This window comes from Schnuerera sp. xch1 (genome assembly GCF_019931165.1).
Classification (GTDB): domain Bacteria; phylum Bacillota; class Clostridia; order Tissierellales; family Tepidimicrobiaceae; genus JAIOUP01.
This window is the reverse complement of sequence record NZ_JAIOUP010000006.1, coordinates 1-115,343: the sequence shown is the minus strand read 5'-3', so window position 1 is coordinate 115,343 and position 115,343 is coordinate 1. Positions and strand designations below refer to the sequence as shown.

At 31.9% G+C, this 115,343-nt stretch carries 112 protein-coding genes, 1 tRNA gene, 2 pseudogenes and 3 riboswitches (1 of these 118 running past the window's edge); of the genes and pseudogenes, 16 read left to right on the top strand and 99 right to left on the bottom strand.

Annotated features, from left to right (window positions below; all coding sequences use genetic code 11):
• The 18 genes from K8M07_RS06555 to guaB form a co-directional block, all read right to left on the bottom strand.
• Positions 1-967, bottom strand: partial view of a TRAP transporter substrate-binding protein gene (locus K8M07_RS06555; RefSeq protein ID WP_223377104.1) — the 5' portion only. The gene continues 83 nt to the left of window position 1, outside the view; 967 of the gene's 1,050 nt are visible here — the first part of the coding sequence; the start codon lies at positions 965-967; its stop codon lies beyond the left edge, outside the window.
• A gap of 23 nt (positions 968-990) precedes the next feature.
• Positions 991-2,283: a TRAP transporter large permease gene (locus K8M07_RS06550; RefSeq protein ID WP_223377103.1), complete on the bottom strand. Its 1,293-nt coding sequence runs from the start codon at positions 2,281-2,283 to the stop codon at positions 991-993.
• 18 nt (positions 2,284-2,301) lie between these two features.
• Positions 2,302-2,781, bottom strand: coding sequence for a TRAP transporter small permease (locus K8M07_RS06545; RefSeq protein ID WP_223377102.1), 480 nt, complete (start codon positions 2,779-2,781; stop codon positions 2,302-2,304).
• 105 nt (positions 2,782-2,886) lie between these two features.
• Positions 2,887-4,689, bottom strand: coding sequence for a thiamine pyrophosphate-binding protein (locus tag K8M07_RS06540; protein WP_223377101.1), 1,803 nt, complete (start codon positions 4,687-4,689; stop codon positions 2,887-2,889).
• 29 nt (positions 4,690-4,718) lie between these two features.
• On the bottom strand, positions 4,719-6,161 hold the full coding sequence (locus tag K8M07_RS06535) for an aldehyde dehydrogenase family protein (protein WP_223377100.1): 1,443 nt from the start codon (positions 6,159-6,161) through the stop codon (positions 4,719-4,721).
• A gap of 84 nt (positions 6,162-6,245) precedes the next feature.
• A complete protein-coding gene (locus tag K8M07_RS06530; protein ID WP_223377099.1) occupies positions 6,246-6,401 on the bottom strand; it encodes a hypothetical protein in 156 nt (51 codons plus the stop codon).
• Positions 6,402-6,846: 445 nt separating this feature from the next.
• Positions 6,847-7,761, bottom strand: coding sequence for a hydroxymethylglutaryl-CoA lyase (locus tag K8M07_RS06525; protein WP_223377098.1), 915 nt, complete (start codon positions 7,759-7,761; stop codon positions 6,847-6,849).
• A gap of 539 nt (positions 7,762-8,300) precedes the next feature.
• A complete protein-coding gene (gene chbG / locus K8M07_RS06520; protein ID WP_223377097.1) occupies positions 8,301-9,086 on the bottom strand; it encodes a chitin disaccharide deacetylase in 786 nt (261 codons plus the stop codon).
• A gap of 7 nt (positions 9,087-9,093) precedes the next feature.
• Positions 9,094-10,404 (bottom strand): 6-phospho-beta-glucosidase, encoded by a 1,311-nt coding sequence (locus tag K8M07_RS06515; RefSeq protein ID WP_223377096.1) that lies wholly within the window; start codon positions 10,402-10,404, stop codon positions 9,094-9,096.
• 1 nt (position 10,405) lies between these two features.
• Complete coding sequence (locus K8M07_RS06510; protein WP_223377095.1) at positions 10,406-10,738, bottom strand: PTS lactose/cellobiose transporter subunit IIA; 333 nt, start codon at positions 10,736-10,738, stop codon at positions 10,406-10,408.
• Between the two features lie 69 nt (positions 10,739-10,807).
• Positions 10,808-12,076, bottom strand: a complete 1,269-nt coding sequence (locus K8M07_RS06505) for a PTS sugar transporter subunit IIC (RefSeq protein WP_223377094.1) — start codon at positions 12,074-12,076, stop codon at positions 10,808-10,810.
• 122 nt (positions 12,077-12,198) lie between these two features.
• Positions 12,199-13,455 carry a PTS sugar transporter subunit IIC gene (locus K8M07_RS06500; RefSeq protein WP_223377093.1) on the bottom strand — a complete coding sequence of 419 codons (1,257 nt, stop codon included), beginning with the start codon at positions 13,453-13,455 and terminating at the stop codon, positions 12,199-12,201.
• Between the two features lie 12 nt (positions 13,456-13,467).
• On the bottom strand, positions 13,468-13,773 hold the full coding sequence (locus K8M07_RS06495; protein ID WP_223377092.1) for a PTS sugar transporter subunit IIB: 306 nt from the start codon (positions 13,771-13,773) through the stop codon (positions 13,468-13,470).
• Entirely contained in the window at positions 13,770-14,681 is a 912-nt protein-coding gene (murQ, locus tag K8M07_RS06490) for an N-acetylmuramic acid 6-phosphate etherase (protein WP_223377091.1), read from the bottom strand. Before murQ ends, K8M07_RS06495 begins: the two co-directional genes overlap by 4 nt.
• A 10-nt stretch (positions 14,682-14,691) precedes the next feature.
• On the bottom strand, positions 14,692-15,549 hold the full coding sequence (locus K8M07_RS06485) for a MurR/RpiR family transcriptional regulator (protein WP_223377090.1): 858 nt from the start codon (positions 15,547-15,549) through the stop codon (positions 14,692-14,694).
• The gene (locus K8M07_RS06480) at positions 15,542-16,507 is read right to left on the bottom strand and encodes an N-acetylglucosamine kinase (protein WP_223377089.1); all 966 of its coding nucleotides are present in this window, start codon (positions 16,505-16,507) and stop codon (positions 15,542-15,544) included. The genes K8M07_RS06485 and K8M07_RS06480 overlap by 8 nt, the downstream gene beginning before the upstream one ends.
• Before the next feature lie 227 nt (positions 16,508-16,734).
• Positions 16,735-18,222: a glutamine-hydrolyzing GMP synthase gene (guaA, locus tag K8M07_RS06475; RefSeq protein ID WP_411741959.1), complete on the bottom strand. Its 1,488-nt coding sequence runs from the start codon at positions 18,220-18,222 to the stop codon at positions 16,735-16,737.
• Positions 18,219-19,670: an IMP dehydrogenase gene (gene guaB, locus K8M07_RS06470; RefSeq protein ID WP_223377087.1), complete on the bottom strand. Its 1,452-nt coding sequence runs from the start codon at positions 19,668-19,670 to the stop codon at positions 18,219-18,221. The genes guaA and guaB overlap by 4 nt, the downstream gene beginning before the upstream one ends.
• A 241-nt stretch (positions 19,671-19,911) precedes the next feature.
• Between guaB and nfsA the strand changes: the two genes are divergently transcribed.
• A complete protein-coding gene (gene nfsA, locus K8M07_RS06465; protein ID WP_223377086.1) occupies positions 19,912-20,658 on the top strand; it encodes an oxygen-insensitive NADPH nitroreductase in 747 nt (248 codons plus the stop codon).
• A 10-nt stretch (positions 20,659-20,668) separates the two neighbouring features.
• On the opposite strand, the gene K8M07_RS06460 is transcribed toward nfsA, so the two are convergent.
• From K8M07_RS06460 to K8M07_RS06390, 15 genes are all read right to left on the bottom strand, one after another.
• A complete protein-coding gene (locus tag K8M07_RS06460; protein ID WP_223377085.1) occupies positions 20,669-21,052 on the bottom strand; it encodes a VOC family protein in 384 nt (127 codons plus the stop codon).
• A 215-nt stretch (positions 21,053-21,267) separates the two neighbouring features.
• A complete protein-coding gene (gene groL, locus K8M07_RS06455) occupies positions 21,268-22,905 on the bottom strand; it encodes a chaperonin GroEL (RefSeq protein WP_223377084.1) in 1,638 nt (545 codons plus the stop codon).
• A 164-nt stretch (positions 22,906-23,069) separates the two neighbouring features.
• Positions 23,070-23,351, bottom strand: coding sequence for a co-chaperone GroES (groES, locus tag K8M07_RS06450; protein WP_223377083.1), 282 nt, complete (start codon positions 23,349-23,351; stop codon positions 23,070-23,072).
• 226 nt (positions 23,352-23,577) lie between these two features.
• Positions 23,578-24,471 carry a DNA-3-methyladenine glycosylase family protein gene (locus tag K8M07_RS06445; RefSeq protein ID WP_223377082.1) on the bottom strand — a complete coding sequence of 298 codons (894 nt, stop codon included), beginning with the start codon at positions 24,469-24,471 and terminating at the stop codon, positions 23,578-23,580.
• 295 nt (positions 24,472-24,766) lie between these two features.
• The gene (locus K8M07_RS06440) at positions 24,767-26,032 is read right to left on the bottom strand and encodes a Glu/Leu/Phe/Val family dehydrogenase (RefSeq protein WP_223377081.1); all 1,266 of its coding nucleotides are present in this window, start codon (positions 26,030-26,032) and stop codon (positions 24,767-24,769) included.
• Positions 26,033-26,189: 157 nt separating this feature from the next.
• Positions 26,190-27,257 carry a butyrate kinase gene (gene buk, locus K8M07_RS06435; RefSeq protein ID WP_223377080.1) on the bottom strand — a complete coding sequence of 356 codons (1,068 nt, stop codon included), beginning with the start codon at positions 27,255-27,257 and terminating at the stop codon, positions 26,190-26,192.
• 35 nt (positions 27,258-27,292) lie between these two features.
• Entirely contained in the window at positions 27,293-28,387 is a 1,095-nt protein-coding gene (gene hisC, locus K8M07_RS06430) for a histidinol-phosphate transaminase (RefSeq protein WP_223377079.1), read from the bottom strand.
• Between the two features lie 159 nt (positions 28,388-28,546).
• Positions 28,547-29,149: an indolepyruvate oxidoreductase subunit beta gene (locus K8M07_RS06425; RefSeq protein ID WP_223377078.1), complete on the bottom strand. Its 603-nt coding sequence runs from the start codon at positions 29,147-29,149 to the stop codon at positions 28,547-28,549.
• A 1-nt stretch (position 29,150) separates the two neighbouring features.
• On the bottom strand, positions 29,151-30,929 hold the full coding sequence (gene iorA, locus K8M07_RS06420) for an indolepyruvate ferredoxin oxidoreductase subunit alpha (protein WP_223377077.1): 1,779 nt from the start codon (positions 30,927-30,929) through the stop codon (positions 29,151-29,153).
• A 96-nt stretch (positions 30,930-31,025) separates the two neighbouring features.
• Positions 31,026-32,411, bottom strand: a complete 1,386-nt coding sequence (locus tag K8M07_RS06415) for a sodium-dependent transporter (RefSeq protein ID WP_223377076.1) — start codon at positions 32,409-32,411, stop codon at positions 31,026-31,028.
• A gap of 269 nt (positions 32,412-32,680) precedes the next feature.
• On the bottom strand, positions 32,681-34,741 hold the full coding sequence (locus K8M07_RS06410) for a sigma-54 interaction domain-containing protein (protein ID WP_223377075.1): 2,061 nt from the start codon (positions 34,739-34,741) through the stop codon (positions 32,681-32,683).
• Positions 34,742-34,841: 100 nt separating this feature from the next.
• Positions 34,842-36,059 carry an electron transfer flavoprotein subunit alpha gene (locus tag K8M07_RS06405; RefSeq protein ID WP_223377074.1) on the bottom strand — a complete coding sequence of 406 codons (1,218 nt, stop codon included), beginning with the start codon at positions 36,057-36,059 and terminating at the stop codon, positions 34,842-34,844.
• A 25-nt stretch (positions 36,060-36,084) separates the two neighbouring features.
• A complete protein-coding gene (locus K8M07_RS06400; protein ID WP_223377073.1) occupies positions 36,085-36,876 on the bottom strand; it encodes an electron transfer flavoprotein subunit beta/FixA family protein in 792 nt (263 codons plus the stop codon).
• Positions 36,877-36,896: 20 nt separating this feature from the next.
• Positions 36,897-38,036: an acyl-CoA dehydrogenase gene (locus K8M07_RS06395; RefSeq protein ID WP_223377072.1), complete on the bottom strand. Its 1,140-nt coding sequence runs from the start codon at positions 38,034-38,036 to the stop codon at positions 36,897-36,899.
• Between the two features lie 183 nt (positions 38,037-38,219).
• Positions 38,220-38,870, bottom strand: a complete 651-nt coding sequence (locus K8M07_RS06390; protein WP_223377071.1) for a redox-sensing transcriptional repressor Rex — start codon at positions 38,868-38,870, stop codon at positions 38,220-38,222.
• 161 nt (positions 38,871-39,031) lie between these two features.
• On the opposite strand from K8M07_RS06390, the gene K8M07_RS06385 reads away from it, so the two are divergent.
• Together K8M07_RS06385 and K8M07_RS06380 are read left to right on the top strand one after the other, a co-directional pair.
• Positions 39,032-39,247, top strand: coding sequence for a hypothetical protein (locus tag K8M07_RS06385; RefSeq protein WP_223377070.1), 216 nt, complete (start codon positions 39,032-39,034; stop codon positions 39,245-39,247).
• Between the two features lie 78 nt (positions 39,248-39,325).
• Positions 39,326-41,233 carry an ABC-F family ATP-binding cassette domain-containing protein gene (locus K8M07_RS06380; RefSeq protein WP_223377069.1) on the top strand — a complete coding sequence of 636 codons (1,908 nt, stop codon included), beginning with the start codon at positions 39,326-39,328 and terminating at the stop codon, positions 41,231-41,233.
• 163 nt (positions 41,234-41,396) lie between these two features.
• Here K8M07_RS06380 and tsaD read toward each other — a convergent pair whose 3' ends face one another.
• From tsaD to K8M07_RS06295, 17 genes are all read right to left on the bottom strand, one after another.
• Positions 41,397-42,413: a tRNA (adenosine(37)-N6)-threonylcarbamoyltransferase complex transferase subunit TsaD gene (gene tsaD, locus K8M07_RS06375; RefSeq protein ID WP_223377068.1), complete on the bottom strand. Its 1,017-nt coding sequence runs from the start codon at positions 42,411-42,413 to the stop codon at positions 41,397-41,399.
• A 12-nt stretch (positions 42,414-42,425) separates the two neighbouring features.
• Entirely contained in the window at positions 42,426-42,875 is a 450-nt protein-coding gene (rimI, locus tag K8M07_RS06370; protein WP_223377067.1) for a ribosomal protein S18-alanine N-acetyltransferase, read from the bottom strand.
• Positions 42,875-43,579 carry a tRNA (adenosine(37)-N6)-threonylcarbamoyltransferase complex dimerization subunit type 1 TsaB gene (gene tsaB / locus K8M07_RS06365; RefSeq protein ID WP_223377066.1) on the bottom strand — a complete coding sequence of 235 codons (705 nt, stop codon included), beginning with the start codon at positions 43,577-43,579 and terminating at the stop codon, positions 42,875-42,877. The genes rimI and tsaB overlap by 1 nt, the downstream gene beginning before the upstream one ends.
• Complete coding sequence (tsaE, locus tag K8M07_RS06360; protein ID WP_223377065.1) at positions 43,576-44,037, bottom strand: tRNA (adenosine(37)-N6)-threonylcarbamoyltransferase complex ATPase subunit type 1 TsaE; 462 nt, start codon at positions 44,035-44,037, stop codon at positions 43,576-43,578. The genes tsaB and tsaE overlap by 4 nt, the downstream gene beginning before the upstream one ends.
• A 293-nt stretch (positions 44,038-44,330) precedes the next feature.
• Positions 44,331-44,933, bottom strand: coding sequence for an ECF transporter S component (locus tag K8M07_RS06355; protein ID WP_223377064.1), 603 nt, complete (start codon positions 44,931-44,933; stop codon positions 44,331-44,333).
• A gap of 111 nt (positions 44,934-45,044) precedes the next feature.
• Positions 45,045-45,164, bottom strand: a riboswitch (FMN riboswitch).
• A gap of 51 nt (positions 45,165-45,215) precedes the next feature.
• Positions 45,216-46,337: an ATP-NAD kinase family protein gene (locus tag K8M07_RS06350; RefSeq protein ID WP_223377063.1), complete on the bottom strand. Its 1,122-nt coding sequence runs from the start codon at positions 46,335-46,337 to the stop codon at positions 45,216-45,218.
• Between the two features lie 144 nt (positions 46,338-46,481).
• Entirely contained in the window at positions 46,482-47,828 is a 1,347-nt protein-coding gene (locus K8M07_RS06345; RefSeq protein ID WP_223377062.1) for a sensor histidine kinase, read from the bottom strand.
• A gap of 18 nt (positions 47,829-47,846) precedes the next feature.
• Entirely contained in the window at positions 47,847-49,946 is a 2,100-nt protein-coding gene (locus K8M07_RS06340) for a Tex family protein (protein WP_223377061.1), read from the bottom strand.
• A 116-nt stretch (positions 49,947-50,062) separates the two neighbouring features.
• Positions 50,063-51,167 (bottom strand): peptide chain release factor 2 gene (prfB, locus tag K8M07_RS06335; protein WP_223377060.1). Its coding sequence is split into 2 segments (ribosomal slippage): positions 50,063-51,091 and positions 51,093-51,167, totalling 1,104 coding nucleotides; the frame shifts between segments, so codons are not numbered across the junction.
• 49 nt (positions 51,168-51,216) lie between these two features.
• Positions 51,217-53,946, bottom strand: a complete 2,730-nt coding sequence (gene secA, locus K8M07_RS06330; protein WP_223377059.1) for a preprotein translocase subunit SecA — start codon at positions 53,944-53,946, stop codon at positions 51,217-51,219.
• An 83-nt stretch (positions 53,947-54,029) separates the two neighbouring features.
• The gene (locus K8M07_RS06325; protein WP_223377058.1) at positions 54,030-54,536 is read right to left on the bottom strand and encodes a DUF5317 family protein; all 507 of its coding nucleotides are present in this window, start codon (positions 54,534-54,536) and stop codon (positions 54,030-54,032) included.
• An 86-nt stretch (positions 54,537-54,622) separates the two neighbouring features.
• Complete coding sequence (hpf, locus tag K8M07_RS06320; RefSeq protein WP_223377057.1) at positions 54,623-55,150, bottom strand: ribosome hibernation-promoting factor, HPF/YfiA family; 528 nt, start codon at positions 55,148-55,150, stop codon at positions 54,623-54,625.
• Between the two features lie 418 nt (positions 55,151-55,568).
• Complete coding sequence (flgN, locus tag K8M07_RS06315; RefSeq protein WP_223377056.1) at positions 55,569-56,039, bottom strand: flagellar export chaperone FlgN; 471 nt, start codon at positions 56,037-56,039, stop codon at positions 55,569-55,571.
• A 4-nt stretch (positions 56,040-56,043) separates the two neighbouring features.
• Positions 56,044-56,439, bottom strand: coding sequence for a flagellar export chaperone FliS (gene fliS, locus K8M07_RS06310; protein ID WP_223377055.1), 396 nt, complete (start codon positions 56,437-56,439; stop codon positions 56,044-56,046).
• Between the two features lie 17 nt (positions 56,440-56,456).
• The gene (gene fliD, locus K8M07_RS06305; RefSeq protein WP_223377054.1) at positions 56,457-58,145 is read right to left on the bottom strand and encodes a flagellar filament capping protein FliD; all 1,689 of its coding nucleotides are present in this window, start codon (positions 58,143-58,145) and stop codon (positions 56,457-56,459) included.
• Between the two features lie 11 nt (positions 58,146-58,156).
• Positions 58,157-58,537: a flagellar protein FlaG gene (locus tag K8M07_RS06300; protein ID WP_223377053.1), complete on the bottom strand. Its 381-nt coding sequence runs from the start codon at positions 58,535-58,537 to the stop codon at positions 58,157-58,159.
• 57 nt (positions 58,538-58,594) lie between these two features.
• Positions 58,595-59,275, bottom strand: a complete 681-nt coding sequence (locus K8M07_RS06295; RefSeq protein WP_223377052.1) for a TVP38/TMEM64 family protein — start codon at positions 59,273-59,275, stop codon at positions 58,595-58,597.
• Between the two features lie 130 nt (positions 59,276-59,405).
• Here K8M07_RS06295 and K8M07_RS06290 point away from each other — a divergent pair, with 130 nt between their 5' ends.
• The 9 genes from K8M07_RS06290 to K8M07_RS06250 all read left to right on the top strand — a co-directional run bounded on the left by K8M07_RS06290 (position 59,406) and on the right by K8M07_RS06250 (position 71,741).
• Complete coding sequence (locus K8M07_RS06290; RefSeq protein WP_223377051.1) at positions 59,406-60,302, top strand: FUSC family protein; 897 nt, start codon at positions 59,406-59,408, stop codon at positions 60,300-60,302.
• Between the two features lie 428 nt (positions 60,303-60,730).
• Positions 60,731-61,855: a DUF3798 domain-containing protein gene (locus tag K8M07_RS06285; RefSeq protein ID WP_223377050.1), complete on the top strand. Its 1,125-nt coding sequence runs from the start codon at positions 60,731-60,733 to the stop codon at positions 61,853-61,855.
• A gap of 55 nt (positions 61,856-61,910) precedes the next feature.
• Positions 61,911-63,494, top strand: coding sequence for a sugar ABC transporter ATP-binding protein (locus K8M07_RS06280; RefSeq protein WP_223377049.1), 1,584 nt, complete (start codon positions 61,911-61,913; stop codon positions 63,492-63,494).
• The gene (locus tag K8M07_RS06275) at positions 63,495-64,526 is read left to right on the top strand and encodes an ABC transporter permease subunit (RefSeq protein ID WP_223377048.1); all 1,032 of its coding nucleotides are present in this window, start codon (positions 63,495-63,497) and stop codon (positions 64,524-64,526) included.
• On the top strand, positions 64,523-65,581 hold the full coding sequence (locus K8M07_RS06270) for an ABC transporter permease subunit (RefSeq protein WP_223377047.1): 1,059 nt from the start codon (positions 64,523-64,525) through the stop codon (positions 65,579-65,581). Before K8M07_RS06275 ends, K8M07_RS06270 begins: the two co-directional genes overlap by 4 nt.
• Positions 65,582-65,730: 149 nt before the next feature.
• Positions 65,731-67,449 (top strand): hypothetical protein, encoded by a 1,719-nt coding sequence (locus K8M07_RS06265; RefSeq protein ID WP_223377046.1) that lies wholly within the window; start codon positions 65,731-65,733, stop codon positions 67,447-67,449.
• A gap of 135 nt (positions 67,450-67,584) precedes the next feature.
• Positions 67,585-69,549, top strand: coding sequence for an alpha/beta hydrolase family protein (locus tag K8M07_RS06260; RefSeq protein ID WP_223377045.1), 1,965 nt, complete (start codon positions 67,585-67,587; stop codon positions 69,547-69,549).
• Positions 69,550-69,608: 59 nt separating this feature from the next.
• On the top strand, positions 69,609-70,508 hold the full coding sequence (locus K8M07_RS06255; protein WP_223377044.1) for a YihY/virulence factor BrkB family protein: 900 nt from the start codon (positions 69,609-69,611) through the stop codon (positions 70,506-70,508).
• 141 nt (positions 70,509-70,649) lie between these two features.
• Positions 70,650-71,741 (top strand): glycosyltransferase, encoded by a 1,092-nt coding sequence (locus tag K8M07_RS06250; RefSeq protein WP_223377043.1) that lies wholly within the window; start codon positions 70,650-70,652, stop codon positions 71,739-71,741.
• 65 nt (positions 71,742-71,806) lie between these two features.
• Here K8M07_RS06250 and K8M07_RS06245 read toward each other — a convergent pair whose 3' ends face one another.
• The 7 genes and pseudogenes from K8M07_RS06245 to msrB all read right to left on the bottom strand — a co-directional run.
• Positions 71,807-72,127, bottom strand: a complete 321-nt coding sequence (locus tag K8M07_RS06245) for a hypothetical protein (protein WP_223377042.1) — start codon at positions 72,125-72,127, stop codon at positions 71,807-71,809.
• A 67-nt stretch (positions 72,128-72,194) separates the two neighbouring features.
• Positions 72,195-72,392, bottom strand: a complete 198-nt coding sequence (locus tag K8M07_RS06240; protein ID WP_223377041.1) for a YjfB family protein — start codon at positions 72,390-72,392, stop codon at positions 72,195-72,197.
• A gap of 200 nt (positions 72,393-72,592) precedes the next feature.
• Positions 72,593-73,336 carry an ABC transporter ATP-binding protein gene (locus tag K8M07_RS06235; RefSeq protein ID WP_223377040.1) on the bottom strand — a complete coding sequence of 248 codons (744 nt, stop codon included), beginning with the start codon at positions 73,334-73,336 and terminating at the stop codon, positions 72,593-72,595.
• Positions 73,337-73,356: 20 nt separating this feature from the next.
• Complete coding sequence (locus K8M07_RS06230) at positions 73,357-74,334, bottom strand: ABC transporter substrate-binding protein (protein WP_223377039.1); 978 nt, start codon at positions 74,332-74,334, stop codon at positions 73,357-73,359.
• A 14-nt stretch (positions 74,335-74,348) separates the two neighbouring features.
• Entirely contained in the window at positions 74,349-75,122 is a 774-nt protein-coding gene (locus K8M07_RS06225; protein WP_223377038.1) for an ABC transporter permease, read from the bottom strand.
• Entirely contained in the window at positions 75,091-75,387 is a 297-nt protein-coding gene (locus K8M07_RS06220; RefSeq protein WP_223377037.1) for an MTH1187 family thiamine-binding protein, read from the bottom strand. Before K8M07_RS06220 ends, K8M07_RS06225 begins: the two co-directional genes overlap by 32 nt.
• A gap of 99 nt (positions 75,388-75,486) precedes the next feature.
• Positions 75,487-75,597, bottom strand: a riboswitch (TPP riboswitch).
• A gap of 51 nt (positions 75,598-75,648) precedes the next feature.
• Positions 75,649-76,071 (bottom strand): annotated as a pseudogene (gene msrB / locus K8M07_RS06215) (peptide-methionine (R)-S-oxide reductase MsrB); the annotation flags it as partial.
• Between the two features lie 140 nt (positions 76,072-76,211).
• Here msrB and K8M07_RS06210 point away from each other — a divergent pair.
• Positions 76,212-76,700 carry a cupin domain-containing protein gene (locus K8M07_RS06210; RefSeq protein ID WP_223377035.1) on the top strand — a complete coding sequence of 163 codons (489 nt, stop codon included), beginning with the start codon at positions 76,212-76,214 and terminating at the stop codon, positions 76,698-76,700.
• Positions 76,701-76,833: 133 nt separating this feature from the next.
• Here K8M07_RS06210 and ftcD read toward each other — a convergent pair whose 3' ends face one another.
• The 34 genes from ftcD to metK all read right to left on the bottom strand — a co-directional run bounded on the left by ftcD (position 76,834) and on the right by metK (position 104,391).
• Positions 76,834-77,757, bottom strand: a complete 924-nt coding sequence (gene ftcD / locus K8M07_RS06205) for a glutamate formimidoyltransferase (RefSeq protein WP_223377034.1) — start codon at positions 77,755-77,757, stop codon at positions 76,834-76,836.
• Between the two features lie 52 nt (positions 77,758-77,809).
• On the bottom strand, positions 77,810-79,276 hold the full coding sequence (locus K8M07_RS06200) for a YjiH family protein (protein WP_223377033.1): 1,467 nt from the start codon (positions 79,274-79,276) through the stop codon (positions 77,810-77,812).
• Between the two features lie 217 nt (positions 79,277-79,493).
• Entirely contained in the window at positions 79,494-80,843 is a 1,350-nt protein-coding gene (locus K8M07_RS06195; RefSeq protein WP_223377032.1) for a sigma-54-dependent transcriptional regulator, read from the bottom strand.
• Between the two features lie 12 nt (positions 80,844-80,855).
• Positions 80,856-81,539 carry a sensor histidine kinase gene (locus K8M07_RS06190; RefSeq protein ID WP_223377031.1) on the bottom strand — a complete coding sequence of 228 codons (684 nt, stop codon included), beginning with the start codon at positions 81,537-81,539 and terminating at the stop codon, positions 80,856-80,858.
• Entirely contained in the window at positions 81,521-82,813 is a 1,293-nt protein-coding gene (locus tag K8M07_RS06185) for a transporter substrate-binding domain-containing protein (RefSeq protein ID WP_223377030.1), read from the bottom strand. The genes K8M07_RS06190 and K8M07_RS06185 overlap by 19 nt, the downstream gene beginning before the upstream one ends.
• 141 nt (positions 82,814-82,954) lie before the next feature.
• Positions 82,955-83,329 carry an HIT family protein gene (locus K8M07_RS06180; protein ID WP_223377029.1) on the bottom strand — a complete coding sequence of 125 codons (375 nt, stop codon included), beginning with the start codon at positions 83,327-83,329 and terminating at the stop codon, positions 82,955-82,957.
• Positions 83,330-83,346: 17 nt separating this feature from the next.
• Complete coding sequence (locus K8M07_RS12665) at positions 83,347-83,469, bottom strand: hypothetical protein (protein WP_263282473.1); 123 nt, start codon at positions 83,467-83,469, stop codon at positions 83,347-83,349.
• A 251-nt stretch (positions 83,470-83,720) separates the two neighbouring features.
• Entirely contained in the window at positions 83,721-84,002 is a 282-nt protein-coding gene (locus K8M07_RS06175; protein WP_223377028.1) for a hypothetical protein, read from the bottom strand.
• 23 nt (positions 84,003-84,025) lie between these two features.
• Positions 84,026-84,406, bottom strand: a complete 381-nt coding sequence (locus K8M07_RS06170; protein ID WP_223377027.1) for a hypothetical protein — start codon at positions 84,404-84,406, stop codon at positions 84,026-84,028.
• A gap of 460 nt (positions 84,407-84,866) precedes the next feature.
• Positions 84,867-85,175 carry an iron-sulfur cluster assembly scaffold protein gene (locus K8M07_RS06165; protein WP_223377026.1) on the bottom strand — a complete coding sequence of 103 codons (309 nt, stop codon included), beginning with the start codon at positions 85,173-85,175 and terminating at the stop codon, positions 84,867-84,869.
• Between the two features lie 172 nt (positions 85,176-85,347).
• A complete protein-coding gene (locus tag K8M07_RS06160) occupies positions 85,348-87,408 on the bottom strand; it encodes a methyl-accepting chemotaxis protein (protein WP_223377025.1) in 2,061 nt (686 codons plus the stop codon).
• 176 nt (positions 87,409-87,584) lie between these two features.
• Positions 87,585-87,761, bottom strand: a complete 177-nt coding sequence (locus K8M07_RS06155; RefSeq protein WP_317845479.1) for a hypothetical protein — start codon at positions 87,759-87,761, stop codon at positions 87,585-87,587.
• A 152-nt stretch (positions 87,762-87,913) separates the two neighbouring features.
• The gene (locus tag K8M07_RS06150; protein ID WP_223377024.1) at positions 87,914-88,213 is read right to left on the bottom strand and encodes a hypothetical protein; all 300 of its coding nucleotides are present in this window, start codon (positions 88,211-88,213) and stop codon (positions 87,914-87,916) included.
• 21 nt (positions 88,214-88,234) lie between these two features.
• Complete coding sequence (locus tag K8M07_RS06145; protein ID WP_223377023.1) at positions 88,235-88,975, bottom strand: nitroreductase family protein; 741 nt, start codon at positions 88,973-88,975, stop codon at positions 88,235-88,237.
• 98 nt (positions 88,976-89,073) lie between these two features.
• Entirely contained in the window at positions 89,074-89,208 is a 135-nt protein-coding gene (locus tag K8M07_RS12660) for a hypothetical protein (RefSeq protein WP_263282472.1), read from the bottom strand.
• Positions 89,209-89,230: 22 nt separating this feature from the next.
• Positions 89,231-89,428 carry a YjfB family protein gene (locus K8M07_RS06140; RefSeq protein WP_223377022.1) on the bottom strand — a complete coding sequence of 66 codons (198 nt, stop codon included), beginning with the start codon at positions 89,426-89,428 and terminating at the stop codon, positions 89,231-89,233.
• Positions 89,429-89,484: 56 nt separating this feature from the next.
• A complete protein-coding gene (locus tag K8M07_RS06135; protein ID WP_223377021.1) occupies positions 89,485-90,333 on the bottom strand; it encodes a hypothetical protein in 849 nt (282 codons plus the stop codon).
• Between the two features lie 87 nt (positions 90,334-90,420).
• Complete coding sequence (locus K8M07_RS12790; RefSeq protein WP_317845478.1) at positions 90,421-91,593, bottom strand: flagellin; 1,173 nt, start codon at positions 91,591-91,593, stop codon at positions 90,421-90,423.
• Between the two features lie 262 nt (positions 91,594-91,855).
• A complete protein-coding gene (csrA, locus tag K8M07_RS06120) occupies positions 91,856-92,086 on the bottom strand; it encodes a carbon storage regulator CsrA (RefSeq protein ID WP_223377020.1) in 231 nt (76 codons plus the stop codon).
• 2 nt (positions 92,087-92,088) lie between these two features.
• The gene (fliW, locus tag K8M07_RS06115) at positions 92,089-92,538 is read right to left on the bottom strand and encodes a flagellar assembly protein FliW (RefSeq protein ID WP_223377019.1); all 450 of its coding nucleotides are present in this window, start codon (positions 92,536-92,538) and stop codon (positions 92,089-92,091) included.
• A 101-nt stretch (positions 92,539-92,639) separates the two neighbouring features.
• Positions 92,640-93,611 (bottom strand): flagellar hook-associated protein FlgL, encoded by a 972-nt coding sequence (gene flgL, locus K8M07_RS06110; protein WP_223377018.1) that lies wholly within the window; start codon positions 93,609-93,611, stop codon positions 92,640-92,642.
• Between the two features lie 285 nt (positions 93,612-93,896).
• Complete coding sequence (gene flgK / locus K8M07_RS06105; protein WP_223377017.1) at positions 93,897-95,312, bottom strand: flagellar hook-associated protein FlgK; 1,416 nt, start codon at positions 95,310-95,312, stop codon at positions 93,897-93,899.
• 28 nt (positions 95,313-95,340) lie between these two features.
• A complete protein-coding gene (gene flgK, locus K8M07_RS06100; protein ID WP_223377016.1) occupies positions 95,341-96,846 on the bottom strand; it encodes a flagellar hook-associated protein FlgK in 1,506 nt (501 codons plus the stop codon).
• 2 nt (positions 96,847-96,848) lie between these two features.
• Positions 96,849-97,319 carry a flagellar protein FlgN gene (locus K8M07_RS06095; protein WP_223377015.1) on the bottom strand — a complete coding sequence of 157 codons (471 nt, stop codon included), beginning with the start codon at positions 97,317-97,319 and terminating at the stop codon, positions 96,849-96,851.
• A gap of 12 nt (positions 97,320-97,331) precedes the next feature.
• Positions 97,332-97,613, bottom strand: coding sequence for a flagellar biosynthesis anti-sigma factor FlgM (flgM, locus tag K8M07_RS06090; RefSeq protein WP_223377014.1), 282 nt, complete (start codon positions 97,611-97,613; stop codon positions 97,332-97,334).
• Positions 97,614-97,682: 69 nt separating this feature from the next.
• Positions 97,683-98,099: a TIGR03826 family flagellar region protein gene (locus K8M07_RS06085; protein ID WP_223377013.1), complete on the bottom strand. Its 417-nt coding sequence runs from the start codon at positions 98,097-98,099 to the stop codon at positions 97,683-97,685.
• A 12-nt stretch (positions 98,100-98,111) separates the two neighbouring features.
• Positions 98,112-98,777: a ComF family protein gene (locus K8M07_RS06080; RefSeq protein WP_223377012.1), complete on the bottom strand. Its 666-nt coding sequence runs from the start codon at positions 98,775-98,777 to the stop codon at positions 98,112-98,114.
• Between the two features lie 9 nt (positions 98,778-98,786).
• Positions 98,787-100,997 carry an ATP-dependent RecD-like DNA helicase gene (locus tag K8M07_RS06075; protein WP_223377011.1) on the bottom strand — a complete coding sequence of 737 codons (2,211 nt, stop codon included), beginning with the start codon at positions 100,995-100,997 and terminating at the stop codon, positions 98,787-98,789.
• Between the two features lie 60 nt (positions 100,998-101,057).
• Positions 101,058-101,639 (bottom strand): competence protein ComK, encoded by a 582-nt coding sequence (locus K8M07_RS06070; RefSeq protein ID WP_223377010.1) that lies wholly within the window; start codon positions 101,637-101,639, stop codon positions 101,058-101,060.
• Between the two features lie 63 nt (positions 101,640-101,702).
• Positions 101,703-101,846: a YvrJ family protein gene (locus K8M07_RS06065; protein ID WP_223377009.1), complete on the bottom strand. Its 144-nt coding sequence runs from the start codon at positions 101,844-101,846 to the stop codon at positions 101,703-101,705.
• A gap of 64 nt (positions 101,847-101,910) precedes the next feature.
• Entirely contained in the window at positions 101,911-102,129 is a 219-nt protein-coding gene (locus tag K8M07_RS06060; RefSeq protein WP_223377008.1) for a DUF2922 domain-containing protein, read from the bottom strand.
• 34 nt (positions 102,130-102,163) lie between these two features.
• Entirely contained in the window at positions 102,164-102,391 is a 228-nt protein-coding gene (locus K8M07_RS06055; protein ID WP_223377007.1) for a DUF1659 domain-containing protein, read from the bottom strand.
• A gap of 40 nt (positions 102,392-102,431) precedes the next feature.
• A complete protein-coding gene (locus K8M07_RS06050; RefSeq protein ID WP_223377006.1) occupies positions 102,432-102,986 on the bottom strand; it encodes a sigma-70 family RNA polymerase sigma factor in 555 nt (184 codons plus the stop codon).
• A 229-nt stretch (positions 102,987-103,215) separates the two neighbouring features.
• Positions 103,216-104,391, bottom strand: coding sequence for a methionine adenosyltransferase (metK, locus tag K8M07_RS06045; protein ID WP_223377005.1), 1,176 nt, complete (start codon positions 104,389-104,391; stop codon positions 103,216-103,218).
• Positions 104,392-104,448: 57 nt separating this feature from the next.
• Positions 104,449-104,551: riboswitch (SAM riboswitch) on the bottom strand.
• A 273-nt stretch (positions 104,552-104,824) separates the two neighbouring features.
• On the opposite strand from metK, the gene K8M07_RS06040 reads away from it, so the two are divergent.
• Together K8M07_RS06040 and K8M07_RS06035 are read left to right on the top strand one after the other, a co-directional pair.
• Positions 104,825-104,901, top strand: a tRNA-Pro gene (locus K8M07_RS06040).
• 269 nt (positions 104,902-105,170) lie between these two features.
• A complete protein-coding gene (locus tag K8M07_RS06035; protein ID WP_223377004.1) occupies positions 105,171-108,023 on the top strand; it encodes a phosphodiester glycosidase family protein in 2,853 nt (950 codons plus the stop codon).
• 187 nt (positions 108,024-108,210) lie between these two features.
• Here the strand turns inward: K8M07_RS06035 and K8M07_RS06030 are convergent, their stop codons facing one another.
• From K8M07_RS06030 to spoIID, 8 genes are all read right to left on the bottom strand, one after another.
• On the bottom strand, positions 108,211-109,068 hold the full coding sequence (locus K8M07_RS06030) for a transglycosylase SLT domain-containing protein (RefSeq protein ID WP_223377003.1): 858 nt from the start codon (positions 109,066-109,068) through the stop codon (positions 108,211-108,213).
• A 10-nt stretch (positions 109,069-109,078) separates the two neighbouring features.
• Complete coding sequence (locus K8M07_RS12785; RefSeq protein ID WP_223377002.1) at positions 109,079-109,396, bottom strand: rod-binding protein; 318 nt, start codon at positions 109,394-109,396, stop codon at positions 109,079-109,081.
• Positions 109,397-109,408: 12 nt separating this feature from the next.
• A complete protein-coding gene (gene flgG, locus K8M07_RS06020; protein WP_223377001.1) occupies positions 109,409-110,203 on the bottom strand; it encodes a flagellar basal-body rod protein FlgG in 795 nt (264 codons plus the stop codon).
• 13 nt (positions 110,204-110,216) lie between these two features.
• Positions 110,217-111,263 (bottom strand): flagellar hook-basal body protein, encoded by a 1,047-nt coding sequence (locus K8M07_RS12780; RefSeq protein WP_223377000.1) that lies wholly within the window; start codon positions 111,261-111,263, stop codon positions 110,217-110,219.
• A 78-nt stretch (positions 111,264-111,341) separates the two neighbouring features.
• A complete protein-coding gene (locus K8M07_RS06010) occupies positions 111,342-112,373 on the bottom strand; it encodes a rod shape-determining protein (RefSeq protein WP_223376999.1) in 1,032 nt (343 codons plus the stop codon).
• A 298-nt stretch (positions 112,374-112,671) separates the two neighbouring features.
• Positions 112,672-112,926 (bottom strand): sporulation transcriptional regulator SpoIIID, encoded by a 255-nt coding sequence (gene spoIIID, locus K8M07_RS06005; RefSeq protein ID WP_223376998.1) that lies wholly within the window; start codon positions 112,924-112,926, stop codon positions 112,672-112,674.
• 85 nt (positions 112,927-113,011) lie between these two features.
• A complete protein-coding gene (locus K8M07_RS06000) occupies positions 113,012-113,857 on the bottom strand; it encodes a M23 family metallopeptidase (protein WP_223376997.1) in 846 nt (281 codons plus the stop codon).
• Positions 113,858-113,988: 131 nt separating this feature from the next.
• Complete coding sequence (gene spoIID, locus K8M07_RS05995) at positions 113,989-115,005, bottom strand: stage II sporulation protein D (protein ID WP_223376996.1); 1,017 nt, start codon at positions 115,003-115,005, stop codon at positions 113,989-113,991.
• Positions 115,006-115,152: 147 nt separating this feature from the next.
• On the opposite strand from spoIID, the pseudogene K8M07_RS05990 reads away from it, so the two are divergent.
• Positions 115,153-115,343 (top strand): annotated as a pseudogene (locus tag K8M07_RS05990) (hypothetical protein); the annotation flags it as partial.

Genomic DNA, 115,343 nt, shown 5'->3' with positions numbered 1-115,343 from the left:
GGGATCTTTCAGCCATTTCTTGTTTTAATTTATCACTAAGTTCAACTATTTTAGCACCGTTTTCCTTTATTATCTTAGCCCTATCTTCCACTCTATTATCAGCGTGCCCTCTAGCCCATACTTTTGCTTCATTAGCAGCATCTAATATAACTTGTTGGTCTTCAACAGATAAATCATTGAAAATTTGGGGACTAGTTATTAATGAAAGTAAATGTAGTAAGTGGTTTGTATTTATAACATATTTTTGTTGTTCATAAAATTTAGAAGAAACTATAACTTCGTATGGATTTTCTTGTGCATCAATTGTACCTTGTTGTAATCCGATGTAAACTTCTGCAAACGCCATTGGAGTAGGATTAGCACCTAATGATTCCCAATACTTTAAATGATAAGGATTCTCCATTGTTCTAATTTTTTGGCCGTTAAAATCATCAATTTTTTCTACTTTTATATTTGAACTCATTACTCTGAAACCTTGATCAGCATAAGCAAGTAACTTTATTCCATTCTCTTCATATTTATCTGCTATTTGATCAAAGAAAGAACTATCTAAAACCTTTCTCGCTACGTCTGCATTTGGGAATAAATTAGGCAAGTCAAATACTGCTACTTCTGGTACAAAATTTACTTGTGGAGCTGTATTTTGAACTACAAAAGCTAAATCTCCATTTTGAACACTTTCAGCAATTTCTCTATCCCCACCAAGTTGTCCATTTGAATACACTTCTATTTTTATTCTTCCATTAGATTTTTCTTCAACTAATTCGGCAAATTTTTTACCAAATAAATAAGTTACTGTATCTTCTGGACTGTCTATAGCTAAATCAAATGAATAATTTGATGCTGTATTATCCTCATTTCTATCAGTTGCTGAAGTATCAACTTTTTCTCCACTACATCCTGCTAATGTTAAAACTAACATAGCTAATACTAAAGTTATACTAATACTTTTTTTTACCTTTTTCATTTTTTTCATCCTTTCCCTATTTATTATTGCAATAATAGTAAACTCAATTGAGGTATAAATGTGACAAGTGTTAATGCAATTAAAAATCCTATTATGAATGGCATAGCTGCTTTTGCTATCTTAACTATTGAAATATCTGATATACTACTAGCAACAAATAGGTTTACACCCATAGGAGGAGTAACAAAACCTATTGCTAGGTTTACAACCATGACAACACCAAAATGTATTGGATTCACCTCAATGGCTTGAGCTAACGGTAAAAGAATTGGTGTCAATATTAATATGGCAGGAGTTGTATCCATAACCATACCCACAAACAGTAACAATACGTTTATTACTAACATTATTCCTACTGAGTTTGAGGCTACTGACGTTATCACTTTCGCTATAATTTGTGGTGCTCTTAAATAAGTTAAAACTCTCGCAAATCCCATAGCTGCAGCTAGTATAAACAGAATAGGAGCATAAGAGTTAACACTTTCAACTAATAAAGATGGTATATCTTTAATTTTAATAGTCTTATATACAAATATGCTTATGAATAATGAGTAAAACACTGATATTGCAGCAGCTTCTGTTGGTGAAGCAATGCCGCTATAGATACTTCCAAGAATTATTACTGGGGATAACAGTGCCCAAAAACTATCTCTAAATACGCTCCATAACCCCTCACTTCTAAGACTGTTAGTAAATTCATTGAGCTTATCTTTGTCTTCACCTCTTTCTTTACAATAATAAATTGCATATGCTGATAATATCCCACCTATAAGTATTCCTGGTATAATACCAGCTACAAACAATCTACCCACAGACTCCCCTGAAGACATTCCATAAAAAATAAAAGGAATACTTGGAGGAATAATTACTCCAAGACCACCAGCCACAGCAATCATAGATGTAACAAATGTCTTATCGTAATTTAATCCAACTAATATTGGAATAGTCATAGAACCTACTGCTGCTGTTGTGGCAGGTCCAGATCCCGATATTGCACCGTAAAACAAACATGTGATTATAGCAGCTATTGGCAGTCCAGCTGTCCTCTTCCCTACGAAAAACGCAAACATATTAAAAAGCTTTTCAGATATTTTCCCACGTGCCATTATAATTCCTGATATAATAAACATAGGTACAGCTAAGAGCGGGAAACTATCAACTCCACTTAACATTGACCTAATTATCATTGGGGCATTTCCTGCAAAACTAGAATTTAATAATGATGGGGAAATACCTGTCATTGTTAAGACAACTCCAATTGGTAACCCTATCGATAATAAAACTGCAAAAATTAGAAAAAATAAACTTAATGACAAAAACTCTCCTCCTCTCTTCTAAACTTTTTCTGTTGTCCTAATATAAATAACCAAAGATTGTAATACCCTCACTATAGTAAGTGCAAATCCTACCACTGAAGAGACTTGTATAAGATACATTGGTAAACCTATTGCTGGACTTCTTTGCCCACTATTAATTGCTGACCGTACAACATCGGTTGCATTATAAAGCATAAAGATAAAGAAAACTAACATAAGAATATGGCTGATTATATTTAAAACTTTTCTTATATCTTTTGTAAATAAATTTAACAACTGATCAATCTTTAGGGAAATACCAAACTTTATGGTATAAGGAAGAGTCAAAAATGCTGACCATACAAATATAAACCTTGTAAGCTCTTCAGACCATGTTAGTGATGAATTGAATACATATCTTGCCACAACTTGTATGCCCATTACAACTACCATTATGGATAGAAATACACCAAGTACAAACTTTTCTAGATTTTCATCTAGCCATTTTAATAAATTCAATTTATTCACCTCCAAAAAAGTAACGTTATCATATTAATGACGAAATTTATATGTATTAAGTCTAGGGGAGACATTTCCCCTAGATAATACCAAGGAAATAATAAATTATTTTGTACTTACATGAAAAGATTTTTCAGCATCTCCATACATCAGTCTACCTTCTTTTACATTATCCTTTGGAGTATAAATATCATTGATATTCCATATTCCATCAGTAGGAACTGGAATGTTTTCCATAGGAACATCTAATAAATAAGGTTTATTTGAGTCTAAGGCTTCTTTAAATGCATCTTTAAATTCATCAGCAGATGTAATCTTCTTTGCTTTTATTCCATATGCCTTAGCTACTTCAGCCCACTCTGGATTGTAGGGCTCTCCATTTGGTGTTTTAAACATTGTTCCAAATGTATGATTATAATGTGAACTTTCAAGACCTGCTATAGTACCAAAGGCGTTGTTGTTCATAACTACCCATACAATAGGAATATTTTCTTCTACTGCAGTTGCTAAAACTGAAGGGTTAGCGCCAAATCCACCATCTCCAATTAATGTAATAACTTTTTTATCTGGCGCCGCTAGTTTTGCTCCTAATACTGCAGCTGAACCAAATCCCATTGTAGCTAATCCACCTGGATGAAAAATTGTACTTGGCTTTATTATATCAAATTGTTGTGCTACACCATTTTTGTTCCAACCAACATCTGTAAAGATTAATCCATCTTCTGGAAACACTTCTCTTACATCTTTTAAAATTCTTTGTGGAGCCATTGGAAATCTATTATCTTCAGAAATTGCTTTATTTGATTTCTTAAAGTTAGCTTTGTAATCTGCAATTTTCTTTCTAAGTTCCGGTCTATCTATTCCTTCTGGCTTTAATTCTTTAGCAACTTTCAAAATTATTTTTAATGCTTGTTTAGGATCAGCTACTGCTCCTAATGTTACAGGATAATTTCTACCTATTTCTATAGGATCTAAGTCTATTTGAATAAATTTAGATTTATCACTAAATGTTATTCCATTATACCATGAACTACTGTCAGCCTCAGCGAATCTAGTTCCTACACCAAACACTACATCAGCATTTGAGGAGATTTCATTTACAAAGTTTGTCCCCCAGAATCCTGTCATCCCAACATGTAGTGGATGTTTATCAGAAATACCACCTTGCCCCATGAGACTTCTTGTTATAGGAATATCTAAAAACTCGACAAGTTCAGTTAGTTCTTCTGTTGCATCGTTAAATACTGCTTGTCCTCCTATATGAATGAGAGGCCTCTTTGCTTTAATTAATATTTTAGCAATTTCAATCGCTGTTTTTTCTGCTAATGCAGGTTTTGCTGTAAAATGAGAATTATAATAAGTCCTCTTAAAATGGCTAGTTTCAATTTCTCTTGAAAACATATCCATTGGTATTGATATTAACACCGGTCCCGGTCTCCCTGATTCTGCCAACCTAAATGCTTTATCAAGAATTTCTGGCAATAATTCTGGGCTATCCAGTCTCCAAGCCCTTTTTACAAAAGGTTTATATATATCATACTGAGCTCCATCACAATGCATATTCACTTCTTGATGTGGATGCTTCCCATAATAATAACTAGGAACGTCACCAGCTATTACAACCATAGGAATTGAATCCAAGGCAGCATTAGCAACACCTGTAGTTGCGTTTGTAAGACCTGGTCCTAGGTGAGTAAATACAACTGATGCTTTTTTAGTTACCCTAGCATAACCATCAGCTGCTGTTGCTGCTATTTGCTCATGTCTTACTGACACAAACTTAATCTTTTCACTTTTTTCTAAGGCATCTAATAGAGCAATTACAGTATGCCCACAAAGACCAAATACATGCTTAATGCCTCTTCTTTCTAAATAATCTATTAACTGATGTGAAAGTAATTTTTTCAATTATTTTCGCTCCTTTATGAAATTTATTATTACTTTTCCATTTCAGGATTATAATATTCGCCAAATAATTCCTCATCTAATGGCCTATCTTCTGATATAGGCTTAGAAACCCAAGTATAATTCATATAATGTTTTAAACTAACATTTTCAGATGTAATATTTCCCCCCCAAGTTCCACAACCTAAACTTGATGTCATTGGCATTCCATTAGTAAAGGCTCCTGCGTTTGCTTTTGATTGAGGTTGACGAACCATTACTCTACTTACTGGTGCATTTAATGCATGTTTATGAATGTGTTCTTCATTAAATGAGTAGATACCACATGAATGTCCTTTACCACCTACTTCGTAGATTTCTCTGACCATTTCAAGAGCTTGATCAAATTCTTCATATTTATATAAAGCTAGTAAAGTGGTTAATTTCTCATGTGAAAAGAAATGTTCTTTTCCAATGCCATCTCCCATAACCATAATAAACTTTCTATCTTGCGATATTTCAAACCCTGCTTCTTTTGCTAACTTTTGAGGTGGTATAGCTACTGTACTAGCAAGCCTTTTACCACTTTCATCCCACATAACTTTTTTTAATGCTTCTTTTTCTTCTTCACTGGCTAGATAGCCTCCCTCTTTTTGAAGTTGAGTTACCATTTTGTCAAAGATACTAGCTTCAATTATAAGGTTACCATCAGCAGAACATCCAGACCCATAATCAGAAGTTTTACTTAGCATAGTATTTCTAGCTGCCTCTTCAATATCAGCTGTTTCATCTATAACCATTGTTGAATTACCTGCACCTACACCATATGCTGGTGTTCCAGAAGCATATGCACGTCTTACCATGTTTTGTCCACCTGTAGATAATACTAAATCAGCCTCACCCATTACTGCCATAGCCATTGCTCTATTAGGATTTCCTTTTAAACATTGTAATACGTCTGGATTAACACCTTCTTTTTTAAGTGCTTCCCTCATTAACTCAACAGTCTTTAATGTAGTGTTTTTTGAACGTGGGTGTGGTGAAAAAATAACAACATCTCTTGCCTTAACAGAATATATAGCTGTTCCTGCAGGTGTTAAGGCAGGATTAGTAGTAGGTACAATCGATGCAATAATTCCTGCTGGTTTTGCGTATATTGAAATACCTGTCTCTGGTATTTCCTTAACCAAACCAACACTTTTTTGACGTAAAGCATCTCTTAATATTCCTCTAATTTTAAATCTCTTATTCATCCTTGATACTGGGTCTCCAAGCCCTGTTTCTTTAACTCCTAAGTCAGTTAATTCCTTAAAAATTTTCTTATTAGCTACTGACCATGCTACTGCTTGGCATAATTTGTCAAGTTTTTCTTGGTCAAATTTTTCAATTTCTTTTAATGCTATCCTTGCTTTTGAAAACACTTCTTTGAGTTCAATAATTTGTTCATCAGTTAAATCCTGATATTTTTCTTTTAAACCTTTAGCTTTTAGTTCCATTTCTATTCCTCCCTTTTTAATTGAATATATTAAATAAAATAATATAATCTAAATTAGAACAATTATATACTCACATAAGTAATTTCAATAAGAAATTGTTTTACCTTTTCCCAAAAATATATTTAAAACTATATTAATATCTTTTATTAATATTTGACTAGATGTAGATGATTCTTTGCCAACTGCATACGTCATATCTGAATCAAATAAGCAAAAAACCATCTTTATTACTACTCCCATTTCTCCCATATATATTATTGTAAAAGAAGCATTAATAGCTTCATCTCTTTATATGTTTCATTTAATAACTTAATACATCTCCATAATTCTATGGTATGACTGTCATTTTCAGTATATCTACTCCTAGCTCTTTAAATATCATAAATAATACTAGTTCGATACCGTTTTCATTTAACAAACTTTTTGTTTTGCCTAAACATCTGCATTGTTGCTTCTTTAACATTCAATTTATCAGAACTTCCAATTTTTAAATTTCTATACATTTCTTAATTAATTCAATTTTTTTATCTTGTAGTAGATCTGCTTGTCTTCTTTTTTAGAATGTATTAAAGTAAATATCGAGGAAATTTTATTAATAATTTCTAATGACAATAAATAATTTATTTATATTTATACAACTAATTTTTGTAACAAAAACTGTTAACTACTTTTTCACACAACTAACTCAATATTTTATTAAATCGCTATTTTTGCCTGCTTTTAATAAATATCCATATAATTCTCGTCCCAATAGAACTTCCATTTTTTTTGCAATTAATATGCTCTTATCTATATCAATACCTGTTTTTATTCCCATTTCATCACACATATGTAAAATATCCTCTGTTACCACATTTCCCGCAGCACCTGGTACAAAAGGACATCCTCCAAGTCCACCAAATGATGAATCAAACCATGTGATACCTGCTTGCATACCTGCTAATATATTAGCCATACCTAACCCTCTAGTATTATGGAAATGTAATATCCATTTAACTTCTGGAAATGTTTTCTTCATATCTATACATAATTCATATACTTGATTGGGAACTGCCATTCCTGATGCATCTGATAGGGAAATTTCTTTTATACCTAAATTAACATAAGCATTAACTATGTTTTTTACATCATCAGCTGTAATCTTATATTCCCATGGCGAACCAAAAGGCATAGATATTGATCCAGACACTTCAATTCCATTTGATGTGGCCAAATCTACACAATCTTTAAATTTTGCAACGCTTTCTTCTGGAGTCATGTTTATATTTGCTATATTGTGTGCTTTACTTGCAGAAACATTTAATTTAACTTTTTTACATCCGCATTCAATAGCTCTCTCTACACCTTTCAGGTTTACTACAAGTGCTCTATATTCAACTTTATCATTCATATTGATGTTTTTAAATACTTCATCAGTAGAAGCCATTTGTGGCACTGTTTTTGGATGGACAAAAGAGCCAATTTCGATAACATTAAAGCCTGCTTCAACTAATAAATCAGCAATTTTTACTTTTTCATCAACTGTTAATATTTTAGATTCATTTTGAAGTCCATCTCTTAGTCCTACTTCACAAATTGTAATCTTTTTTGGTAATTTCATTATATACCTCCCCAAGTAATTAGTTCTCTATAGCGGAACTCTTATCATTATAGTGGAACTTACTTTCATTTTAGCATTTATTTACTATGAAGTCAATTAATTTTTTGAAAGATTCTGTTATTATATTTTTATTGTTTTCATCATAGAAAAGGCGCTCTATATAAAAATAAAAAAACTTACCATTGATATAGGTATTAATACCTATATCAATGGTAAGTTGATAATTTTAGACAGAAAAACTAAGATTCAATCCCACTTCTCCATCGAATTTTCTATCTACTACCCACTCAATAATGCAAGTTGCTTATAATTACCTACTATTTGATTAATAGTTTTGTTTTAGTATCTTGTTTTGTATCTATTTTAACCTTTTATATCAGCTAAATTGCCAGTTCACCCTATGTTGTGCGAAGCTATATTCTTATCTTGACTCTTATAAAGCAAATATTCATTAAAAGGGACTAGAAGTTCCTGACATTAACCCTACAAACAACTTCTCTTATCCTTATCTGTCAAATTATATAACTTACCCATATAAATTATTCCTTTAATTGATTGTATCCAATTAACTGGAAATCATTTTCTTCTAGCCACTTAATTAATCCTTTATCGGTCAATACCTCTAATTCCTTTTCTCTATCAATATTATAACTACTAATATTGATTAAATCGTCATCTAAAAGGGCTGGATGAGTCATAATTTCTATAATATTTCCTTCAAAATTATTCAATATCATTTTTATCTCATCTTTTTTAGCTTTTTTCCCATAAAACTCCATGGAAAAACCATCTGTTGTAAGTATTTGGTTTTTTTCTAAATATTCCTTCGTTTCCTCATTTGCATATCTCACTGGTAACTTGTATTCTTTCGCTAATCTAGATACTATCTTCCTTAGACCATCATACATATGGATATGGTGATGGCTATCTAAATGAGAAGGTATTAATCCAGTTTTTATAAATAGTTCTATTTGATTACGTAGCTCCAATTCAGCTTCTTCTAAATTCATTTTAGGAAATAGTTGAGCTCTTCGCCTATAGAAGCTACCATTATCATCTACTAATGAAGGTATTTCATCAGTTGGTAACGTCGGTTCCCCACAAGTCAATGTCAAATGAACTCCTACAGATTTAAAATATATGTCTTTTAACTCTTTTAGCCCTTCATAGGCATATGGCATATTTATCATTACAGTGGTGCTAGTAACTACCCCTTCTTTTATACCTTTAATAATTCCCTTATTACATCCCAAAGTTAATCCAAAATCATCCGCATTTATAATTACCTTTTTCATATTAACTATCATTCCTTTCGCCGTAGTCAACGAGTTATCACCTACTAAATTGAGGAAGATATTTTTTATTTTCTCTTAAAATATCATCTAATATTTTCTTTGCAATAGTGACTGACGGAATTAAAGGGTTTGCAGATAATGCTTCTAAAGCTTTTACATAATCTCCGGTAATACCAGCTTCTGTGGTTAATAGTTCATAGGCTTTTGCATGGTTTACCAGTCCAGAAATAATTGGTGGCATATTACCAATTACCATTGGAGTTGCTCCAGTTTTATCTACCATGGCATTACATTCAATAACTACATCTTTATCTAAATTTAGAATAGATCCATTATTTTTGATATTCACAGTGTGAACTTCCTTTTTATCGTTATAAATGGCGCTAATTAACGATACTGCAGCTTCTGAATAATAGGCTCCTCCTCTTTTTTCTAATTGAGGTGGTTTAATGTCAAGATTTTGATCACTATATATTTCGAACAACTCATCCTCAATCTTCATTACTTGTTTTGCTCTAGTGCCTTTTCCTCCTTCTACATCTTGTTTTTGCTTTTCAACCATTTCATCCATCATATAATAGTACCTTAAATATGGACTTGGTAACATATTTAAACCTCTTAAATAATCCTTGTCCCAATTTAAATTATGAATATTATTCATATTTAATGATTCATCATCAAGATTCTTCTCTATTACTTCCTTTGTAATATCTTCACCATCTAAATATATCTTTTTTGCCCATGACAAATGATTCAATCCTATAAAGTCCATTTTAATTCTTTCTGGCTCAACCCCAAACATTTTAGCTGTAGTATTTTTCATATTTATAGGAACATTACACAAACCAATGGCTTTAATATTTGTATACCTTAATATAGTTTCAGCTATTAATCCTGCAGGATTAGTAAAATTTATTAACCAAGCCTTAGGGGATAGTTCTTCTATATCTTTACATATATCCATTATTACAGGGATTGTTCTTAGAGCTTTTGCAAATCCTCCTGCCCCTGTAGTTTCTTGACCTAATACATTGTATCTTAATGGTATATTCTCATCTCTAGCTCTAGCGAATAATCCACCTACCCTAAATTGAGTTATAACAAAATCTGCATCTTTTATAGCCTGTTTTCTGTCTAAAGTTAAGATTACTTTAGTGCTAAGATTGGCCTTTTCAATCATCCTCATCGCTAAATTGCCTACTATATTTAATTTTCTTTCTCCTTCAAGTATATCAACTAAATATATCTCTCTTACTGGAAGTTCTTCCTTTCTCTTAATAAATCCATCTATTAATTCTGGTGTATAACTACTACCTCCACCGATAACAACAATTTTTAATCCTTCCATTTTACTCCTCTACCTCCTTTTCCAAACTATTAATTCTTTTATATAAATCTATCATATTTTCTATTAAAGTCTTTTCAGCCATAGCAGTCATTAAATGGTCTTGAGCATGAACAAATAAAACGGAAACATCTACTTTTTCTCCATTAGCCTCTTTTTGTATAATATCCGTCTGAATTCTATGGGCCTTTCCTAATTCTTTTTCTGCTTCTATCATAAATACTTCAGCATCAGAAAAATTATTATTTTGTGCAGCTTTCAATGCGTCATAAGACTTAGCTCTGGCATTTCCTCCATGGATAATTATTGAAAATATTATTTCTTCTAAATTGTTCATATTTTTACCTCCTTCAATACCATAATTACATCTATCTGTAAAAAGCACCAGCATAACTGGTGCTTTTTATTATTCAGTTACTGTATCTTTACCCTGTTCTTCTTTTAATAGTTGTTTTTCATATGCTTTGAAAAATGGATAATATATGGCTGTCATTATTAATATATTGACAACAACTAAAATTATTGCTCTCCAATCTCCATTTGTTGCAAGATATGCTCCTATTGGTGCCGGTAAAGTCCATGGAGGCGTAATGGATGGTCTAGCAACCATATTGAAATACATAGCAATATAGGTTATAATTCCTGTTACAATTGGACCAATGATAAAAGGTATACCTAATAGTGGATTTAATACTATTGGAGCACCAAATATAATAGGTTCGTTAATATTACAGATTCCAGGCAATAGACTTGTTCTTCCCAATCGTTTTAAATAGTCCGATTTTGAAATTAAGAAGAGAAATACAAGTCCTAAAGTGGCCCCTGATCCACCAATCCATATAAACCATTGAAAGAAAGGCTCTGGTGCGATATTTGGTAAAACCTTTGCACCGTCAGCTAATGCTGTCATATTTTCATCTAACAACACCATCCAAATTGGACGAGCAATAGATCCTACTACTGAGACTCCATGTATACCAGCCGCCCAAAGCAAAGTAATTAATAAAATTGGTATCAATATACCTGGTAATGTATTTCCAGCCTTAACTAAGGGTTTAAATAGGTTCATAATAAATGTTTGAATATCGAATCCCAACATCACTCTTACTAACCAAACAATGAGTATTACCACCGCAGCTGGTACTAAAGCTTCAAAGGACCTAGCTACTGAATCAGGTACTCCTTCAGGCATCCTTATCATTATATTTTTAGTCTGTAATACTCTCATTATTTCTACAGCAAATATTGACATTAAGATAGCAACGAACATCCCACTGCCACCAAGATTCCCCATCGGTAGCACAAATCCAACTTCTTCCATAGTAAGAGGAATGGTGGTCAGTAAAAATGCAGCCATTGATAAAATTCCACCTGAAACTCCATCTAATTTATAAGATCTCGATAAACTATAACCAATACCGTAAGATGCATATAATGCCATCAATCCCATTGTCAATCTAAATGGTATTAGAATATTTTCTACCAGTTCTGGACTCATCTTATCTGCTAATTTTGGTATAGGTGGGAATGCAAATATTAAAAAGAAAGAACCAACTATTATCAACGGTAAAGTTGACACAATACCATCACGTATTGCTCTTAGATGTCTTTGTTCAGATAATCTCGCCATTGGTGGCATTAATATTCTTTCAACCCATTCAAAAAACTTACTCATAATTACCCTCCTTATAAATACTTTTTAATTTGTTTTATTAATTTGGCGCCTGCAAGGGGATTATAATTTTGTGGTGGAATAAGTTCTATGTTATATTAGCAGTTTGTCTTAAAATTTATATATTAAGATGATTTTTGTTCCACTTCTTGCTCAGCTATTTGATTATCCCAAACTCTAAAAAAGGGATAATATATGGCCATAGAAATTAAAATACCCACTATCATCAATACTCCTGCTTTCCAATCACCAGTAGTTAATATTCCAGAAAAAGGTGCTGGAGTTGTCCATGGAACCACCGCATATGATCTTCCGACAATATTTAATGCCATAGCAAGATATGTTATTACATATACAGCAACAGGAGCAAGTATAAATGGAATTATTAATATAGGATTCATTACTACTGGAGCTCCAAACATTATAGGTTCACTTATATTAAAAAAACTTGACCATATTGTCATTTTGCCTAGACTCTTTACATGTTTAGATTTAGCTTTCCATACAAACAAAATAGCTAATGCCAATACCATACCAGAACCTCCAACAGCAATCCATATAGCCATCATTTGCTGTCCCATAACGTTAGGCAATACTTCACCAGCAGCTTTAGCTGCTGCATTTTCTTCTGCTAGAGCATACCAAATTGGCGCCATTACACTTGCTACAACAGATATACCATGTATTCCTGCTGACCAAAGTACTTGAATCAATAAAACTGCAATTAATCCTCCTAAAAAACTCCCTCCTAATTGTTTCAATGGTGTTTGTAATACTCTTTCGACAACATCAAAAATTGATAGTTTAAAAAAACTATTTAAAGATAGTCTAATAACCCAAAATACTAGCACAACTACAAGACCAGGTATCAATGCACCAAAAGCACGTCCTACTGCTTCAGGTACTCCTTCTGGCATCTTTATTATTAAATTTTTATTTACTATTAATCTGTATATTTCTACAGTAACTATTGCTATTATTATTGCAACAAATAAGCCTTGACTTCCCATATATACCACTTGGAATCCTTCTTCAATTCTTGGTGTTACAAGGATAAATGAAGATAAGGATAATATTCCTGATGTAAGTCCATCTAAATTGTAGCTTTTTCCAAGATTATATGCTATTGCAAATACTGCAATTAATCCCATTATTTCAAAAGTAGCATGAACAGGCAATGTCAAATTTTCTATAAAAGGTGCCATTACTTCCGCTAATGCAGGTATAGGTGGAAAAGCTATAATTAGAAATATACTACCTATTATCATAAGTGGCATACTCGCTATAAGCCCATCACGTATAGCCTTTAAATGTCTTTGTTCCGATATTTTTATCATTGGCGGCATTAAACCTTTTTCAATACATTCGAATAATTTATTCATAAATTATCCTCCTCATAAATACTTTTTAATTTGTTTTATTAATTTGGCGCCTGCAAGAGGATTATAATTTTGTGGTGGAATAAGTTCTATAGGGATATTTTCCTCCTTAGCCTGTTCTTCAAATCCTTCAAATCTATGTCTTACCTGAGGAGCTACTAGTATTAAATCCCAATCTTCTTTTACTTCATCAATGTATTCACCAGTACCTACTGCTTTAATATCAATTTCAATATTTTCTTTTTCTGCCTCCTTTTTTATGGTATTTACAACTAAAGAACTTGACATCCCCCCTGAGCATACCATCAATACCTTAATCATTCTTTCACCTCCTCTGCTTTATACTTACTATCTATAGCCTTATATATTGAACCACCAAATTTATTAAGAGACTCTACCGCTTTTTCATAACTATACCCAGTTTCAACCATTACTATTGCAACTTTTGGCTTATTCTTTGACAGTTTCAAATACCTCTCTGCTTTTTTCTCTTCAATACCTGTAGCTTCCATAATTATTCTTTTAGATCTTTTTATAAGTTTATTATTAGATGGTTTAAGATCAACCATTAAATTATTATAAACTTTTCCGATTCCTATCATAGATGCAGTTGTAAGCATGTTTAAGACCATTTTTTGTGCAGTTCCTGCTTTTAATCTAGTAGAACCTGTAATAACTTCGGGCCCTACTATTGGAGTAATGGCTATATCAGCAGCATTACTGAGCATACTATTTTCATTACAACTTAGCCCAACAGTTTTAGCACCTGTATTGTTTGCATAGTGGATGGCCCCCAATACGTAAGGGGTATTGCCACTAGCAGCTATTCCTACAACTGTATCTATTTGTGACAATTTTACCTTTTTCAAATTTTCTTCTCCAGCCTCAAAATTATCTTCTGCACCTTCCATTGCTTCAGTTAACGCCTTTTCCCCACCAGCAATAATCCCAATAACTTGGTCCTTATCAGTGCTAAAAGTAGGAGGGCACTCTGAAGCATCTAAAACACCCAACCTTCCACTAGTACCAGCTCCAATATAAATTAATCTTCCTCCCTTATTGAAGGTATCTATAATTCCATCTACAGCTTTTGCAATATTATGTAGTTCTTTTTCAACAGCATAAGCTACTAACTTATCTTCTTCATTCATTATTCTTAATATTTCTATAGTAGATTTTTTATCTATATCCTTGGATTTGTTGTTCGATTTCTCAGTTATTAAATTCATTGTGACCTCCCTATTTATATCTCTTATCCTCTAAAGCTTCTCTAGTAATCTTTAAATATTCAATAACTTCATCATAACGTTTACATGCCACACCTATGAATAGGCTGTCAATCACCAATAACTGAGCAATTCTAGATGCCATAGCCCCAGATCTAAAATTATTTTCTACACTTGCAGTATACAAGACTATATCAGAGACCTCTTGTATTGGCGATTTTCCATATTGAGTTATGGATATGGTAGTGGCACCCTTGCCTTTGGCTATCTTAAGAACATCAATTACTTCCATAGTTCTTCCAGTGTGAGAAATTCCTATTGCAACGTCTTTTTTTGTTAAATGTACCGCTGATGTTAATTGAATATGGTGATCAAAAAACATAAAAGTAGGTATATTAATTCTTGAAAATTTATATTGAGCATCTAAAGCTACTATTGATGAAGCACCTACCCCGAAAAGATATATTTTCTCACATTCATTTATCTTTTCTATTGCATTGGCTAGACTGGAAATATTTAAAATATTATTTGTGTCTTCAATAGCTTGGATACTGCCAGCTGATAATTTATTTAATATTATATCTGGCGTATCATTTGCATTTATCATTTCGTGAAGAATTTTTTCCTTTGTAGATTCTCCAATGGAGCTCATAGATATAGAGATCTTCAGTTCTTGATATCCTTTTAGACCAAGTGTTTTGCAGAACCTAACTACACTAGCCTCGCTTGTTTTGCTCTTTTCAGCCATTTCAACTACTGACAAATTCATAGCTTCTTGTGGATTTTCTAATATATAGCTAGCAATCTTCTGTTCAGAAGGTGTAAAACTAGCCATTCCTTGTCTCATCTTAGTAAGTATTGTATCAGACATATATATCAACATCCTTAATCTGTTTTAGTAATTTTGAATTATCGTATTTAACTTTCATATGTTCCCACCCTACTATCAAGGCCCCTATACCTGGGTTGTATTTATTTTCAATAATATTCAATTTAGGTTTTTGCTGAAGTAACATTTCCCTAAACTTTCGTTTCATTAAAATGGAATTTTCAAATATTCCACCTGATAAAGCTATATCTAAATTATTATCCATTTGTTTAACTACTGTCATTGTCATATTTACTAGCTCTGCTAGCCCTTCTGTAATTATCTTTTTTGCCACACTATCACCTTCTTCTGCAGCCTCAACTACTAATTTTGATAAGGATGATATCTTAATTTTATTGTCTAAGTTATTATATACGTAAGAGATTATTTCATCTACAGTTGAAAAACTTAAATAGTTCAAGATTTTGTCGGTTATAGAGGTCGGACTTTCTCTACCATCGTAAGATTTTACCATAGTCATCAATCCTTCTCTACCAAAATAGTAGCCGCTTCCTTCATCTCCTAATATATGACCCCATCCCCCAACTCTAAATAATTTTCCATTCCCGTCTAATCCTAATGTAATTGAACCCGTTCCACTTATAGTAATTACCCCTTCACTTTTACCATGAGCCCCTACTAATGAAATATACGCATCATTGTTTATTAGTTTTTCTCCTTTAATGCCTATCTCTATTAAAATAGCTTTAATAACTTGTTTATCCTTTTCTCTACCAACGCCTGCCAAGCCTAAAGAAATTAGCAGAATATCATCAAAAGTAATATTATTAGAAATACACAGGGATTTTAGAACTTCTTTTAATGATTCTTCTGCTTTTTCTACTCCTGCAGACAAATAATTTGATGAACTACTTTTAGCTACTGATAAAATATTACCATTAGTATCCGATAAATATCCAACGGTTTTAGTTCCTCCTCCATCGATTCCTACTATATACATCTAGAACACTCCAATTCTATTATTATTTTTATTATAGTATATATGAAAATATTTTTCAATATATGATTCAAATCTGAAATGTTTTTTCATCCCTTCCAAAATAATAGAACAAGGAAGTTTAGTTCCCTTGTCCTAGTGGCATATGCAAAGTTTTTTGTTGTTTACTCTCGCCGTAGGTTGCGATAATGCCAGCAATTCAACTCTCCTATCGCTCGTTTCATTGAGTGTTACTCCCACTCAATTGTAGCAGGTGGTTTATTTGTTATGTCATATACCACTCTATTTACGTACGATACCTCATTTACTATCCTATCGGATACCTTCTCCAATACTTCTAATGGAATTTTGGCCCATTGAGCAGTCATGGCATCTATACTATTTACTGCTCTTAGTACTATTGTATAGTTATAGGTTCTCTCTCCGTCAGTTACTCCTACGGATTTCATTTCAGGGATAGCTGCAAAGTATTGCCAGATTTTATCATTCAACTTTGCTTTTTCTATCTCTTTCCTAAATATATAGTCAGCATCTCTTACTATATCTAGCTTTTCCTCTGTAACTTCGCCTAAAACTCTAACTCCTAATCCAGGACCTGGAAAGGGCTGTCTATTTACAATTTCATCAGAAATTCCTAAAAGTCGTCCTACCTCTCGGACTTCATCTTTAAACAATTGTCTTACAGGTTCTATCAATTCAAAGTTTATATCCTCTGGTAGCCCTCCTACATTATGATGGCTCTTTACTACCGATTTACCATCTGTTCCGGATTCGATTACATCTGGATATATAGTTCCCTGTACCAGGAATTCAATTTCAGTTAATTTACTCTGTTCTTCTTCAAAAACTCTGATGAACTCTTCTCCTATAATCTTTCTCTTTTTTTCTGGATCTGTTACTCCTTTTAATCTATTTAAAAATCTGTCCTTAGCGTCTACAGTTATGAGGTTCATATGGAATTCATCTCTAAATTCTCTTTCTACCTGTTCCTTTTCATACTTTCTCAGTAGTCCATGATCTACAAATACACAGACTAGGTTGTCTCCAATAGCTTTATGCACCAGTGCTGCACATATAGATGAATCCACTCCACCAGATAATGCACATAAAGCCTTTTTATCTCCTACTTGTCTCTTTATTTCTTTTACACTGTTATTAACAAATTGCTCCATATTCCAGCTCTTATCACAATTACAAATCTTAAATAGAAAATTATCGATTATATATTTACCTTCTTTAGAAGTTTCAATCTCTGGATGAAATTTTACACCATAGATCTTTCTATCCTTATTTTCAATAGCTACAATATTTTCTCCTGATTCTGCAACCTTTTCAAATCCCTGTGGAATACTATCAAATACGTATTCCTTATCCATCCATAATTGTAAACTTTCATTCAATCCATTAAACAATAGACTTTCTCTATCCACGGTTACTGTTTCAAAATTATAATCTTTAGCATTAGATTCTGTATCATATTCAATTGATAAAACAGGTATTCCTAATTTAAATATATCTTTATCCATTAAAGATGCATCTTCAATTTCTCCACCTGTTATTATAATTCCTTCTGGCTTTTTTGATTTAATATTATCTACAGAGTAATCATAAGATACTATTTCACAATAAACTTTACTCTCTCTTATTTTTTTTCCTAAACTTCTGCTAAATTTTTCCCCTAAATCTAGAATTAATATCAACTTTAAATCCTCCCTTATCTTCTGCTGTAATTAGGTGCTTCTTTAGTTATGTGTATGTCATGGGGATGGTTTTCTATTAAAGATGCACTTGTTATCTTGATGAGTTTAGCCTTTTGGTGTAATTCTTTAATATCCTTAGCTCCTACATATCCCATGCCTGATCTTACTCCACCAATAAGTTGATACACAACATCTCCTAATGGTCCTCTATATGGAACCCTACCTTCTACTCCTTCAGGTACTAGCTTTTTAGTATCTTCTTGGAAATATCTATCCTTGCTTCCTGCTTTCATTGCTCCTATAGATCCCATACCTCTATACACTTTAAATCTTCTACCTTCATACAACTCTTCTTCTCCTGGACTCTCCTTAGTACCTGCAAACAATGAACCTATCATGACTGTATTAGCTCCTACTGCTAGTGCCTTAGTAATATCTCCTGAATATTTTATTCCACCGTCTGCAATCACTGGCACTCCATATTCCTTTGCTGCTTCTGCACAGTTCATAATCGCAGTTATCTGTGGCACACCAATTCCAGAAACTACTCTTGTAGTACAAATGGATCCAGGACCAATTCCTACTTTTACTGCATCAACACCTGCTTCAATCAATTCTACTGTGGCTTCACCTGTTGCCACGTTTCCAGCTATTAATTCAATATCTGGGTACTCTAATTTAATTCTCTTAACTGCATCTATTACTCCTTTAGAATGACCATGAGCTGTATCAACGACTATTACATCAACCTTAGATTTAACTAATGCATCAATTCTTTTCGACATATCTTCTGTAATACCTACAGCTGCTCCTACTACCAATCTTCCAGATTCATCTTTTGCTGAATTAGGATACTCAATGGATTTTTCTATATCCTTTATAGTTATAAGTCCAGCCAATTTATAGTCCTCATCTACTAAAGGTAACTTCTCTATCTTATGCTGTTTCATTATTTCCAAAGCCTCATCCATATTGATATCCTTTTTAGCAGTAACTAAATTTTCACTAGTCATTACTTTCTCTATTTTTTTACTCGTATCAACTTCAAATCTGATATCTCTATTAGTAATTATACCGACTAACCTGCCATCTTCTTCTACAATAGGAACCCCTGATATATGATATCTCTCCATTAATTCTAAGGCATCTGAAACATCATGATATTTTGAAAGAGAAAAAGGATCTGTAATTATGCCATGCTCAGATCTCTTTACCTTATCCACTTCTAGAGCCTGCTCTTCAATACTCATATTCTTATGAATTATACCTATACCACCTTCTCTAGCCATAGCTATGGCCATCCTTGCTTCAGTAACAGTATCCATTCCTGCGCTCATTAATGGGATGTTTAATTTTATTTTTTTAGTTAAATAGGTATTTAATTTTGTTTCTTTAGGTAATACCTCTGATTTACCAGGTTGTAATAGTACATCATCAAAGGTTAAGCCTTCTCCAACGAATTCCAATAGTAAACCCTCCTCTAAATTTATATTAATAGTATACTACAAATATAGTTAAATTAAATATAAACTTATGTATATATTGCAGATAATATTTTTTCCTTATAGTATAACAAATATTAATTTCAATAGCAAGAAATTTTATTCAGATACATATTGTTTGATAGATAAGAAATTATTAGTTTATAAAATCGATATACTTGGATATATTAAAAGTGAAAATTAAAACTAAATACTTTAAGAGGGGTTGATTTTAATAAATAACAATACAATAGATTTGCTCATGAACCATGTTTCAATTAGAAAATATAGGGACAAAGAAGTAGATAATGACATATTGGATACTATTATTAAGTGTGCTCAAATGGCACCAACATCAAACAATTTACAAACATATACAATAATTGAAGTTAAGGATAAAAAGAAGAAAGAAGAATTATCTCAGATATCTGGAGGCCAACCGTGGGTAGTTAAAGCACCGGTAGTTTTGTTATTCTGTGCAGATTTGAACAGAAGTAAGAAATATATGGATATTGCAAATACTGATGTATTTAGCAATGCTGAATTATATACCGTGGCAGTTATTGATACTGCCTTAGCAGCTCAAAAGGCATTGATAGCTGCACAGAGCTTAGGTCTTGGTGGAGTTGTTATTGGAGGTATGAGAAATAATATGCAAGAGGTTCATAATATATTTAAGCTGCCTAATTTAGTGGCTCCACTATTCTTATTATGTTTAGGATATCCAGATGACAATCCAGGTCTAAAACCTAGATTGCCAAAAGAGGTTGTTCACAAAATAGATTATTATGATCAGACAAAGGATGATGAATTAATAAATGAATACAATAAAACTATGAAAGAATATTATAATAAAAGAACCAATGGCAAGTCTGATGAAACTTGGACAAAAAAATCTTGTAAAGCCTTCTCCAAAAGTAGTAGGGATGAGACGGGAGAATTTTTGAGAAATATAGGATTTTTGAATGGTTAAGTTATGCTTATTATTTTGCTCTTAGAACCTCAACATCATATCCATCTGGATCAGTGACAAAATAGTATTTTGGTTTCTCTCCTGGTAATCCTATTAGTTCAGTAACCTTATATCCCATCTCTTTATGTCTTTCTCTAGAAGCTTCTAGATCATCTACTGAAACTGCTATATGACTGAACCCATTTCCCAGTTCATAAGGTTTATCAGGATTATAGTTGTATGTTAACTCTATCTCATAATTTCCTGATTCATCACTTAAGTATACTAAGGTAAATTCATCTTCTGGAAAATCCTTTCTCCTTGTTTCCTTTAATCCTAAAGCCTCCTCATAAAACTTTAAAGACTTCTCTAAATCCATTACTCTAATGCAAGTATGTAATAACTCGTATTTCATAAATTTCACTCCTTTAATTGTTTTATATGATTATATATATCCTAATTTTATTAATTTAAAACCTATTATATATTTTAACACATATTTCTTATCTATTCTTTAGTAAAAGAAGTGCTCTTTAAACATTTATATACTACTATTAATATTTATGAGAATATATTAAGATATATAATGGAAAATAGTAAACCTCTGAGTCTCCTCAGAGGTTTTTGATACTACATCATTGGCATTCCGCCACCCATTCCACCGCCAGCAGGCATACCAGCAGTTGGGTCTTCTTCTTCTGCGTCTACTACTGCAGATTCTGTTGTTAATATCATAGCTGCAACAGATGCTGCATTTTGTAATGCTGAACGAGTAACTTTTGTTGGATCTGAAATTCCTGCTTCTATCATATTTACATATTTTTCATTTAATGCATCGAATCCAACTCCTACATCAGATCCTTTTACTTTTTCTATTATTACTGAACCTTCTAATCCAGCGTTTTTAGCTATTTGTCTTACTGGTTCTTCTAATGCTCTAGTTATTATTCTTACCCCAGTTTTTTCGTCTCCTTGTGTTACGTCTATTAGTTTCGCTACTTCAGGTATGCAATCTACAAGAACTGTTCCACCACCTGGAACCATACCTTCTTCAACAGCTGCCCTAGCTGTAGATAATGCATCTTCTATTCTTAATTTTCTTTCCTTAAGTTCTGTTTCACTAGCAGCACCTACTTCAATCACTGCAACTCCGCCTGCTAGTTTCGCAAGCCTTTCTTGTAGCTTTTCTTTATCGAATTCTGAGTCAGTTTCTTCGATTTGAGTTCTTATTTGATTTACTCTATCTTCAATATCAGATTGATTGCCTTCTCCATCAACTATTACTGTATTTTCTTTATCTACTTGTACTCTTCTCGCTTTACCAAGCATATCGATTGTAGTTTCCTTTAAGTCGAATCCTAATTCTTCTGATATTACTTGACCACCAGTAAGTATTGCTATATCTTGAAGCATCTCTTTTCTTCTATCACCAAATCCTGGAGCTTTAACTGCTACACAGTTAAATGTTCCTCTTAATTTATTTACTACTAATGTAGGTAGAGCTTCTCCTTCTACATCCTCTGCAATTATAAGTAATGGTTTACCTTGTTGAACTATTTGTTCCAATATTGGTAATACATCTTGTATGTTTGAAATCTTCTTATCAGTTATAAGAATATATGCATCTTCTAATTCAGCAACCATCTTGTCCGTATCAGTTGCCATATAAGCAGATAGATATCCCCTATCAAATTGCATACCTTCTACTACATCTAAAGTAGTTCCCATGGATTTAGATTCTTCTATTGTAATAACTCCATCATTACCTACTTTTTCCATAGCTTCAGCAATTAATTTTCCTATTTCTTCATCTCCAGCTGAAATAGAAGCAACTTGTGCTATATCATCTTTAGTTTCTACATCTCTTGAAAATCTCTTGATTTCTTCTACTGCTTTATTAACAGCCTTTTTAATACCATTTTGTAATATTATTGGGTTTGCACCAGCTGCTACATTCTTTAAACCTTCTCTTACGATAGCTTGAGCTAATAATGTTGCAGTTGTAGTACCATCTCCTGCTACATCTTGAGTCTTTGTAGCAACTTCTTTAACAAGTTGTGCACCCATGTTTGCATATCTATCTTCTAATTCTATTTCACGAGCAATAGTCACACCATCATTAGTGATAAGTGGTGCACCAAATTTTTTATCCAATACTACATTTCTTCCCTTTGGACCAAGAGTTACCTTTACAGTATCTGCTAATTTATTAATTCCTTTTTCCATAGCTTTACGAGCATCTTCACTAAATTTGATTTCTTTGGCCATTATATTTCACACTCCTCTTTTTATTTCAGTTCTATCTGGCGATCAAATATCGCCCATACCAAATGCAAACCATCGTCACCCTGCAATAGACAGAATTAATCTTACTGTCGTTAGATAGCAGAGGATCAAGATCATCATTTCGATTTTAACTGTACATTGTCCAACTATTCTACTACAGCTAAAATATCGTTAAATTTAAGTATTGTCAATTCTTCACCATCAATCTTAACTTCTGTTCCTGCATATTTAGAGAATATTACTTTATCGTTTACTTTAATTTGATTCTTTTTCTTATCATCGTTAGCTATATCTCCTCCTACAGCAACAACTTCAGCCATTTGAGGCTGTTCCTTAGCAGAGCTTGGAAGAACTATTCCAGATTTGGTTTTATCCTCTGCTTCTACTATTTTTATAACTACTCTATCACCTAGTGGTTTAAGGTTCATATCATTACCTCCTTGTATTTTTCGTTTTTTACGTTTTATTAGCACTCACTTAAGATGAGTGCTAATATGTACATTTATTATGTTACTTAATAAGAAAACATGAATCAAGTCCTAAATTTCATCATATTTCATCAAATACTGTAATCTTATTGATTTTTCTTCACTATCCTCTTTTTTTATTTTATTATTATGCAATGATGTCATTTCAAAACTCTCTTCATCCATTTTATCTTTTATTCTTTTTTCCTACTCCTAGTTCTCTTGCATAATAAAATAGGTATTGTTGTGCAAATCCTGCTAAGTCTCCAAACTTTTTATTTGCAAATTTAGATATATCCTTTAATTTTGTATCCTCTTCTAAATAAAAATATTCCATGATTCTTTTGACCCATATATCAATTGGGAAAGCATTATCCTTGTTAAATGCAAATAACAATATGCAACTAGAAACCTTAGGACCAACTCCAGGAAATTTTTTGAGCTTTTCCTGTCCTTCAGCAGTTGAAAGTGAATATATGGAATCTAAATCGATTTTACCTTGCTTTATCATCTTTGAAGTATTCACTATATATTTTGCCCTATATCCTACTTTGTGATTCTTTTCCAAATCTTCTATATCTGCATCTGCTAAGATATCATGCGTTGGAAAAGAAAAATATTTTCTTCCATTGTATGTATCTATATATTCTCCATAACTTCTACTAATAAGCTCTATGGATTTTTTGATTCGTGGAATTTGATTATTAGCCGAAATTATAAATGAAATGATAATTTCAAAAGGTTCTTGATTAAGTATCCTTATACCTTGACCAAATTTAATTGCTTCTTTTAATACTGAGTCTTTAGACAATTCTTCTTTTATTTTACTATAATCCCTGCCTAAATCAAAATAGTTAAACCAAATATTTTCAAAATCAGACCGATTAGTATTAGAAAATACTACATCTCTTCCTTCTCTCTTAACATTGATTACTTTACCTTTATGTATAGCGGTATAGCTTCCATCTTCCTCTACATGCCATCTAAATGCCTGTCCGCATTCAAATATATGCTTTGGTTCGAAATTTTTCATATCCTTTAATATTATCTTGTTATCCTTTTCTATGATTTTATAATTCATTCTATTGCTCCTTCCCATATTAAGATCACTTTTACTATTATACCCAAAACTTTAGAACATAAAAAAAGATGAGGAACAACCTTAATTAGGGTTTATGATGGGAGTACCCAAATGGCAAAACCCTCAGAAGTACGAGTTCTGAGGGTTTTTTATTGATAGTTTGATTTGCCTAATGATATTCTATTTTGTAAAGCATTGCTTAAGTTAATTATTGATACCACACAAAGCTTTGATATTATTATTGTATCCAAATTACATTTAAATCATAACTTAAACTAAATCTATATCGTGTAGATTAATACCATCCTCTTAATTTCATTGTTTCAGCTACTTTCTTAACTGAAATCATGTATGCAGCTTGTCTTATTGTAACGCCTTTTTCTTCTTTAAGAGCCCATACATCTTTAAATGCTTCAACCATTTTAGCTTCTTGTTTTTCTTCTACTTCTTTTTCTGACCAATAATATCCTTGTAGGTTTTGTACCCACTCAAAGTATGATACTGCTACTCCACCTGCATTAGTTAAAATATCAGGAGTAACAGGAATCTTTCTTTCATTTAATACTTCGTCAGCTTCTGGAGTTGTTGGACCATTAGCTGCTTCACATACTAATTTAGCTTTTATTTTTTCAGCTACTTCTTTAGTTATAGCATTTTCCAAAGCTGCTGGGATCAATATATCAACATCTAATTCCCAGAATTCATCAAGAGAAATTTGTTTTGCCTTTGGATATCCTACTAAGTTCTTATGTTCGTTCATGTAAGCTTCCATATCTGCAAAATCTAATCCGTCTTCATTATATAAAGCATAAGTTCCTACTGATGGTGCCCATTCTCCAATAGCTACTACTTTAGCTCCTTGTCTTTGAACATTTTTAACAGTATAACGACCTACATTACCAAATCCTTGAATAGCAACTTTTGCACTCTTCATATCTATGCCTACTTCTCTTGCTGCTTCTCTTGTAATTATCGAAACACCAAATCCTGTTGCTTCATTTCTACCTTCTGAGCCACCCCATGCAACTGGTTTACCAGTAATAACACCTAAAGCAGAAGTTCCAGTTAATTTATTGTACTCATCTACCATCCATGCCATAACTTGTCCATTAGTTCCTACATCTGGTGCAGGAATATCTGTTTTTTCTCCTAAGTACTTATAAAGTCCATCTATATATCCTCTTGAAAGTCTTTCTAGTTCTCCTTGGGATAGGCTTAGTGTGTCAGCTATAACTCCACCTTTACCTCCACCATAAGGTAGTCCCATAACTCCACCTTTGAAAGTCATCCATATTGATAGAGCTTTAACTTCGTCTATGTTTACTCCTGGATGGAATCTTACTCCACCTTTTGTTGGACCTACTGCGTCATTATGTTGAGCTCTGAAACCTTTGAATGTTTTAATACTTCCGTCATCCATTCTAACAGGAATATTAACCTCAATAACTCTTTGTGGCTCTTTTAGTATTTCATATACTGCTGGGTCTAATGCTAATTTGTCACAAGCAGCTTTTACCTGATTTTGAGAATTTTTTAATGGATTTAAATTTTCCTTTGCCATAGTTATACCTCCTTAAATTATGCTTATGAAAACATTTTCATAAAGAATTATTTATACCTTTTATAATTTGTTATAATTTTATCTTTTCGCCAACTCTATTTTAACACTGTATTATAATAAGTGCAAGTACAAACAAATACAAAAAACTACAGTGTCTCTATTCTACATATTCTCTAGCTTTCTCTTCTCCTCTTAATACTCTAAGTATTCCATAAGCAAGTGATTCCATCTCATTTTCACCAGGAACGATCTCAACTGGTGCAATAAACTCTACACGTTTTTTTATCCAAGAAGTCATAATATCAGAATAAGCAATTCCGCCTGTTAAAATAATAAAATCCACTTTTCCTTCTACTACAGTTGCAAGTTCACCTATGCCCTTAGCAATTTGGTAAGCCATTGCTTCATAGACTTTTCTTGCCTTTTCATCTCCATTATCAATCATCTTCTCAACTTCTCTAGCATCTAAAGTATTAAGATATGCTCTTATTCCACCATTACCTCTTAATTTTTTATGCATAGTGGCTTTATCAAACTTACCTGAATAACATAAATCTATAAGCTGTCTACATGGCACTCTACCAGCTCTTTCTGGTGAAAATGGTCCTTCATCATCTGAAACTATATCAACTATCTGCCCCTTTTCATGAACATTTAAAGATATTCCACCACCTAAGTGAGCAACAACAAAATTCATATCCTGATATTTTTTACCGTACTTTTCAGCTGTTTTTATTGCTACTGCTCTGGTATTAAGAACATGACTTGTACTTGTCCTTGGTATATCTGGCATGCCAGATATACGAGCTATATCCTGTAATTCATCTGTTCTTACTGAATCATATATATAGGCACTAACTCCTGCAACCTTCGCTATTTCATATACAATAGGTGCACCTAAATTAGATGCATGTTCCATAGCAGGTCTTTTTTCAAGAGTTTCGAGCATTATCTCATTCACTTCATAAGCTCCCGATTTTACTGGAGGAAGCATTCCACCTCTTCCCACTACAGCTGATAACTCATTTATATCGTATCCCTTTTCCTCTAAAAATGAAATTACTATATCCTTTCTCATCTCGAATTGATCTTGAACTTTATCATATTTTTCAATCTCCTCTATCGGATGATCCAGCGTTTCAGTAAATATTTCTTTCTCATCTTCAAACAAAGCTATCTTTGTAGAAGTCGAACCTGGATTAATAGCTAATATTTTATGGGTCATTATTATCCCTCCTTTATTGCTGAATTCAAGTCCGTTTACTTAAGTATTTCTTTCAATGCGTTAGTGAATTTTTCCGTTTGTTTAACTGTTCCTGTGCTAACTCTTAACCATGTATCCCAGCCCCATATACTACCTGCTTTAACTACTATACCTCTCTTTAATAGTTCCTCTGAAACCATATTAGAATTTTTGCCTGTGTTTACAAATACGAAATTTGCATTGGATTTTATATATTCTAATCCTAAGCTTTCAAAGCATTCTTCCATCATTCCTAATGATTTATAATTCATCTCAACAGTATTTTTAATATGCTCTTCGTCTTCTAATGCTCCTAAAGCTGCAGCTTGTGCAAGTCTGTTTACATTGAAAGTACCTTTAACCTTCCCCATTTCTGTTGCAATTTCCTTAGATGTAAGAGCAAATCCTACACGTACTCCTGCAATTCCTGTGACCTTTGAGAATGTCCTCAATATTATCGTATTTGGCCTTTGCTTTAATATATCCACTGATTCTGGATAATCTGGATTTACTTTAGCAAAATCATAGTATGCTTCATCAAATACTATTACAATATCATCTGGAACATTTTCCACTAAATATTCAACTTCATCTTTAGTCATTATGTTTCCTAATGGGTTATTTGGGTTACATACATATATCAATTTAGTATTTTTACTTATTTTTTCAATCATTCCCTTGAAATCTTGTTTATATCCATCTATAGGCACAGTTACTAATTTTCCACCTAGATGCTCTGCCCAAATTCCTAATATAGTAAATGTAGTATCAGCTGATACCACTTCATCACCAGCATCTATAAAAGTTTGTGAAATTATTTGTAATATCTGTTCTCCACCGTTTCCAACAACAATGTTATCGTATTCCAATCCGTACTTTTCAGCTAATTTAGTCCTTAACTCCATACTAGCTGGATCAGGATATACATTTATATTTTCTACTTGTTTTTTTACAGCTTCCATAGCCTTTGGAGATGGTCCTAATTGGTTTTCATTGGAAGCTAACTTTACTACTTCATCTATACCATATTCCTTTTGTACTTCTTCTATAGGTTTTCCCGGAACGTAAGGACGTAATTTTGATAATTCATTTCTAAATAAACTCTTTGACATTTCTCATTCCCCTTTCTTTTTTTAATTCTAATACTAATTTCATTATAATTCATAATTGTGTGAAAAGTCTACATTATATGAAAACTTATGGGAAAATAATTGCTCAGTAAGAAGATATATATCTATCTTACTGAACAATGTCTATTGATGACTTAATAATTAAATTGCACTTGTTTCTCCACCAAGTGATATTGCACTCATTCCTTTATTGAGTGCTTCTATATTTATATCTACAAATTTTTTCTTTACAGTATTTCTTATAACATCTTCCCAATCTATATCAGTTAAATTCATCGCCTTAACTAGTGCACCAACTAGTACAATATTCATAACTTTAGGATTTCCTAATTCTACAGCTATCTTTGCAGCATCAATTATATTAGCATTTACCTTTTCCTCTATAATTTCATTTATTCCTTCAGGATAGTCTGCTTTGCCCATAAGTATTGGAGCTGACCCTATTTGATAATCATTTACTACAGCTTTTCCTTCAGGTTTTAGGTAGTCCAACCATCTTAATGCTTCCATAGTTTCAAATGAAACTAAAATATCTGCTTCTCCTACTCCTATTACTGGAGAATGAACTTCGTCTCCATATCTTACTTGTGTAGAAACACTTCCGCCTCTTTGAGCCATTCCATGAATTTCAGACATTTTTACATCATATCCAGCTTCAACAAGGCCTGTTGATAAAATTTTACTAGCTAAAATTGTACCTTGTCCACCTACTCCAACTAATAATATACTTTTTGTTTCTGCCATTTTATTCACCCACCTTACTTATTGCATTTACAGGACATACCTGCTCACATAACTCACAGCCTACACATTGTACTGGGTCAATTTTTGCTTTCTTGTCCTCTTTAACAAATTGTATTGCTGGACAACCAGTATTTACACACATCTTACATCCTATACACTTATCTTCATCTACTCCAAATGTTCCTGAAGGAACTTCAAATTCTTTTTTGTCAAATTCAGATAATTTTTTAAGTGCACATGGATATCTTGTAATAATTACTGATGGTTCGTCTAGTTCAAATGCCCAATCGAAAGCTTTGTTAAGATCTTCTAACTTCAATGGGTTTACAGTTTTTACATGTTCAATTCCTAAAGCTTTAACTATATCAGGAATATTTGCCATCTTAGTAACATCTCCCTGAAGAGTATATCCAGTTCCAGGGTTTTCCTGATGTCCTGTCATTCCAGTTACCCTATTGTCAAGTATACAAGTAATAGTATTGCTATTGTTATAAACAACATCTAAAAGACTGTTTATACCTGTATGGAAGAATGTAGAATCTCCAATAACACTTACTACTCTCATGTCCTTATTATACTTATCAAAAACCTTCTTAGCACCATGTCCTACACTGATACTAGCTCCCATACAAATAGTTGTGTCCATTGCACCTAATGGATCTGCTCCACCTAGAGTATAGCAACCTATATCCCCTGTAATCATAACATCTTTTCTCTTACTCAATCCATAGAAGAATCCCCTATGTGGACAACCTGCACAAAGAGTTGGTGGCCTATTTACAACCTTAGACTTATCATAATCTATAATTGATTTTTCTTCTTCAAGCAGTGCAGTTGCAACAATCTCAGAGTTAAGTTCCCAAATATTTGGGATCTTGTCCTTACCTATGCAATCAATTCCAGCGGCTTTGATTTGATCTTCTAGATATGGTTCCAATTCTTCTACTACATAAAGAGTGTCTACTTCCTCTGCAAACTTCTTGATTTTTTCCATTGGAAGTGGATAAGTAAATCCTAATTTTAAATATGAAGCATTTTTTCCAAATACTTCTTTCGCATATTGATAAGCTACTCCAGAAGATACAATTCCTATTTTCTTGTCATTCCATTCAATATAATTTAAATCTGTATTGTTAGAAAACTCTTCTAATTTCTTAAGTCTTTCTTCTAAGTTAACATGCAATTGTTTTGCTACAGCAGGAGCTACATAATACTTTTGTAGATTCTTTTCATATTTTTTCATTGATACTTCTTCTCTTTCTCCCACTTCAACAAGAGATTTACTATGACATATTCTAGTAGTCATTCTGAATAAAACTAAAGTATCAAATTCTTCACTTATCTTAATGGCAGCCTTAACCATGTCCTTAGCCTCTTGACTATTGCTTGGCTCCACCATAGCTACTTTTGCTGATCTTGCATAATATCTGTTATCCTGTTCATTCTGAGATGAATGTAATCCAGGGTCATCGGCAACAACTAAAACAAACCCTCCGTTAACTCCTGTATATCCTGCAGTAAAAAATGGGTCAGCAGCCACATTTAATCCTACATGCTTCATTGCTGCAAGAGATCTTGCACCAGCAATAGATGCACCTAACGCTGATTCTAAAGCAACCTTTTCATTTGGTGCCCATTCTGCAATTATTTCTTCTTTATACGGAGCTATGTTTTCTAAAATTTCTGTACTTGGTGTTCCAGGATATGCTGCAGCATAATGAATACCTGCTTCATAAGCTCCAACAGCTACTGCTTCGTTTCCTGTCAATAGCTTCTTCATTTATATTTCCCCCTTCTCTAAGATTCGTTATGATAATTTAAAGAATTTAATTTGAATTCACATCTTTTTATATAAATGCAAATAATATGCCAACTTTTATATATTTAAAATCCCAGTTGCTGTTAAGAATAAAATTACTAATAAAATTGGAATAATATACTTAACAAAGCTATACCAGAATTTATATAGACCAAATTTAATTTCACCAGTATTTGTGATCTCGTCTTTTAAATCCTTTTCATTCCAGACATGTGAAATTATTAATGCACCTGCTAGTCCTACTAATGGGAATGAAATATTGGATACAAAATAATCATATAGGTCAAAGAAGTTCTTACCAAATATTTTAATATCGCCCCAACTCCCATAGCTCATCAATGGTGGAGTTGCTAGGAGTAATATAATCAAACACATAACCAAGACTGCACTTTTTCTGCTCATCTTTGTTTTTTCCAAAATGTAAGTTACAGAAACTTCTAACATTGATATAGAAGATGTTAAAGCTGCAAAGAAAAATAATAAGAAAAATACAGCAGAGAAAAATGATCCAAAAGGCATTTGACCAAAAACATTTGGTAATGTTACAAATGCAAGCCCTGGTCCTTCTCCAGGTGATAACCCAAAAGCGAATACTGCTGGTAAAATTGCTAATCCAGCTAAAATACCAACTGCAGTACCAGATATAGCAGTTACTGAAGCAGCAAATGGTATATTCTCTTTTTTATTCAAATAGCTTGCATAAGTTACCATACCACCAGAACCAAGGCTTAAACTAAAGAATACTTGTCCCAGTGCAGCAACAAAAGTAGAACTTGTAACTTGAGAAAAATCTGGTTTCAAGTACCACTTTATCCCTTCTGCAGCCCCTGGAAGAGTAACGGAACGAACAGCCAATACGATTAACATTATAAATAATGCAGGCATTAAAACGGTACAAGCTTTTTCTATACCACCTGAAATTCCCTTTAATACAACAAAAGCTGTAATAGCAAGAAATATAATTCCAAATACTGCAACTATATCAACATTTGTCGTAAAACTATTAAATCCTGCACTTATTTCTTCTGCATTCAAGCCAATTAGATTCCCTGTTATACTTTGAATAAAATAATATATTGTCCATCCACCAATAATATTATAGTAAGAAAAGAGAACCGTAACAGCTATCATCGAAAAGAATCCAACAAATTTATATTTTTTATTATATTTACCATAGGCTTCAACAGCGCTTGCTCCACTATTTCTACCTATTGCAAATTCAACAATTAATAAACTAATTCCAATTAAAGCAGCACTTATTAAATATATTAAAACAAAAGCTCCTCCGCCATTTTCTCCAGTCATATATGGGAATTTCCATATATTACCTAATCCCACTGCAGAGCCAGCCGCTGCCATTATAAATCCAAATTTTGACTGAAACTGATCTCTATTATCTTCTTGATTTAATCCTACTTTTTGATTTAATTCTGTGTTGTCCACAATATTCCTCCTTTGTATGCACATTTATATTATGAATAAAAATAATAAATTACTTAATACACCTACCCTCCTTCCTTTGATAATTTTACTTTAAGCACATAATGAATGCATAAATCATGCCATTTTTTCGAATTGATAAAAAAATTCGATAAATTTCGACATATATGTTAAAAAAACTTAATTACAATATATTGTATTTATATGATAATGAAACATAATATATAATAAAAGGGTTAAATGGGACTGCTATTCTCTCCCTTTTAACCCTTTTATTTGATTTTAAAATATTTTAATGTATGTCTACCTTGCTTTGTTATTATAGTTCCGCCCCTCCCTTTGGTTATATTTACCATGTCAAATCTTTCAAGATTGGTTAGTATCTTCCTTATCTCTTGTTCACTCAAAAATATTCCTTTTGATTTGGCTAGCTTGTTAATACTCCTTCTTCCTACTCTTCTTTTGTTGATATAAGCTTTTTCCAACTCTTCTAATACAAAAATATATTTTTTTATGTCATTACCTATAGTTTCTAAAAACTCTACCATTATTTCATTATTCCCTTCAGTAACAACTTCGCTATTACCATTTTCTTCATAGTAAAACGGTAGATCTTCTACTTCTATTTCTTTTTTCCCTAGGTTGACAAAATACTCAATATAATTTCTTAATTCTCTTACATTTCCATCCCAATTATAGCTTAATAATTGTTCTTTTGCAGCTTCTGTTAATACAAAATCACTATTAAACTCTTCCATAACTTTTCTCGCGAGAAATAATATATCTTCCCTTCTAGCCCTTAATGGCGGTATCTTTAATGGGAGCACATTCAATCTATAATATAAATCCTCTCTAAATTCTCCTCTATTAACCATGGACTTTATGTCCTTATTGGTAGCAGCAATTATTCTTATATCTACATTTATTATCCTATTTCCACCTATTCTGGCTATTTCTCTTTCCTGTAAAACCCTCAAAAGTTTTACTTGCAGATTCATAGGCATTTCAGTTATTTCATCTAAAAATAAGGTGCCATTATGGGCCAATTCAAAAAGTCCTGGCTTTCCACCCTTTCGTGCCCCTGTAAAAGCACCTTCTTCATACCCAAATAACTCACTTTCCAAGAGAGTTTCTGGAAAGGCGCCACAATTTACAGCAACAAATTGATATTTTTTCCTCGAGGAACTGTTATGAATAGCTTGAGCAAATAACTCTTTTCCTGTTCCGGTTTCTCCTGTAATCAATATGGATGAATTTGACTTTGCCATTCTCCTAGCAATATTTTTAGCTCTATTAATAGTATCACTTTTCCCTATTATATCATTAAAATGGTATTTTGCCTTATATCCTTTACCAATCAACTTCTGTCTTAATTTATGTTGTTTCTTTTCAGTATCGCTGTATTTTCTTATTACAGCAATAGCACCATATAGCTTTCCTGAGTGTACTAATGGGTTAACTGATGTGACTACATCATAACCATCCATTTTGATAATTTTTTCTTCAACAGAAACCAATTTTTTAAGGACATACTCAAAGGGTATCTGATTGAATAGTTCAATACCATCTCTATTTATTACTTCCTCTTCTTTAAATCCTACTATATTTTTCGCATTATCATTATATAGTAACACTTCTCCTTCAGGATTTATAGCGATAACCCCAGCATCAATAACTTGAAGTAAAATATCCAATTGGCTTTCACGGCTATTTGTTTCGCCTAAAATTTCTGCTAATCCGAAATTTGCACTTTCAACTTCCCTATAACTATTTGAAATATCCTGCCTATTCAACATGTATATTAAATCAAATTTCATCCCTATATCGATTATTGAATTAAAATCTAATAAGCTATTACCTATATTGATAATTTCTTTTGCTGAATTCGGCATATAATCTGATTGCCCTAAAATAATAACAGTCTTATCCCCAATGTTTTCCTCCTGTATTGTCCAATAGGATTTCAAGTCAATATGTCTTATTCCAAGTTGATAAATTACTGAAATCATTTGTTCAGTCATTTCAGGGCTTTCATCAATCAATACAACCTCACTACCTTTTTTTATATTCATTATCTTCTCTAGGCCTGATTTGCAAATTGTTCTGCTAGCAAAAATTAAATCAGTATCTTCCTTTAAATATCCTTTAATTTTTTCAAACATATCATAGGAAGGGACCAATACTACATCCGAATCTATTCCTTTTCTAATTTCAGGATTATCTATACATACTTTTTTGATAATAATATTATTGGAAAACAAACTCTTTATCTGTGCATAGTAAGAATCCACAGATTCTATACTATAACTTACAATAGATAAAGTTTTTTTCATAATATATCTCTCACTTTCTAATAAAAAAATTAGACACCTAAAGGTGCCTTTATTCTAACATTTAATTTATTTAAGTGCAAATTTCATAAATATAATGTACCTACTCGCAAACCTCCGCTTTTTCCAATATTTCACCCATGTTTTCTAGTCCTATCAACAATTCTGGTAATATTTCGTAAATATCCCCTACTATTCCATAATCAGCAACTTCAAATATAGGTGCATTTTTGTCTTTATTTATAGCTACTATACATTTAGATTCCCTCATGCCAGCTAAATGTTGGATTGCTCCTGATATTCCGCAGGCAATGTATAAATCTGGCCTTACAGTCTTTCCTGTTTGCCCTACCTGATGAGCTTGATCTATCCATCCAGCATCAACTGTAGCACGACTTGCTCCAACTACTCCACCTAGTTTTTTAGCCAACTTCTCTATTAATTTAAATCCTTCCGGACTTCCCAATCCTCGTCCTCCAGATACTATAATTGAAGCTTCTTCCAATTGTACTTCAGCTTTCCCACCTTTTACATATTCTATCACTTTAGCTTTTATATCGCTTTCTGTCAAATAAGGAATAATCTTCTCTATTTTACCTTCTCGTGTTTTATCGAATTTAGCTTTTTCCATAACTCCTGGTCTAACTGTAGCCATCTGAGGCCTATGTTTAGGACAAATTATAGTTGCCATTAAGTTTCCCCCAAATGCTGGACGAGTTTGCATTAATCTTCTATTATCTAAATCTACATCTAGCCTTGTACAGTCAGCAGTAAGTCCTGTGTGAATCCTAGAAGATATTCTTGGTCCTAAATCTCTACCTATATTGGTAGCACCAATTAATAATATTTCTGGCTTTCTATCAGTAATTAAATCACAAATTACCTTCGCATATCCTCCAGTAGTATAATATTCTAATAGTCTATTATCTACATATAATACATCATCAGCACCATATTTAATTAACCTATCTGTTAAATCCTCTATATTATATCCTAGTAGAACTGCTGTTAAATTAGTATTCAACTGATCTGCAATCTTTCTACCTTCTCCAAGTAACTCTATGGATACATTTAATAGTTTGCCTTCTCTTTGCTCAGCAAATACCCAAACTCCCTTATAATCATCTATACTTATCCCTTGTATTTCTGATTCTTCCTTGCCAATAGCATCAATAGGACATTTCTCTATACAAACGCCACACGCAGTACATTTATCCGTTATTACAGCTTTGTTATCTATTATGTCTATAGCATCAAATGGGCAGACATCTTTACAAACACTACAACCAATACATTTTTCATATATTACCTTTACCGACATACATATTCCCCTCCTCAAAATTGTGTTATATAATTTTTTCTTCCTTTAATCTGATTATTAGCTCTCTTGATTTTTGTTTTGAAGTACCTTCAAACATTTCTAAATTTCCACTTTTTGTTGATGGTGTAAAGGATCTGAATACATTTGTTGGGGAACCGTCCAATCCAATATTATCTACATCTGCATTTACATCTTTTGCTGATAAAATCTCAATCTTATCCTCTTTAAATGCTTCATATATTCCCTTTATAGATGGATATCTTGGTTCATTTAGCTCTTTTATAGCTGTGAGTAATACTGGCATCTTACATTCGATAATAAAATATCCATCTTCTAAAGATCTATTTGCTATAACTTTTCTACCTTCTATTTCTAAAGCTTCAACATAAGTTATCTGCGGAATACCTAAACGTTCGGCAAGCTGAGGCCCCACCTGAGCAGTATCTCCATCTATAGCCTGCCTACCACAGAATATGATGTCATAGTCTCCTATATATTTTACCCCCGCTTCTAATGCAGTAGACGTAGCCCATGTATCTGAACCTGCAAAAGCTCTGTCTGTTAAAAGTATCGCTTTATCCGCTCCCATAGCAATGGCTTCTATTAATGCAATATCAGCTTGAGGTGGCCCCATACTAAGTACTGTTACTTTAACATCTTCTAACTTATCTTTAATTCTTAAAGCCTCTTCTAAAGCATTTCTGTCATCAGGATTTATAATGCTAGGTACTCCTTCTCGAATCAGAGTTCCCTTGACAGGATCTATCTTAACTTCATTAGTATCAGGAACCTGTTTTACACATACAATAATATTCATTATATACCTCCTTTGGCGATTTATCTCAACAGGTTAGATGAAATAACCATTTGTTGTACTTGTGAAGTCCCTTCATATATTTCTGTAATCTTTGCGTCCCTCATCATCCTTTCAACTGGATAATCCTTTATATATCCATATCCACCATGTAATTGAACACATTTAGTAGTTACACTCATAGCCGTATTAGCTGCAAAAAGCTTAGCCATAGCTGCTTCTTTATTATAAGGTAGTCCATTTGTTTTATTATAAGCTGCTCTATATACTAGTAATTTAGCCGCTTCTATCTCAGTATACATATCCGCTACCATCCACTGTAGCCCTTGAAACTTAGCTATAGGCCTGCCAAATTGTTGTCTTTCCTTCATATACTTAATAGTTTCGTTTAGCGCACCTTCTGCAATACCTAAAGCCTGTGCTGCAATACCTATTCTTCCGCCATCCAATGTTGACATAGCGATTTTAAAGCCTTGTCCCTCTTCCCCTAGCAAATTTTCTTTAGGAACAATGCAATCTCTAAATATTAACTCTGCTGTAGCTGAACCTCTAATTCCCATCTTATCCTCTATTTTTCCTATACTAAAACCCGAAAAATCCTTTTCAACTATAAAAGCAGATATGCCTTTATTTCCTTTTAATTTATCAGTCATTGCAAATATTATATATACATCTGCTTCTTTACCATTTGTTATAAATATCTTTGTTCCATTTAAAATATAATTATCCCTATCAAGTATTGCTGTTGTTTGCTGTCCTGCTGCATCAGTACCTGCATTAGGCTCAGTTAATCCAAAAGCTCCTATTTTTTCTCCTTTTGCTAAAGGTATTAGATATTTTTGTTTTTGCTTTTCCGTCCCGTATTTATATATAGGCCAACAAGCTAGAGAAGTGTGAGCAGATACAATAACCCCTGTAGTAGCACATCCTTTTGATAACTCTTCTATAGCAATTGCATAGGATATTTCATCTCCTCCTGCTCCTCCGTATTCAACTGGAAATGGTATGCCTAACATATTGTACTTAGCCATCTTTTCTATATTCTCTCTTGGAAATCTACCCGTCTTATCAATCTCAGCTGCAATAGGTTCTACTTCATTTTCAGTAAAATCTCTCATGACATTTCTTATCAACTCTTGTTCTCTTGTTAATTTAAAATCCATATACATTCCCCCCTTTATTAAAACAACCTGTAAGTCTATTATATTCCAACAAAGATTTTATTTCCATGCAATTTCCTAATATTCTGGATATTAGTGTTAATTACCTAGTATATTTATTATCAGAATAAAAAATGCCCATAATGCTGAATATATATTCAGCATTATGGGCATCCCCTTAAATACCTAACCTCTTCTCACATAATCTGATTTGTTAGTTAAAAAATATGATAATGAAAAGAGTGATTCACTTAAATGCACATTCTCTATTATTATGTCATCACTAATCTGAAGATCTGCTGGTGCAAAATTCCATATTCCCTTAACACCACTTTTATCATAAATTTCAGCTATTTCTTGAGCACTTTCCTTTGGAACTGTTATGATCCCAATTTCCACGTCATTTTCCTTTATAAAGCTTTCCATATCATCTATATCTCTTATTTCTAGATCTCCGATTCTTAAACCAATAAGTTTAGGGTTTTTGTCAAATAGTGAAACAACTTTGAATCCTGCATCTTGGAATCCTCTATAGTTAGCAATAGCCTGACCTAAGTTACCGGATCCGGCAATTACAGTTTTATAAATCTTATTCAATCCTAATATTTTTCCTAACTGTTTTTGTAGTTCTTCTACATTATATCCGTACCCTTGCTGTCCAAAACCACCAAAATTATTTAAATCCTGTCTGATTTGAGAAGCTGTAAAGCCAGTCATATTACTTAATTCCTTGGATGAAACTCTGTTTATTCCTTTCCTGTATAAGTCCTCTAGATATCTATAGTACTTAGGCAATCTTCTGATTACTGTTATGGATACTTTATTATCTCTTTCCATATTATCACCCCAATCTATTTTAAGTTATTTTTTTTAATGATAACATTATAACATTATGCTCTCAACAGGTCAATTTAAGATACTCTAAGAATTTATATTATGTATATTCTTAAAGTAGGTTACCCATAATAGTATTATCATACTCAAACAGGAGGATTTTTATGGCCAGTAAAGAACAATTAAGAAAAATAGCTATATATTGTGATTCTTATAATCCCGGAAAAAGAGATGACCTGAACAATGTTTCACAAGTTTACGATGAAAAATTTGAAAGCTGTGAAAAATGTACTCATTTCACTAAAGAAGGAAAATGTGACGTAGATTTAGTAGATAAAGTTCTTTCAAGTTTAGCTATGGAACAGGATTTAAAATCTTAGAACAGCCCTTACTTTAAAAGGGCTATTTTTTTTGATAGAATAGATTATATAAGTATATAGAAAGTAGGAGATTAAAATATGATAGTCCTATCCTGTAATAAAATATCGAAAAGATATGTAGTCGATGAAATTCTAAGGGATATTAGCTTTACAGTAGAAGACAAGGATAAGATTGGGCTTATAGGAGTTAATGGTTCTGGTAAAACCACTCTATTTAAAATATTAGCTCAGGAAATATCTAAGGATGATGGAGAAATATATATAAAGAAAAATTTGAAAATAGGATATTTACAGCAACATACCAATATATCAAGTGAAAAACAAGTATTCGATGAATGTTTACAAGTTTTTGAACCATTAATTGAAATGGAAAAGAATTTAAGAAACCTTGAACAAAAGATTAGTATTGAAAGTTCAAAATCCAAGTCAGAAAAACTAAACCGTCTTATGAATGAATACTCTCAGTTACTAGAAGAATTCAATAATCTAAATGGATATGGTTACAAAAGTGAAATTAGAGGTGTTTTGAAGGGTTTAGGATTTCAAGACGAAGATATGGAAAAGAAAATAAATGTTCTAAGTGGTGGTCAAAAGGCTAGGCTTTCTCTAGCAAAATTATTATTGGAAAAACCTGAACTACTGTTATTAGACGAGCCAACCAACCATTTGGATATAGATGCTATAAGTTGGTTAGAATCATATCTTAACGAATATAAAGGTGCAGCAATTATAATATCTCATGATAGATATTTTTTGAATAATGTGGTATCCAGAGTATTTCATCTGGAAAATCAAGAACTTAAATCATATAATACAAATTATTCTGGATTTATGAAACAAAGAAAAAAAGAACTGGAGTTGTTGAAAAAACAATATGAAAATCAGCAGAGGGAAATTAAACGACAAGAAGAGATCATAAGACGTTTTTCTAACTATGGAGGCTCTAGATATATAAAGCAAGCTCAAAGTAGACAAAAGCTATTGGACAAGATGAAGGCAGTAGAAAAGCCCACTAATAATAAAAAAGTTAAAATATCCTTTAAGCCAAAGATAAGAAGTGGTAGGCAGATCTTAAATATTGAAAATTTAGAAAAAAGCTTTGGTGATTTTAAACTGTTAGAAGATATTAATTGCAATATATATAGAGGAGAAAAGGTAGGACTAATCGGTCCCAATGGAATAGGAAAAACAACCTTATTTAAAATGATATTGGGCAAAATACCATATGATAATGGAAACATAATATTAGGTCATCATGTCAATATTGGTTATTTTGATCAGGAACAAACTGGATTGAATTTAGATAAAACTGTAATAGATGAAATATGGGACCAAAATCCTGACTTTGATCATTATACCATAAGAACTATACTTAGCAGATTTCTATTCATTGGAGACGATATATTTAAAGAAATTAAAGATCTGAGCGGTGGTGAAAGAGGTAGGCTTTCTCTTTTAAAGATGATGCTCTCTAACGCTAACTTTCTCCTTATGGACGAGCCTACTAATCATCTAGATATAGATTCTAAAGAGATCCTTGAAGATGCACTTTTAGATTATGAAGGAACTCTATTAATAATATCTCACGATAGATATTTTTTAAATACAGTAACTGACAAGATATTAGAATTAACAGAAGATGGAATAAATGAATATCTAGGTAATTATGATTATTATTTGCTAAAAAAGAATGAAGTAATAATTGAAGATGAGGAAGAACAGAAAACAAAGACACAAATTAAATTAAAAAGAAAAAAAGAAAGAAAAAAATCGAAATTAGAAAAAAGGAAAAAAGCAAATATTAAAACCTTAGAAAAACTAATAGAGGAAAAGGAAAGAAAAATAGAAGAATTGGATACACAATTATGTGATCCTAAATTATATGACGAACCTGAAAAAATTATAGAATTATCTAAGGAAAGAGATGTTATTCACTCAGATTTAAATTCTCTCTATGAGCGATGGGTAAATTTGTCAGAAAATTAGTGTTTCCTTTTTCCACATAATTTATACACATAATCCACATATTTATCCCCAAAAACATGTCCTATTATCAGGGCATCATGTGAGTTTTCCACATTATCCACACGTATTTATTGTAAACTTATATCAATATGTGGAGATAATGTGGTTATTTTGTTAGTACTTATCACTTTAACTCTAAATTTGGTACTACATTTAAATAATAGTCTGAAGTATATCCTTTAATATAATTAAAGTAAGCAGCAGACCCTATCATAGCAGCATTGTCTGTACAAAGCAGTCTTGAAGGATAGAGTATTTCCATTCCTTCTTCTTGTCCTCTTTTCTTCATTAAATTCCTTAGTCCTTCGTTAGCAGCCACTCCGCCTGCCATAACTATTTTATTGGACTTTCTTTCTTTGGCAAGACTTATGGTTTTATCCACCAAAACTTCTATTACAGCTTGTTGAAAACTAGCAGCTATGTCCTTTACTATTATCTGTTCACCTTTTTGTTTAATATTATTTATATAATTTAAAACAGCTGTTTTCAAACCACTAAAGCTAAAATCATAGCTATTATCATTAAGGTACACTCTTGGAAAATCGATAGCATTTGGATTTCCTTCCTTTGACAATTTATCTATCAATGGCCCTCCAGGATATGACAACCCCAAAGTTCTAGCAACTTTATCAAAAGCTTCTCCTGCTGCATCGTCTCTTGTCCTACCTATCAATTCATAATCAATGTAGTCATTGGCATAAGCTAAATAGGTATGTCCTCCAGATACAACTAAACAGGTAAAGGGAGGATGTAAATCTTTATGCTCAATATAATTTGCGCATATATGTCCTTGTATATGATTTACTCCTATTAAGGGCTTGTTTAATGCATAAGCTATTGCCTTTGCACTTGAAATACCTACAAGCAAAGCACCTACTAATCCTGGCCCTTGAGTTACACCTATCAAATCTATGTCTTCAAAAGTGACTTTAGCTTCATCCAAAGCCTGTTGTATTATTAAATCTATATTTTCAATATGTTTTCTTGAAGCTACTTCTGGTACTACTCCTCCAAATTTTTTATGCACATCTATCTGGGAAGATATAATGTTGGATAGTACTTCTCTACCATCTCTCAGTACTGCACATGAAGTTTCATCACAAGAAGTTTCTATAGCCAATGTTGTGATTCTGTTATTCATATTTCCACCTCATTAAAATTCAATGTTTTTCCACATGATAATTGCATCTTCGTTATTGTTATGATAATATTTTTCTCTAACTCCATATTCTTTAAATCCATATTTTTTATAGAGTGATTTAGCTATTTCATTTGATCTTCTTACTTCTAAGGTCATAGCTACTACATTTCTGTCTACACATAATTGTATAAGCCCTTCTAATATTTTGCTGCCTACACCAATTCCTCTATACCTTTCGTCTACTGCAATATTTGTAATATGACCTTCATCAATTATTAGCCATATACCTCCATATCCTGCAATTTCTCCATCTACCTCAGCTAGTATATATTTGGCGAGTAAATTCTTGGATAATTCTAATAAAAAGGCCTCCCTTGACCAAGGAGGGGTAAATGCATTTTTTTCTATCTCCATTATATAATCTAAGTCTGATTCTTTCATTTCTCTAATGACTATATTCATTAACTACCACTTTCTTTCTTTTTTAATTCTCGTTGTGCTTGAGATTCCCTTAAGTAATCTGGCACCAAATTAAAATAATTACCATAATTATACTTATGCTGTTTCAATATGGCAAGTTCAGCAATGCTTGCAGCATTACAGCTATTTGAAATTATTGGAGCAAAATTTACTTTGTTTCCCAGTATATTCATTATCCTTTTTTTGTAAATATTAACAGCATTCCCATTTATTATTATATTATTATAATTCTTGTTTAATAGTTCCAATAATTCGTCAATTTCCATAATAGTAGGTGCTAATATATTATTAAGATTACCTTTTTCCCATTTATATATACCTGTATAAATTCTATTTCTTCGAGCATCTATCATAGGAATTATTATACCGTTAAAGCTAAGGTTAAATGCTAGTCCTTCCAAAGTAGATACCCCTACGATTGGTTTATCAAACACATGAGCAAATGCCTTTATAGTAGCTATCCCAATCCTAAGCCCAGTAAATGAACCAGGGCCTATAGCTATTCCATATAAATCTATATCTGACACGTGTAATTTTAAACTATCCAAAACCTCTTTAATCATAGGTACCAAATTTTCAGAATGGCTCATCTTTTGATTTAAAGAATATTCTCCTAATAAATTTCCATCCTCTAAAACAGCACACGTTGCCATCATAGTTGATGTATCCACTGCTAGTACTTTCAATTTATATTCAACTCCTTAACTATTTGACTGTACCTATTATCTTGTCCAGATATAGTTACAATTCTTTCGTCTAATTTTTCACCTTTTTCTATGTTGATCTCAATTGTATTACTGGGCAAAATATCCATTATCTTATCTCCCCATTCTATTATGCTAACACCATTTGAATAAAAATAATCTTCATATCCTAAATCAAATAAATCTTCTGGGCCTTCTAATCTATATACATCAAAATGATATACCCAAACCCTACCTTTATATTCATTTATTAATGCAAAGGTAGGACTAGTTATGTAATCATTAACTCCTAATCCTTTTCCTATTGATTTAGTTAAGGTTGTCTTGCCTGCACCTAAATCTCCTGTTAAAGATAATACATCTCCACCTTGTAAAATATTGCCTAATCTCTCACCGAATTCTTCTGTTTCTTTTAATCCCTTTAATACTATTCTAACCATTTAATCAGCCTTCCTATACCTAAACTAACTATTATTATAACACGAAATAGCGGGTCATAGACCCGCTATTTATGAATTTTTAATTTTGAATTGTAATTTACTGGTGGGATACTTCCACAAATCTTTCATAAGTCGAGGCTTATCTTTCCAAATATGTCTCTGAACTTACCTACATAATTTAATATAGTGCAGAAACAGCCTATGGTCGCCCAAAAGGCCTAACAGAATGACCCCGACCATAATTCAAAATTCACAATTCACAATTAAAAATTGGCGGGTCAATGACCCGTCTATCAGTGTAATATTGGTGATACCTTTTTATATAGCAAAGTTGTGGCCAACGTTACTAAAATGCCCTTAACTATATTAAAAGGAACCACTGCAAATAGAATTAATGTCTTAAAATCTACTACATATTTATTTACTGCTGTTCCCATGGCTACAATTTGTTCCAACGGCCATCCAAACAGTTTAGCATAAAGTGGTATCATAACATAATAGTTAACAAGTGATATTGATATAGTCATAGTTATTATTCCTATAATCATTCCAATAATAGCATTCTTAAAAGTCTTTTTTCTATGATAAACTAATCCGGCAGTAAAAGCAAACATACTACCTACAGCAAAGTTAGCAAGTTCCCCTACTCCTGCTGTATCTGTGCCTTGTAACACTAGATTAAGTATATTTTTAACCAATTGTACAAGTATTCCTGCTACAGGGCCCACGGCAAATGAACCTATAAGAGCAGGTACATCAGAAAAATCTAACTCCAAAAACACTGGTGCAAACCATAATGGAAATTCAAATAACATAAGCAAAAATGCAATTGCTCCTAAAATTGAAACCTTTACCAATGTTCTAGTATTAAAATGTTCCCTTCTTATTATTTCCATAAAAATCCCTCCATAGAATTATTTTTCTAGGGCTAGGAAGAATTTAAAAACCCCAAAGAAAAATCCTTCGGGGCGAAATCACAATTATTAAAGTATACTTTAAGTATTACTTAAAATCTTCTCCCATCCAGACTTTAACTGTCGGTCTCGGAATTTCACCAAGTCAACCAAAGACAATGGCTCGCGGACTTTACCGCCGGTGAGGAATTGCACCTCGCCCTGAAGTTTTATCATTATCTAATCTCATTATAATATTAAGTGTGATTATTGTCAATCAATTGTCTAAAGTCCCTTTACCTTGTGAATAGACTCTTCATTATAACTTGTTCTTACTTTCATATATCCAGTAAACATCTTATTTACTTCATCATCACCTGTATCTACTAATAATGGCCCTCCTTCAAGAGATCTTAACTTTTGTTTGGAGGCAATTATCTGTATGTTTTCTTTTCCTACTTTTTTAATTACATCTGCACTTAGCTGTTGATTACCTCTTCCAAATATATACCCTTGACCTCCAATAACAGTAACTATTATCTTAGCTTTTCTCCCTTCTATTAATTCTAGAATCTCTCCTTCATTTACATCAGATGCAACTAATTCTCTATCTTTCACTATATCTATCCCTAATAGAGTATTTGGCAAATCTAATTTCTCCATGATATATCTGGTGGATGTACCAGAACCTATTATATACATCACATCCGGCTCCATATCTTCAACAATCTTGTCTCCTATACCATCTAAAGCCGCTTCTTCTCCTACTATCCCTCCAGATTTTTGATTTTGAACTAACTTGGGTTCAAAAGGAACTTTCATATATCCATATAATTTAGCTGTTACATTACCTTCTCTAAATGCTTCTTCATCAATATCCATAACTTCCATTTCCTTTATCTGTAAATCTTCATCCTGAATATACTTTAAAGCTATACGTCCTGCACTTCTTGGATGATTAGCAAATACTCCTGAATGGATTTTAACTCCTGCTGGTATCCCAATGACCGGCACTTTATCTCCTATGGCATTGTAAATATTTCTTGCAGTGCCATCTCCTCCAGCAAACAACAAAAGGTCAATTCCAATATCTATCATCTCAGCCGCTGCCTTTTCTGTATATTCTGGTCCCTTCTCGCCCTTCATTTCATCTAAAACATCCACTTCAAAGCCTAATTCTTTAGCCTCTTCTTCACCCATATCTCCTAGGCATGTTATTATTTTAATCTTATCTTTAATAGGTATTAGAATCTCTAAGGCTTTTTTAGCCTTATCAGGTGATTCAGGTTTTGCACCAAGTTTTATGGCTTTTTCCAAAACTCTAGGTCCATCAGTACCTTTCAAGCCCACTTTACCTCCCATGCCCGCGATAGGGTTTACTATAAATCCTAGTTTCAAAAAAAGCACCTCTCTTTAACTAAAATTATTATAAACTACTTCTCCTATATTACCCATTCTATTCCCAATACCAACAATCTCCTTATTCAATACTTTTCCCAGTAATTCTACTTATAAAAATAATATATGTTCCCCTTTGTTTATCTTATTATACTAATTAGCAGAATATATATTCTGTTCTATATTATCAAATTTAAGTTCTACAGATGGAAAATATATTGTAAATTTGGTTCCTCTATTGACAGCAGTTTCCACATCTATTTTTGCATCATGTCTTTCAAATATTTTTTTTGCTATACTTAAACCCAATCCAGTCCCATTAGACCCCTTAGTTGTAAAATAAGGTTTGAAGATCTTATTAAGTACATTTTCATCCATACCTTTTCCTGTGTCTGATATTTCTAATACTATTTGATCATCTTTATCATAAGTTCTTATAGTCATTACTCCACCTGAATCTTCCATGGCATCTATTCCATTTAATATTATATTTATTATCGAATGTCGTAAATCGTATTCATTACCATAAACATATTGTTGGGATTGTAGATCTATTTTTAGCTCTAAATTACTTAAATTACCAGATGAAAACTTGAACTTATGTTTCGTCATCTCTATACAATTATTAATTATGTAATCAAATATATAGATATCTTTTAAACATTTATAACTCCCTTTTATATAGTTTTTAACCTTTTGAGTAATGCTCTTTCCATCTAATGCAAGTTTACTAATTATTTCAAGAGACTTTTTGATTTCTTTGATATCATTTAAACTAAGAGAATATTGAGCATGGCCTGATATTGATACTAACAAATTGTTAATATCATGAATTGTTCCATCCATTCGCTCTCCTAAATTCTTCAAATATTTATCTCTCATATGTTCTTTTTTATACTTATGATCAATATCCTTGCGTTCCAACAATGACATCAATCCTTGATGTACTAATTGCGTTGGTGTGTAAATTTCAAAATCATCTACTTCATATATCAATAAAAAATCATGATTAATAAATAGATTATAAACATATTCTTCATTAAACTCTTTTATTAAATATTTAACAAAAAATATAGCTCGTCCATTTTTACTCATAGCTCTTAATTTTTTATAGATATATTCCAGTTCATCTTTCTTAATAAAATTACAAAGCGAATCTACAGTAGTATAAATGTATACTTTTTCATCGTTATCCTCACTCAATTTACCTACTTGCCTAGTTACAGCTTCTAGAAATTCAGTAATTTCAATACTATCTCCGCTCACATAATCTTCCATACATATAAATATTAGTTTATTTGATTTTATTAAGTATTCTTTAAGACAACACAAACATTTGGTCTTCATTTTCTTTGAACAAATGTATACTATTCTACTACCATTATTAAGATAATTTCTTATATGTTTTTTAAAAAATTCAAGTTCATCTTCTCCATAATTAGAACTAATAATCCCAATAAAACCATTTTTTTCACTTAATACTTCATCAATATCCCTCATCGAACACGCCCCCTATAATTAAGCCTCCTTCATGCTAAGTGAAATCCTCTTTCTTTCAACATCTACATCTAATACTTTAACCTTTACAACATCTCCAACCTTAATCATCTCTTTTGGATGATTTACATATTGGTTGGACAAGTGGGAAATATGAACTAATCCATCCTGTTTCACACCTACATCTACAAAAGCACCAAAATCAACCACATTTCTTACTGTTCCTGTTAAAATCATATCTTCTTTTAAATCTTCCATCTTTAATACATCAGTTCTAAAGATAGGTTTTGGCATTTCATCTCTTGGATCTCTACCAGGCTTTTTAAGCTCTAAAATTATGTCTCTTAGAGTTAAAGTACCTACATCTAGTTTCTTTGAAAGTTCTTTCACATTTCTTTCGTCTAAATCCTTGCCAATTAGACTTTTGGCAATATTATATGATTCAGGGTGCACTGCCGTATTGTCTAGTGGGTTATCTCCATCCGAAATTCTTAAAAATCCTGCACATTGAGTGAATGTCTTAGGCCCTAGCCCCTTTACCTTTAATAGTTCCTCTCTACTATTGAATTTCCCCTCCTTTTCCCTAAATTCAATAATATTTGATGCCACTTTATATGAAACACCTGCCACATACTTAAGCAGAGATGAACTAGCAGTATTCAAATCCACACCAACTGTATTAACACAGTCCTCTACTACTCCTTTCAATGCTTCATCCAACTTTTTTTGGTTTAAATCATGCTGATATTGACCTACTCCTATATGTTTTGGATCTATCTTCACAAGTTCTGCTAATGGATCTTGAAGTCTTCTACCTATTGATACTGCTCCCCTAATGGATACATCCAAATTAGGGAATTCTTGTTGTCCAATTTCTGAAGCAGAGTATACAGATGCCCCAGCTTCATTCACTATAGTGTAAGATACTTCTCTATCCAATTCATTTATCATCTCAGCTACTATCATTTCAGTCTCTCTAGATGCAGTACCATTACCTATAGTGATTATATCTACATTATATTTCTGTATAAGTTCTGTTAATATCTTCTCTGATTCTTTTATTTTATTTTGAGGAGCAGTTGGATAAACTGTTGTATAAGTCAAAAGTTTACCAGTCTGATCTATCACCGCAACCTTACAGCCTGTTCTATAAGCAGGATCTATTCCCATTAAAATCTTTCCCTTAATAGGTGGTTGCATGAGTAATGGCTTCAAATTAAGAGCAAATATCTTTATGGCCTCTTCTTCTGCTCTTGCAGTGAGGTTAGATCTTATTTCCCTTTCTACAGAGGGTAATATAAGTCTTTTATAGCTATCCTCAATACTAGCTTCTAGATATTTTGTAATTTTTGCTGATTTATCTATTATTATCTTGGACCTTATATTTGATAGGATTTGTTCATCTGGTAAGATAATATTTACTTTAAGAATCTTTTCTTTTTCTCCTCTATTTATTGCAAGGATTCTGTGATTACGTATAGATTTTATTGACTCCTTATAATCATGATACATTTCATATTCAGACTTCTCGTCCTCTTCTATAGCTTCCGTCTTTATTAGTCCTCTTTTATTAGCTATGTTCTTTATCATCTCTCTGTATTCTGCGTTGTCAGAGATTATCTCTGCAATAATATCCATAGCTCCAGCCAATGCATCCTTGGCTGTTAATACTTCCTTTTCTTCATCTATGTAAGATAGAACTTGCTCCTCAAATTTATCTTCTTCAACATCTTGAGCAAATATTAAATTTGCTAACCCCTCTAATCCTTTTTCTTTGGCAATAGTCGCTCTTGTCCTTCTTTTTGGTCTAAATGGTCTATATAAATCATCTATTCTCTGAATAGTTTTAGCTTTTAATATCTTGTTTTTTAAACTTTCAGTTAGTTTCCCTTGCCCATCTATAAGTTTAATAACTTCCTCTTGTCTATCACTTAAATTTCTTAAATAGTTTAATCTATCATATAATTCTCTTAATACTGTATCCTTTAAATTTCCAGTTTGCTCCTTACGATATCTGGCAATAAAAGGGATAGTATTTCCTTCATCTATCAATTTAATAGTATTAGTAACTTGAAATGGTTTCAATTTAAATTCATTTATTAATATATTAACTATATTCATATTTCGACATCTCCTAAAATTTTCCCGTAAATTTTTTTACTGGCTATTCTACTTTATTATACCACTTTGTTAGTAATAATGTAAAACTATATTTAACAAAAAATAGCCTTCTAGTCCTAGAAGGCATATTGTTTTAAATATTCATTTATAAATACATCAATGTCACCATCCATAACTTTATTCACATCTCCAACTTCTGTCTCGGTTCTATGGTCTTTCACCAAATTATATGGATGGAATATATAGGAGCGTATTTGGGATCCCCAACCTATTTGTGAGTATTTTCCTTGTAAGTCTTCAATTTTTTCTTTTTTCTCTTCTTCTTTTATTTGAATAAGTTTAGCCTTTAACATCTTCAGAGCTGTTTCTCTATTATTATGCTGAGACCTTTCATTTTGACATTGAACTGTGATGCCTGTAGGTAAATGGGTTATTCTAACAGCTGAATCAGTAGTGTTAACATGCTGTCCTCCAGCACCACTGGCTCTATAGGTATCAATTTTTAAATCTGATTCGTTTATTTCAATATCTACATCATCATCCAATTCAGGGTACACATCTATACTAGCAAAGGAAGTATGCCTCCTATTAGATGAGTCAAAAGGTGAAATACGTACTAATCTGTGCACTCCTTTTTCAGATTTTAAGTACCCATAAGCATTAAACCCTTTGATAAGCATAGTTACGGATTTGATACCTCCTTCAGTATCCGATAATAGATCCAATATTGATACTTGAAATTCTCTTTGTTCACACCATCTCTTATACATTCTAAGAAGCATTTCAGCCCAGTCCTGAGCTTCTAGCCCACCTGCTCCTGAGTGAATGGATAGAATAGCATTATTATTATCATATTCTCCGTTTAGTAAAGCGGAAATTTTGAATTCCTGTGCTAATTTTGATATCTTCTTAAAATTTTCTTCTATTTCTTTATATATTTGATAATCCTCTTCTTCGATGGCTAATTCTATTAGTACTTCCAGATCTTCTAACGAATCCAATAAATCCTCATATTCCTTTATCTTCCCCTTTAAATTACTTAATTGCTTCATTATCTTTTGAGCTTCATCGGAATCATCCCAGAAACCTTCTTCATAGGTTTGTTTTTCTAATTTTTCAGCTTCACTTTTTATGTTGTCAATGTCAAAGTGAAACACCCAATTCGTTTATCATCTGTTTAATTTCTTCTACTTTTTCCTTGTATATATAAATATCTTCCATAAATCCTCCTTCTTTTTACTCTGCCAAAAATCAAATTTTGGAATATAAGTTATTTTCCACAACACTTTTTATATTTCTTCCCACTACCACAAGGACATGGATCATTTCTACCTATTTTTTTCTTTTTGACTACTGTTTTTTGTTTGTTTTCACTATTGCCTGAATTTGTAGGATTTGCTACTCTTTTTCTTTCCATTTTATCTGGTCTTTGAACATGGTATAGATATCTAACCGTTTCCTCTTGTATGCTATGATTCATATGTTCAAACATATCGAATCCTTCATTTTGATATGCTCTAACTGGATCCTCTTGACCGTATGCTCTCAATCCTATTCCCTGTCTCAATTGGTCCATAGCATCTATATGATCCATCCATTTATTGTCTACTACCTGCAATAGGACTATCCTTTCGATTTCTCTAAATTGTTCTTCTCCAATTTCTTGTTCTTTGTCCTTGTATCTGTTTTCTGCCAAAGTATATAGTTTATCTGTCAATTTCTCTTTGCTTAAGGATTCTACATCAATATCTTTAAGTCCATTTTTGGGTAAGAATATATTCTCTAGATAATTTTGTAATCCATTTATATCCCATTCATCTACATCTTGACTCTGTCTTGTATACATTTCTACAGCAGATTCAATAATATTTCTTACCATAACTAGAATATCTTCTTTTAAGTTTTCTCCTTCTAATACCTTTCCTCTTTGTTCATATATAACTTCTCTCTGTTTGTTCATTACATCATCATATTGCAATACATGCTTTCTTGTTGCAAAGTTATTGCTTTCAACTTTCCTTTGAGCACTCTCTATAGATCTAGTCAATAGTTTGTGTTCCAAAGGTTCATCTTCATCCATATTTAAACTGCCAACTACTGATTGTATCCTCTGTCCACCAAATAATCTCATCAAGTCATCTTCCAAAGATATATAAAATCTTGATGAACCTGGATCCCCTTGTCTTCCAGAACGACCACGTAGCTGATTGTCAATTCTTCTAGCTTCATGCCTTTCAGTACCTATTATGTGAAGTCCACCAACCTCTATTACCTTTTTAGCTTCTTTTGAAGTTTCCACCTTATGCTTGTCATAAAGTTCCTTATATTCCTTTCTCGCTTTTAATACTTCTTCATTAGACGTCTGTGCAAAACTGTCTACTTTGCTTATTATATCATCATCGTACCCTCTTTTTTTTAAGTCCTGTTTCGCCATATACTCAGGATTTCCGCCTAGTACTATATCTGTCCCTCTACCTGCCATATTTGTAGCTATTGTTACTGCACCAAATCTTCCTGCCTGAGCTACTATTTCCGCTTCTTTTTCATGATGTTTAGCATTTAATACTTGATGACGTATCCCTTGTTTTTTCAACATTTTGCTCAATATTTCAGATTTTTCTATGGAAACAGTTCCTACCAATGTTGGCTGTCCTTTGCTATGCTTTTCTTTTATTTCTTCCACTATCGCTTTAAATTTAGCTTCTTCACTTCCATATATTACATCGGGATGATCCTCCCTTATGACTGGCTTATTAGTAGGAATCTCCACTACATCCATCTTATATATTTCTCTAAATTCGGATTCCTCAGTCTTTGCAGTTCCTGTCATACCTGATAATTTCTGATACATTCTAAAGTAATTTTGGAACGTTATAGTTGCTAAAGTTTTGGATTCACTTCTTACATTTAATGCTTCCTTAGCTTCAATAGCCTGATGTAATCCATCGCTATATCTTCTACCATACATTAATCTTCCTGTAAATGTATCAACTATTATAATTTCTCCATCTTTAACTACATAATCTATATCCCTTTTCATTATATTATTTGCTTTTAATGCTTGATTTATATGATGGGCTATTTCCATGTTGTCTGGATCTGCTAAGTTTTCTAGTCCAAAATATCCTTCAGCCTTAGTAGTACCCTTTTCTGTTAAGGTACAACTTTTAGCCTTTTCATTTACAAGAAAATCAACCTTTTCCTCTTTAATCTCCCTAACAAATGGATCTGGTTTGTCTTCATTAGGGTCCACTACTCTTCCTTTTAATGTCCTAGCAAAAGAATTAGCTGCTTCATATAATTTTGTAGACTTGTCTCCCTTTCCTGATATGATAAGTGGAGTTCGCGCCTCATCTACCAATATGCTATCTACCTCGTCAACTATTGCATAGTTTAGTTTTCTTTGAACCATCTCATTCTTATAGATGACCATATTATCTCTTAGATAGTCGAATCCAAATTCATTGTTGGTTCCATAGGTAATATCACAGTTATAAGCATCCTTTCTTTGAGCATTGGTCAACCCGTGTACAATACATCCTACAGAAAGATTTAAAAATTCATATATCTTACCCATCCAATCTCTATCTCTCTTGGCTAGATAATCATTTACAGTTACTATATGAACTCCTTGCCCAGTTAGTCCATTTAAATAAGCTGGTAAAGTAGCTACTAATGTTTTCCCTTCACCAGTTTTCATCTCAGCTATCCTACCTTGATGCAGAATTATACCCCCTAATAGCTGCACTCTAAAGTGTTTCATGCCTAGTACTCTATAGGATGCTTCTCTTACTACTGCAAATGCTTCAGGTAAAATATCATCTAAAGATTCGCCATTATTTAACCTCTCTTTAAACTCTACAGTCTTATGTTTAAGCTCTTCATCAGATAATATCTGCATATCACTATCATACTCTTCTATTTTATTAACTAAAGGTTCTATACGTTTTAATTCCCTATCGCTATAAGAACCAAATATTTTGCTTAATAAATTTCTCATTGTTTAACCGCCTTTCAAGACTTTCAATATTAATCAATTTCTATCGTTATATTTTATCACTTATTAATAGTCTATACAAGTTATTATACTCTATATCTGCCCATGATAAAATCTTTACTTAACATAACTTCTTGAATTAAGGCAAATATTCCAAAGCTAACGATCAAATCTCCTAAACTTATAACTTTAGGTATTGGATAAGGTTCAAGAAATTGTATTATATGACCTAGTATGGGGAATCTTATGTTTTCAATTGTACCCTCTATTGGATTTGGTGTTGTCCATCCATTTCCAGCTAGAAATACGAAGTTTAAAAAATATCCTGCTAATACAGCCCATAAAGATTTAAATTCAAGATTTGCAAGTATTCCTATTAGCATTAAAATATAAGAAAATATCTGTATATATACACTATATTGCACAAATATGTCAATATCATCAACTGTTTTTGCAAAAAACAACAAGTATTGAATTGTTATTCCAAATAACAATAACCATATAGTTCCACTATTTAACACTCTAAATCTCTTCAGTTTACCTCCCCTAATCAATCCAATTATTATTGAAATGACTATCGCCTCTAAATACATATTATCATCTCCTCATCCGATAAAATAAAGATTGCAGGATATTATATCCTGCAATCTTATTAATCAAATCTATGTTAATTATACTATTAAAACTCTGGTTCTATCAAGCCATAATTCCCGTCTTTTCTTTTATAAATTACATTTACATCCTCAGAATCTGCATTCATAAATACGAAAAAATTATGTCTTAATAATTCCATCTGTAAAATGGCTTCTTCTATATTCATAGGTTTCATACCAAATTTCTTTGTTTTAACAATCTTAGGTTTATTATCTTCTTCCTTTAATGGCATTACATTTTCAAATCTAATGGTTTCCCCATTTTGGTATCTTCTCTGTAACTTTGTCTTGTATTTTCTGATTTGACGTTCCAATATATCCACAGATTTATCAATAGAAGTATACATATCATCGCTTGATTCTTCAGCTCTAAGAATAGTCCCGGGTAGGTTTATGGTAATCTCTATAACCTTCCAATTTCTTTCCACGCTATAAGTAACATTTCCTTCTACATCATTTTGAAAAAACTTGTCTAACTTTCCTAATTTCTTTGTAGTTACATCCTTTAAAGCTTCTGTTACATCTACATTTTTTCCGGTAAAATTAAGTTTCATAAACCCCAACTCCTTTCATATAAGTAAAATACTTATACCTACTTATTATTATAATATACCCCTAAATCAATAATATGTAAACAGAAATCTTATAATTTCTTTATTTTTAAATTTATTCATCATCATTGCATGTTTATTTATTAATTTATTAACAATAAACTATGGACTGTTTTGTGGATTGTCTCATGGCTCTCATGTGGATAATGTGGATTGTTTTGTGAGTAACTATTATTTCCGATTTCTGCTTGTGGATAAACTTCTTGATAAAACCTTTATAAAATTTTCCTCTCGATCTTTTTTATCTTTTTTGTTATTTTTAGAAAATAAACTTTTTTATACTTATTAATTTGTTAGTATTATATAATTTCTTATCTACAATATATTGATTAAAAAAATAAGTTAATGGATGAATATTAACTCATTTTTTTTCATCTATTAACATACTTTCTGTAGTCTTAGTATTATATCCTTTATATGCTTTTTTTCCTTTCTTTATGTTCCTTAATTCCAATTTTGTCTTCTCTAATTTTCTCTTTATAGAATAGCTATTTTCTTTATCTATCATAGAAATTGCTAATAGTGTTGAAGCTACTTCCTGAACTACTTCTTTTAACTCTTTTAAATTAGGATATTCTTCAATATCCAACTGATTTATATCTTCAACAGAATGGGCCTTTTTAACTTGAGAAAAAACCTCTAAAAATTCTCTGTCTAATTTATCGATTTGTTTTATAATATTATCTTTTTTATTTAGACTCATATCTAGGCCTTCCATGTTCTCTTTTTCTATCTGCCCTGTTTGTCTTTTTGTAATATTGATTATATTGTCCAAAAGTTGTTTTTTCTTTTTAGTTAGAGATATTAATTGATCAATACTTTTTTTGGTCATTTAATTACACCTTCCTGTTTTTATAAACCATTTTTTTCATGTATTTCATAGCTTCCTTCCATGTGTCTCTTAGCTCTGTCAATATCTCTAATGCTTCATCTATTGGTTTTACTTCTTTTTTTATATTAGCATCTATCAAACTGTCCATTACAAAACCATATAATTTCTTTAGATTATCTGATATTTCGTACTCCATATTCAATGTTGAGCTAAGCTCAGTAACTATATTTTGAGCTCTAACCAATGCCATATGAGCTTTTTCAATATCTCCATTTTCTATACTGTATCTAGCTATATTCATAAATTTAATGCCACCATCATAAAGCATAAGAGTTAATTCTTCAGGAGTAGCTGTTAATACTGAATTTTGTTTATATTGATTTAACGCACTATACGCCATCTTTATCACCCTTTCATCTAACCACCAAATTGTTGCATCAACCAAGCACTCTGTTGGTTCATTCTGCTTATTGCTTTTTCCATTGCTGTAAACTTTGCATAATAATTGTTTTCTTTTCTAATCAACATATCATTTAAATCATCTATTCTTTTACTATGATCCAATACATTTTCATCAATCATACTTTTACTACCATATTCTGTAACAAAATCAATTAATATGTTGGACTTGACATCTCTGTATAAGCTATCGTTTCCACCAGTTCCAGATTTCTCAATAATATCTTCCATACCTGAAATTAGATTGTCATGTATTCTTGTAACAAGACCTCCCTTTTCACCATCTTCTTCGCTACTTCCTTTGAATAACATGTCCATAACCGCTTCTGGATCTTGAGATATAGCTTCTTTTAATTTCTGTTCGTCTATTTCAAGTTTACCTCCAGCATTACCTCTCGAATACTCTTCTGTACTAATCCCTATATCAGTAATCAATTTGAACGGACCATCATCAAATTTCTCATATATAGAGGTTCTTACATTTTGCATAGTTCTTTGTATTATATCATCGTTTGTAAGTAAACCGGATTTAGCCTTTTCCTCCCATAGTTTTATATCTGATTCTTCCATTTCTTTCTTCTGTTCATCTGTAAGTGGTAGATAATCTCTATATCGTTTTTCTCCTAATAGTTTATTGGTCTTGTCCACTAATTCATTATAGTCGTTTACAAAAGTTTCTACTTTTTCATATATCGCATCCACATCAGTAGCTACCGTTACTGTAAAATTACCTTCCTTAACAAGGTTCATTGTAATACCATTGATGGTAATATTGTTAGTTGAAGATGTGATACCAGATGCACCATTAAAGTCGATTATAGCGTCTTGGCCTGTATAATTAAAATCTAAAACAAAATCTACTGGTTCTTCATGCCCTTGGTAGCTTGTCTTCAGATTTAAGGATTGAATAAACTTCTCACCACTGCTATCTGTATCTGCAGTTATTTGCAGTTGTGCATCTGCTCCAGTATTTGTAGTCTGTAAGAAAAACCTATCAATTCCTGCATCATAGGAGGCCTTTGTTCTTAGTGATACTTCTTTTGTTTTGCCATTTTCATCTGAAATCTCTGTCTTTGCAGAATTTATGGCTTTGACTACATCATTCATAGTTATACCATCAGCTTTAGAAATTTCAATGTTAAAATTAATTAGCTCACCATTCTCATCAACTTGTCCATCATTCATAGTAAATTTAATATCCTCAATTATATTACCTTCATTATCTATCAATTTACCTTCGTCATTTCTTTTTACATCAATCTCACTTCCACTAACCATACTAACACCTTTAGCCAACTGTTCAACATGGACATCATAAGTTCCATCCAAAGCTTTTCCTGTAGTGGATACTGTTGCTACACTGGTATCAGATGAACTGGCATTTTTTATCCAGCTTAAATTTTTATAGGAATTTTTTACGAGATATCCTGTTTGTGATACCGAGTTTAACCCGAACATCTTCCTACTATTTAATATAAAGTTTGCAAAATCTTTATTTATATTATTATACATTTCTTGACGCCAAAGTAATATTTGTCTGTCTTGTTCTACTCTGTCTACTTTAACTCTTTCTGCTTCCATCAAACTACGAATCATCTCTTCAGTATCTATACCTGATGCCAATCCTGTTATTCTTAAATTGTTCATAATCTCATCACCTAAATCCTTTCATCTACTAATATGCCAGCTGCTTTCCAACGAAAAGCTACAGCATCCAAAATCTTTTCTGGAGGAATCTCCCTGATAACTTCATCCGTTGATACATCTATAACTTTTACCATTATCTGCTTTGTCTGTTCATGTATAGAAAATTCAAGTTTTCTATCATATATAATAAATTCCTCGTTAGCAGATTCTATAGATCTAATGAGTTCATCTTCTGTATATGTTCTTTCCTTATCATTTGCCCTTTCCTTTTCACAAACTCCATCTGATTTATTGTCTGTATGCTCAGCTTTAGCATTTATAGTATTTGAGGCTTTTCCATTAGTCTCATTGTAGATAATGGTATCCATTTTATCAATCCCTTTGACTTGCATACATATCTCCCCTTTGATTTGTTCTATATCTTACATTTTATATCGACTAATTAAAGATTAGTCTTTAGCATTATATTTACTTTTTCGTGACCATAAGAAAATCACCAAAAAATAGATTCCTTTAATGACTCCAGCTATTAAGGTATCAATCGGATTTTCTCCTATTCTCAATGCTTTATCGAAAAAATAAACATTTATACCCTGTCCAATTGATACAGCCAATAATGTGGCAAAAACAAATTGCTTAAAAGGAATAAAGCTAATACCAAAAATATAATTTCCCATACTAAATGGAATAAAGGGAAGACTCCTTAAAAAAAGCACATAACCAAAACCATATTTCTTAATTTTCAAATATATCTCATCCAATGTTAACTTTCTTTTCTTTCTGTAGTAAATCCTATCTATAATCCTTGATACATCATCTTTAAATATTCGAGCTATACTGAATGAAATAATAGCGCTAAGAATTCCTCCAATTGAAATAAATATAGCTCCTCTTAACCCAAAGAGTACAGCTGAAATTGCTGAAAGCCAAGATATAGGAACAAAAAAAATCAATAAAATAGTTACAACACCAATAAAAATTATTTCCATGCCCATACTGTATATGTCCTGTGTTATTAAAGTAAATATACTATTCCTATTGAATATATCAAAACTCAATATTAAATATGTAAAGATCAATATGAAGCCTGCAAGAATTCCTATTTTTAGATGTCTATAATCTCTATTCATTTCATCCACCTCTTTGTATATTAATATTATTATAATATATAAACTATTTATTTATTAAAAAACTTCGTATTATGCTTGCTATATTCGAGAAATATATTATAATATCCTTATAATATTGAAAGGTGGTTTTATGAAAGTTAAAAAAGTTGGAATGCGTACTGTTAAAACTGCTTTAGCAGTATCCATTACAATATTAATTTCTCAATTACTCAGTTTAAATAGTCCTCTTATTGCAGGGATAGCTGCAATAATTGCTATGAAAACATCTGTTTCCGAATCCTTTTCCATAGGAAAACATAGAATGTTTGGTACAATAGTAGGAGCTATTATAGCTTTGCTATTTTCTTATATTGCACCTTTAAATATATTATCCATTGGAATAGGAACATTAATCGTAATTCATATATGTAATATGCTTGGATGGAAAAAGTCAATAACAATTTCAGTAATAGTCTTTCTTGCAATCATCCTAAACTATGAAGAAGGAAGCAGATTGAATTACGCCATGAACAGAACATTAGATACCTTTATAGGACTTATTGTGGGAACTTTAATAAATTATTTTATTGTTCCACCTAACCCATACAATGAAAGATTTATAATAAAATCCATTAATGAAATATATAATAAGTTCAAGGATACTTTAGAAACTGCAATTTTTGAAAACGAAAATAAATCATTAGAAGGTTTAAAAGTATTCTTATCAGATATAGAAAGTAATTACAATATATTAAAAAAGGATACTGAATTAGAATTCGGCAATACAGATGACTATTCCGAATTTGAAACTATCTTTAAATCCTTTGAACGAATTTACAATCATTTAAGCGTAATGTTTGCATTGGATACCTCGTATTTAGAAGAAAGCAACAGAAAGGAACTAGAAAAACTATTTGATAAGAAAATTCCTCCTCAGTTTAATAGAGAGAAATACAAAACTGATTTAATATTTAACTATCACATAGAAAAGATTTTAAATGAACTAAATTTAATTGAAAACAAGATCAACAATGAAATACCATCTTAAGGACGATTATTAATCGTCCTTAACTACTGTTTATTTAAAATTAATATCATCCATTCAACATAATAATTCCCTTCAATCTAATTATTTTCAGAATATTTGTATTTTAGATATAATATATTTATAGAAATTCATACTTGTATGATTGATATTATAGTTATAAAGGATTGACATATTAATAAAATAAGATTATAATAAACAAAACCAATCATACATTTCTTTAGTATTATACTTTCATTTCCCTACATCAAGCTACATATTGCGGCAAAATTTATCTATAATAATACATTTTATTTTTTTACATATATTATTTTGAATATTTTTTATATTGCTAATTATTAAATATTCGGATTTCGGATTGTTGATTTTTTATCCTTTAAATTTACATAGAGGATTTAAAATAATATAAAATTTTAAAGGAGGGGGAAGTTTTGAGTAAAAGGCTTTTAGCATTATTACTGGTATCAATAATGACTTTAAGCATCGTTGGTTGTAATAGCCAAAAAACAACAAGCGGTGATGGTCTTGGATTCAAAATCGGACTAGTTACTGGTACTGTATCACAAGGAGAAGAGGAATTTCGTGCAGCTGAAAACATGATAGCAAAATATGGTGAAGATTCTATCAAGCACGTTACCTATCCTGACAAATTCACAGAAGAACAAGAAACTACTATAGCTCAAATTACCAGTCTAGCTTCCGACCCGGAAGTAAAAGCTATAGTTATATGTCAAGCAGTACCTGGAACTGCTGCCGCTATTGATAAGATTAGAGAGGATAGAGATGATATCTTATTCATAGCTGGAATACCACATGAAGATCCAGAAACAATATGTGCTCGTGCCGACATAGTATTGGAAACTGATAACTTAAAACGTGGTGAAACTATAGTAGCTCTCGCTAAAGAAATGGGAGCAGAAACTTTCGTCCACTATTCATTCCCAAGACATATGTCTATGGAGCTACTGGCTCAAAGAAGAGATATAATGAGAGATCAATGTGCAGAAGTAGATTTGAAATTTGTTGAAGTAGATGCACCAGATCCAACAGGTGATGCTGGTATCCCTGGAGCTCAACAGTTTATGATTGAAGATGTTCCAAGACAAGTTGAAAAATATGGTGAAGATACTGCTTTCTTTAATACTAACTGTTCAATGCAAGAACCATTGATAAAATCAGTTTTGGAATCAGGCGCACTCTATCCAGAACAATGCTGTCCAAGTCCATATCACGCGTACCCTGGAGCTTTAGGAATTGAAATTCCTGAAGAAAAAGCTGGTGATGTTTCTTACATGTTAGAACAAATAGGAGCAGTAGTTGAAGAATCTGGAGCTAGCGGTAGATTTGCAACTTGGAAAGTAGCTGCTAACATGACAATGGTAGAAGCATCCGTTGAATATGCTGTAGATTACGGCAATGGCGAAGTAAAAAAATTTGATAAAGAACATATGACAGAGATTTTAAAGGAAGTCACTAAAGACGATAGTGTTTTAGTTAATGAATTAGAAGGAAACCCAAATTTCCTAATGTTTGTAGCAGGCTCTCAAATATTTTAAGTAGAGAGGTCGTTTCTTTACGGCCTCCTTCTTCTTAAATTAAGGAGGTAATCAGATGGATCTACTCCAAATGAAAAATATAAGTAAAAACTTTGCTGAAAATAGAGTTTTAAATGATGTATCCTTTTCTATTAAAGAAGGAGAAGTTCATGGTCTTGTAGGAGAAAATGGTGCAGGAAAATCTACTCTAATGAATATACTCTTTGGAATGCCAGTTATTCAATCAACTGGAGGATATGAAGGTGAAATACATATAAATGGAAAGACTTTTAACCCAACTTCTCCGGATAATGCTATGGATGCTGGAATAGGTATGGTACATCAAGAATTTATGCTTATCCCAGGATTCACAATAACTGAAAATATTAAATTAAATAGGGAAAAAACTACGCCAACTTTTTTAAGTAAAATCTTTGGTAAAAGATTAGAAAAATTAGATTTAAAATCAATGGCGAAAGATGCCAAAGCTGCACTCAAAAAGTTGGATATGGATATAGATGAATATGTACCTGTAGCTGGCTTACCAGTTGGTTATATGCAATTTATTGAAATCGCAAGAGAAATTGATAAAACACAATTAAAACTTTTGATATTGGACGAGCCAACTGCAGTTCTTACAGAATCAGAAGCAACTAGGTTTTTAGAAGTAATAAAAAAGCTATCCAATTTAGGTATAGCTATCCTATTTATATCTCATAGATTGGATGAAATAAAAAAAATTACAGACTCAATAACTATTATAAGAGATGGTGAAGTAGTTAAAACTATAAATACTGATGATATAGAAATCAATGAAATAGCAGGTTTAATGGTAGGCAGAGAAATTGAGCTTTCACAAAAAGAAAAAGATGAAAGAAAAATTGAGGATGAAGATATTCTGGATATAAAAAATCTCAAGGTCAATATGCCTGGAGAATTAGTTAAAGGTTTAAACCTAACAGTAAAAAAAGGAGAAATCTTAGGTATTGGAGGCCTAGCTGGTCAAGGGAAAATAGGCATTGCAAATGGAATAATGGGTTTATATGAGGCATCTGGAACTATTATAAAGCAGGGCAAAAAACTTTTATTAAATAACCCAAAGGAAGCTCTACATTCATCTATTGCCTTCTTATCTGAAGATAGGCGTGGAGTTGGTTTATTATTAGATCATTCCATTGAATTTAACATTGCATTTTCCAGTTTAGAAGTACAAGGAAAGTTCCTAAAGAAAATAGGTTCTTTAAAATTAATCGATAGCAAAGCAGTTAGAAAACATGCTCTTAAAATGATTGAAGATTTGGATATTAGGTGCACTGGCCCTAAGCAAAATACAAGACACTTAAGTGGGGGTAATCAACAAAAAGTATGTATAGCACGAGCTTTAACTTTAGAACCAGATCTATTGTTGGTTTCAGAACCCACAAGAGGTATAGATATTGGAGCTAAAAATTTAGTACTAGATACATTGATTAGTCTGAACAAAGAATTTGGCGTAACCATTATCATCACCTCTAGTGAATTAGGAGAACTTCGTCAAATATCAGATAGAATAGCCATTATATATGATGGAAAGGTAGCAGGCATACTGCCTCCAAATGCTTCTGATGTAGATTTTGGCCTTCTAATGGCTGGAGAAGATATAGAAAAGGTGGTGGACTAGATGAAAGAACTTATTAATAAGGTTGGATTTCCCAGATTCATAATTTCAGTATTTTTGATATGTTTAATTATGCTCGCAATCTACTTAAAAATACCTTTATCAGGCTTAATATCCGATATATTGGTTCGTTTCGGAATGAATGCTATCTTAGTGCTAGCCATGATACCTGGTATACAATCTGGCATTGGTCTTAACTTCAACATTCCTTTAGGAATTATCTTTGGATTGATAGGTGCACTGATAAGTATCGAATTTCAGCTTTCAGGATTTACCGGTCTATTCGTATCCATAATTATAGCTGTTTCTTTAGCCATAATAGCTGGATATTTTTATGGTAAAATGTTGAATAAAATTAAAGGCGATGAGATGACTGTTGGAAACTATGTAGGCTATTCTATAGTTTCTGTTATGTGTATATTTTGGCTAGTAGCTCCATTTACCAGCCCAGAACTCATATGGGCTTATGGAGGCAATGGGCTTCGTGTCACTGTGTCGCTTGAGTCATCTATTGCACATGTATTAAATGACTTTTGGCACTTCTATATTGGCAGCGTTAGAATTCCTACTGGATTACTGTTGTTTTTCGGTTTTTGTGCTTTTATAATCTGGATATATAGTAGAAGCAGCAAAGGATTATCTATGATAGTAGCAGGAAGCAACCCACAGTTTGCCATTTCCAATGGTATCAATGTGGATAAACAAAGGATCAAAGGGACTATAATCTCCACAGTATTGGCCGCCATAGGAATTATCATATACAGTCAAGCCTTTGGATTCTTACAGCTATATAATGCACCATTATATTCTGCAATGCCTGCAGCTGCAGCTATATTAATAGGTGGAGCTACTCTTAAAAAGGCAACTATAATACACGTTTTAGTTGGAACTGTATTATTCCAATCATTACTTGTAGTTGCACTACCTGTAGTAAATATAGTCGCAGAAGGAAGTATGTCCGAAGTAATAAGAACCATTGTAAGTAATGGTATCATCTTATATGCATTGACTAGAAAGGAAGGTGAACTAGCATGATAGTACCCATTGTATTTCTAGTAATATGTATTGTAGGGTCCTTCTTTACAGGACTTCCTGGCGGTTTTTTAGTAAATGAAATGATAGTTCGTCTATCAAGAAACTTAATACTAGTATTATCTTTGCTTCTTCCCGTAATTACCGGATTAGGATTAAATTTTGCTATCACTTTAGGAGCAATGGCAGGACAGATTGCTCTAATTATTATAACAAATTTCACAATCGGAGGAACAAATGGACTTCTTCTAAGTCTTCTTCTTTCAACTCCTTTTGCTATAATCTTTGGTTTCATCGTAGGAAAAATATTGAACAAGGCAACGGGAAAAGAAATGATTACAAGTATGGTTTTAGGATTCTTTGCAAATGGTATTTATCAGCTTGTGTTCCTATTAATGGCTGGTACTGTATTTCCAATAAGAAATGAAAGTTTACTATTACCATCTGGTGTGGGAATTAAAAATACAGTAGATTTAGCAGGAATCAAATATTCTCTAGACCATTTAATTCCCTTTGATAAAATAGATCTACCTTTTTTTCAATGGTTAAGCGAATATCCTGTATGTACTTTTTTATTTACATTATTGATATTTATACTAATGGGTTATTTCTTAAAGACAAAACTTGGTCAAGATATGAGGGCAGTTGGTCAAAATGTAGAAGTAGCTGCAGTATCGGGTATCAATGTGGAAAAAACTAGAGTTATCTCAGTAGTAATCTCCACAGTATTAGCTGCATGGGGCCAAATAATATTCTTACAGAATATAGGAACTATGAACACTTATGGAAGTCATGTACAAGTAGGACTGTTTGCAGTTGCCTCTTTACTAGTAGGCGGTGCAACTGTAGAAAAGGCTTCTTGGAAAGAGGCTTTAATAGGTACATTCCTATTCCATTTCTTATTCGTAATATCTCCATTGGCAGGGCAAAATCTATTTGGTAATGCTCAAATCGGTGAATATTTTAGGGTATTTATAGCATATGGAGTCATAGGTTTAGCTCTAGTGCTTCATGCTTGGGAAAAGGATAAAGCTAAGATTACTATTAGTGATATATAATCAATTAAGCTCATCTCTATATTGAGCATATATTTTCTTTAAACTTTTATTGTTTTTCCAATGCACTATTGTTAATATTAGTATATAATATATATTACACTGTTTATTTATAGTTTTTATTATATACTTTTATTGATTTGGAGGGCATTATGAGTAAGTTGGATTATGATAAAATACAGATTTTACAGGAAAATACTACAAAAAAATTGATTAAATATATAAATGAGTTTGTTAAAAAAGGTAAATCTTTGGATTCAATAGAATTTTATTTTCCTGATTTTGATAAACAAAAAACTAAATTAGCGTTTAATGTATGGATTAGTATTGATTATAGAACTGACTCTGGTAAAAGCTTTATTGAACATATGTTAGATGAAGAATCCAATCAGCTTTCCAGTTTGGAGAAAAACATACTAGTAGAAAGAAACAAATCCTTTATATCCTTATTTGAAATAGAGCATATAAAAGGAGAATATATCTATGTATTAGATCTATTAACAAAAAAACGTCATACACTATGGGAACCTAATACGGTTAATATATTGAATAAATCGGATTTGATATTTGGTAGAATTGGGAAGATAATTGATTTTAAAGGTTTTATTGGTAACATCAGTTTTCTACCTTCTTCTGTTAAAGATAAATTTATCGAAAAGGTATTTATAGGTTATAATCGCACTAAGTTTAAACAGCCTAATTTATCTATCAACAGATATTTAAAATTATTCAGTATAAATATCTATAGAATATATACAGAATGTATCCATGAAATGTTAGACATGGAATTAGAAGATGGTGAAGATATTACTTCTATTCTATATGATGAATTAGATGAGTTTGAAAATCATCTGCAAAATAATATGTCTATGCCAAATATAAAAAGACATATTACTAACCTAATTAATTTATTTGAATATTACCTAGTTGATGATGGATTTTCTCTAAATGATTTAGCTCAGCTGGACATTGAAGATATATTGATCAATGCTATTGAAGATGGATTCATTTCTTCGCAAAGAGAATTGAGCTCTTATATATCCACATTAAAGATATATCTTAGGTATCTAAAGAATATGGATCAATCATATAAAAAATCATATAAAAGCATTCTTAAGATAAGTAAAAATAGGTTTATGTATATTGACCATACTAAAAACAATAAATCGATTTTTAACATAAATAGATCTATATCCACTAATATAATACATGATATAAATGAAATTGCTTATGATTTCATAATGGACTATGAAAAATTTCTATTATTCTTAATGAGTACTCCTTTGGAATTGACTGAGAGGAAAAAAAATATAAAAAGAAAAGTTCTATTGGAATTAAATAGCATAATGGAAAATCAGGAAAACATTACAAAACAAGCACCAAATCAAATAGATTTTCCATTAATAGATCTATTTTATAGGTTTTCTATAAATAATAAATTAGTAAAAATCGAGAAAAATATGCTAACAATTACTAAAAAAGCTTCTCACTTTTTAAGGCTTACGGATGAAGAAAAATTTAGCCTATTCATCCAATACATTTGGAAAGATGAATTTTTATTGTATATCAACAATAATCTAGATATCAATGAAACAAAGTCCATCAAACAGAGAATGTTGACTCTATTTAATGACTTAGAAGAAGGAATATTCTATAAGTATAGTAATTTTATTTCAGAAGATGTAAAGTTCTCTAAACTTGTTATTAATTATTGTAGATACTTAAAACTATTAGGGTTGTTCAAATACAGCAATTACCCTACTCTAAATATTAGTATCACTCCTTTTGGCAAATTGATCTTTAATATTCTTATGAACAAAGATGATTTGAAAAATAATAGTGGAAAGGTTATCTACTTAAATCAATTATAAGAAAAGGCTTCAGTTGAAGCCTTTTCTTATATCTAAATTATAAACTAAAAAATTGATGGTTTTAAGTCAATATCCCAAAATTTAGTGTATAATAAGAATATAGATGCTCGAAATACTATATTAGGAGGGATAGGTTTGAATAAACTAAAGTTAGATGATTTTACAAAGTATAAGTTTTTATCAAAATTGAGATATTCTCCTGAAGGCAGTAAACTGGGCTTTATAGTACATGAAATGGATGTAGAAGGAAATAAATATCTATCAGATATTCACATCTATGATACTCAGAATGAAACATTTACTAAATTGACTTCTAGCAAGACAGTAAAATCTTTTATATTTAAAGATGAAAACACTTTACTCTTCCCTGATTCAAGAGATAGCAAGGACAAATCAAGACAGAAAAAAGGTGAAGATTTAACTTGTTTTTATGAAATATCCTTAAATGGCGGAGAATCCAATAAGGTCTTCGACATCCCATTAAATGTAACCGATATCGAAATACTAGATGAAGACACTTTTATAATAACAGCTACATATGATTATAACAAACCAAAATTGGAGAAGTCTTCAGATGAAGAAAAGGACTATGTAGTATTAGACGAAATACCTTTTTGGTCAAACGGCGAAGGATTCACCAACAAAAAAAGAAACAGACTATATACATATAACCTAAAAGAAAAGAAATTAAATCCAATTACTGATGTATTTACTAATGTATACTCCTATAAATTAAATAAGGATAAGTCAAAGGTAATAATAATCACTAACTCCTTTATAGATAAAATGCAAATAAAAGAAGATCTACATATTTATGACATTAAAGAAAATGATCTAAAAAAAATATCACATGAAGACAACTTCTCATATTCCTACGCTGACTTCTTAGAGGATAAAATAGTATTTGCAGGCACAGATACACAAGATTATGGTATCAATGAAAATGGAAAAATCTATATAATGGACAACGAAGAAAATGTAAGGTTAATGTCCCCTACTGACTTTGATTATAGTTTAGGCAATTCCGTAGGTTCTGATTGTAGATATGATAGTTCTGCTTTAGCAAAAGTAGATGGAAATTATCTATACTTTATAACTACCGAATATGGTAATTCCTATTTGAATAGAATGGATACATCCGGAAATATAGAAAAATTGACTACAGAAAAAGGCTCAGTAGATGAATTTGATGTAGTAGATGGGCAAATAATGTTTGTCGGATTTAGAGGGCTTAAACTTCAAGAACTGTATAGATTAAAAAATGGTAAAGAAGATCAGTTAACATACTTTAACAAATGGGTAATCAAGGAGAAAAAACTATCCACTCCAGAAAGATTAACCTTTGAAACAAATCAGGGAATAACAATTGAAGGTTGGGTTATGAAACCTGTTGATTATGAAGAAGGTAAAAAATATCCAGCTATATTAGACATCCATGGCGGTCCAAAAACAGTTTATGGTAATATATTCTTCCATGAAATGCAATATTGGGCCAATGAAGGCTATGCAGTATTTTTCTGTAATCCAAAAGGTAGTGATGGTAGAGGCAATGAATTTGCTGATATTCGTGGCAAATATGGAACAATCGATTACGATGATATAATGAAATTCACTGATATAGTAATAGAAAAATATCCATTTATTGACGAAGATAGAATTGGTGTTACAGGTGGCTCTTATGGTGGATTTATGACCAATTGGATTATAGGACATACTAATAGGTTTAAAGCAGCAGTTTCTCAAAGAAGTATAGCAAATTGGATCTCAAAATTTGGCACAACCGACATCGGATATTTCTTTGTAGAAGATCAACAAGCTGCTAACCCTTGGTCAGATGTAGATAGACTTTGGTTCCATTCACCTATGAAATATGCAAATAGAGTTCAAACTCCTACTCTATTCATACATTCAGAAGAAGATTATAGATGTTGGATTGCTGAAGGCTATCAAATGTTTACTTCATTAAAATACAATGGAGTAGAATCAAGGCTTTGCTTATTTAAAGGTGAAAACCATGAATTGAGTAGGTCTGGAAAACCAAAGCATAGAATAAGAAGGCTTAAAGAAATCACAGAATGGTTTGATAAATATCTAAAATAATTAGTATAATAATAGAGGAGCCCTGATGCTCCTCTATTATTATAAAAGGTGGTAAGGTCTTGGACTTGAAGAATAAATTCAAAAGATATAGGAATAAAAAATGGTTTATATTCTTAAATAGACTGATTCACAATATAAAAGAGGATGAGATAACCGCTATAGGAGCTCAGCTTACTTATTATTTAATATTATCAATATTTCCTTTTTTAATATTTTTTTTAAATATATTAGCATATACATCTATTACACAAGAAGGAATATTAGATAATTGGTTTATTATGCTACCTTTAGAAACTGAAATTCTCTTAAGAAGTATCATAGATGAAATTACCAATACAAGCTCTGATACTCTACTTTCTTTAAGTATTATATTGGCTCTTTGGACCGGATCATTGGGAATATCTGCAATAATAAAAGCCATTAATAAAGCCTATAATGTCGAAAAAAAAAGACCCTATATCAGGTTAAAACTCCTATCAATTATATTTTCAATTGCTCTAGTTATATTATTATTAATCGTATTATTGATGCTTGTATTTGGTGAAGTAATAGGAAATACTTTATTCTCATATATTGGAGTAGCAAATATATTTTATAGATTATGGGAGCAATTAAGAAAAGTGATACCTTTTGTATCAATGATAATTATATTCGCTCTATTATATAAATATAGTGTTTCCCATAATAAAAGGACTAATATAAAATTAATCTATACTTTGCCTGGAGCAGCATTCACTACCATTGGATGGATAATTGCTTCCTATATATTCTCCTACTATGTGAATAATTTTGCTAACTATTCAAGAACCTATGGAAGTCTAGGAGGAGTCATAATATTACTTATATGGCTTTATATAACCAGTATTATGATAATATTAGGCGGCGAAATAAATGGAGCCTATTTTTCTGTTTTTATAAATAAAGAAGTAAAATCCAGTGATGAAAAAGATGATGAATAATATATAATCATTGTATATAAAGAGGTTAAATAAAAATTAAAGTACATAAATAATCAGTAATTAGATAAAATATTAACGGCAATTTCTATGTTAATAATATGAGGATATTGGTATTAAAGTATAATGGGGTTGATTGATAGTATGATGGGCACATATGATCAAAATAAATTAATATATTTTATAAGCAATAGATGTTCTCGAACTGTTGGCGGAGTACAAACTATAATGAGATTAATTGAGGAAAATATGCCTCAACAAAAATTTATTGAAATGCCTTTAGTATTAAATAAAAAAGATATCTTATTAGATAAATTACCGAATGTGGAAACTTATAGTCTGATGCTTAATAAAAGTCAAAAATTGAAAAATTATATGAAAGTCTTTGAAAATCAAAACTATCAATTAGACGATTTATCGATTGTTCCTGGTTCGAAGATAGTTGTATTTGGAGTGCAAAAATTGCTCTCTCTGTCTAAAAAGGATCTAAAAAGAAACGAAATAATTATATTTCAATCCAATAGACCAGATATAAACTTTGGGACAATAAATTCCAATACTATCCCCTTCATCTTAGAAGAAAGGATAAAATATATAGATAAGTTTTTATTCTACACTGAAGAAGATAAAAAAGAAATTCTGAAGATTTTACAAAATTCAGGAACTAAATATAATTTTAAATCATATATAGTTCCTAACCCTTCAAAAACATCTAGAAATCAAATATGTAAATATACGAATAATGTAATGTATCTGGGTCGATTTGATATTATACAAAAAAATATCAGAGAGTATATAAAATTAGCAGATATATTATATCCAAAATATAAGATAAATGCTTATGGAGATGGTATTAGTAAAGTGCTATTAGAACTTTCTAAAGTTAATGTGGAGGGAGTAATTAAAGATATAAACGAGGTAGCACATAAAAATAGCATATTATTATTGCTCTCCAATTATGAAGGATTTGGCAATGTGTTGGTAGAAGCCTATTCTGTAGGCATGCCTGTAATTGTATATAATTCCTACACCGCAGCTAAATCAATAGTAACTCCTAATGCTGGAAAACTAATTCCTTACGGTGATATTAAAGGAGTAGTAAACGCTATAGAAGAAATACTAAAGGATGAACAGACATTTAGAAGATATTCAGATGGAGCATTTGAAGAATCTAAAAAATATGTTAAACACGATATAATTAATAGATATATTGCAGTTATATTGGATGATTTATAAAATTTAATAAAAAAGTTGTTGAAGTTTACTCGTTTCAACAACTTTTTTATTGTTAATGAAATTCATTAATATCTTAATCCCTTTGAATAAAATTTGCCTTCATTTTTTGATGAATTAGGAGTTTTTTCTAATGATTGCTCTTCCTCACTTGTCTGTACCTTATTCTCTATATATGTAACATATCCTTCTTCAACTAAACAATCAATGGTTTTAAGAGACACTCCAGTGTCTGAAATAATATCCAGTACAGTAGCATTATGATGCGTTTTGATGTATTCTACAATTAAGTCATATTCCTTCTCTGTCTTCTCAAAACAGTCTTCACAAAATCTTCTCCCATTTCTCTTAAAAAATTTACCACACATACTGCATATTTCATAAGCCACAAAAATCACCTCTGTTATTTTTATCATGGAATAATGGCAGTATCAAAACTATTCTTGACATCATAATCTATAATTTAATATCTACTTTAGCTCCTAAATGAGGTTGAACAGACTGTTCCATCGTTTTAGTGCTTTCTTGCATCATCTGTACCATGTCATTCATCTGCGTTTTCCCAGTATCCATTGCCATCTTCATTACAGAAATGCTTGCTTGTTGCTGTATTTTAGCTTGGCTTAGTGTTGTTGACATTGTCGCTATACCCATAAAATCAACTCCTTTGGCTAAAGATTCTCCTTCTTATTCTTTCTTATCTAATATTTTCGGCAAAATTCTTATTTTCTTTAATGATTCTCAATAAAGTAAATAAATCATTATCCTATACTTATTTAACTTTTGCTCTTTATTTATCATTTTCTTGAGTCATTCTATATTGGTAAATTTAAGGAGAGATAATCTCCCCTTAATCAACTATTGTTCAGTATATCTAATACTCGTTTTTTATAATCAATAAATTCATTACTTAAAATGAACTCTTCTCCTCTGGATTTTTGGTGTTCTATTTTTATCTCTCCTGTTATCTGTCCAGGCTTTCCTGTCATAACATAAATACGATTAGATAAAGTAATTGATTCATCTATATCATGAGTAATAAATAAAGTTGATAATTTAATCTTTTCCATAACATTCAGATACCAATTATGCATAGTACTTTTGGTTATAGCATCTAAAGCGCTAAAAGGTTCATCTAATAGAGCAACTTTTTGAGAAAATAAGTATGTTCGAAGTAACGCCGCTCTTTGCCTCATCCCGCCAGATAATTGGTTGGGATATTTGTGTTGATTACCATCTATACCAAAGATTTTGAAATATCCTGCAGCTTTTTCTCGAGCTATATTCTTATTCTCTCCTCTTATAATAAGTGGCAAAGATACATTATCTAAGACCGTTTTATATGGCAATAATAAATCTTTTTGCAGCATATAACTAATATGTCCAGCTTGTCCTGTAATATCTCTATTATCTAGTAAAACTTTGCCTTGATCGGGAATTAATAATCCTGATATTATATTAAATAATGTAGTCTTTCCTACACCACTTATTCCTAATAGACATACTATTTCTCCCTCATCTACCTTCAAAGAAACATCTTTAACTATCTCCTTGTTATCATAAGATTTTGTTATATTGCTTGCAATAAGTTTTGTCATTAAAATCTTCCCCTCAATTGTTAATCAGAAAGGTAATCATTAGTAAATCCATATCCTGACGGAATCTCTTTCTCAATAAGACCTTTTTGCCATAACCAAGCATAGAAATTATCCCATCTATCTTGATTAATATACCCCCATTGTTTTGCCTCTGCTTTATATTGATTTGCAAGCCATTTTTGACTCTCCTTCACCAATTCTGCATCCAATTCTGGACTCGCCTTCAACAATATATTAGCTGCTTCTTCTGGATTATCTATAGCATATTCATAGCCTTTAGCCAATGCTTTTAAAAAAGCTTTAGTTTCTTCTTTATTATCTTCAATATATTCATTGTTTGCAATCAAAATTGGAGTGTAATAATCCAATACTGGATTAATATCCTTAAATGCAAAAAAGTCAGTTTCTATTCCTTTTACCTTAGATGCAATACCATCCCAAGCATAATATGCCCATACTGCATCAATATCCGTATTAAGTGCTGTTATAACATCCGTTACAGTGGTTGGAACCATATTTATAGAGTCATAATCTCCTCCATCAGATTCTACAACCGATTTTATTATTGCCTTCTCAACAGGCATGTCCCAAGTAGCATAAACCTTATTAGCCATCCCCTCTGGAGTATCTATTCCATTACCTTTAAGGGATATAATACCTGATGTGTTATGTTGGATTATAGCTGCTACTGCAGTTACTGGAAGAGGATTGTCCGAAGCAAATGCTGGAGCTATCGTATCTTGAAAAGCAATCCCAAATTGTGCCTTCCCTGATCCTACAAGATTTTCAGCACCACCTTCTGGTGGTTGAACAATTTCCACATTAAAACCTGCTTCTTGAAAATATCCGTTTTCTTGGGCTACATATAATCCTGTATGATTAGTGTTTGGTGTCCAGTCAAGAACAATAGTTATATTTTCATCACTTTTATCTTCACATGCTGTCAAAGTAATTATTAATCCTAATATACAAAATAATATTACTAATTTCTTTCCCATATTTATTCTCCTTTTTATAAATTTTTTTCCTTACCAGCCCAAGGCATACTAATCTTTTGCAAAACTGCAACTCCTTTCATCAACAATAAACTGATAAAGGATATAAGTAGAATTACTGCAAACATTTTATCAAAAGAATATGATTTTTTGACCCTTGTCATATATACACCTAGACCATCAAATCCACCAAGCCATTCAGAAATTACTGCTCCCACTACAGAATAGGATACAGAAATTCTTAAACTAGCAAAAAAATGGGATATAGAACTTGGTAATTTTATATGCTTAAATATCTGTCCTTCTGAAGCATTCATAGATTTAAGCAGTTTTATGGCGTCATGTTCTGCTGACATAAAACCATCCAATAAACCAATTGTAATGGGAAAAAAAGTTACAATTACAATCAATGTTATCTTTGGTGCCATGCCATAACCTAACCATAATACAAGCAAAGGTGCAATAGCTACTGTTGGTACAGTTTGAGTAATAATTAATACTGGATAAATAGCCTTATATGCAAAATGAAATCTATCCATGACAACAGCTACTATAAATCCCAGTAATATTCCAATACTCAATCCGAAAAAAGCTTCTAATAATGTAGTCTTTGAATGGTGCATAAGAAGTGGAAAATCTAATATAAAAGCTCTTATAACATCTACAGGTGACGGCAACATATATCTCGGTATAATCTCCATAATGGATATAAGTTGCCATATAATAATTATACCTGCTATTGCTATGTAAGATGATATTTTAGTTGTGATGTTTTGTAACCTTTTGATCAATAGTGAGTACACCACCTTCTGGTTTAAAACATATCTTTACATAGGACATTACAGATGGACATCCTTTTTTAATAGCAATATATTGACACTCTTTTACAATATCCATCAATTCTTCAAATTCTCCTTCTATTGTAGTTTCAAATGGACCTACATAATAGGACAATCCTGTGCTTTTAATATATGCAATAACCTCATCTACAATTGCACATATCTCCTCATTTGATTCAACCTTTGGCAATACTTGAATAGCAACACTTGCATTCATCACAAATTCCTCCTTTATTTTAATTATATTTAAATTGGAAATTAAAAAATCCTTTCTGACTAATAGCTAGAAAGGATTAAGTATACTTACATTCAAAAATAAATACTATATTATAATCCCTACGCTGGCATTACCCAGATCAGGTTAAACGGTTAGAGAGGTTATTCTTCTCTTCTCAGCCCGATATATCGAGCACCCTATTTTTAATTTTAGAATATACTATATTCAGTCATTTGTCAAGGATAAAGCTTGATTACTAATTTAAAATAATCTTAAATACTCACCATAACCTTCCTTTTCCATATCCTCTTTCTTGATAAACCTTAATGCAGCACTATTGATACAATATCTTAGACCGCCTTTATCCCTAGGGCCGTCTGTAAATACATGGCCTAGATGAGAGTCTCCATCTTTGCTTCTAACTTCTGTCCTTCTCATTCCATGACTAGTATCAAACTTTTCTTTGATATTTTCCTTATCGATTGGTTTTGTAAAACTAGGCCAGCCACAGCCTGCATCATATTTATCTTTAGAGCTAAACAAGGGCTCACCTGAGACAATATCCACATATATTCCTTCTTCTTCATGGTTCCAAAACTCATTTTCAAAAGGTCTTTCTGTACCATTTTCTTGAGTCACTCTATATTGGATTGGAGTCAATTTTTTCTTTAATTTCTCTTTGTTTGGTTTTTCACACATAATATCACCTCTTATAGTTTATAAGGTTATTTTACCCTTAATATATCAAATTAATTGTTTTTTAAAGCACGTCTATTAAAAATTGGACATATAATATCATAGAAACTATGAAAGGAGTGAACATTATGTATGATGATTATAGGTCATATCCATGCCCTTACTGGGATAATAGACCAGGACGCTACCCAAACCATGATAGATATCCCATTAGATTAAGAGACTATGGCCCTTATCCTTTTGTAACTAATATAGAAGAAGCAGCAAAAAGAAATAACTATTTCCGTCTTGCACTGTGGACAGGTAGCTATCTACAGCTTACACTGATGAGTATTAATGTCGGTGATGATATTGGTTTAGAAATGCATCCTGACGTTGATCAATTCATTCGTATTGAACAAGGTGAAGGAATTGCTATGATGGGAAACAGAAGAGATAACTTAACTTTCCGAAGAAGAGTCCGTGATGACTATGTAATACTCATACCTGCAGGAACATGGCATAACCTAGTTAACACAGGTAACATACCAATTAAACTTTATTCTATATATGCGCCTCCTGAGCACCCACATGGTACAGTTCATAGGACTAAAGAAGATGCTGAAATGTATGAATAATATTGAATGATGGCAATATCCATGGGTACTAATCTAGTATTTACATTAGTAGTAGAAGTTGCACTATTAGGTTATTGCCCATGCCAAGCATACTAAAAAACTACTGAGTATTTTCTCAGTAGCTTTTTAGATTTTACTTAAGTAAGTGATGCTCTAATATCTGTTCTTTATTAAATTCTTGTAATCCTAGATAATACTCTAGATTATTTAAAAGATAATCTAATTTTACAGGGCCTACTAATTCTGAACCTGTAACAGCCACTCCATATCTTTTGGCTTCTTGTTTTACAAATTCAAATGCTCTATAGATTGGAGTTTTACTACAATCGAATAGATTCATGGAAACAACTACTCCATCTCTTTCTGGGAATTTGATTCCTACTGATCTTATCGTAGAGAATCCTCCACTTGGTCCTCTTAAAGCTTTTGCTATTGCTTTAGCAATTTTTATATCTTCAGTAGACAAGAACACATTATATGCTGTTAATCCTTCCATATCAGCACTTACTATAGTGGCACCTAATTTATCGCTTAACTTTCCATCTGTAGATAAATCTGGCTTTCTATCTTCATGGTCTGGATGATTTTCATCTTCTAATAGAGCTTTTAATCCTTCATATTGTCCCTTTCTTATATACGATATACTCTTTTTATTTTCCGTTCTTGCATTTTCCCCCGAGAAATAAATTGGAACCTGGTGTCTTTCGTGTAATTTCTTTCCTATTTCTTCTGCTAATTCTTTACATTCTTCTAAAGTTATATTCATCAGCGGAAATAGAGGTATAGTATCTTGGGCTCCTATTCTAGGATGAGTACCTTCTTGTTTTGTCATATCAATTAATTCGTATGATTTTGCAGCCATTGCAAGCAAAGCTTCTTTTAATGGTTCTGGTTCTCCTATAATTGTAAGCACTGTTCTATTAAAATCATGTTCTGGTTCACAAGTTACTAATTTTACTCCTTCTCTTTTTTTGATTTCATTTGCTACAGTATCGACAACTTCTTGATTTCTGCCTTCACTAAAATTTGGTACTGCTAAAATATATTTTTTTGTCATATTCCTTTCCCTCCTATTTATAATAAGTTTTATTAATTTATACATCAATATATTAAAATAATATATGCATAAATAATGCTGCAAATGGCATTGCAATAAATGTTCTTTCTAAAAATATAATCATCAATTCCCTAAATTTTAGAGGAATTCCTGTTGTCATAACAACTACAACTGATTCTGCTAAGAATATAATTTGGACCATTGATACTGCTGTTATGAAATATCTAGCTCCTATCGCTATAATATCAACTCTATCTGCTATAGTTAATACAGGTAAAAACATCTCAGTAACTCCTGCAGGTATTGCTGCAGCAACTTCCAAAGCATCTGGAACTTGTAATAATTTGATTAATGGTAAAAATATATATCCTATTATTTTAAAGAATGGAGTATAACGAGCTAATATCATACCTATAATACCTATGGAGCATAGAAGAGTTATTACTTTCGGTACAATAATAATTCCTTCAACTAAACTATCTTTTACTATTGGAAGTAACTTCCCTGATGTATATGCTCTTTTTACTGCTCTATCTACACCTTTTTTAAGCATTTTATTAGGTGCTTCAAATTTTGTTCCTATCTTTCTTTCTTCTTCTGTCTGTATCTTCCCATTATAATATACATCTTCTTTCCTTGATAGTGGCCGTATTCTTCCCACTATAGCGGCTACTATAAATGCTAATATAAAAGATGAAAAATATGTTTCTAAAAAGTGATCAGCAAGGCCTGCAGTTTCTGTAACTAAAACCGCATATCCAACACTTACTGCACTAAAACTTGTCGCTATTAGACAGGCCTCTCTCTTAGTATAAGTATTGGATTTATAGAGTCTGCTTGTCATTATAATTGCCATTGATGTAGAACCAACAAAGGATGCCGTAGCATCAACTGCTGCTTTGCCTGGAATTTTAAATAATGGTCTCATTAAAGGTTCCAACAAAACACCAAAAAAGTCTATGCAACCATATTCAGTAAGAAATGGCATAAAGAAAGCTCCTACTGGGATAATCCATGCAACTCCTAAAACTACTGGTGGTATAACCATTTCTCCTGTCTTAGGTCCTACAATTATCTCAGGCATATTCAATCCCATAGTAGTACTTAAGGAAAACATTACGGCAAATATTCCACCTAATAGATATAATATTGGATGAATTATTGAATCTCCCTTATAATAATCATACAATTTAGTTCCTTCTTTAGCCCAATATTTCCCATAAAAACTTACTATACCATTGCTTAAAAGAATAAAAGTTACTAGCCATAATCCAAAGTTTCCTAAAAGATTAATAATTCCGTTATAAATGACTCCAAATAATATTTGACCTGACTTTCCATTTATATTAAATGGTACGAAGAATATTAAGATTGCTGTTACTGTAAAAAATAGAAATTGTACTAATCCTTTTCTGTATTGTTTTTTGTCAAGAGTCAAAGAATCTATCACCTTAGGGTCATTTAGATTTAAATCTTCATAACTAATATCTTGGTTAGATCTTTTATCAACTGCTTGCACAATACTACCTCCTCTTTATTCGATTGTATCTGTCTACATAATATAGCAAAAGTCATTCCAATTTTTATTATTCCTAAAGTAAATTCTACATGCAAGCATTTTTAATGGTTGAAAAATTTTTAATATACTATTAAAAGCATTACAGTTATATTTAGTAAAACAAAAGACTGCAAAATTTGCAGTCTTACAAAAATTTTCAGTATTTTATTCAAATTCATTATATATTGTATTTTTTAACTTTGTAATGTAGACTCCTTTCACTTATTTCTAAACATTCTGCCGTTCTTTTTTTATTGCCATCAAAATATTTCAACGTTTCTTCTATTGATTTCTTTTCTATTTCCTCTAAAGTAGACCCTATTTTAATAATAATATTTTCATCACTATTTATTGTCGGTGTATGTCCTATATATTTCTTAGGAAGATCTTCTAATTCTATATATTCTTTATCAGAAAGTGCAACCAATCTTTCGACTAAATTTTCCAATTCTCTAATATTTCCCGGAAAATTATAGTTTTTAAGTTCTTTTATTACTTCCTTGTCAAATCTTTTAATATTTTTGTCTAACTTTTTATTATATATATCCAAAAAATAACTTAAAAGTATAGGTATATCTCCTACTCTCTCTCTTAAGGGAGGAAGTTCCAATGTTATTACATTTAATCTATAATATAAATCTTCTCTAAAGCTTCCCTTTTTAACTTCTTCTTCTAAATCCTTATTTGTTGCCGCAACTATCCTAGTATTAATTTTTACACCTTTTTCTCCACCTAGAGGTGTTACCGTCATATCTTCTACTACTCTTAATATCTTAGATTGTAGCTGTAAATCCATTTCTCCTATTTCGTCTAAAAATAAAGTACCCTTATCGGCTAATTGAAATTTCCCTAATTTCTTTCTCTCCGCCCCAGTAAATGCACCTTTTTCATATCCAAACAATTCACTTTCTAACAAATCGCTGGGTATTGCAGCACAGTTTATTATCTCCATATTTTCATCTTTTCTATTGCTTTTAAAATGAAGAGCTTTAGCTATTAGATCTTTTCCTGTACCACTTTCTCCAGTTATTAAAATGGTTGTGTCTAAATCCTTTATTTTATTTACTTTCTCTAATACAGAATATAATGCCTCTGATTTACCTATTATTCCATCTATTCCAAAATCTCTATTTATAACTTCCTTTAAATTCTTTAAAGATAAACTAATTTTTTTATGTTCTAATGCCTTCTTTATAAAAACAAATAGTTCTTCCATATCTATTGGCTTTGTTATGTAATGGCTAGCCCCTTCTTGTATAGCTTTAACAGATGATTTTATACTTCCAAATGCAGTCATTATAATTACTTGTATTTCTTCATCTATATTTTTAATTTCTCTCAACACATCTATTCCATTTATATTACCTATTTTAAGGTCTAAAAGTACTATATCTATATTATCCTTTTCTAATATATCTTTAACTTCATTTGGATTTTGGATTGACATAACTTCATAATCATCTTCTAATGCAAATGTAAGAGAATCACATATAGATTTTTCATCATCAACTATAAGTACTTTTGCCAAAGTTAATTCCCCCTATTCTTCAGCTTTTTTAAATGTAATATCTATCCTAGTTCCCTGTCCTTTTTTACTCTTTATCTTTATTTCTCCTTCATTTTCCTTTATATATTTATAAGATATAAAAAGCCCAAGTCCTGTTCCAGTTGGCTTCGTTGTATAGAAAGGATCAAATATAGTCTTTAAATTTTTTTCCTCTATTCCTTCTCCATCGTCTTCTATGGTTACTATAATTGAATTTCCTTCTTCTTTTACTATTAAATTTATGTTGCCTTTACCTTCTATAGCCTCAATACTGTTTATAAGAAGATTTATTAATATCTGTTTTACCTGTTGCTTATCTCCATAAATACTTACATCATCTATATCACAATTTAGTATTATATTTTCCTTGTTCAGTTTTGTTATAAAAAGCTCTCTTATTCCATCTATTAGTTCTTTAAATTTTATGATTTCTTTTTTCATTTCCTTAGGCTTAGAGTAATCTAACAATTCTAATAGGAGATTGTTTAACCTATCTATTTCTTTTGGTACTTGGTTCGTAATTTTAGCCCTAAATTTTTCGTTATCATACTTCATTGGTAGTAAGTCTATATATGTTTTAATAGCTGTAAGTGGATTCCTTATTTCATGGGCTATTCCTGAGACTAATCTACCTAAAGATTCCATTTTGTCTTTTTGGTTTAATTTCTTTTCATACATAATAACCTCTCTGTTATATCCCTAAAAGTTAAAACCCCTCCCATATGGTTATCATTATCTTCATATAGTGGCCATAAGGTATAGGCAAAAGTAAATTCTTCATTATTACGTGTAAAGGTTTTTTCTATATATCTATATTTTTTACCATCTTTTACACAGCTTTGTATTTTATCTATATCAAAAAATCTACTCAACTTACATTTAAAATACTTTTCTCCAATTAATTCTTGATCTATTTTTAAAAGCTCCTTGCAATCCTTATTTATTGTGGTTATATTACCATCTTTGTCAAATGTTATAAGACCAATGCCTAGGTTGTCCAATATTTGTTTTTTAAATCTATAATTTTCCTCTATTATCTTTTGTTTTTCTTCTAATTCCTTGTTTTTTAAATTTAGTTCTTCTGTTCTTCTTGCCACTTCTCTTTTAAGCTTTTTATTAATTCTATATATAAATGAAGAGACAGCTAAAAACCCAATAACAGTAACAGAAAGAATATATATGGCATATTTAAGATCCTGAAGATTAGCTATTTCTTCTTGGCCAAACCATTTCTCATATATTTTCTGATATATACCATCATTTTTTAAGTCTCTAAGGGCTCTATTAAATTTATATTTAAGTTTATAATTTCCTTTTTCAAAAGCTATACAATAAGGTGTTTGATTAAATTCATAACCTACCATTTTTATTTCATCTGCAAGCCCTTTTTCCCTCATTATGTAAGAACCTACTAATTTACTTCCTAGTACCACATCTACTTCATTATTTATAAGTTTGTCCAATGATTCTTCTAAATCTAAAGATATTACTAATTCCACATTATCTAATTCAGACAAAGCATCTTCAGCAAGGTCATTCCTCTGCACAGCTACCTTTTTGCCTTCCAAATCACTAAGTTCAAATATAAATGGGTCTTCTTCTCGCACAAAATATATAAGGGAATTTTCTAAGTGTTTTTCTGAAAACTCATATTTTTTGCCTCTAGCTTCATTATAACTCATTCCTTGTATAGCATCTATCTCCCCTTTTCCCAAAGCCTCTATTGCTTCTTGCCAGTCCATAGGTTCAAGTCTTATGTCTATTCCAAGTTCTAAAGCTAAAGCCCTCATTATATCCACATTAAATCCTCTATAATCTCCATTTTCATCTACATATTCATATGGTGGATAATTTCTATCTCCTCCTACTATGATTATGTCTTCATTATTAGCGAATGATGGTTGCCATATAAAAAGTACTATTATTAAAATAATCTTATTAATATATTTCAATAATAGGTCTCCTTTCCTATTAAAATAGTTAGCTTAAATAACCATTTTATGCTAATTATATCATTTATTTTAAAATTCACCAATTGTATTAACCCTCTGCAAAAGAAAAAGCCATTACCATTATAAGATAATGGCTTTTAACTATCCTTTATATGGTACAAGCTGAGATTTTAGATTTCTTATTCCTCCTCTTGGGTCCATTACATCATTATTATATCTAGGTATTAAGTGAACATGAAGATGCATTATAGTTTGTCCAGCAGATTCATTTATGTTAATTCCAACATTGTATCCAGTAGGTTTGTATTTATCATCCAGTATTTTTTTACATTTATGTGCTAATTTATATATATCAGTGACTTCCTCTTCCGTCGAATCAAAAAAATTCTTATAATGTCTTTTTGGTACTATTAATATATGTCCTAAATTTACAGGATATTTGTCATATATAGCAAAGCATAACTCATTTTCTGCTATTATATTTAAATCTTGTCTGTTACAAAATAAACAATCCATTCTAATTCTCCTAAAACTTAGCTTTTATTTATAAAAATTGGTCTATTATAATATTCCTCAAGTTTCTTATCATAATGGGATATTATCCATATTGTTTCCTTATCTGTTAATCTCTTAAATATATATCTGTTAAATTCCACATATTCAATCTCCCTACATCCTTTCATAAACTTCATATCCTCAAAACGTTTAAAGGGATTCGAAAATATATTTCTTCCAACACCCTTTCTTGTACAGCTATCCTTGCAATATATACTGTTACGCTTTTCTACAGGAAGTTCCTTTGATTTTCTTTCTTCATAAAAATCTATAAAATAATCCTATTATATCCTTAACTCTTACTTTTCCTTTTTCATCTACGTGTTCAAACATGGCCTTAAGTAAAACTGGCTTATAAGAATAACTCATAATCCGCTATATCAATAGGAAAATCTAAATATACTGATGACTTTTCACCTTTTGCAATGAGATCTATGTCCATTTGCTTCTGCTTTTTAGATGCTACTACGTATTCACCTAGCCTGTATTCTCTAATATTAAATACTCTGTGAAGCGAATATAGCATATTGAAAAGATTGGAGTTGTCAATGAAATCGAATACAATTAGGTAATTCTTTCCTTCACATAGTCTCATTCCCCTACCTAGCTGCTGCAAATATAATGTTTTTGACATAGTAGGCCTTGCCATGAATAGAACTAAGGCATTTCTCCTAGAAAAGTCATCATCTCATCCTTAACTTTTTCAGGTTGGTGTTTTAACTGATTATAAACCCATCTATACACCTTCCAATCATCATATACAAGACTATTCTGTTTTAATAAGTCATCATAATATTTATTTTTAGATACTTTACTTGGATTATGGTATGTCTCTCCATCTATTTCAATTGCAATTTTTATATCTTCGTTTTGTAGTACAAAGTCAATATATCTACTATTTCCATATATATCTCTAAAGGGATACTGAATGTATAGGTATTGAGATTTTTCAGGCCCAAAGGCTTCACAGAAAAGCTGTACAAATAGATCTTCTACATAGCTATGTAGTTTCCCAGTAGATTTAATATTTGATGTCATATTAGTTCCCCCATGTATTAATTCTTTTCTCATATTATATCACTACATATTTATTTCAATATATTTTATTCAAATCCTTTTTTTATAAACCGTTAAAAGACAAAGTTTCTACAATAAAAAACTGTGTCTTCTCTACAAATTACCATATAAATAAAGCTACATGTTTTAATTCATTTTATTATATTAAAAAAGTATATGCATAAATATCGCAACTATTGGTATTGCTATTAATGTTCTTTCTAAAAAAATAATAACTAGTTCTTTAAACTTCACTGGAAGCTTGTTGCAAGCATAACAACTATAGTTTCTGATAAAAATACTATTTGAACCATAGACTCTACTTTTTTTGCAATAAAATTCATTTTTCTCATATTTGCGGACAGGCAATTATTATCAATTATAGGCAAGTTCCATTCTATAAAATTAGATGCAAAAGGGACTATCCCTTTTGCATCTTTGGTTACTTGTTTAAATAATCTTTAACTGTATTCCTTAAAGCTTGTACTCCAAGGTTAGAACAATGAAGCTTGTTTTCTGGCAATCCGTCCAATGCTTCAACTATATCTTCCTCTTCTATTTCAAGTGCTTCCTCTATACTTTTTCCTTTAGCAAGAACAGTAGTCATACTTGAAGTTGCTACAGATGCGGTACATCCAAAAACTAAAAAAGATATATCTTCTATAATATTATCTTTTACCTTTATGTATATGGTTAAAGAATCTCCACAACTAGGATCACCAAAAGTACCTTTGCCATCATAGTCTATCATACTATCAACATTTTACGGAGTCATGAAATGTTCAATTACCTTAATTGAATATTGAGAATACATAAGTATCACTTCCTGTTTATAAAATTTATAATAGAATTACTATATTTATATGATACTATTAATAAATCATATACTACTTCATATATATAAGTTAAATATTTCTATTATACTAGATTTTAAATTGCTCTACCTGGATTTTTAACTTTTCTGCTATATTTGCAAGTTCTTCACTCGAGTTTGCAATCCCATTTATACCTGCTGTTTGTTCTTCTACAGATGCAGATGCTTCTTCTGTTGCAGCTGCGTTTTCTTGTGATATACTTGCTAGGCTTTCCATTATCTCTATTATCTCATTATTTTCATTTACCATTTCATCACTAGACTCATTTACAAAATCTATAACTTGTTTCATTTCATCTATGGATTTAGCTATTCCTTTAAATTTATTATTTGTCATTGTTACACTTTCATTTTGAGAGTCTACTACTTTTTCTATTTCATTCATAGTTTGTACTGCATTTGATGTCTTAGTTGTAAGATCATTTATTACTTTACTTATCTCCTCTGTAAACTCATTGGATTGTTCTGCAAGTTTTCTAATCTCTTCTGCTACTACTGCAAATCCTTTACCACTTTCTCCTGCTCTAGCTGCTTCTATAGCTGCATTTAAAGCTAATAAGTTTGTCTGCTCTGAAATGTTTTTTATCATCTCACTAGCCGAAGCTATTCTTTCAGCACTTTCATCTGTACTTTTTATTACTTCTCCAATATCTTTAGATGCTTTATCATTCATATTATTCTTTTCTACAAGGTCTCCAACTAATTCAGTTCCTTCATCTTTAAGTTTATTTACCTTGCTGACAGAACTATTTAATTTCTTTATATAATCTATATTTTTATTAACTGCATCTCCAAGTTCTGTAGCAGATATAAATCCTTTTTCTGTATCATTGGCTTGTTCATTAGCACTACTAGCTATGTTCTCAATTGCTTCAGCTACTTCATCAGCTGCAGTTGCAGACTGTTCAGTAGTTGCTGTTAATTCTTCAGAATAAGAAGCTACACTTTGAGAACTTTCGAAAACATTCTTAATAATGTTTCTTATAGATTTTTGCATAGTATCTACTGAACGAGATATTACTCCAAACTCATCTTTTTTATTCAATAATTTCTCTGGCACTTCATTGCTAAAGTCCCCATCTGCCATAGTATTCATAAGGTGTTCTAGTTTCTTTATAGCTTTTATCTCATTATTAGATGTTGAAAATAGAATTGCCCCTAATAACAAAAACGCAAATATTCCTAAAGAAAAGATAATGTTACGATTTTTATTTATAGCAGAATTTACATCTTCCATAGAAAAACCAATATTTAAAGCCCCTATCTGTTCTCCATCTACAACTACTGGATACAATACATCATATACTGGAATTTCATTATTATCTTTATGAAATACATCTTCTAAAGAAGACATTTGTCCATCAGTAACTGCTGATGCGACTCTTTCATCTTCAGAATAACTTTCTCCAATACGGTCCTGTATACTATGAGCCTCTACTTTAAAATCATTGTCTATAAATGCAGCATAGACAATATCATCATCTATTGTTAAACTATCAACTAAGCTTTGACGATTAAACCTTTCTGTCAGTTCATTAATATAATCTGCTTTTATTCCAGCTTGAGCAAAATTACCACTAGGTAGTCGTATAGCTCCATATTTAAAATATGTATCTGACTCAGTATCTTGTCTTATTTCTTCCATTAATACATCCTGTCCACTTCTAAAAAATTCAGCCAAATCACTATTCTCATCTGGGGACATCCCAACATATTCTTCTACAGTTGAAAATAGTATTATTCCCTCTGAATTAAAAAGAGTTAATTCATCCGCTCCATTATCTTCAGCTAATTCTAACATCTTCTCATATGTCAATTCATCTTCTGCACGCATAATAGATTTAGCAGCTACCATAATATCTTCTTCTATTGCATTGTTTATTATCTTCAATGATGTAGTATTGTCACTTAATCTGCTTACAGTCTCTCTTAATATAATCTCTCCATTTCTATCCATTTCATCGAATAGACTATTTTTCGTGTTTATAGTAGATGTTATTGCTATTACTACCATAACCAATGTTATCACTATAATAGGTATAATGAATAACTTAGTTCTAATGGAGCTTGTTTGTACTTTGTTTTTTCCCCTATGCTTTTCTAAGTCCATATAATCGTCCCCTTTTTTCTAAAATCAAAAATGTTTTGTCATAATCATATTACATTAATATATATCGACAGAATTTTTGATAATTTCAGTGTAATCAATATATATGGATATTTTTTAATAATTTTAGATAACCTCCGTAGGAGCATCAGAACCTGTGCTACATTAACAAAACCCCTCTAGAAAACTAAAGGGGTTATTACTCTATCCTTTAACATTTCAATTAACTTTGGAACCTTTGTTATATTTTCTAATCCCTTTATATTTGAATCTCCTTCAACAAAGAAACTCAACGTTTCTCCAGTTAAATAATCATCAAAATCAAATCCTAAGCCAACATGATATATTCCTGTAATTCGACAAAATTAAACAATTGTCATTTTTCTAATTAATGATTAGAAATCAAATATTATGAATTGTACATGTTAAACTATCATATAATCCTATTTAAAAATAAGAGCATATAAGAGATAATGAGACTTAGTAGGCTCCCTTGAATTATACTATTTTAAATTGTTGATACTATTTCATTAAAATCTGCTACTAGTTTTTTAATCTTTTCTTCTCCTATTTCTGAAATGCTCTTTCCCATTTCTAAATAATATACATTAAGAAATTCATCTATTTTTTCCTTAAAGCTAGTATTTACTTTGTTATAGAAGTTACCTAATACAAATGCTATGGCTATAAAAGGATCCTTTTCTATAAAATTTGCATCTGTTATACCGCCAAGTTCATATTTGTTACAATTGAATACAGACTTTACAGTTACTTCAATTTGAAAAGCATAGTTCTGAGGCTTAAACATGAAATCACTCTCCTTTTATATCTATTTAAATTTCTTAAGATATTCTGCTGCAGATCTATCCATTTCTAAAGAAAAGTCTGACATATATTTACGTTTACAAAACTTTCTAATATATTCATTAATATTATTATCAGCTAAACCTGATTTTTCATTTCTTTTAGAATGCATTTTTTTATTCTCTTCTTTAGACAATCTATGATATTTATTCTCAAAAACTATGTACTCTTTTTCAAAACGCACAGGTTTCTTCCTTTTCTTTTGAGACTCTGTTGGATACCCATATACTACCATAGCAGCAGGTATAACATAGTCTGGAAGTTCTAACAACTCTCTAACAACTTCACAGTTCTCAAGAATATCCCCTATATAACATGAACCAATTCCCAAGGATTCTGCAGCTATTACAGTATTTTGAGCAGCAATTATTGCATCTGCATAAGCTAGTAATATATCTCCCTGACCAGGTTTTCTTATATCACATTCCTCAAAACAAAAGGAATCATACCATCTCTGATAGTCTGCAAGAAAAACAAGCACCATAGGCGCCTTTGCTATAAATGGTTGATTATCACAAGTAACTGACAATTTTTTCTTTTGGTTTTCATCAGTTATGTCAAAAATGCTGTATAGCATCATACATCCCGCAGTAGGAGCTTCAAATGCAGCATTTAATATTTCCTGTTTCACTTCACTTGGAATTTCTTTGTCCTCAAATACACGGACTGATTTTCTATTTTTTATCTGTTTAAGTATTTCATTCATGATAATACCTCCATTTTGATTAGAATATTTTAAGTTAATTATATCATTAGAATAGTAGTTCTTTGTGAAAATAAAAGAAAAAGACCCTTTTTAGGATCTTAGTAACTTGGTCGATGTTTAATCTTCCAAATATCCATCTGGAAGAATCTTTCCTCTATCATGTCCAATACCTGTGTACGCTGATTTACTCTTTCCAGCTGTCTTTCTAACCGCTCTTTTACTTGTTCTACCATGTTATCATCTCTTTTTGATTATTTATAGATTAATATCTATGCTTCTACCCAAATGAGAATTAATGGATTGCTCCATCATCTTGGTATTTTCCTCTATCATCTGTACCATATCGTTCATTTGTGTTTTTCCAGTATCTATTGCCATTTTCATGATCGATATGCTGGCTTGTCGTTGTACTTTCATTTGGCTTAGTCCCATTGATAGTGCTGCTATGTCCATGATACATGCTCCTTTCTAATTAGCAATTTAGCAATAAAATTAAACACTTCCTATCATTAATCTTTAATTTGTTTTTGAATATATCCACTTAATATTTTTTTAGCAAAAGATTTACATAGAATTAATTGATCTCCATTAATCAATTCCAATTGACTATTCGCATGCGCTGAAACTTTATTTCTAATGTTTACCAATTTTTTTATATCATCTATGGTAAATTCTTCTGCCCCTAAATCAGTTGCTGCTAGTTCTATTCTCCTTCTTCTTTCAACTTTGCCTATCTCGTATATGTCTTTTGCTGATTTAATTATAGCATCTTTATCATATTTTTTACTTTTAATCTCTTTTACTATTTTAGAAATACTTTGTTCCATTTTTGTTTTGTTTTCTTCTTCTTTTTCTTGTTTTGCTTCATCTAGATATTTATCTGATATTAGCTCAATTATCTTAAAATAGTTTATAAATGCCTCTGTATACCATGGCTCTATCCTTATACCTCTCTCATAGTATTTGATTGCAGTTCTAGTTATTTTATCTAAATATCTGCTCTCTTTAAGTAATTGATTAGCATTCCCTATATCTTGATTCGTTACCTTCCTAGGTATTGCCAGTCTACATAACAGATCTTTTTCTCCGTATCCTTTTTCACCTTTATGAACAATTTGAATTACGTCAGTAATAATTAATTTGAACTTTGAATCTACCACAAAGGATAAAAATCCAGACAAGTTTTCAAATTTACTTAAAACAATTTCTCTTGCTTCTTCTGTGGAATCTCCAATTACATCTATTTCTACATATGTTTTATTATCCACTATATCAAATAGAAAACCATCTATAGTCACATTGTGTTCCAACTTTGCATCAGATAAGATAAACCCCTTAACTTTCCAACTTTTATCCATATTCAGGTCACCTTTTAACATCGATATTTTAAAAAAGAGCCAGAGAAAAAATCCCCTGACCCTCTATTGTTATTACTAGAGATTCAATCATCTTAATAACTGAAGAACTCCTTGAGGTGCTTGATTTGCTTGAGCCAACATAGCTTGAGCTGCTTGTTGAAGGATGTTGTTCTTAGTAAACTCCATCATTTCTTTAGCCATGTCTACATCTCTAATTCTAGATTCAGCTGCTTGTAAGTTTTCAGCAGATGTATCTAAGTTCTTTATTGTATGCTCTAGCCTATTTTGCAATGCTCCTAGCTTAGATCTTTCAGATGAAACTGAATCTAAAGCTTTATTAAAGGTTGTTATAGCCTTACCAGCTACTTCTTGACTGGAAATACTAACCCCACCAGTTGCAGTTGCCACAGCAGAACCATCATCAGCTGCCCCTGAAATTTCTACAGTTACACCTGCACTAAGTTCATTGGTAAAAGTAATTGATTGATTTGCAGTTCCTATAGTCGCATCTTCAATACTGTCTACAGCTTTTGCTTCATCTAATTCAGTAAAGGCCTTTCCATCGGCACTAACAGCAACTATTTCTCCATCAGCATCTGCAAGACCATATTGTGCTCCAGTAACAACAGTTACAGCAGGATCAGCTCCATCTGTAATATCTACAGCTTCAAATCTTACTACTGTATAACTTGTATCTGCAGCCAAAGTTGTCAATGCGGCCGTATCTGTTATATCTACATCTTCTACAAACCCTGCTCCCAGAGCATCCGCACTCATTTCACCAATGCTTAACTGAAGATTTTGACCTTCATTTGCACCAATATGGAAAGTTTTATCACTAAAATCTCCATCTAATAATTTTTGTGTATTAAATTCAGTTGTTTCAGCAATTCTTGTTAATTCAGCGGATAGTTGATGTACTTCTGCTTGAAGTGCATCTCTATCAACTTCAACATTAGTATCATTAGCTGCTTGTACTGCTAACTCTCTCATTCTTTGAAGTATAGCATGTGATTCATTTAAAGCACCTTCAGCTGTTTGAATCAATGAAATACCGTCTTGAGCATTTTTAGAAGCCATATTAAGACCCCTAATTTGCCCTCTCATTTTCTCGGATATAGAAAGTCCTGCTGCGTCATCTCCAGCTCTGTTGATTCTAAATCCTGAAGATAATTTTTCCATTGATTTTGTTGAAGCATTGTTTGTAACTCCCAACTGACGATGGGTGTTCAAAGCCATTAAGTTGTTGTTAATTCTCATTATTAATTCCTCCTTGAATTTTTATTATTTGGCATCCATGCCGCCGCCCGTAGGGCGGAATTTTAAATTTTGAATGTTGAATTGTGAATTTAATTTACAATTTACAATTCTTAATTCACAATTTTGAGAAGTTCTACTTCTCAATACTATTATCGGATGCTTGTCCAATAACTTTAGTACTTTTATATAAAATTTTTCTTTCATTTCCAAGAATCATCCAAGTTGTCAAATAACATGTATACTAGTTCTGAGTTGGCTTCAATTACTTCTTTTTTCTAAATAATCGATTCACTTCGTCAATACTTAACTTCGATTTTGATGCTTCAATATTTTCATCTTCAATATACTTATACAATTCCTTCCGAAAAATATCAATGTTTTCAGGTGCATCTATGCCAATTCTTACCTTTCCGTCTTCAATTTCCATAATTTTTACTTCAATATTTCCATCTATTATAATGGATTCGTCCTTTTTTCTCGTAAGTATTAGCATATTCATTCACCCCTGCCTTCTACACTTTGATTGAAAACATAATGCTTTGTTGTATATCTATCGTCATCTAATATTACTTGTTTCCCTAATTTCTCTTTAATATTGATTATAATAGGCCCTAATAGATTGGTTGTCATTTTTTCCATATCTTCTGGGACTACTACTATTGTATATACTCCTATGTCTTGTTTATCCTTTATCTTTAATTTATTTTGAGCCGTTTCTGGTATTATTATGTCATAGTCTGGGAAAACAAAAAAGGGGTTTATTATTACAAAGGCTAATTCCTGATTATTTACTGATTGTAGCCATTGAAATAGACTGTCCTCATCTTCACTGTTTATTATTATAAATTGTTTTTCATCTTCAAATCCTAATAATCCTTCGGGGAAATTGATAATCTTCTCTTCATCTATTTCAATTAAACCAAAATTTGTTGTATGAAGCTTCATGGTGTTCCTCCTCGTTATTCAGTTCATAATACACAGTACACAGTTATTTAGGTCTTTTTTGTCTTGATTCAAAATTGGCGTAAGCTTTGCTTATGCCTTATCTAGCTTAGAAATTGAACCAAAGTTGGCTGAATAATCTTTGCTCCAGTCATTAGGCTAGATGTATAAACATTTTCAGCTACATTTAAGTTCATGATTACTTCCGCCATATCCACGTCTTCGTTATATGATAATAGTTCTTTTACATTATTTATTTGTGTTCCTAACTTTTTCTCAGTTAGTTCAAGTCTATTCATCTTTGCCCCTACTTCTGCTCTTACGGATAGGACCTGTTCTTGACTTGATTGAAGATTTCCTATGGCAGTTTGAATATCTTCGGTATTATTTTCTTCTAAAGCAGTGGATAAGTCTTCAAAAACTTTTATTAAGGTAGCTGCATCACCACCATCTCCTGTATGACCAGAAAAAGCATCTTCAAAATCTTCTGGTTTCTCTGGCACTTCACCTACACCAAATACCTTCATTCCTACTATATTTACTTCTACCGTTTCAGATACTCCAACATTATAAGTAACAACTTCATCTTCCCCTAGTTGTAAGTCTCCTGTAAAATCAGAATTATATGTGCCATCTTCATTGAATAAAGGCATATCCGTCTTGTACCCACTGAATATATGTCTTCCAGCATATGTGGTATTTCCTATTTGTACTAGATGATCTTTCAACTGGTCAATTTCTTCTTTTATCTTCTTCAAATCTTCTCCTTCTTTTGTTCCATTTGCTGCATCTACTGTCAATTCATATGCTCTTTTTAGTACTTCACCTATTTCCCCTAAAGCTACTTCTGTATCATTCATCCAGGACATAGCATCTTCTGCATTTCTATGGTATTGTTCTAATTTTGATATATCCGTATTGAATTTCAAACTTTTGCTAGCTCCTATAGGGTCATCTGATGGTACTCTAAATTTCTTACCTGTAGCTTGTTGATATTGAAGCTTTTCCATTGTTTTTAGGTTTTGATTTAAATTATAAACCATATTGTTTATAAGCATATTATTAGTTACTCTCATTCATTTACTCAGTCCCTTCGTAAAAATTTTAGATAAAACAAAGTGCCATTTTCTGTCTTAAAATCAAATAGACATAGGAACCTATCCTTACTAAGACATATTTAGAAAGATAAGCACCAACTTATGAAAGATTTGTAGAAGTATCCGACTGAAAAAAATCGTTTGGTCTGTGTATTATAGCAATAGCGGTCTTCGCAAACCTATTTTTTTCTGTGTCGTAATATTTCACGAATCTTGAATTGGAGGCACGTTCTTTCTAAATATGTCGTGACTCGCCTCATTGGTTTATCGTCCAACTAATCCTAATCTATTTATCGTCACATCCATTACAGCATCCATTGTTGTTATCATTCTAGCTGATGCTACGTAGGTGTTTTGGAATTTTACCATGTTTGCCATTTCTTCATCGTAGGATACTCCTGATATGGAGTTTCTTTTTGATTCTATATTTTTAAGTATTAGATTCTGTGATTCATGCATTCTTTGGCCTTGCATACTGTCCACCGCTAGGTTTGACATTATGGATTTTATAAAATCATCTGGACTACTGTTAAAACCAAAATGTTCTCCTCTGTCCCTTTGATCTATTAATTCCAACAGATTGCCATTGTCTTCCGCACTACCACCTGCATTTTTTGCTGCTGCTATATTATCTAAATCATTTAGTATTTGTTCAGATACAGTTATATCTATAGCAGTAATATTATTAGTATTGCCTCCATCTCCAACAAAAAAGTTTATATTTGTTTCACCATTTAATCCATATCCTAACTTATGCTGTTCATTAAATCCTTCAGCAAATCCTTTTGCAAAATTATCTAATCTATCCTGATAGTATTGTATCCCTCTATAGGTACTATTTTGTCCATCTCCATTGTATAAGTCCAATACTCCCTTTAATTCTCCAGATTTTATCTTTACTTCACTTCCGTTGCTCCACTGTAGACTTAGTTTATCTTCATTTTTACTCCAACTTATCTCATTTACATCAATATGGTCTACTATAGATACTCCGCTTATGTTTACTCTATATTTACCATCTTTAGATTCATCAACCTTAACATTTGCTATCTTTGATAGCTTGTCTACCAATAGTTCTCTTCTATCCCTTAGATCATTGGCTGGTCTTCCATCCAACTCATTTGAATATATCTGTCTATTTAACGAGGCTATTTGATTTGCCAAACTGTTTACATTTTCTATCTTAGTTTCTATTGAAAATTCAGTTTCTTCTCTTAAATTTTGTAACCTTTTTGCTGTTTCATTAATGTGTTTAGTCAAGGCTAAAGCATTTTCTACAACTGGTTCTCTAAAGGAAGAATCTGAAGAATTCTTGCTCATATTATCCAATGCAGTATAAAAATCATCTAAGTATTGTCTAAAGCTGCTATCGGATGGTTCTCCAAACAGCTTTTCCATTTCACCTAAAGTATCCACTTTTACTGACCATTCACCTGTAGAAGCATTTTCGTTCCAGTATTTAAAATCTACATATGAATCCCTTATTCTCTCCACATTATAGATTTCAGTACCCGTTCCTAAAAAGCCTATTCCCGGTAGGCTTTGTGGATTTGTAGCTCTTTGAGCTCCTTGTTGCCTTGAATATCCTTCGGTATTCATGTTGCTTATATTATGGTTTGTTATATATAAGGATCTTTGACTTGCTAATAGGCCTTGTACGGCTGTATTAAATCCAAACATTTATTTACTCAGTCCCTTCATAAAAATTTTATCTTCCTACAACTCCCATCCTGTTCACTATATTTTCTATCATCTCATCTATAGCATTTATTACTCTACTGTTTGCTGTGTAGGAGTGTTGATATTTTAGCATGCTTGCCATTTCTTCGTCCAATGAAACTGCGGATATTTCTTGCCTTCTTCCGTCTATTTGTCTTATTAACATATCTTGATTGTCTGCCATAGATTCTGATGCTTGTCTATCTAAACTTAAATTTAAGATTAAATCTCTGTAGAATCCATCCAATGTCATGGAACCTTCTTTGTCTGCTATAGCTTTAAGGACAGTTTCAATAGTTGAACCTTCTCCTAATTCTAAGTCTTTATATATATATCCATCTTCACCGAGATCATATTCATCGTATTCCTTAAATAAATTTACATCTCTTAAACCCAATATAGCTTTTGCTATTTCTCCATCTCCTTCAGCTCCTGACTCTGATACTGCTATTTTACTAAAGTCCTTCAATTTTTCATTTACTTTTATTGTGGCTGCTGGATCACTGGGATCTGTAATTTTAAAGAAGTCCTCTCCTTCCTTATTTCCTTTCAAGTCCGCACCAAGCTTATGTAGTGCATTTACACTCGATGCTAGTTCTCCTACTAATATATTCAATCTTTCCCTATATTTCACCACATCTTCATCTCTTGCATCTATGTATCCACCTAGTTCTCCTCTTCCGTTTAATTCAATTTTATCTCCTGTATCTGACCAATAAATTTCTCCATGGCCTTTCTCGTTTAATTGTATATCTATAGGATTAAAATAGTCTCCATTTATTAAACTTCTACCATTAAGAGACACTACTACCTCACCATATTGATTTTCATAATGTGTAATTGGTATCAACTCTGATAATCTATCTAATTTTGCATTACGAACATCTCTATAGTCATTAGCAGATATGTTTTTACCATATCCTTCTGCTAGCTTAATCTTCTTATTTAAATCCGCTATTTCCTCTAAGATTACATTTGTTTCTTCTGTTTTATTTAGCATTTCCCTATTTAGATTGAGTTGTAAATTGTCCAATTGAGTGCTTATATGATTTACTGTAGTGGTAAATGCCACTGCATTTTCATGTAGTAATCCTCTTATGGTTAGACTGTCTGGTTCTTTATATAGCTCAGCCCAACCATTCCAAAAATCATCCATTACATTCTGAAGTCCACTACTGGTTATTTCGTTAAATATTATCTCTATTTCACCAAGTATTTCTGACTTTGCATTATAATATCCATAGGCTGCCATTTCATTCCTAATCTTTGCATCTAAAAATTCATCTCTTATCTGTCTAATCTGTTGTACATCAACTCCGGAGCCAGTCTGCAATCCGTTTATTATATCCAAAGAATACCTGCTTTCTGCATGGATTACACTTTGTCTTACATAGTATGGATTATTTACATTGGATATATTATGAGACACTGTATCTAATGCTCTTTTATTTGCATTTAATCCTGATATAGAAATATATAATCCTCCAAAACCCATGATTACACCTTCCTATCAAAGAGATTCTTGTTTGTTTTCTCTTTTTTATTTTTCTTGTCATAAGTAGCAGGAGCTCCAGCTTGAGTAATTAAATTAATGTTAAAATCCAACCATTGTAGATTTTCATTTATAAGTTCATTATTGACGCTATTTCTAGATTGGATATCAGCCAATAATTTACTCAACTTTTCTCCTAATTCCATTATATCCTTTTTTTCCTCATCAATCTTATCTATTATGTCTGAAAGAGGAGTATTTTTATCTACTCCCCAAGTATCTAACAGTTTAATTCTTTTTTCTTCTGCCAGCGCCATTTTATTTATCAGCGCTTCTTCTCTTTTAGTTATCTGTTCCAATTCTTCTACATGACTGTTTATTATTGTATCCGTCTTTTGAAAGGTTAACTTTTTTATAGATTTAATACATTCTAGTTCTTCTTTCAGAATACTGATCAATTCTTCCTTAAAGGTCATATCTTCACCTCATTATACTTTCTTATCAAAATTTACGCTTTTATACATTTTCTCTGCTATATCTTTGCCCTTTACATTATATGTGCCTGATTTAATCTCTCTTTTAAGTTTTTCCACTTTATCCTTTCTTACCTCTGGTATATCTTTTAGTTTGTTCATTGCTGTTTTAAAATCCTTAGCTTTATCTGAAAACTTCAATTCATCTTTTCCTATTTTGTTCTTTTTTTGTTTTACTTTTTTATTCATCCCTGAATTATATACCTTCATAATTTTATCTGTTTTATTGATCTTCATAAAAATCACCCCGCTCTCCCTTATTCCATATTATTATCGGTAAAACGAGGTGATACTTTAACATTTTATTTAATTATCGTTCCTATGTCTATCTGTAACTCTAATCCTTTCCATAGCACTTCCATTTTGAATAGTTCTAGGATCCCTACCTCCTCCTATGGAACGTTTGAACTCCCTTTCCATTTTTACAGTGCATTTTTCACAAAATCTTCCTGTCCTTATAGGCGCACCACATTTTTCACATGATAGAATTAAATTACTTTCCTCTCTTATCTCCAATCTCCCTTGCCTCAAAAACTCAATTATCTTTTTAGAATCCACTTCTACCTTTTCAGATACTTCTGCTACATTAGCTTTAGGATTTTCATCTATATATTCTTTTACCTTTTTAAAGTCTTCTTCATCTTCTCGTCTACATTCCGGACAGATATTGAATCCATTATAAGCGTAAATTTTCCCACAACGACTACAGTTTCTTACATCCATATTTTCACCTCTTTATACTTTCATACTAGAAGTAATAGCTAAACCGTACACTTTTTTGACTCCATTTTCTGTTAAAATACCGCTGCATTCAATTATAGTTGTTCCTGTGGTAATAATATCGTCAATTAAAAGAATTTCTTTATTTTTTAAACCTTCTGCATTGATAACTTTAAATGCACCTTTTAAATTATTCTTTCTCTCAATTTTCCCCAATTTATTCTGTTCTTTAGTCCATTTAATCTTTATGAGATTATTTTTAAGTAGTGGCTTGTCCAATTCTTTGGATATATATTGTGCTAATAGTTCTGATTGATTGTATCCTCTTATAGCCTTTTTCCTTTTATTAGTTGGTACATAAGCTACTGCTTCTATCTTATGATCTATGCTTTTATCATAAATGGTAGATAATAGTATCTCTCCAAAGGGTTTATATAGATAACTTTTCCCTCCAAATTTAAATGCATGTAAATTTTTTCTAATGAATCTATTGTACAATACTGAATAATATGCCTTATATATGTTAGAATAGTGTAGTTCGATTTCCTTATGTGTAAATTCTATTAAACTATTACAATTTTTACAGATATGGCTTTCACTGATTGGAGTATTTTCTTTGCAGAATAAACAGGTGTTTTCTTCCTGAAATAATAAGTTTCCCATATCCCTTAAAATTCCCATAATCTCCTCCTAATACATGGTCAACATATTTCTTATCTTATAATCAAGGCTTGAATATCTCCTTGTAATCCTATTGTTGTTTATCATAGCCTGTAAATACTTCTCTTCACCTACTAATACCACCAATTCCTTAGCCCTAGTGATTGCTGTATATAGTAGATTTCTGGTTAGAAGCATTGGTGGTCCCCAATGCATGGGCATTACAATTACTGGGAATTCACTGCCCTGACTTTTGTGTACTGTAGTGGCATAGGATAGCTTTAGCTCATCCAATTGATTATAATTATACTCTACTTCCTTTTCATCATCAAATAGGATTTTCATTATTCTGTTATCATCATCAATATCCATTATTATTCCAAAGTCCCCATTGAATACTCCTTCTCCTTTTTCTATAACTTCACCGTCTTTTATGACTTCCCATTCTGTGGTGTAATTATTTTTAATTTGCATTACCTTATCTCCTACTCGAAACAGTTCATCCCCCATGGTCTTTTCCTTTTTTAATTTAGATCTTGGATTCAATACATCTTGTAGATGTTTGTTCAATGCATTTATACCTACATCTCCCTTTTTCATAGGAGTTAATACTTGTATATCTTTCAAAGGATTTAGTCCATAATAGCTTGGCAATCTTTCCTTGCATAAATTCGATATTATATTAACTGTATTGTTAGAATTCTTTTCTCTTATGAAGAAAAAATCATCTCCCTTGTTCAATATGGGAAATTGTCCTTTATTTATCTTATGGGCATTGACTACTATTAAGCTTTCTTCGGCTTGACGAAATATCTCATTTAATTCTACTACCTTAATTGCATTGCTATTTATTATATCCTTTAGTACATTTCCTGCTCCAACTGATGGCAATTGGTCTATATCACCTACAAGTATGAGCCTAGTCCCTGGCGTTATAGCCTTTAACAAACTATTCATCAGTAATATATCTATCATGGAAGCTTCATCTATGATAAGTAAATCCGTATCCAAAGGACTATCCTCATCCAATCCGAATACCATGTTTTCCTCCATATAGGAGTATTCCAGCAATCTATGGATGGTTTTAGCTTCTACTCCTGTCGTCTCTGACATCCTTTTTGCTGCTCTTCCTGTAGGTGCAGCTAGATTTACCGTTAATCCTTGATCTTCAAATATCTTTATTATGGCATTTATTATGGTGGTTTTCCCTGTCCCTGGCCCTCCTGTTATGACTATCATTCCATTGTTTATGGATTCCCTAATGGCTTCTATCTGCTTTTTCGCAAATCTTATGCCTTCTTGTCCTTCTATAGTAGATATTACCTTATCAACATCTATATCAAGGTCATCTAGCTCAGCTCTAGATAGTTCCACTACTTTTCTACTTACATTACTCTCCGCTACATGGAAAGGAGTATAGTATACTCTGATCTCATCATCTATACTTAGTATATGTATAATACCTTTTATGGCTAGTTCTCTTATTGAATTTTCAATTAATTCATCTTCTATTTCTAACATTTTCCCTGTGCTTTCTATTAGTTCTTCCTTTGGCACATAGGTATGACCACTTCCAGCAAATTTATTTATAATATATCTTATACCTCCCTCTATCCTATAAGGTGATTCAATGCTAATGCCCATATTTTGTGCAATCTTATCTGCTGTTTTAAATCCTATACCAAATACATCCTCTGAAAGTTTATATGGGTTTTCAGATATTACATTTATAGTGTCCTTTCCGTATTTTTTATATATCCTTATTCCATAGTTAGGAGTTATTCCATATTGTTGCAAGAATATCATTACCTCCCGCAATTCTCCTTGTTCTTCAAATGCTTTTACAATCTTTGTTAATTTCTTATCTCCTATTCCTTCTATTTCCTTTAATTTTTCCGGATTGTATTGAATTATATCCAGAGTATCAGTACCAAACCTTTCTACAATCTTCTTAGCAGTTTTAGGTCCTATATGAGGGATAAGGCCTGATGACAAGTATTTCTCTATCCCATTTACAGTAGATGGGACGACTATGGATACATTAGATATCTCTAGTTGTTCTCCATATGTAGGATGATATATCCATTCTCCTTCTGCTCTTAATGTTTCCCCTATATTTATAACAGGTATATATCCTACAATAGTAGCTCTTCCATCTGGAGTATCTAAGTTCGCAACCGTATATGTGTTTGTCTCATTTCTAAATATTATATCCTCTACTGTACCTTCCAGTCTTAACAAAATAATTCTCCTCTACTGATAATCTTGATTTTATTATATCACAATTTAAATGCAATTAAATTATTTAATGTTTGCCTTTATTTTAATTATTTCATTTATTATTAATGCTATATCCCTTTTGGTAGCAGGCCTATCATATTCCTCGTATATATCCTTTTCATTTATAGTACTCGTTCTTTGCTTCTCCTGCCATAATCTCTTTACTATAAAACCATTCTTAATATGTTTATTAACAGTTTCAATTGAGTTTAAACATCTTATAGTTTTATCATTTACAAGGTATACTATGGTATTGCCTTTAACTTTATAAACCTCCTTGATATATCCTATATTTATATATCCAAGTGCACCATCATTTTTGCATAATGGCTTTCTTACCTTTACAGGTATAAATATATTATCTTTATTAAAGGGAATTGGTGTTAGATTTTTGATATTTAATATATTTCCATAATATTTTCTTGCATTCTTTATATCTATCAGATAATATTTGCTCAACTGTTTCATTATAGTTTTTGTGGTTTTATTAACTTCATATGTTCCCCCATGTATTGTATACAACATAGAACAATTTCCTTTCATATCCAAATAGGTTGGTAAAAAGGCTATTAATTCCTCTGATATTATTTTCTCTAAATCCATAAAAATCCCTCCTTGACATATTTTATCAGAACATATGTTCTATGTCAAGAAGGGATTCATTTTTTACTTCATACTAGCTATTGTTTTAGATAGCTCATTTATACTCTCTGTAAGCTGGGTTAGTTTTCCTTCTATTCTAACCAACAAATATACAGAAATGACTATCGGAAAACCTAAATTAGCTATATGAGTATAGATTTCCTCCATGATAACCTCCTTTCATTTTGTTGCACAAAACCGGAGGCGCCCATAATTATCAACTGTCAACTTACTATATTTCCAGTTCTTCTATTGTTGTGGTTATAAACCTGGCTCCTGATACTGCTGCAATATCTCCTGAAGTAGAGAAGAATACATTTCGTGTTATTATGTCATCCATTGCCGTTCTTACTTCTGCTTCTGTTAAATCAGTTCTAGGCTCATCTAAGCTGATTCTGAATTTTTTACCTGCTGTATCCAGAAACTCCATTTCCAATTTCGATTTATCCACCTAATCACCTCCTTTGGCTGAATTAATCATTAAATTATAATTCTTCATCTACAAGCTCAATTTCTTCAAGCCTTTTTACCTTGTATAAAGGAAGACTTTGAAGACCTGCTAGGGATTCAGCTACTGCAAATAGATCATCGCTTAATACATCGGTCTTTACTTTTGACAATGTTTTGGATTTGATTACCTGTCTGTTACCATCTAATCCCACATCAAGTTCAAGCTTCAATCTTACATTATCCTTAATATCTGTGACTGCCATCTTACCACCTCCTTCTGTTCCTTATATAGAAGAAGGTAGATTATTTTACTATTATGTTTCTTAATTTTTTTATTGCTACCGTTTTGGTATTGACTACTGTCCTATATGATATCTGCATTTTGTTCGCAATTTTATCTATGGATAGATTGTTTATATAGAAGTCAACAATTACCTGTTTTTGTCTTTCTGTAAGACAATCTAAATTGTTATATAGAATATTTATCTCTTCTTTTTCAAGCATGACATCTATAGGTTCTTTTTCATCTCCTTCTAGTAAGTCTATAAATTCTCCCTCTTCTAGAGGTTCATTTAATGAAAGAAATTGTTTTTCTTTATGTTTGTTTAAGTAACAATATTTTAGCATCATCTTTATATATCCTAGAAAATGAACTCCTTTACTTTGGTCATATTGTTCAATGGCTATTAAAATCGTTTCATATCCTTCCTGAATCAAATCATCATACTGAGTTATCCTATTGTAATATCTTCTTATAGAGCTTATTATTAATGGGTTAAGCTTCAACAATAGGGTCTCTTTAGCCTCTACATCACCTTTTCTGCTTAAATTTAATAAATCTTCTATTTCCTCATACATACTACTTCCTCCAACGAGGAAGGCGCCTTCCATATTACCTAGGTTAAATTAATATTAACTTGAAATATGGAAATTAAAAAAAGTAGAGTAAGGCCAATTCCTTACTCTACTTTTGATGAGTTAATTAAAATACATAGAAATATTCATATATAGTTGTAGACTTATGGCATATACTCCCAGGATCTTAATGAATTCATTAAAATATTTAATCAATTGGATATAATTGTGCTTAATCTATTGATAGCACATCTTTCTTATCAGTTCTTTCCCATGGTAAATCTAAATCTTGTCTTCCAAAATGTCCATAGGCTGCTACATTTCTGTAGATTGGTCTTTGTAAGTCTAAATTTTTGATGATAGCTGCTGGTCTTAAATCGAAATGTTTCTTTATCAATTTTTCTATTTCTTCATCTGAAATCTTGCCTGTCCCAAAGGTATCCACATATAGGGATAAAGGTCTAGCAATTCCGATGGCGTAAGCTATACCTATTTCACATTTATCTGCTAATCCTGCTGCTACTACATTCTTGGCTACATATCTTGCTGCATAGCTAGCTGATCTGTCTACCTTTGTAGGATCTTTTCCTGAGAATGCTCCTCCTCCATGCTTTGCGTATCCACCATAGGTGTCCACTATTATCTTTCTTCCAGTAAGTCCAGCATCTCCCATTGGTCCACCGACTACAAATCTTCCTGTTGGATTTACATAGTACTTGGTATCTTGGTCTAACATATCATGAGAAACTACTTTCATTATCACATGTTCCATAATATCACTTTTTATTGTGTCTAAATCCATATCAGGTCTGTGTTGAGTAGAAACTACGATGTTTTCTATTCTAACTGGTTTGTTGTCATGGTATTCTACTGTAACTTGAGTTTTACCATCAGGTCTCAAGTACTCCAATGTACCATTCTTTCTAACTTCTGTTAAACGTCTAGCTAATTTATGAGCTAATGATATTGGCAATGGCATTAATTCCTCTGTTTCATTGCACGCAAACCCGAACATCATGCCCTGGTCTCCTGCTCCAATTTTATCAAACTCATCTTTTCCATTCTGTTTATGTTCTAACGCTTTGTCTACGCCAAGAGCTATATCTGAAGATTGTTCATTTATGGATGTAAGCACCGCACATGTATCTGCATCAAAACCATATTTAGCTCTTGTATACCCGATTTCTTCTACTGTTCTTCTTACGACTTTTGGTATATCTACATAACAATCCGTCGTTATCTCTCCTGTCACTAACACTAACCCTGTTGTCACTGAAGTCTCACACGCCACTCTTGCATCTGGATCCTGGGCCAGTATCTCGTCTAATATTGCATCAGAGATAGCATCACATATCTTGTCTGGATGCCCTTCTGTTACGGATTCAGAAGTAAACAACCATTTTTTCATAGAATTCCTCCTTAAATTAAAAAAACCTATTCCAAAAGGAAAAGGCAATTGCAAATAACCTCATCTTTCAGATTCTAAACTCTGTAGGATTTGGCACCTTGATATATTACAGGTTGCCGGGTTTCAACGGGCCTAGTCCCTCCACCTCTCTTGATAAGGCATCAAGATTTTTATTCAATTCTGCAATTATTGTAACATAATGGGATATATAAGTCAATTGATAACTTATTTGAAAATTTAGCCTGAAACTAAAGGCTCTAATGATTGAACCTCTATTAAATGAAATTTGTCGATATAGTAAGAATAAATTAGATATTATTGTTTATCTCGTTATAACAGTTATTTACGCCTATTATTGACCTATTTTTATATGTTGCATTTATATCAAACATCCCTTATACTATAAGAGTAGTCAGCGAGAGAAAGTAATCAACGGGGTGTGGCGCAGTTTGGCAGCGCGCGTGGTTTGGGACCATGAGGTCGGAGGTTCGAATCCTCTCACCCCGACCATTGATTAAGAAGGATTGAAAAATCAATCCTTCTTTTTTTATTGCCTAATTTTTTGTCTAATTTCATCTTTACCAAATTGTCATACACTTGTTATTTGATTGTAATCCTATTGTAACCATATTGAGACATTAAAATTATATAATACTATCATGAATGGAAAAAGAAGAAATTTTTTGTAGAAAGGAGGTTTCAAGGAATTAAAAGCAAAATTTACAATGTATTAAGATGTAGTAATTTACTTGTTATTTTATTTAGGAGAGGTGATGTTTTTGAAAATTTCAATTAAAAAGTTTTTTATTTGCTTACTTGTTTTTAGTATGATAATTGCTTCAACAGTTCCATCGTTAGCTGCTAGTGCAGTTAATATGCCTTATGTAATCCATGAAACTAAGGATTCACGATATATAGGTTCAGGTATACAATATGAGAACATAAGGAAATTTACAACTAAAGGCTGGTGGAACATAAATGTAGTTAGAGTGGATTTGACTGATGAATATGCTGAAATATCTGGATTATTTAGTGATAATGGCCTCTCTAATAGAGACACCGTAAGTGATATGGTAACAGATAGCAAAGCAGTGGCAGGAATTAATGGTGACTTCTTTACCTATAGCCCAATACCCCATTCAATGGGAAGTTTCATTCAAGATGGTGAAGTTATATCTTCTCCAATAGAAAGAGCCTATGCTCTTCCTACATTCTATTTAGATACAGACAACAATTCCGATATAACTTTTTTCGATAGAAAAATGAATATCACGTCATTAAATTCTAATAAGAGTGTAACCATTAGTTTGATTAACAAAGCCGCAGATATGGATATGGTAACTCTTTTAAATAAACATTGGGGTTCCAAATCTTTTGGAAAGAAATATAATAATGGCCCTGATGATCAAATGGTAGAAATGGTAGTTGTAGATAATGTAGTCCAAGATATTAGAATAGGGGAAGAAGCTGTACCTATTCCAGAGAATGGATACATAATATCAGTTCGTGGAGAAAGAAAAGAACCTTTGCTTGATAATTTTGAAGAAGGAGATGAAGTTAAACTAGATGTAGGTACTTCTCCTAATTTAGAAGATATCAAATTTGCTATAGGTGGTGGAAGTATAATACTTCAAGATGGAAATATAACAAATACAAATATTGATATAAAAGGAGATCAACCAAGAACAGGAATGGGAATCTCCGAAGACGGAAAAGAACTTATAATAGCCACTATAGATGGTAGGGATACTTCATATAAGGGAGTAAGCCAAAAAATATTTGGATCCATACTAAGAGATTTAGGAGCATATGATGCTATCAATCTTGATGGTGGTGGTTCCACAACTATGGCTATTAGACCTATAGACAAACAATTAGCTGAAGTTGTAAATAAACCTTCTGAAGGAACCGAACGTAAAGTTGTAAATGGTGTTGGAGTATTTACTAATGCACCTAAGGGAGAACTTTCATATATAGAGATTGATACAGATGAAACGGATATGTTTCCTAATACAACTAGAAAGTTTTCTATAAAGGGATATGATCAATATCATAATCCCCTTAAAATAGATAATAGTCAGGTAGAATATACATTTGAAGGTGTTGACGGGGAAATATATGAAAATATCTTTGAAGCTAAATCTTCAGGTACAGTAACTGTACAAGCTAATTATAAAGGCTTAACTGATTCAATTGATTTAAGAGTATTAGGTGAAGTTAAAAGCATTGATATACCAGTTGATAAATTTCATCTACATCCTAATGGAAGTAAAAATATAGGGACTATATATGGAAAAGATCAAAATGGATACAGCGCAAAGATATACAAGGAAGATATTGAATGGACCGTTTTAGGAAACATAGGAAATATCGAAGATGGTGTATTCTACAGCAATGGAAACATTGGAGCCGGTGCTATATCTCTTAGCATAGGAGATGCATTAAACAACATATTAGTATCCATTGGTAGTGATAATAAAACATCTATAGAAGGTTTTGAGAATATAGAAAACTTTAAATCTGTTGCATATCCGGACTATGTAAGTGGAAGCATCAGCACAAAACCTGAAGCTAAAGAAGGCCAAAACAGCATAGGACTTAAATATGATTTTGCTAAAGGAAAAGATACTAGAGCCTCATATTTAATGTTTAAACCAGAAGGTAAAAATGGATTAGCCTTAAAGGGAACTCCAAATAGATTATCTTTATGGGTAAAAGGTGACGGTAATGGTACTTGGTTAAGAGGAAAAGTCTTAGATGCAAATGGAAATAGTCACTATATTAATTTTGAGAAATCCTTAGATTCTACACAATGGCAACAAGTTGAGGCTAATATTCCTGACAATATTTCTTATCCAATTGCATTGGAAAGAATTTATGTTATAGAGACAGACAGCAGCAAGAGTTACTCAGGAGAAATTTTAATAGATGGTTTAGAAGCTTATTATCCACCTTCTTATGATGAAACAATAGCTCCAACTCCAACTGAATTCAAGGATAATAGAAATGTTGAAGCCAATGTGAAAGATGGATTTTCACTAATGGTTGCTAGAATACCAAAGACTTCTAACACTACCGAGGAATTGGACAAGACATTGGTATCTACTATATATGATAAAATTAGAAACAGAGCAAATCAACATGATGTAAGCATGTTAATAGGAAAAGCCAATAATGAACTTAATAATGGCATTAAATCGGATAAGATCATAAATATTGGAGCTCCTTATACAAGCCATAGATATAAAAATGTATTTATGATAGATGCAAGTAGTGCTAAAGGCGGCATCAGACCTACTAATCCACAACAATGGGTATGGTTAAAGAATGGACTAGCAAATGCAGAAGAAGATCACATAATGTTATTCTTAAATACTCCAATATTTGGTGCAGGTGGATTTGTAGATAAATTGGAAGCTGAACTATTACATGAAACCTTAGTTCAGACTTCAGAAAGCGGAAAAAGCGTATGGGTAATACACCCTGGAAATACTACTAAAACAGAATTAAAAGATGGAGTGAGGTACATTCAGCTAAATGACAAAATCATAGATAGTCAAGAGGATATGAAATATCTGAATACAGTAGAATTTTCAATAGATGGCGATAATATAACATACCAAGTAGACTAAATAATAAGGGTGGCCAAAGCCACCCTTATTATCTTCATCTTAATATTGATTGTATAGTATAAATCCTACTGTAAATATTGTAATTATAATAACTAAAAATATATAAACTATCCTCCTCACCATAAAAAATCACTCCCTTAACTTGTTAATAGTATTAACAGTTAGGGGAGTTTTTAATCCTTGATTATTATATTTCAGATATCCAGTTTCCATAAACCCAACCAACTCTTCCATCTTCATTTATTTGGATCTTATAAAAATAATAACCACCTTTTAATACTGGTTCTTCTAATACAGTCATAGTTTGTTCTTGTCCCACTGCACCTATTTTTGTCCCCATAGGGTTATCATAGAGAATTAGTGAATCTTTTCCTTGTGCCTTTTCTATGGTATCTGGTTGTACTATATCTTCAGGACTATATTTTAATATATCACCTTCATGATATGTTTCAGGAGTTGGTATATTTATATTATTTCTAGGATATCCCCTGCTAGGTATAGCACCTCTACTAACTGGAGTTATTCTTCTATTATAATCTTTTAATGATACCTCGTATATTTTAGATTGGTATGTATCATTCCCTACATTTGGGTTATTTCTGTCCAATAGGCCATTATACCCCCATAGAGCAAAATACCAATGTTCCAATATGTTAGGATCCATATCTCCTATGGTAGCCATTCTAGTATTAGCCATGTCCCACTTTTTAAGCAACATATCTGCCCCTGCCTCTACATTATAAACAGGATCATGTTTTAACTTCTCTATGTTATAAATTGCTGCTTTTCCACTTACTTGCATTATACCTATATTTCCGCCTCTACTGATTAAAGGATCGCCATAACTATTGAATTGACAAAATCCACTCTCTAATTTAGCTATTGATTTCAATATTATACTTGGTATTCCTCTCTTGGTTGCAACTTCTTCTATTATTTTCTCCACATCTTCTCTAGGTAAATTTTTATTTTCACTAAATCCTATACTAACTGTACCAAATAATAGAATACATGTTAGTATAGCTGATACAAGTTTTTTCTTCATTATTTACCTCCTACCAACTGATATATCCATTCTTGAATTGTTCGTATAGCATCTTTGCTATGCCTACGCTTTGTTCTCCACTAGATATTTCTTTTGATAGTTCCTCTATATGCATGTCTTCAAACATTTCAGTTCCCGTACTCTTTTCTATAAACCCATTATCTGGAATTGTCTTCTTCATCTCTTTGAACATGATGTTTAGAAATATGGATTCAAATTCCTTACATACCTCTTTTAAATCCTCATCATCCTTGGTCTTTGATATTGATTCAACCTTCTTTTGTAATAATGATGGGTCATTATCAGTGTTTATATCATTTACTTCCACATAACCACCTCATTATCTTTTTAAATTATTGATTAATTGAAGCATTTCATCTGACGTTTGTATAGCCTTAGAACTAATTTCATAAGCTCTTTGGGCTGTTATCATCTTGACCATTTCGTCCACTACTTGTACATTTGAAGATTCCAGATATCCTTGAACTATTCTACCTCTCATTTCTTCAGCATCTATAGGTATTTCCTCTCCTGAAGCTACAGTCTGACTGTATAGATTTGAGCCCTCTGATAGCAATCCCTCTGGGTTGGTAAACTCAACTATTTTAATTCTTCCTAAATCAACTGGTTCTCCATCTTCATCTGCTCCTGTTATATATCCTAATTCATCTATTGTAATATCAGTTATTCCACTCTCTATAAATATTTCATTGTCGTCTTCATCCAACACGATATATCCTTCAGAAGTTACCAACATACCTTCATCATAATCCACACTCAATTTAAAACTGCCATCCCTAGTATATCTAATTTCATCATTGGGTAACAATACCCCAAAGAATCCATCTCCATCGATGGCTAAATCAAAAGTACCATTTGTTTCGACAAAGCTGCCAGGTTTAAAATCTTTTCTAGTTGCAGCAGGCATAACTCCATGACCTACCTCTAGATTAACTGGCCTTTCTTGTTCATCCAATACATTTGCTCTCTTAAGTGTTGTATAAAACAAATCCTTGAATTCTGCTCTTTGAGCCTTGTATGATGTAGTATTTACATTGGATAAGTTATTTGAAATTGTATCAATATTAAACTGTTGTGATCTCATGCCTGTTGCTGCAGTCCATAGTGATCTCATAGGTTATACCCTCCTATACTCTTCCTATTTCATTTGACGCTTTTTGAAGGATTTCATCCTGCATCCTTATTATCTTCTGTCCAGATTCGAATTCTCTAAGTAGAGTAATCATATCTACCATCTCTTGTATTGTATTTACATTTGAACCTTCTAAGTATCCCTGTATGACCTCTCCTTCATAAGGAATCTCTTCCGATTCAACTCCTTCCGCCATTTCATATAAACTGTCTCCAACTTTTCTCAAAAATTCTCTATTATCTATATCTACAACGTCTAAAAATCCTACAACGTTTCCATCTACTATTACTGACCCATCATTACGTATGAGTACCTCTTTGCCATCAATATATATTGGCCCATCTATTCCTTGGACTAATTCTCCACTGGCTGTTATAAGCGCGCCTTCCGCGTTTGTTGAAAATGAACCATCTCTAGTATAATATGTATTACCATCTTCTCCAGTAACCTTGAAAAATCCAGATTCATCTAATGCTAAATCATAAGTTCCTCCAGTTTCAACTATATTTCCTGCAGTAAAATCTATAACTACCTTTTGAAAGTTGACTCCTGCATTCATAGTGCCTATTACATGAGAATCTGGATAATAGATATTCCCTTGCAAAAGTTCTTCTATATCTCCAACTTGTCCTTGAAGAGGATTTCCTTCCCTATTAGCCACAAAATTTTCATAATCTGTATTCAAGTCTTCTCTATTATCTCTATAATAAGTTCTCAGATAGCCTTGCTCATCCACAGTAAAACGGACCTCTTTCACATAACTATTTCCATTAGGTGTATTTATTACAAAATATCCATTATCAGTTCTAGCTGTATGGACCTGTCCATCTGTTTCGTATGTGATTGCATTCCTTCCCGTTACTCTAAGGCCAGTATCTCTATCATTTATCTTCGATAATAGTTTTTCTGGAAATGTTTCAACTAGAGATATATCTTTCTTAAATCCTGTAGTATTTACATTAGCTAAATTATTGGATAAAATATCTAACTTTTTCTGATTAGCAATTAAAGAGGTAGCACTAATATATAATCCTCTATTCACTTGGATTCTCCTTCCTCAAGATCAAAATTAATTTTTATGTAATTTCAAACATTATTATCGACATATATACAAAAAACTTTAACTATTATGTGACCTTATTGAATTAGAATCTATGGAATCCGAATCCAAGAATCTTATCCAATCCAACGCTCTACCAGTTCCTATAGCTACTGCACTAACTGGATCCTCTATAACATAAGTATCTATACCAGTTCTGTCCATAATAAGCTTATTCAATCCTTGTAATAATGCACCTCCACCTGTCATAAATATTCCTTTATTTCCTATATCTGCGGCTAACTCAGGAGGAGTTTTTTCTAATACATTATGAACAGTTTCAACAATTTGATACACTGGCTCCTCTAAAGCCTCTAACATTTCACTAGAAGAAATTTTTATATTTTTGGGAAGTCCTGTCATTAAATTTCTTCCTCTTATTTCCATATACAATTCTTTTTCCTTAGGATATGCAGTTCCTATACTTATCTTTAAATTTTCAGCAGTTCTTTCTCCAATCATCATGTTATGTTTTTTACGAATGTATCTTGCAATTGCTTCATTACATTCATCTCCTGCAACTTTAATTGATTTACTTACAACTATACCTCCTAAAGATATCACTGCTACATCTGTAGTTCCTCCACCTATATCTACTATCATATTACCATCAGGCTGAGTTATATCTATACCCGCTCCAATTGCTGAAGCTATAGGTTCTTCAATTAAATAGGTTTTTCTAGATCCAGCATGACTACTAGCTTCAAGTACTGCTCTCTTTTCTACTTCAGTTATTCCACTTGGCACACATATGATTGCCCTAGGTTTAAAAATGGCTTTTCCTACTGTCTTTGCAAAGAAATACTTTAACATCCTTTCCGTGATATCAAAATCAGAAATCACTCCATCTTTCATAGGTCGAATTGCAACTATATTTCCAGGGGTTCTTCCAAGCATTCTCTTTGCTTCTTCTCCTACGGCTAAAATTTTGTTAGTATTATAATCGATAGCTACTACAGATGGTTCATTTAAAACTATGCCTTTTCCCTTTAGATATACAAGTACAGTTGCTGTTCCTAAGTCTATTCCAATATCAGTTCTTAAAGCAGTCATTTACAATCGCCCCCTTATTAATCATCTGTACATCTATACATTATATCATATATTATTTCCTAATAAACCAAATTTTTTCAATTTTTCCGTAATAAGCGACTCCATTTTTGTTTTAATGTATAAAAAAGCGGCCACTCTTTAGATATCACAAAAGAACGGCCGCTCTATATTATTTCTTATAATTAATTTGTTTTCTCCTAATGCGATTTACTATATTTTAAACTGAAGTGATTTTAATTTGGGAAGACAAAAATCAAGACCAAAAGGCCCAGAAAAGAGGGCTATTTTTATTGAACTATTAGTTGTTAATTGCTTTGTATTTTAATTTAGTTGCTTTCCCTCCTCTAATATGCCTTTCAGCTTTATTCTGGTCTAGAACTTGTTTTACCATGGTTGCTATAAGAGGGTTTATCTTGGGAAGACGCTCTGTAACGTCCTTGTGCACTGTACTCTTACTTACACCAAAAACACCTGCTGCCTGCCTGACAGTGGCCTTTTCACTTATTATGTATTTTGCAATTTCCAATGCTCTTTCTTCAATATAATCTTTCAAGTAGGTCTACCCCCTTTGGACTTTATTGGGTTTTTTAATCTTTCTAAATACTTATGCATTTTTAATTCCTATTAGAACTAATATATTACTCTGAATAGATAAAGCTTGGTAGATGATCTTCTGGATCAACGTTTGTACCATCTTTGATTACTTCAAAATGAAGGTGTGGATCCATCATCATCTCAACTGTTGCCGTCTTCCCTACTTTACCTATTGGATCACCCTCATTTACTGCAACTCCTTCGCTTAATAATTCTTCTGTAGATAGATTTGCATATTTTGTAAGTAATCCATTTCCATGGTCTATAATAGTTATCATTCCCCATAATGGGTCATTATATACCTCCGATATTGTCCCAGATAATGCAGCCAAAACTCGAGCACCCTCTTCGACTACAATATCTACTCCTTTATGAGAAGTCCACTCTTCTAATGTTTCTGAATAAATTAAATTATCATCTGTGTACTCTGTACTTATCTTTCCCATTACTGGAGCTCCCATGCGATTTGATTGATTGGAAGCAGTTGCTATTTCTTCAGTTGTTGGATCTTCATCAAGTTCCTCATCCAATATCTCTTCATCTGCTTTTTCATCGTTTACTTTTTCTTCTTCAGTTTCTTCACTTGTTTTTTCTTCAGTCTCTTCTTCCTTAGGTTTTTCTTCAGTTTTTTCTTTACCTGTTTCTTCTTCATCTGATTCTTTTTCATCTATTTTTTCATCTTCTGTACTAGTTTCTACAGAATTCTCTGTTTCTAATTCATCATCAACAATAATGAAGTCTTCTTCATTCTGTGATAGGTTGTCTTCATCACTTTTATCCAAGTTTACCTTAGAAGCCCATACAGCTGTGATTGCTACAATACATACACAGATAAATAGAATAAGATAAAATCCATCTTTCTCAATAAATTTCTTCAATTTCTCTTTCATTCCCCCACCTCCATTAGCTAGTATTTCCACATTTATCTATTTAATACATATATAAATAAATTTTTCCAGAAAAATTAGAGATGGTTTTTTGTTTTATAACGTAAAAAACCAAGAGAATAATTCTCTTGGTTTTACAAATCGTCTAGCTTTACTCCTGTATAATAATGTTTCAATATCTCTTCATAATCCTTATTATTCTTAGCCATTCCATTGGCTCCCCATTGGCTCATACCTACACCATGGCCATATCCCACTGTTTCAATGTCTACTATGTTATTTTTGGGGCTAAAGTATATCTTGAAATTAGTTGAATTTAACTCGAATAATTCTCTTATTTCTCTTCCATTCACCACTGTGCCTTCAATGGCTATTTTTTTTACTCTTCCACTTTCCGTTTTCTCAACAAGCTTTATTTTTTCTGCTAGGTTATCTTTAGTAATATTAGTTCCTGGATATTGTTGATTGAGTTTGTCAACAAACTCATCTCCTGTCATGGTTACAACATTTTTGTACTTAGGTGCATCTTCTTCGAAAGGACTTTCTACAGATTTTAAATAAGGCAAATCAACGGCAAAAACATCTATAGCATCTTCTGTCATTCCCCCACTAGTAGAATGATATAGAGGTTCAATTATTTCCCCTCTATAATAGAGTACCTGTCCTTTTGTTGAATCCACAGCTTCTTCTATCTTAGGCCAGTACTTTTCTTCCCAATCCTTTGCATGAAGGTCATTCAATTCTTCCAGTGTGAGATATGCCTGACAATGAATGCCTGTACAAAGTGGAGCCTCGGGATGTCCTGGATTCCCTTCAGGATATCGTTGCATTCTATTTAGGGCATAGGTTCTACTAGCTACAGCTTGAGCCTTTAAAGCTTCAATGTGAAATTCAGCTGGCATTTCTGCCGCAACTACTCCCTTCACATACTCCTCTAAAGGCATCTCCTTAACTTTTTGAGTCCTCGTATCATATACCTTTATATAATCAAAATCTTCTTCGTATTCAATATCTTTTTCTTCAGACTCAGATTTTAAATTATCTTTTAATTTGTTTTCTTTTGGAACAAAATTAAAAGTCTTTACTATGATTGAAGGTATCAAAATAATGATTACCAATACAATCCCAGTATAAATCCCAAATTTTTTCATCTTTTCCCCCTCTTGCCTTTCGTATACAATATAGTATGCAAAGAGAGAATAAATTATAACAATAAAAAAAAGACGGCCCCTGATATGATACTTCCAAAGTAGACAGTCTAATTAATTAAAATTAGATTTTCTACTAGGAGGTTTTTTATGGGAAGAAAAGTAAAGTTTTGTAAGGAAGTAAAATTACAAGCTTGCAAAGATTATAAGGAAGGTATACAAGGATTTAAAAGTATTGCAAAGAATATTGGAGCTCACCATGAAACAGTTCGGCGTTGGTATCTAACATATAAAGAACATGGTATTAGTGCCTTTGAAACATCAAATAAGAATCGCTCATA

Coding starts and splice junctions, on each gene's coding strand:
- rimI (WP_223377067.1), bottom strand. CDS start 42,875: ATGAATATAGTCATTAGAGAAATGAAAGAATCAGACTTAGATTATATA.
- K8M07_RS06055 (WP_223377007.1), bottom strand. CDS start 102,391: ATGGCAGTCACAGATATTAAGGATAATGTAAGATTGAAGCTTGAACTT.
- K8M07_RS06080 (WP_223377012.1), bottom strand. CDS start 98,777: ATGGGAATTTTAAGGGATATGGGAAACTTATTATTTCAGGAAGAAAAC.
- K8M07_RS06220 (WP_223377037.1), bottom strand. CDS start 75,387: ATGAATGCAAGTGTTGCTATTCAAGTATTGCCAAAGGTTGAATCAAAT.
- K8M07_RS06355 (WP_223377064.1), bottom strand. CDS start 44,933: ATGGAAATAATAAGAAGGGAACATTTTAATACTAGAACATTGGTAAAG.
- K8M07_RS06230 (WP_223377039.1), bottom strand. CDS start 74,334: ATGGGAAAGAAATTAGTAATATTATTTTGTATATTAGGATTAATAATT.
- K8M07_RS06190 (WP_223377031.1), bottom strand. CDS start 81,539: ATGTATGAAAAGAAATTAAACCAAAAAGACAAAATGGAATCTTTAGGT.
- metK (WP_223377005.1), bottom strand. CDS start 104,391: ATGAAAAAATGGTTGTTTACTTCTGAATCCGTAACAGAAGGGCATCCA.
- fliS (WP_223377055.1), bottom strand. CDS start 56,439: ATGGCGTATAGTGCGTTAAATCAATATAAACAAAATTCAGTATTAACA.
- K8M07_RS06145 (WP_223377023.1), bottom strand. CDS start 88,975: ATGAATGAAATACTTAAACAGATAAAAAATAGAAAATCAGTCCGTGTA.
- ftcD (WP_223377034.1), bottom strand. CDS start 77,757: ATGACAAAAAAATATATTTTAGCAGTACCAAATTTTAGTGAAGGCAGA.
- K8M07_RS06085 (WP_223377013.1), bottom strand. CDS start 98,099: ATGGATGTAAGAAACTGTAGTCGTTGTGGGAAAATTTACGCTTATAAT.
- K8M07_RS06030 (WP_223377003.1), bottom strand. CDS start 109,068: ATGAAGAAAAAACTTGTATCAGCTATACTAACATGTATTCTATTATTT.
- K8M07_RS06235 (WP_223377040.1), bottom strand. CDS start 73,336: ATGACAAAACTTATTGCAAGCAATATAACAAAATCTTATGATAACAAG.
- K8M07_RS06000 (WP_223376997.1), bottom strand. CDS start 113,857: ATGAAAGAGAAATTGAAGAAATTTATTGAGAAAGATGGATTTTATCTT.
- flgM (WP_223377014.1), bottom strand. CDS start 97,613: ATGAAGATCAATAAAACAGATAAAATTATGAAGGTATATAATTCAGGG.
- flgK (WP_223377016.1), bottom strand. CDS start 96,846: ATGGGTTTTGGAGGATTATATATTTCTATATCAGGATTAAATGCAAAT.
- K8M07_RS12660 (WP_263282472.1), bottom strand. CDS start 89,208: ATGGTAGAACAAGTAAAAGAGCGGTTAGAAAGACAGCTGGAAAGAGTA.
- K8M07_RS06405 (WP_223377074.1), bottom strand. CDS start 36,059: ATGTCGGTAAAGGTAATATATGAAAAATGTATTGGTTGTAGTGTTTGT.
- flgN (WP_223377056.1), bottom strand. CDS start 56,039: ATGACCAAAAAAAGTATTGATCAATTAATATCTCTAACTAAAAAGAAA.
- flgL (WP_223377018.1), bottom strand. CDS start 93,611: ATGAGAGTAACTAATAATATGCTTATAAACAATATGGTTTATAATTTA.
- K8M07_RS06170 (WP_223377027.1), bottom strand. CDS start 84,406: ATGACATCAAATATTAAATCTACTGGGAAACTACATAGCTATGTAGAA.
- K8M07_RS06525 (WP_223377098.1), bottom strand. CDS start 7,761: ATGAAATTACCAAAAAAGATTACAATTTGTGAAGTAGGACTAAGAGAT.
- hisC (WP_223377079.1), bottom strand. CDS start 28,387: ATGTCAAAGAGTTTATTTAGAAATGAATTATCAAAATTACGTCCTTAC.
- flgK (WP_223377017.1), bottom strand. CDS start 95,312: ATGTTTGGATTTAATACAGCCGTACAAGGCCTATTAGCAAGTCAAAGA.
- K8M07_RS06445 (WP_223377082.1), bottom strand. CDS start 24,471: ATGAATTATAAAATCATAGAAAAGGATAACAAGATAATATTAAAGGAT.
- K8M07_RS06065 (WP_223377009.1), bottom strand. CDS start 101,846: ATGGAGGAAATCTATACTCATATAGCTAATTTAGGTTTTCCGATAGTC.
- K8M07_RS06480 (WP_223377089.1), bottom strand. CDS start 16,507: ATGTATATAGTAGGAATCGATGGAGGAGGAACTAAAACCGTTGGATAT.
- K8M07_RS06390 (WP_223377071.1), bottom strand. CDS start 38,870: ATGGAAAGAGATAATAAAGTATCCATAACAGTAATCAGAAGATTGCCT.
- K8M07_RS06340 (WP_223377061.1), bottom strand. CDS start 49,946: ATGAATATAGTTAATATATTAATAAATGAATTTAAATTGAAACCATTT.
- buk (WP_223377080.1), bottom strand. CDS start 27,257: ATGACCCATAAAATATTAGCTATTAATCCAGGTTCGACTTCTACAAAG.
- K8M07_RS06095 (WP_223377015.1), bottom strand. CDS start 97,319: ATGACCTTTAAGGAAGAATTGATCAGTATTCTGAAAGAAGAACTAGAA.
- K8M07_RS06400 (WP_223377073.1), bottom strand. CDS start 36,876: ATGAATATTATTGTATGTGTAAAACAGGTTCCTGATACTAATGAAGTT.
- K8M07_RS06325 (WP_223377058.1), bottom strand. CDS start 54,536: ATGTATTTAGAGGCGATAGTCATTTCAATAATAATTGGATTGATTAGG.
- K8M07_RS06385 (WP_223377070.1), top strand. CDS start 39,032: ATGGCCAGTAAAGAACAATTAAGAAAAATAGCTATATATTGTGATTCT.
- fliW (WP_223377019.1), bottom strand. CDS start 92,538: ATGAAGCTTCATACAACAAATTTTGGTTTAATTGAAATAGATGAAGAG.
- K8M07_RS06165 (WP_223377026.1), bottom strand. CDS start 85,175: ATGATAGACTATGATGGCAAAGGTACTTTTGGTGATCCTAGTTGTGGA.
- K8M07_RS06010 (WP_223376999.1), bottom strand. CDS start 112,373: ATGACTGCTTTAAGAACTGATATTGGAATAGACTTAGGAACAGCAACT.
- hpf (WP_223377057.1), bottom strand. CDS start 55,150: ATGAAACTTAATTTTACCGGAAAAAATGTAGATGTAACAGAAGCTTTA.
- K8M07_RS06210 (WP_223377035.1), top strand. CDS start 76,212: ATGTATGATGATTATAGGTCATATCCATGCCCTTACTGGGATAATAGA.
- K8M07_RS06240 (WP_223377041.1), bottom strand. CDS start 72,392: ATGGGTATAGCGACAATGTCAACAACACTAAGCCAAGCTAAAATACAG.
- K8M07_RS06410 (WP_223377075.1), bottom strand. CDS start 34,741: ATGAAAAAAACTTTATCTATTGTAAGTTATAGTATAGAATCTGTGGAT.
- K8M07_RS06275 (WP_223377048.1), top strand. CDS start 63,495: ATGAAAGAACTTATTAATAAGGTTGGATTTCCCAGATTCATAATTTCA.
- K8M07_RS06510 (WP_223377095.1), bottom strand. CDS start 10,738: ATGAACAATTTAGAAGAAATAATATTTTCAATAATTATCCATGGAGGA.
- tsaD (WP_223377068.1), bottom strand. CDS start 42,413: ATGAATAACAGAATCACAACATTGGCTATAGAAACTTCTTGTGATGAA.
- K8M07_RS06345 (WP_223377062.1), bottom strand. CDS start 47,828: ATGAGGGATATTGATGAAGTATTAAGTGAAAAAAATGGTTTTATTGGG.
- K8M07_RS06300 (WP_223377053.1), bottom strand. CDS start 58,537: ATGCAAGTCAAAGGGATTGATAAAATGGATACCATTATCTACAATGAG.
- K8M07_RS06050 (WP_223377006.1), bottom strand. CDS start 102,986: ATGTATGAGGAAATAGAAGATTTATTAAATTTAAGCAGAAAAGGTGAT.
- iorA (WP_223377077.1), bottom strand. CDS start 30,929: ATGAAGAAGCTATTGACAGGAAACGAAGCAGTAGCTGTTGGAGCTTAT.
- K8M07_RS06160 (WP_223377025.1), bottom strand. CDS start 87,408: ATGGACTTAGAAAAGCATAGGGGAAAAAACAAAGTACAAACAAGCTCC.
- K8M07_RS06440 (WP_223377081.1), bottom strand. CDS start 26,032: ATGGCAAAGGAAAATTTAAATCCATTAAAAAATTCTCAAAATCAGGTA.
- K8M07_RS06135 (WP_223377021.1), bottom strand. CDS start 90,333: ATGGATAAAAGTTGGAAAGTTAAGGGGTTTATCTTATCTGATGCAAAG.
- K8M07_RS06380 (WP_223377069.1), top strand. CDS start 39,326: ATGATAGTCCTATCCTGTAATAAAATATCGAAAAGATATGTAGTCGAT.
- K8M07_RS06515 (WP_223377096.1), bottom strand. CDS start 10,404: ATGGAAGGATTAAAAATTGTTGTTATCGGTGGAGGTAGTAGTTATACA.
- K8M07_RS06280 (WP_223377049.1), top strand. CDS start 61,911: ATGGATCTACTCCAAATGAAAAATATAAGTAAAAACTTTGCTGAAAAT.
- K8M07_RS06530 (WP_223377099.1), bottom strand. CDS start 6,401: ATGGGAGTAGTAATAAAGATGGTTTTTTGCTTATTTGATTCAGATATG.
- secA (WP_223377059.1), bottom strand. CDS start 53,946: ATGAGAAATTTATTAAGCAAAATATTTGGTTCTTATAGCGATAGGGAA.
- K8M07_RS06460 (WP_223377085.1), bottom strand. CDS start 21,052: ATGAAATACGAGTTATTACATACTTGCATTAGAGTAATGGATTTAGAG.
- spoIID (WP_223376996.1), bottom strand. CDS start 115,005: ATGAAAAAATTTGGGATTTATACTGGGATTGTATTGGTAATCATTATT.
- K8M07_RS06290 (WP_223377051.1), top strand. CDS start 59,406: ATGAAAGTTAAAAAAGTTGGAATGCGTACTGTTAAAACTGCTTTAGCA.
- K8M07_RS06395 (WP_223377072.1), bottom strand. CDS start 38,036: ATGGATTTTAAATTAACAAGAGAACAAGAGTTGATAAGAAATGTCATG.
- K8M07_RS06500 (WP_223377093.1), bottom strand. CDS start 13,455: ATGAATAAATTATTCGAATGTATTGAAAAAGGTTTAATGCCGCCAATG.
- K8M07_RS06180 (WP_223377029.1), bottom strand. CDS start 83,329: ATGGATTGTTTATTTTGTAACAGACAAGATTTAAATATAATAGCAGAA.
- K8M07_RS12790 (WP_317845478.1), bottom strand. CDS start 91,593: ATGAGAATTAACAACAACTTAATGGCTTTGAACACCCATCGTCAGTTG.
- murQ (WP_223377091.1), bottom strand. CDS start 14,681: ATGAATTTAATAACTGAGAAATCGAACAACAAATCCAAGGATATAGAT.
- tsaE (WP_223377065.1), bottom strand. CDS start 44,037: ATGGTTAGAATAGTATTAAAGGGATTAAAAGAAACAGAAGAATTCGGT.
- K8M07_RS06495 (WP_223377092.1), bottom strand. CDS start 13,773: ATGATTAAGGTATTGATGGTATGCTCAGGGGGGATGTCAAGTTCTTTA.
- fliD (WP_223377054.1), bottom strand. CDS start 58,145: ATGAACAATTTAAGAATAACAGGATTGGCATCAGGTATAGATACTGAA.
- K8M07_RS06270 (WP_223377047.1), top strand. CDS start 64,523: ATGATAGTACCCATTGTATTTCTAGTAATATGTATTGTAGGGTCCTTC.
- K8M07_RS06295 (WP_223377052.1), bottom strand. CDS start 59,275: ATGAATAGAGATTATAGACATCTAAAAATAGGAATTCTTGCAGGCTTC.
- groES (WP_223377083.1), bottom strand. CDS start 23,351: ATGAACCTTAAACCACTAGGTGATAGAGTAGTTATAAAAATAGTAGAA.
- K8M07_RS06505 (WP_223377094.1), bottom strand. CDS start 12,076: ATGAGTAAGTTTTTTGAATGGGTTGAAAGAATATTAATGCCACCAATG.
- csrA (WP_223377020.1), bottom strand. CDS start 92,086: ATGCTAATACTTACGAGAAAAAAGGACGAATCCATTATAATAGATGGA.
- K8M07_RS06535 (WP_223377100.1), bottom strand. CDS start 6,161: ATGGAACTAAAAGCTAAAGGTTTAAAAGAAAAATATCAGGATTTAACT.
- K8M07_RS06265 (WP_223377046.1), top strand. CDS start 65,731: ATGAGTAAGTTGGATTATGATAAAATACAGATTTTACAGGAAAATACT.
- flgG (WP_223377001.1), bottom strand. CDS start 110,203: ATGAGATCACTATGGACTGCAGCAACAGGCATGAGATCACAACAGTTT.
- K8M07_RS06425 (WP_223377078.1), bottom strand. CDS start 29,149: ATGGCAGAAACAAAAAGTATATTATTAGTTGGAGTAGGTGGACAAGGT.
- K8M07_RS06250 (WP_223377043.1), top strand. CDS start 70,650: ATGATGGGCACATATGATCAAAATAAATTAATATATTTTATAAGCAAT.
- K8M07_RS06140 (WP_223377022.1), bottom strand. CDS start 89,428: ATGGACATAGCAGCACTATCAATGGGACTAAGCCAAATGAAAGTACAA.
- K8M07_RS06150 (WP_223377024.1), bottom strand. CDS start 88,213: ATGTTTAAGCCTCAGAACTATGCTTTTCAAATTGAAGTAACTGTAAAG.
- K8M07_RS06485 (WP_223377090.1), bottom strand. CDS start 15,549: ATGTCTGATACAATACTTACTAAGATGAGACAAGGAATGGCTAGTTTT.
- groL (WP_223377084.1), bottom strand. CDS start 22,905: ATGGCCAAAGAAATCAAATTTAGTGAAGATGCTCGTAAAGCTATGGAA.
- K8M07_RS06175 (WP_223377028.1), bottom strand. CDS start 84,002: ATGTCAAAAACATTATATTTGCAGCAGCTAGGTAGGGGAATGAGACTA.
- K8M07_RS06070 (WP_223377010.1), bottom strand. CDS start 101,639: ATGGATTTAGAGAAAATAATATCAGAGGAATTAATAGCCTTTTTACCA.